At 37.9% G+C, this 115,343-nt stretch carries 100 protein-coding genes and 1 pseudogene (2 of these 101 cut by a window edge); 59 read left to right on the top strand and 42 right to left on the bottom strand.

The genetic code is table 11. The features are described 5' to 3' along the window. The 4 genes in view from IFO69_RS17670 to IFO69_RS17655 are tightly spaced (at most 44 nt apart) and all read right to left on the bottom strand, a layout consistent with a single transcriptional unit that may run on beyond the window. Positions 1 to 1,152, bottom strand: partial view of a glycoside hydrolase family 28 protein gene (locus IFO69_RS17670; RefSeq protein ID WP_192011458.1) — the 5' portion only. Its footprint begins 543 nt before the window's first position; 1,152 of the gene's 1,695 nt are visible here — the first part of the coding sequence; its start codon is at positions 1,150 to 1,152; its stop codon lies off the left edge, out of view. 8 nt (positions 1,153 to 1,160) lie between these two features. Next, entirely contained in the window at positions 1,161 to 2,795 is a 1,635-nt protein-coding gene (locus tag IFO69_RS17665; protein ID WP_192011457.1) for a glycoside hydrolase family 43 protein, read from the bottom strand. Positions 2,796 to 2,839: 44 nt separating this feature from the next. Then, positions 2,840 to 3,817: a pectinesterase family protein gene (locus IFO69_RS17660; protein WP_192011456.1), complete on the bottom strand. Its 978-nt coding sequence runs from the start codon at positions 3,815 to 3,817 to the stop codon at positions 2,840 to 2,842. An 8-nt stretch (positions 3,818 to 3,825) separates the two neighbouring features. After that, the gene (locus IFO69_RS17655; RefSeq protein ID WP_192011455.1) at positions 3,826 to 5,070 is read right to left on the bottom strand and encodes a glycoside hydrolase family 88/105 protein; all 1,245 of its coding nucleotides are present in this window, start codon (positions 5,068 to 5,070) and stop codon (positions 3,826 to 3,828) included. 757 nt (positions 5,071 to 5,827) lie between these two features. On the opposite strand from IFO69_RS17655, the gene IFO69_RS17650 reads away from it, so the two are divergent. The 3 genes from IFO69_RS17650 to IFO69_RS17640 are packed head-to-tail and all read left to right on the top strand — an operon-like array spanning position 5,828 to position 9,775. After that, complete coding sequence (locus IFO69_RS17650; protein ID WP_192011454.1) at positions 5,828 to 6,868, top strand: LacI family DNA-binding transcriptional regulator; 1,041 nt, start codon at positions 5,828 to 5,830, stop codon at positions 6,866 to 6,868. Between the two features lie 30 nt (positions 6,869 to 6,898). After that, complete coding sequence (gene uxaC / locus IFO69_RS17645; protein WP_192011453.1) at positions 6,899 to 8,344, top strand: glucuronate isomerase; 1,446 nt, start codon at positions 6,899 to 6,901, stop codon at positions 8,342 to 8,344. Between the two features lie 15 nt (positions 8,345 to 8,359). Continuing rightward, complete coding sequence (locus tag IFO69_RS17640) at positions 8,360 to 9,775, top strand: tagaturonate reductase (protein ID WP_192011452.1); 1,416 nt, start codon at positions 8,360 to 8,362, stop codon at positions 9,773 to 9,775. A gap of 51 nt (positions 9,776 to 9,826) precedes the next feature. Here the strand turns inward: IFO69_RS17640 and IFO69_RS17635 are convergent, their stop codons facing one another. Beyond that, positions 9,827 to 12,670 carry a S9 family peptidase gene (locus IFO69_RS17635; RefSeq protein ID WP_192011451.1) on the bottom strand — a complete coding sequence of 948 codons (2,844 nt, stop codon included), beginning with the start codon at positions 12,668 to 12,670 and terminating at the stop codon, positions 9,827 to 9,829. Between the two features lie 505 nt (positions 12,671 to 13,175). On the opposite strand from IFO69_RS17635, the gene IFO69_RS17630 reads away from it, so the two are divergent. The 13 genes from IFO69_RS17630 (at position 13,176) to IFO69_RS17570 (ending at position 25,483) form a co-directional block, all read left to right on the top strand. Further along, positions 13,176 to 13,652, top strand: coding sequence for an Lrp/AsnC ligand binding domain-containing protein (locus IFO69_RS17630; RefSeq protein ID WP_192011450.1), 477 nt, complete (start codon positions 13,176 to 13,178; stop codon positions 13,650 to 13,652). Positions 13,653 to 13,910: 258 nt separating this feature from the next. Continuing rightward, positions 13,911 to 15,356, top strand: coding sequence for a Fe-S cluster assembly protein SufB (gene sufB / locus IFO69_RS17625; RefSeq protein WP_192011449.1), 1,446 nt, complete (start codon positions 13,911 to 13,913; stop codon positions 15,354 to 15,356). Positions 15,357 to 15,454: 98 nt separating this feature from the next. Then, positions 15,455 to 16,216 (top strand): Fe-S cluster assembly ATPase SufC, encoded by a 762-nt coding sequence (sufC, locus tag IFO69_RS17620; RefSeq protein WP_192011448.1) that lies wholly within the window; start codon positions 15,455 to 15,457, stop codon positions 16,214 to 16,216. 39 nt (positions 16,217 to 16,255) lie between these two features. Beyond that, positions 16,256 to 17,542, top strand: a complete 1,287-nt coding sequence (gene sufD, locus IFO69_RS17615; RefSeq protein WP_192011447.1) for a Fe-S cluster assembly protein SufD — start codon at positions 16,256 to 16,258, stop codon at positions 17,540 to 17,542. A 10-nt stretch (positions 17,543 to 17,552) separates the two neighbouring features. Beyond that, complete coding sequence (locus tag IFO69_RS17610) at positions 17,553 to 18,776, top strand: cysteine desulfurase (protein WP_192011446.1); 1,224 nt, start codon at positions 17,553 to 17,555, stop codon at positions 18,774 to 18,776. Continuing rightward, positions 18,773 to 19,204 carry a SufE family protein gene (locus tag IFO69_RS17605; RefSeq protein WP_192011445.1) on the top strand — a complete coding sequence of 144 codons (432 nt, stop codon included), beginning with the start codon at positions 18,773 to 18,775 and terminating at the stop codon, positions 19,202 to 19,204. The genes IFO69_RS17610 and IFO69_RS17605 overlap by 4 nt, the downstream gene beginning before the upstream one ends. 5 nt (positions 19,205 to 19,209) lie before the next feature. Then, positions 19,210 to 19,551: a DUF59 domain-containing protein gene (locus IFO69_RS17600; RefSeq protein ID WP_192011444.1), complete on the top strand. Its 342-nt coding sequence runs from the start codon at positions 19,210 to 19,212 to the stop codon at positions 19,549 to 19,551. A 26-nt stretch (positions 19,552 to 19,577) separates the two neighbouring features. Continuing rightward, complete coding sequence (locus IFO69_RS17595; protein ID WP_192011443.1) at positions 19,578 to 19,997, top strand: BrxA/BrxB family bacilliredoxin; 420 nt, start codon at positions 19,578 to 19,580, stop codon at positions 19,995 to 19,997. 312 nt (positions 19,998 to 20,309) lie between these two features. Continuing rightward, entirely contained in the window at positions 20,310 to 21,596 is a 1,287-nt protein-coding gene (locus tag IFO69_RS17590) for a citrate synthase (protein WP_192011442.1), read from the top strand. Between the two features lie 309 nt (positions 21,597 to 21,905). Beyond that, the gene (locus tag IFO69_RS17585; protein ID WP_192011441.1) at positions 21,906 to 23,636 is read left to right on the top strand and encodes a DEAD/DEAH box helicase; all 1,731 of its coding nucleotides are present in this window, start codon (positions 21,906 to 21,908) and stop codon (positions 23,634 to 23,636) included. Positions 23,637 to 23,835: 199 nt separating this feature from the next. Continuing rightward, positions 23,836 to 24,546 (top strand): 16S rRNA (uracil(1498)-N(3))-methyltransferase, encoded by a 711-nt coding sequence (locus IFO69_RS17580; protein WP_192011440.1) that lies wholly within the window; start codon positions 23,836 to 23,838, stop codon positions 24,544 to 24,546. Further along, on the top strand, positions 24,543 to 25,103 hold the full coding sequence (locus IFO69_RS17575) for a Crp/Fnr family transcriptional regulator (RefSeq protein ID WP_225444188.1): 561 nt from the start codon (positions 24,543 to 24,545) through the stop codon (positions 25,101 to 25,103). Before IFO69_RS17580 ends, IFO69_RS17575 begins: the two co-directional genes overlap by 4 nt. A gap of 65 nt (positions 25,104 to 25,168) precedes the next feature. Beyond that, positions 25,169 to 25,483, top strand: coding sequence for a DMT family transporter (locus IFO69_RS17570; RefSeq protein ID WP_192011439.1), 315 nt, complete (start codon positions 25,169 to 25,171; stop codon positions 25,481 to 25,483). Between the two features lies 1 nt (position 25,484). On the opposite strand, the gene kdsB is transcribed toward IFO69_RS17570, so the two are convergent. Further along, positions 25,485 to 26,213 carry a 3-deoxy-manno-octulosonate cytidylyltransferase gene (kdsB, locus tag IFO69_RS17565; RefSeq protein WP_192011438.1) on the bottom strand — a complete coding sequence of 243 codons (729 nt, stop codon included), beginning with the start codon at positions 26,211 to 26,213 and terminating at the stop codon, positions 25,485 to 25,487. A gap of 358 nt (positions 26,214 to 26,571) precedes the next feature. Here kdsB and IFO69_RS17560 point away from each other — a divergent pair, with 358 nt between their 5' ends. Then, positions 26,572 to 27,117, top strand: a complete 546-nt coding sequence (locus IFO69_RS17560) for a ferritin (protein ID WP_192011437.1) — start codon at positions 26,572 to 26,574, stop codon at positions 27,115 to 27,117. Between the two features lie 154 nt (positions 27,118 to 27,271). Here the strand turns inward: IFO69_RS17560 and IFO69_RS17555 are convergent, their stop codons facing one another. After that, positions 27,272 to 27,454: a hypothetical protein gene (locus tag IFO69_RS17555; protein WP_192011436.1), complete on the bottom strand. Its 183-nt coding sequence runs from the start codon at positions 27,452 to 27,454 to the stop codon at positions 27,272 to 27,274. A gap of 180 nt (positions 27,455 to 27,634) precedes the next feature. On the opposite strand from IFO69_RS17555, the gene IFO69_RS17550 reads away from it, so the two are divergent. Next, positions 27,635 to 28,093: a DUF1801 domain-containing protein gene (locus tag IFO69_RS17550; RefSeq protein WP_192011435.1), complete on the top strand. Its 459-nt coding sequence runs from the start codon at positions 27,635 to 27,637 to the stop codon at positions 28,091 to 28,093. 336 nt (positions 28,094 to 28,429) lie between these two features. Continuing rightward, entirely contained in the window at positions 28,430 to 29,377 is a 948-nt protein-coding gene (locus IFO69_RS17545; RefSeq protein WP_394354477.1) for a formylglycine-generating enzyme family protein, read from the top strand. A gap of 70 nt (positions 29,378 to 29,447) precedes the next feature. Here IFO69_RS17545 and IFO69_RS17540 read toward each other — a convergent pair whose 3' ends face one another. The 7 genes from IFO69_RS17540 to alaS form a co-directional block, all read right to left on the bottom strand. Further along, positions 29,448 to 31,898 (bottom strand): leucine-rich repeat domain-containing protein, encoded by a 2,451-nt coding sequence (locus IFO69_RS17540; RefSeq protein ID WP_192011433.1) that lies wholly within the window; start codon positions 31,896 to 31,898, stop codon positions 29,448 to 29,450. Continuing rightward, complete coding sequence (locus IFO69_RS17535; protein WP_192011432.1) at positions 31,885 to 32,727, bottom strand: hypothetical protein; 843 nt, start codon at positions 32,725 to 32,727, stop codon at positions 31,885 to 31,887. The genes IFO69_RS17540 and IFO69_RS17535 overlap by 14 nt, the downstream gene beginning before the upstream one ends. Further along, complete coding sequence (locus IFO69_RS17530) at positions 32,724 to 33,302, bottom strand: hypothetical protein (protein ID WP_192011431.1); 579 nt, start codon at positions 33,300 to 33,302, stop codon at positions 32,724 to 32,726. The genes IFO69_RS17535 and IFO69_RS17530 overlap by 4 nt, the downstream gene beginning before the upstream one ends. A gap of 27 nt (positions 33,303 to 33,329) precedes the next feature. Next, positions 33,330 to 33,797: a nucleoid-structuring protein H-NS gene (locus IFO69_RS17525; RefSeq protein WP_192011430.1), complete on the bottom strand. Its 468-nt coding sequence runs from the start codon at positions 33,795 to 33,797 to the stop codon at positions 33,330 to 33,332. A gap of 77 nt (positions 33,798 to 33,874) precedes the next feature. Then, entirely contained in the window at positions 33,875 to 34,993 is a 1,119-nt protein-coding gene (locus tag IFO69_RS17520; RefSeq protein WP_192011429.1) for a TlpA disulfide reductase family protein, read from the bottom strand. A 4-nt stretch (positions 34,994 to 34,997) separates the two neighbouring features. Then, positions 34,998 to 36,461, bottom strand: a complete 1,464-nt coding sequence (gene gatB / locus IFO69_RS17515) for an Asp-tRNA(Asn)/Glu-tRNA(Gln) amidotransferase subunit GatB (RefSeq protein ID WP_192011428.1) — start codon at positions 36,459 to 36,461, stop codon at positions 34,998 to 35,000. 95 nt (positions 36,462 to 36,556) lie between these two features. Then, the gene (alaS, locus tag IFO69_RS17510) at positions 36,557 to 39,187 is read right to left on the bottom strand and encodes an alanine--tRNA ligase (protein ID WP_192011427.1); all 2,631 of its coding nucleotides are present in this window, start codon (positions 39,185 to 39,187) and stop codon (positions 36,557 to 36,559) included. Positions 39,188 to 39,320: 133 nt separating this feature from the next. Here alaS and IFO69_RS17505 point away from each other — a divergent pair, with 133 nt between their 5' ends. Continuing rightward, the gene (locus IFO69_RS17505) at positions 39,321 to 40,298 is read left to right on the top strand and encodes a M23 family metallopeptidase (RefSeq protein WP_192011426.1); all 978 of its coding nucleotides are present in this window, start codon (positions 39,321 to 39,323) and stop codon (positions 40,296 to 40,298) included. Positions 40,299 to 40,372: 74 nt separating this feature from the next. Here the strand turns inward: IFO69_RS17505 and IFO69_RS17500 are convergent, their stop codons facing one another. Both IFO69_RS17500 and IFO69_RS17495 read right to left on the bottom strand, forming a co-directional pair. Next, complete coding sequence (locus tag IFO69_RS17500; RefSeq protein ID WP_192011425.1) at positions 40,373 to 40,585, bottom strand: hypothetical protein; 213 nt, start codon at positions 40,583 to 40,585, stop codon at positions 40,373 to 40,375. A 116-nt stretch (positions 40,586 to 40,701) separates the two neighbouring features. After that, a complete protein-coding gene (locus IFO69_RS17495; protein WP_192011424.1) occupies positions 40,702 to 41,748 on the bottom strand; it encodes a LacI family DNA-binding transcriptional regulator in 1,047 nt (348 codons plus the stop codon). Positions 41,749 to 42,091: 343 nt separating this feature from the next. Here IFO69_RS17495 and IFO69_RS17490 point away from each other — a divergent pair, with 343 nt between their 5' ends. From IFO69_RS17490 to IFO69_RS17480, 3 genes are all read left to right on the top strand, one after another. Beyond that, entirely contained in the window at positions 42,092 to 43,519 is a 1,428-nt protein-coding gene (locus IFO69_RS17490; RefSeq protein ID WP_192011423.1) for a sensor histidine kinase, read from the top strand. Beyond that, positions 43,519 to 44,205, top strand: coding sequence for a LytR/AlgR family response regulator transcription factor (locus IFO69_RS17485; protein WP_192011422.1), 687 nt, complete (start codon positions 43,519 to 43,521; stop codon positions 44,203 to 44,205). Before IFO69_RS17490 ends, IFO69_RS17485 begins: the two co-directional genes overlap by 1 nt. A 180-nt stretch (positions 44,206 to 44,385) precedes the next feature. Further along, positions 44,386 to 44,817: a hypothetical protein gene (locus IFO69_RS17480; protein ID WP_192011421.1), complete on the top strand. Its 432-nt coding sequence runs from the start codon at positions 44,386 to 44,388 to the stop codon at positions 44,815 to 44,817. A gap of 33 nt (positions 44,818 to 44,850) precedes the next feature. Here the strand turns inward: IFO69_RS17480 and IFO69_RS17475 are convergent, their stop codons facing one another. Continuing rightward, positions 44,851 to 45,057, bottom strand: coding sequence for a YwbE family protein (locus IFO69_RS17475; protein WP_317173485.1), 207 nt, complete (start codon positions 45,055 to 45,057; stop codon positions 44,851 to 44,853). Positions 45,058 to 45,150: 93 nt separating this feature from the next. Continuing rightward, a pseudogene (gene cfa / locus IFO69_RS17470) lies at positions 45,151 to 46,305 on the bottom strand (cyclopropane fatty acyl phospholipid synthase); the annotation flags it as partial. 525 nt (positions 46,306 to 46,830) lie between these two features. On the opposite strand from cfa, the gene IFO69_RS17465 reads away from it, so the two are divergent. After that, entirely contained in the window at positions 46,831 to 48,369 is a 1,539-nt protein-coding gene (locus IFO69_RS17465; protein ID WP_192011419.1) for a SulP family inorganic anion transporter, read from the top strand. A gap of 560 nt (positions 48,370 to 48,929) precedes the next feature. Continuing rightward, entirely contained in the window at positions 48,930 to 50,390 is a 1,461-nt protein-coding gene (locus IFO69_RS17460) for a CocE/NonD family hydrolase (RefSeq protein ID WP_225444186.1), read from the top strand. Between the two features lie 218 nt (positions 50,391 to 50,608). On the opposite strand, the gene gap is transcribed toward IFO69_RS17460, so the two are convergent. Together gap and IFO69_RS17450 are read right to left on the bottom strand one after the other, a co-directional pair. After that, positions 50,609 to 51,613 (bottom strand): type I glyceraldehyde-3-phosphate dehydrogenase, encoded by a 1,005-nt coding sequence (gene gap / locus IFO69_RS17455; protein ID WP_192011418.1) that lies wholly within the window; start codon positions 51,611 to 51,613, stop codon positions 50,609 to 50,611. 345 nt (positions 51,614 to 51,958) lie between these two features. Then, complete coding sequence (locus IFO69_RS17450) at positions 51,959 to 53,359, bottom strand: alpha/beta hydrolase family protein (RefSeq protein WP_192011417.1); 1,401 nt, start codon at positions 53,357 to 53,359, stop codon at positions 51,959 to 51,961. A gap of 113 nt (positions 53,360 to 53,472) precedes the next feature. Between IFO69_RS17450 and IFO69_RS17445 the strand changes: the two genes are divergently transcribed. Further along, positions 53,473 to 53,700 (top strand): DUF3820 family protein, encoded by a 228-nt coding sequence (locus tag IFO69_RS17445; RefSeq protein WP_192011416.1) that lies wholly within the window; start codon positions 53,473 to 53,475, stop codon positions 53,698 to 53,700. A gap of 14 nt (positions 53,701 to 53,714) precedes the next feature. Here IFO69_RS17445 and IFO69_RS17440 read toward each other — a convergent pair whose 3' ends face one another. Then, entirely contained in the window at positions 53,715 to 54,851 is a 1,137-nt protein-coding gene (locus IFO69_RS17440; protein ID WP_192011415.1) for a S8 family peptidase, read from the bottom strand. A 656-nt stretch (positions 54,852 to 55,507) separates the two neighbouring features. On the opposite strand from IFO69_RS17440, the gene IFO69_RS17435 reads away from it, so the two are divergent. From IFO69_RS17435 to IFO69_RS17425, 3 genes are all read left to right on the top strand, one after another. After that, a complete protein-coding gene (locus IFO69_RS17435) occupies positions 55,508 to 58,207 on the top strand; it encodes an outer membrane beta-barrel protein (protein ID WP_317173484.1) in 2,700 nt (899 codons plus the stop codon). 156 nt (positions 58,208 to 58,363) lie between these two features. Continuing rightward, entirely contained in the window at positions 58,364 to 60,667 is a 2,304-nt protein-coding gene (locus tag IFO69_RS17430) for a TonB-dependent receptor (protein WP_192011413.1), read from the top strand. 21 nt (positions 60,668 to 60,688) lie between these two features. Then, positions 60,689 to 61,300, top strand: coding sequence for a hypothetical protein (locus tag IFO69_RS17425; RefSeq protein ID WP_192011412.1), 612 nt, complete (start codon positions 60,689 to 60,691; stop codon positions 61,298 to 61,300). A 68-nt stretch (positions 61,301 to 61,368) separates the two neighbouring features. On the opposite strand, the gene IFO69_RS17420 is transcribed toward IFO69_RS17425, so the two are convergent. After that, complete coding sequence (locus tag IFO69_RS17420) at positions 61,369 to 61,848, bottom strand: hypothetical protein (protein ID WP_192011411.1); 480 nt, start codon at positions 61,846 to 61,848, stop codon at positions 61,369 to 61,371. A 222-nt stretch (positions 61,849 to 62,070) separates the two neighbouring features. Here IFO69_RS17420 and IFO69_RS17415 point away from each other — a divergent pair, with 222 nt between their 5' ends. Further along, positions 62,071 to 63,240 (top strand): PQQ-dependent sugar dehydrogenase, encoded by a 1,170-nt coding sequence (locus IFO69_RS17415; RefSeq protein WP_225444185.1) that lies wholly within the window; start codon positions 62,071 to 62,073, stop codon positions 63,238 to 63,240. After that, entirely contained in the window at positions 63,233 to 63,664 is a 432-nt protein-coding gene (locus IFO69_RS17410; protein ID WP_192011410.1) for a c-type cytochrome, read from the top strand. Before IFO69_RS17415 ends, IFO69_RS17410 begins: the two co-directional genes overlap by 8 nt. Before the next feature lie 56 nt (positions 63,665 to 63,720). On the opposite strand, the gene IFO69_RS21875 is transcribed toward IFO69_RS17410, so the two are convergent. From IFO69_RS21875 to IFO69_RS17375, 7 genes are all read right to left on the bottom strand, one after another. Next, complete coding sequence (locus IFO69_RS21875) at positions 63,721 to 63,882, bottom strand: PLDc N-terminal domain-containing protein (RefSeq protein WP_192011409.1); 162 nt, start codon at positions 63,880 to 63,882, stop codon at positions 63,721 to 63,723. A 198-nt stretch (positions 63,883 to 64,080) separates the two neighbouring features. After that, on the bottom strand, positions 64,081 to 64,893 hold the full coding sequence (locus tag IFO69_RS17400; protein WP_192011408.1) for a PhzF family phenazine biosynthesis protein: 813 nt from the start codon (positions 64,891 to 64,893) through the stop codon (positions 64,081 to 64,083). A 97-nt stretch (positions 64,894 to 64,990) separates the two neighbouring features. Further along, a complete protein-coding gene (locus IFO69_RS17395) occupies positions 64,991 to 66,442 on the bottom strand; it encodes a TrkH family potassium uptake protein (RefSeq protein ID WP_192011407.1) in 1,452 nt (483 codons plus the stop codon). Between the two features lie 4 nt (positions 66,443 to 66,446). Beyond that, positions 66,447 to 67,793 carry a Trk system potassium transporter TrkA gene (trkA, locus tag IFO69_RS17390; protein WP_192011406.1) on the bottom strand — a complete coding sequence of 449 codons (1,347 nt, stop codon included), beginning with the start codon at positions 67,791 to 67,793 and terminating at the stop codon, positions 66,447 to 66,449. 153 nt (positions 67,794 to 67,946) lie between these two features. Beyond that, positions 67,947 to 68,288, bottom strand: coding sequence for a n-acetylglutamate synthase (locus IFO69_RS17385; protein WP_192011405.1), 342 nt, complete (start codon positions 68,286 to 68,288; stop codon positions 67,947 to 67,949). Positions 68,289 to 68,368: 80 nt separating this feature from the next. Further along, on the bottom strand, positions 68,369 to 68,950 hold the full coding sequence (locus tag IFO69_RS17380; protein WP_192011404.1) for a DUF4136 domain-containing protein: 582 nt from the start codon (positions 68,948 to 68,950) through the stop codon (positions 68,369 to 68,371). Between the two features lie 94 nt (positions 68,951 to 69,044). Continuing rightward, positions 69,045 to 70,292, bottom strand: coding sequence for a DNA recombination protein RmuC (locus IFO69_RS17375; protein ID WP_394354476.1), 1,248 nt, complete (start codon positions 70,290 to 70,292; stop codon positions 69,045 to 69,047). 215 nt (positions 70,293 to 70,507) lie between these two features. Here IFO69_RS17375 and IFO69_RS17370 point away from each other — a divergent pair, with 215 nt between their 5' ends. The 15 genes from IFO69_RS17370 (at position 70,508) to IFO69_RS17300 (ending at position 84,566) form a co-directional block, all read left to right on the top strand. After that, a complete protein-coding gene (locus IFO69_RS17370; protein ID WP_192011402.1) occupies positions 70,508 to 71,722 on the top strand; it encodes an Nramp family divalent metal transporter in 1,215 nt (404 codons plus the stop codon). 10 nt (positions 71,723 to 71,732) lie between these two features. Beyond that, positions 71,733 to 72,446, top strand: a complete 714-nt coding sequence (gene pxpA, locus IFO69_RS17365) for a 5-oxoprolinase subunit PxpA (RefSeq protein ID WP_192011401.1) — start codon at positions 71,733 to 71,735, stop codon at positions 72,444 to 72,446. A 26-nt stretch (positions 72,447 to 72,472) separates the two neighbouring features. Next, a complete protein-coding gene (locus IFO69_RS17360) occupies positions 72,473 to 73,186 on the top strand; it encodes a 5-oxoprolinase subunit B family protein (RefSeq protein ID WP_192011400.1) in 714 nt (237 codons plus the stop codon). Further along, positions 73,173 to 74,042, top strand: a complete 870-nt coding sequence (locus tag IFO69_RS17355; RefSeq protein WP_192011399.1) for a 5-oxoprolinase subunit C family protein — start codon at positions 73,173 to 73,175, stop codon at positions 74,040 to 74,042. Before IFO69_RS17360 ends, IFO69_RS17355 begins: the two co-directional genes overlap by 14 nt. 154 nt (positions 74,043 to 74,196) lie before the next feature. After that, entirely contained in the window at positions 74,197 to 75,063 is an 867-nt protein-coding gene (locus tag IFO69_RS17350; RefSeq protein ID WP_192011398.1) for a peroxiredoxin family protein, read from the top strand. An 18-nt stretch (positions 75,064 to 75,081) separates the two neighbouring features. After that, positions 75,082 to 76,014 (top strand): polysaccharide deacetylase family protein, encoded by a 933-nt coding sequence (locus IFO69_RS17345; RefSeq protein ID WP_192011397.1) that lies wholly within the window; start codon positions 75,082 to 75,084, stop codon positions 76,012 to 76,014. Positions 76,015 to 76,136: 122 nt separating this feature from the next. After that, positions 76,137 to 76,592 carry a hypothetical protein gene (locus IFO69_RS17340; protein ID WP_192011396.1) on the top strand — a complete coding sequence of 152 codons (456 nt, stop codon included), beginning with the start codon at positions 76,137 to 76,139 and terminating at the stop codon, positions 76,590 to 76,592. Continuing rightward, a complete protein-coding gene (locus IFO69_RS17335; protein ID WP_192011395.1) occupies positions 76,592 to 76,792 on the top strand; it encodes a helix-turn-helix transcriptional regulator in 201 nt (66 codons plus the stop codon). The genes IFO69_RS17340 and IFO69_RS17335 overlap by 1 nt, the downstream gene beginning before the upstream one ends. Before the next feature lie 200 nt (positions 76,793 to 76,992). Continuing rightward, on the top strand, positions 76,993 to 78,489 hold the full coding sequence (locus IFO69_RS17330) for an FAD-binding protein (RefSeq protein ID WP_192011394.1): 1,497 nt from the start codon (positions 76,993 to 76,995) through the stop codon (positions 78,487 to 78,489). A 164-nt stretch (positions 78,490 to 78,653) separates the two neighbouring features. After that, positions 78,654 to 79,061 carry a hypothetical protein gene (locus IFO69_RS17325; RefSeq protein WP_192011393.1) on the top strand — a complete coding sequence of 136 codons (408 nt, stop codon included), beginning with the start codon at positions 78,654 to 78,656 and terminating at the stop codon, positions 79,059 to 79,061. A 570-nt stretch (positions 79,062 to 79,631) separates the two neighbouring features. Further along, positions 79,632 to 80,021, top strand: a complete 390-nt coding sequence (locus IFO69_RS17320) for a DUF7793 family protein (RefSeq protein ID WP_192011392.1) — start codon at positions 79,632 to 79,634, stop codon at positions 80,019 to 80,021. Next, positions 80,011 to 80,913 (top strand): sensor histidine kinase, encoded by a 903-nt coding sequence (locus IFO69_RS17315; protein WP_192011391.1) that lies wholly within the window; start codon positions 80,011 to 80,013, stop codon positions 80,911 to 80,913. Before IFO69_RS17320 ends, IFO69_RS17315 begins: the two co-directional genes overlap by 11 nt. A gap of 16 nt (positions 80,914 to 80,929) precedes the next feature. Beyond that, positions 80,930 to 81,793, top strand: a complete 864-nt coding sequence (locus IFO69_RS17310; protein ID WP_192011557.1) for an alpha/beta hydrolase — start codon at positions 80,930 to 80,932, stop codon at positions 81,791 to 81,793. 221 nt (positions 81,794 to 82,014) lie between these two features. Continuing rightward, a complete protein-coding gene (locus IFO69_RS17305) occupies positions 82,015 to 83,532 on the top strand; it encodes a DUF4301 family protein (protein ID WP_192011556.1) in 1,518 nt (505 codons plus the stop codon). Between the two features lie 113 nt (positions 83,533 to 83,645). After that, complete coding sequence (locus IFO69_RS17300) at positions 83,646 to 84,566, top strand: patatin-like phospholipase family protein (RefSeq protein ID WP_192011390.1); 921 nt, start codon at positions 83,646 to 83,648, stop codon at positions 84,564 to 84,566. A 149-nt stretch (positions 84,567 to 84,715) separates the two neighbouring features. Here IFO69_RS17300 and IFO69_RS17295 read toward each other — a convergent pair whose 3' ends face one another. Then, a complete protein-coding gene (locus tag IFO69_RS17295; protein ID WP_192011389.1) occupies positions 84,716 to 85,627 on the bottom strand; it encodes a DUF3078 domain-containing protein in 912 nt (303 codons plus the stop codon). Positions 85,628 to 85,675: 48 nt separating this feature from the next. On the opposite strand from IFO69_RS17295, the gene IFO69_RS17290 reads away from it, so the two are divergent. From IFO69_RS17290 to IFO69_RS17270, 5 genes are all read left to right on the top strand, one after another. Then, positions 85,676 to 85,951 carry a DUF202 domain-containing protein gene (locus IFO69_RS17290; RefSeq protein WP_192011388.1) on the top strand — a complete coding sequence of 92 codons (276 nt, stop codon included), beginning with the start codon at positions 85,676 to 85,678 and terminating at the stop codon, positions 85,949 to 85,951. A gap of 3 nt (positions 85,952 to 85,954) precedes the next feature. Next, positions 85,955 to 87,736: an SLC13 family permease gene (locus IFO69_RS17285; protein ID WP_192011387.1), complete on the top strand. Its 1,782-nt coding sequence runs from the start codon at positions 85,955 to 85,957 to the stop codon at positions 87,734 to 87,736. 55 nt (positions 87,737 to 87,791) lie between these two features. Next, positions 87,792 to 88,787, top strand: a complete 996-nt coding sequence (locus tag IFO69_RS17280) for a TerC family protein (protein ID WP_192011386.1) — start codon at positions 87,792 to 87,794, stop codon at positions 88,785 to 88,787. A gap of 85 nt (positions 88,788 to 88,872) precedes the next feature. Then, on the top strand, positions 88,873 to 89,082 hold the full coding sequence (locus IFO69_RS17275; protein ID WP_192011385.1) for a hypothetical protein: 210 nt from the start codon (positions 88,873 to 88,875) through the stop codon (positions 89,080 to 89,082). Between the two features lie 115 nt (positions 89,083 to 89,197). Then, complete coding sequence (locus tag IFO69_RS17270; protein WP_192011384.1) at positions 89,198 to 90,085, top strand: Ppx/GppA phosphatase family protein; 888 nt, start codon at positions 89,198 to 89,200, stop codon at positions 90,083 to 90,085. 57 nt (positions 90,086 to 90,142) lie between these two features. Here IFO69_RS17270 and ppk1 read toward each other — a convergent pair whose 3' ends face one another. From ppk1 to IFO69_RS17245, 5 genes are all read right to left on the bottom strand, one after another. Then, complete coding sequence (gene ppk1 / locus IFO69_RS17265; protein ID WP_192011383.1) at positions 90,143 to 92,275, bottom strand: polyphosphate kinase 1; 2,133 nt, start codon at positions 92,273 to 92,275, stop codon at positions 90,143 to 90,145. 121 nt (positions 92,276 to 92,396) lie between these two features. Then, positions 92,397 to 94,355 (bottom strand): DNA topoisomerase (ATP-hydrolyzing) subunit B, encoded by a 1,959-nt coding sequence (gene gyrB, locus IFO69_RS17260; protein ID WP_192011382.1) that lies wholly within the window; start codon positions 94,353 to 94,355, stop codon positions 92,397 to 92,399. Positions 94,356 to 94,492: 137 nt separating this feature from the next. Next, entirely contained in the window at positions 94,493 to 94,867 is a 375-nt protein-coding gene (locus IFO69_RS17255; protein ID WP_192011381.1) for a CoA-binding protein, read from the bottom strand. Then, positions 94,854 to 96,440, bottom strand: coding sequence for an NAD(P)/FAD-dependent oxidoreductase (locus IFO69_RS17250; RefSeq protein WP_192011380.1), 1,587 nt, complete (start codon positions 96,438 to 96,440; stop codon positions 94,854 to 94,856). The genes IFO69_RS17255 and IFO69_RS17250 overlap by 14 nt, the downstream gene beginning before the upstream one ends. A gap of 38 nt (positions 96,441 to 96,478) precedes the next feature. Further along, complete coding sequence (locus tag IFO69_RS17245; RefSeq protein WP_192011379.1) at positions 96,479 to 97,447, bottom strand: tryptophan 2,3-dioxygenase family protein; 969 nt, start codon at positions 97,445 to 97,447, stop codon at positions 96,479 to 96,481. A 128-nt stretch (positions 97,448 to 97,575) separates the two neighbouring features. Between IFO69_RS17245 and IFO69_RS17240 the strand changes: the two genes are divergently transcribed. Continuing rightward, a complete protein-coding gene (locus tag IFO69_RS17240) occupies positions 97,576 to 98,784 on the top strand; it encodes an acyl-CoA dehydrogenase family protein (RefSeq protein WP_192011378.1) in 1,209 nt (402 codons plus the stop codon). Positions 98,785 to 98,787: 3 nt separating this feature from the next. Here IFO69_RS17240 and IFO69_RS17235 read toward each other — a convergent pair whose 3' ends face one another. After that, a complete protein-coding gene (locus tag IFO69_RS17235) occupies positions 98,788 to 99,885 on the bottom strand; it encodes a DUF1573 domain-containing protein (RefSeq protein ID WP_192011377.1) in 1,098 nt (365 codons plus the stop codon). Between the two features lie 71 nt (positions 99,886 to 99,956). On the opposite strand from IFO69_RS17235, the gene trpS reads away from it, so the two are divergent. Further along, positions 99,957 to 100,931 carry a tryptophan--tRNA ligase gene (gene trpS / locus IFO69_RS17230; RefSeq protein ID WP_192011376.1) on the top strand — a complete coding sequence of 325 codons (975 nt, stop codon included), beginning with the start codon at positions 99,957 to 99,959 and terminating at the stop codon, positions 100,929 to 100,931. A 77-nt stretch (positions 100,932 to 101,008) separates the two neighbouring features. On the opposite strand, the gene IFO69_RS17225 is transcribed toward trpS, so the two are convergent. Next, positions 101,009 to 101,431, bottom strand: a complete 423-nt coding sequence (locus tag IFO69_RS17225; protein WP_192011375.1) for a hypothetical protein — start codon at positions 101,429 to 101,431, stop codon at positions 101,009 to 101,011. A 307-nt stretch (positions 101,432 to 101,738) separates the two neighbouring features. Between IFO69_RS17225 and hppD the strand changes: the two genes are divergently transcribed. After that, entirely contained in the window at positions 101,739 to 102,833 is a 1,095-nt protein-coding gene (gene hppD, locus IFO69_RS17220; protein ID WP_192011374.1) for a 4-hydroxyphenylpyruvate dioxygenase, read from the top strand. A gap of 144 nt (positions 102,834 to 102,977) precedes the next feature. Next, positions 102,978 to 104,705, top strand: a complete 1,728-nt coding sequence (locus IFO69_RS17215) for a phospho-sugar mutase (protein WP_192011373.1) — start codon at positions 102,978 to 102,980, stop codon at positions 104,703 to 104,705. Between the two features lie 59 nt (positions 104,706 to 104,764). On the opposite strand, the gene truA is transcribed toward IFO69_RS17215, so the two are convergent. The 4 genes from truA to IFO69_RS17195 all read right to left on the bottom strand — a co-directional run bounded on the left by truA (position 104,765) and on the right by IFO69_RS17195 (position 108,735). Next, positions 104,765 to 105,547: a tRNA pseudouridine(38-40) synthase TruA gene (gene truA / locus IFO69_RS17210; protein ID WP_192011372.1), complete on the bottom strand. Its 783-nt coding sequence runs from the start codon at positions 105,545 to 105,547 to the stop codon at positions 104,765 to 104,767. Between the two features lie 63 nt (positions 105,548 to 105,610). Continuing rightward, positions 105,611 to 106,573 (bottom strand): L-histidine N(alpha)-methyltransferase, encoded by a 963-nt coding sequence (gene egtD / locus IFO69_RS17205; RefSeq protein WP_192011371.1) that lies wholly within the window; start codon positions 106,571 to 106,573, stop codon positions 105,611 to 105,613. A 12-nt stretch (positions 106,574 to 106,585) separates the two neighbouring features. Next, positions 106,586 to 107,728: an ergothioneine biosynthesis protein EgtB gene (gene egtB / locus IFO69_RS17200; RefSeq protein ID WP_192011370.1), complete on the bottom strand. Its 1,143-nt coding sequence runs from the start codon at positions 107,726 to 107,728 to the stop codon at positions 106,586 to 106,588. A gap of 68 nt (positions 107,729 to 107,796) precedes the next feature. Next, positions 107,797 to 108,735, bottom strand: a complete 939-nt coding sequence (locus tag IFO69_RS17195; protein ID WP_192011369.1) for a succinylglutamate desuccinylase/aspartoacylase family protein — start codon at positions 108,733 to 108,735, stop codon at positions 107,797 to 107,799. A 150-nt stretch (positions 108,736 to 108,885) separates the two neighbouring features. Between IFO69_RS17195 and murB the strand changes: the two genes are divergently transcribed. After that, complete coding sequence (gene murB, locus IFO69_RS17190; protein WP_192011368.1) at positions 108,886 to 109,905, top strand: UDP-N-acetylmuramate dehydrogenase; 1,020 nt, start codon at positions 108,886 to 108,888, stop codon at positions 109,903 to 109,905. Here the strand turns inward: murB and IFO69_RS17185 are convergent. Further along, positions 109,902 to 110,384, bottom strand: a complete 483-nt coding sequence (locus tag IFO69_RS17185; protein WP_192011367.1) for a deoxycytidylate deaminase — start codon at positions 110,382 to 110,384, stop codon at positions 109,902 to 109,904. The two genes, murB and IFO69_RS17185, sit on opposite strands and share 4 nt — an antisense overlap. 366 nt (positions 110,385 to 110,750) lie before the next feature. Here IFO69_RS17185 and IFO69_RS17180 point away from each other — a divergent pair, with 366 nt between their 5' ends. The 3 genes from IFO69_RS17180 to IFO69_RS17170 all read left to right on the top strand — a co-directional run. Further along, positions 110,751 to 111,488 (top strand): polysaccharide biosynthesis/export family protein, encoded by a 738-nt coding sequence (locus IFO69_RS17180; protein WP_192011555.1) that lies wholly within the window; start codon positions 110,751 to 110,753, stop codon positions 111,486 to 111,488. Positions 111,489 to 111,499: 11 nt separating this feature from the next. Next, positions 111,500 to 113,911: a GumC family protein gene (locus tag IFO69_RS17175; RefSeq protein ID WP_192011366.1), complete on the top strand. Its 2,412-nt coding sequence runs from the start codon at positions 111,500 to 111,502 to the stop codon at positions 113,909 to 113,911. Between the two features lie 429 nt (positions 113,912 to 114,340). Then, a protein-coding gene (locus IFO69_RS17170) for a hypothetical protein (RefSeq protein WP_192011365.1) crosses the window boundary here: on the top strand, positions 114,341 to 115,343 show its 5' portion. It continues 86 nt past the right edge of the window; 1,003 of the gene's 1,089 nt are visible here — the first part of the coding sequence; its start codon is at positions 114,341 to 114,343; the stop codon falls past the right edge of the window.

The following is a 115,343-nucleotide window of genomic DNA, read 5'->3' as shown; positions in this document are numbered from 1 at the left end:
AATGTTCTCAACGACACCTCCTCTACCCCGAGTACTTTTAAACCTCAACCCCACATCCGTACCAATAAAAGTACATTTGGACACATGGACATTTTTAACCCCACCCGACATTTCACTTCCTACTACAAAACCACCATGAGCATGATATACCGTATTATTTTTTACAATAGCATTCTCGGTAGGTATTCCTCTTTCTCTTCCGTCTTTGTCTTTCCCTGATTTGAAACAGATGGCATCATCACCTACATCAAAAGTGTTATTATAAATCAAAGTGTTTTTACAACTCTCTAAGTCAAGTCCATCTCCATTTTGACTGTACCAGGGATTTCTGACACTAAGATTTCTAATGACTAAATCCTCACACATCAAGGGGTGAATGTTCCAAGCAGGAGAATTCTGAAAGGTAGGGCCATCCAGCAGCACCTGCTTACATTTCACTAAGCTCACCATTACTGGCCGAAGAAAATCTTTCACCGAGTTTAATTCATCCTGAGAGATCAAATCTGGCACATTAAAATTGGTACTGCTCATATATCCCTTTTTGGAGGATTCACTAGGAAACCAGATTTTACCATCATCCGAAAGTACTCCTCCAGATTTGTTCAGGGCTTTCCATTGGCTATCGGTCATTTTCCCTTTCTTAACGGGTCGCCAAGCATCACCGTTTCCATCGATCACTCCAGCCCCAGTAATGGCAATATTCTCTGCTTCCATGGCATTGATCGGAGACTCACACCTTACGGTATTCAACCCTTCAAAACTTGTTTTGATCAAAGCATAATCATCAAAATCTCTACTGAATAAGATTAAAGCTCCTTCTTCCAAGTGAAGGTTAATATTACTTTTCAAAGTGATGGGACCAGTTAACCAGATTCCTCTAGGCACGATTAGCCTTCCTCCACCTTCTCGACTGAGCTGTTCAATAGCTTGCTTAAAGGCTTCTGTATTTTTAAACATACCGTTACCTTTAGCACCAAAGTCAATAATATTTACCGTCTTGTTAGTAAAAGAAGGCAGCCTCACTTTGGGCATATCAAACTCTACCCCCTCGTACAGGGTAGGATCAATACCTGCAATTTTCTGCGCATTAACCTGAAATACGTTAACCACAAGGCCTATTAAAATCAAGGGAATATAAAGGGTGTTTTTCATTGGGTATATTATTTTGTAAACCTAAACCAATCTACATCAGCATAGCCAGAATCATTGATTTTTGTATTTCTAACTGCAAAAAGGCCTACTTTGGCACCAATCCATTTGCCCGGAACAGCTGTAAATTGTTCATTGATTTCTGTGAACTCTTTCCCATTTTCACTATAGCTAAATTGACAAATAGCACCTTCCTTTACCTCAACCCTTAGCTGTATTGTATTTCCGGAAAGTTTCTTGACCATTGTTTCCTTTTCCGGTTTCCCATGTTCAGCATCCTCACAAACTACATATTTTAGATAAAGACCATCTTCTTGACTTTCTAAGGCGAGGTACGCATAGCTCATCCCCATCACCAACAATCCTGTTTTTTCATTTTGTAACTTTTCATTAGGGTGAAAAGTCAATTTTGTTGTAGTTGTAAAAGCTTCTGCAGGAAACTTTTGAAGTAGCAAATTAGGTACATCCCAAAGGTTCTTGGTTCCTTCTGGAATTTGGTCTGTGTATAATCTTAGATATCCTTTGGAAGGATTCGCAAAAGCCCATGTTGCCTTGGGATTAGCGTGCCATTGCCATTGTAGGCCAATGTCACTCCCCTCAAACTCATCAGTATCGTTTGGTGTCGCTAATGGATATGTTTTCCCTACATTTGGTTTCTTGTATTGTAATATCGGCTGGCCAGTGCCATCTCCATCGGGATCTTCACCCATAGTAGGCCAACCATTGTCCCAAAACATGGGTTGCATGTGAACAATTCTACCATAAGCCTCTTTATCTTGGAAGTGCAAAAACCAATTTTCCCCATTCTCCAACTCAACCCAACCTCCTTGATGGGGTCCATTGATTGCTGTATTTCCTTGAGCTAAAGAAATATGCTCTTCATAAGGACCATAGGGATTTTTAGACCTTAAGATCAGTTGCCAACCTGTAGAAACTCCACCAGCAGGGGCAAAAATATAGTAGTATCCATTTCTCTTGTAGAATTTTGTTCCTTCCACCGTTGGATGGTTTTCATGGCCATCAAAAACCAACTTTCCAGCCCCGATGGTTTTGGTCCCATCTGGACTCAAAGGTTTAACGACCAGCACACTCTTTATGCCAGCCCTACTTCCAGCAAAAGCATGGGACAAATAAGCTTTGCCATCCTCATCCCATAACGGGCACGGATCGATCAATCCTTTTCCTGCCTCTACCAAAACTGGCTCTTCCCAATCTCCTGCTGGATCCTTGGTTTTTACCATGTAAATCCCAAAATCAGGATCGCCCCAATAAATATAAAACTCACCTTTATGATACCTAATGGATGGTGCCCATACGCCATTGCCGTGCTGTGGTGTACTAAAGTGATCATAAGGGGTCAATCTATCCAACGCATAACCAATCAACGTCCAGTTGACCAAATCATTTGAGTGTAATATGGGTAAACCTGGTACAGCATTAAAGCTTGATGCTGTCATATAAAAATCAGCTCCAACCCTACAAAGGTCAGGATCCGAGTAATCAGCATGCAGAACAGGATTGATAAAAGTTCCATCTCCTTGGTCTGAAACCCAAACATCCGATAGTTCGGTGTCTTGGGAATTTGCTACTGAGTAGAAACAAAAAGTTAATAAAATGACATTTACTAGAAATTTATTTAAGCTCATTATTTTTGGAGTAAGGGTTATTGTTGATCTAAATTAACTTGGTTTTACTCTAGCATTTTTGTAGGATCCCAATTATCGTCTCCTTTCAAAATGTTTTGCGTGGTGTAAGCTTCGCCGATATCAGGTGTAAGCTGCCATGACCAAAGTACTCTTTCATCTGGAGCTGCACCAGGGCCTGTCGACCTGTATTCGGCATAAAAGCATTTTTCTTCGGCCTCAGGTTTATCCCAATTGTGCCACCCTTCTGCTTTGATATGTGACCCTAATTCACTTTTTATAAAAACAGTCTGGGCATATTCCCTCCATGGTCTCCCAAGGTATACACTGTTTTCTGGCGCATCACCGGTAAGTTTACAATTGATAAACACAAAACCGTGCAAGGTCTTCTTATCGGTGGAAGCGGCTGTTATGTATTGCCCGCCTTCTTTGGAATAAATCTCACAATCCTCAAAAACTGCTGTGGACCACCCGAAGATAAAATCGGTTGTTCCTTCCACATAGCAATTTTTGTAATACTGTCTACTATCTTCTCCATGGGGATATAATGTATCCTGAAAGCCCAAGAATCGGCAATTCTCAAAAATCACCTTATTACCATCGACTCTAACCGCTACAGCTTGCCCCACAGGACCTGAGGAGTTTTCGAAAGTGATGTTCTTGGCATAGAATTCATCCCCAAAAACAAAGAAACTGGAGGAGCCCGTTGTTCCCAATTCTTCCCCATAACTGTTTTTCTTTGAGGCAAAATCATCATAAGTAACAATTGTCTCAGCTGCATTATCAGCAATAAGATGGACTTTGGTTTTAGTAGCGGCCAAGGTCAACTTCTCCTTGTAGGTCCCCGGCTTCAGGTAAATCCGAGTGACATTCTTTCTGAAATCGGGAATGCTGTTGAAAGCTTCTTGAATGGTACTGAAATCTCCTGAGCCATCTTTGGCTACCGTTATGTCAAAATCCTGAGCATTTACCAAATGGGTGCAAAACACGCCTATCAGTACATATACCTTAAATAAAATCTTCATTAGTTGGGTTATTTGATGAGTTCATATTGCAAAGAAGCCAGAATGAATGGGCCTACTCCTTTTGGATCATTTACTCTAATCGGTTCATTAATGTAATATTCATATGAGCCATCTCGGTATGGGTTTCCTCCTAAACCAGCCACTCCACATACATTGGTGATACTGATTCCTCCATCTTGATCTTCTCGAATAAACTCTTTAATCATACCATGATAAGCTTTTAATCCAGCCTCCTCGTATTTTCTATCAATATAGCCTTTGGAGGTAGCTTTAAGCAAAAAATAGGTAAACATACTTGAGCAGGAAGATTCTAGGTAATTCCCTTCACGGTCACCTTGGTCTACCACCTGATACCAAACACCTGTTTCATCCTGATATCGTACAATTCCGGCAGCAATTTTCTTAGCCACATCAATTACCATATCTCGTTTAGGATGATCGTTAGGTAAATAGTCTAAAACATCTACCACCGCCATGCTAAACCATCCTATACTTCTGCCCCAATAGTTTTTGGAAAGACCTGTATCCGGATCTGCCCATTTTTGCTCTTTACTCTCATCCCATGCGTGGTGGTAAAGGCCTGTCTCTTCGCTATAGCCATATTTATCCATTAGATAAATTTGATTGGCAACATCATCAAAAAGCGCTGGTTCATCAAATTCTGCTGCATACCTAGCCAAAAACGGTGAGCCCATATACAATCCGTCCAACCACATTTGATGAGGATAGACCTTTTTGTGCCAAAAACCTCCTTCAGAAGTCCTCGGATGATTTCTCATTTGATCTCTTAGTTCTTCAACAGCCAGTTTATACTTATCTTTTCCAGTTTCTTCATAAAGACCGATCAAAAACTTCCCTCCGTTTACCCTGTCTATATTGAAATCAGACTTTTTATAGGTCTTTATTTCTCCTTGATCATTGATCATAAAATCAGCAAAGTGCAATATATAATCCAAATACCGTTCTTCTCCGGTTTTGTCATAGACCTGCTCCATCGCAGTCATGATCAGACCATGGGTATATTCCCATTTTGGCTTTTCATTGAAATCCAACGTCCAGCCTTCCGGGTTTCTTTTGATTTCTGAATCGGCCATCCACGTTGAATACTCTTTCTTGGTAGCATTTTCCTCTGCGTTTTCAGTTTCATTACTACTTTCATTGGTAGATTTTGACTGACAAGAAGTCAATGCCACTATCAACAATAATGCAGGAAATATTTTTTTTGAAATATTAGCTATTTGGAGTAAATACATAGGTAAGGGGTTGTTATTGTTATTCAGTTTGCTAACCAAAGAGGGAATTTTTATACTTACAAATAAGGATTATTCCATGGCGGTATACCTTGTTCAGTTTGAGTTGGTATTGGAGCTAAAACAACTTTTGAAAAAATTAAACTTAATTGAATTTGTCTGAAAACTTCCTCCAAGACCAATATTAATTTGCTGAATGTAAACATGTTATTTGGGGTTTAATTTATTAATCATTTATATAAACAAGTTTAGGCCATAAAATCAATTAAACTGAAAGGTCTCCCTCAACCGAAGGAGACATTTCACATCATTAACCCTAAACTAATTACATACAATATTTTGAAAATCCCTCTGATCATGAATATAACTCACGAAACGGAAGGATCAATGTTCAATTACGTCGATCACATTGAGCAATCGATTGCATATATAATTATTTTTTTTGACACTTTAAAATTTTATCTTATTAAATCAATAAAACAATCATTAATAATCCGGATTTTGTTCTCATTAAGATGTTTATACTTTAAAATAAGTAGATAGCAATAAAAAAATATTGAATATTTTTCTTGACATAGGAATGATAAATACGCTATATTGCGCAAACGATTACATCATTAAATTAGTATTAGTGTAACGTAATTACACTGCCCTATAATAACCTAAAGCCAAAAACATCATCTCAGTCACTTGATTGAGTAAATCTGTAACTTATGAAGTTAAATAGTACATTTGTGTTTTTGGCAACCTGACTAAAGCGATGAACAAAAGAAAAAAAGCGACCATCCATGACATAGCTTCAAAGCTTGGAATAACTGCGAGCACTGTCTCCAGAGCTTTAAACAACCACCCAAGAATAAGTGATGCTACCAAAAAACTGGTTCAAAAGGCTGCCAAAGAAGTAAATTACCAACCTAATAACATTGCGGCTGCCCTAAGGAATGGAAAAAGTAAATTGATTGGGATCGTTGTCCCAACGGCCAACAGAAATTTCTTTTCATCCGTAGTCAGAGGTATAGAAGAAATAGCCAACCAACTTAATTATAAAGTAATCATCTCTCAATCATACGAAAATTTTGAGAAAGAAAAACAAACCGTTGATGCCCTATTGAGCGCACGTGTAGATGGAATCATCATGTCAATAGGAAAGAATACAGATGACTTTGAGCATTTGGAAAGAGTCTTAGAGAAAGGTATTCCTCTTGTTTTGTTTGACAGAATTACTGAAGAGTTAGAAGTCAACCAAGTCGTGATTGATGATTACATAGGTGCCTACAAATCTGTAGAGCACTTGATAGAAAATGGATATTCCAAAATAGCCCATTTTACAAACCCCCGGAAAATCAACATCTACAGTGAAAGGCTCAGAGGATATACTGACGCGCTAAAAGATAATGGTATCAAATTCGATCAGGACTTAATTATTGAAAGCAATATGCAGCTGGAAGATGGGCAGCAGAGTGCACTGAAAATGCTAGAGGATGGAATAGATTTTGATGCCATTTTTTCTTCCAGTGACTATGCGGCCATGGGAGCCCTTCAGGTTCTTAAAGACAAAGGAATAAGCGTCCCCGAAGAGGTAGGTATTGCTGGGTTTGGTAATGAACCCTTTACTTCGTTTACCACTCCATCATTGACATCGGTTGATCAAGTCAGCATACCAATGGGCAATGTCGCTGCCGAGTTGTTCTTTGAACTGCTTAAAGCAGATCCCAAAAAATTTATCCCCCAAAAAACGGTGCTCAAACCCGAACTGATCATCAGAGGCTCTTCTACCCGAAAAATAACACAGCCTATTTAAGAACATTATTTACATCAAAAAAAGAATAAAATGCTGGACCAAGTGAGCAATCGATTGCGCAAACAGAATAAAACCTTCCTTAACGAGGATTTTTTGCTACAAAGCAAATTTGCGCAGATCCTTTACCATGACTATGCAAAAAACTTACCCATCATTGATTATCATTGTCACTTATCCCCAAAAGACATCGCTGAAAATAGACAGTTTAACAATTTATCAGAGGTTTGGCTAGCTGGTGACCATTATAAATGGAGGGCTATGAGAACTCTTGGGGTAGATGAAAAATACATTACAGGTAAAGATTCTACCGATAAAGAAAAATTTCATAAATGGGCTGAAACTGTTCCTTATACACTAAGAAACCCTCTTTATCATTGGACACATCTTGAACTTAAAAGATACTTTGATATTGATGTACTTTTAACTTCAGATACTGCCGACCGCATTTATGAAAAAGCCTCTTCCCTACTTCAAACTCCTCACTACAGTGTACAAGGGCTCCTGGAGAGAATGAATGTAGAAACGGTTTGTTCTACAGATGATCCTATTGATAGTCTTGACTATCATATAAAAGCAAAAAAAGCAGGTGTAAATACACACCTTTTTCCCGCATTTCGACCTGACAAATCTTATGCAGTCGAAAATCCGAAAGATTACCTTGAGTACATACAAAAACTACAAGAGGTCAGTGGTATTGAAATACAGAACTATGATGACCTATTGCTTGCTTTGGAAAACAGAATTGCCTTTTTCCACCATCACGGAGGCCGACTTTCCGACCACGGCTTGGAGAAATTGTATTATTATAACCTAGGTAAATATGATATCCAAAAGCTTTTCAAAAAACTGCAGTCTCATGAAGCCTTAGAGCAAGATGAAATTAATTATTTCAAATTTGAGACACTTCTACATTTAAGTCGGATGTATCATGCCAAAGGATGGACTCAACAATTTCACTTAGGTGCCTTAAGGAACACTAATGAAAGAATGTTACGGATTTTAGGTCCTGACACGGGATTTGACAGTATTGGAGATTTCTCCCAGGCAGAAGCCATTGCCAGTTTCTTAAACCTATTGGACAGCGATGACCAATTGGCGAAAACCATACTATACAATTTAAACCCTGCTGACAATGAAGTCATGGCCACCATGATTGGGAATTTCAATGATGGCTCCATCAAAGGAAAGATACAGTTTGGATCTGGATGGTGGTTCCTAGATCAAAAAGATGGTATGGAAAAACAAATGAATGCCTTATCCAATATGGGACTATTAAGCTGTTTCGTAGGGATGTTGACTGACTCAAGAAGTTTTCTATCCTTCCCACGTCATGAGTATTTCCGTCGTACATTGTGTAACCTCCTTGGAAATGATGTAACGAATGGTGAAATTCCAGCAGACGAAAAGTGGTTAGGAAAAATAGTCAGTGATATTTGTTACTATAATGCCAAAAATTACTTTCAATTTGAACAATAGAAACTCACATAAACCATGAAAACACTTAACAGACAAAATATCGCCAAGTCTCCGGAAAGACCCATTAAAGTCCTTCAATTCGGAGAAGGTAATTTTTTAAGGGGCTTTGTAGATTGGATCATCGATATCATGAATGAGAAGACTGAATTCAATGGGGACGTACAGGTTATTCAACCTATTGCAAATGGAATGGGAGATTTGATCAACCAACAAGACGGGCTCTATCATGTTCAGCTCAGTGGCATCCAAAAAGGGATCGCTAAGGAAGAAACCAGAATGATAACCTGTGTTAGAGGTGTCATCAACCCTTATGAAGATTATGAATCCTACTTAAAATTAGCGGACAATCCAGATTTAAGATTTATCATTTCCAATACAACTGAAGCTGGTATATCGTACAATCCATCTGATGATCAAAAGGATAAAATATCAGATTCATTTCCTGGTAAATTAACAGCCCTACTTTATAGAAGGTTCTCCACCTTCAATGGTGATGAAAGCAAAGGCTTGCACATTATACCCTGTGAATTGATTGATAAAAATGGTGATAAGTTAAAAGAAATAATTGTCCAATATGCTTCACTTTGGCAATTGCCCAAAGGATTTATCAGTTGGATTCAAAAAGCCAATACGTTTTCCAATACTCTGGTAGACAGAATTGTACCAGGATTTCCAAAAGAAACCATCAAAGAAATTCAGGAAGCAATTGGTTACGAGGATAATTTGATTGTAAAAGCGGAACCTTTTCACCTTTGGGTGATAGAGGGACCTGATAGTGTCAAGAAAGAGTTTCCTGCTGAGCAAGCTGGGCTTGATGTGAAATTCGTAAAAGACCAATCCCCTTATAGAACCAGAAAAGTAAGGATTCTTAATGGAGCACATACATCCCTTGTTCCTGTGGCTTACTTGAATGGGCTAAGAACTGTAAGAGAGTCTGTTGAAGACCCAGTTGTTGGTAAATTTCTGGATGAAACCATTCAAAAAGAAATCATTCCTACCTTAGACCTTCCTCAGGATGAATTGGAACAATTTGCTAACGATGTGATGGATCGGTTCAAAAACCCCTTCGTTAAACATTTATTGAGTTCAATAGCTTTGAATTCCATCTCTAAATTCAAAGTCAGAGTGCTGCCTTCCCTTCTTGAATTCGTGGAGCTAAAAGGAGAACTACCGCAAAACTTGGTTCACTCCCTAGCTGCCTTATTGCTGTTTTACAAAGGAAACTTTAACGGAGAACCAACTCCAGTAAATGACAGCAAAGACATCGAGAATTATTTCAAAAGCATTTGGGAAAATGATGATCTGGAGGAAGTAGCCCGCGGAGCCTTAAGTTATAAAGCACTTTGGGATATGGACCTTACAACAGTAGATGGACTAGAAGATGCAGTAGTCAGAGAAATGAACATACTAGCGGATAAAGAAAAAGTTTAAAAAGTTAATTCTTTAAAAAAAATGGCTGCCAGAAAAGGCAGCCATTTTTTTTTATTCTTCTGAGAGGTCGTATTTTAGAGTCTTCCCTTTTTCCACTGCTGGAATTCCTTCAGTCATCCAAAGTGGAGCAGGCTCATTTTTTAAGTAGTGGTCAAAAAACTGAGAAAGCCTGATGGATAGATCCTTCCTGTTTTTTCTATGACGTAAGTTATGGTCTTCCCCATTGTACACTAATAGCCATGCCGGAGTTCTATTACGTTTCAATGACATAAAGAATTCAATACCTTGATACCATGGAACGGCTCCATCTTCATCATTATGCATGATCAATACAGGTGTATTTACCTGATCTGCAAAAAATAACGGAGAATTTTCTATATACTCCATAGGTTTCTCCCATAATGTCCCTCCTATTCTAGACTGCGTGTGTTCATACTGGAACATACGACTCATTCCAGATCCCCATCGGATCCCTCCATAAGCAGAAGTCATGTTGGCTACCGGAGCACCTGCTCCTGCCGCTTTGAACATATCAGTTTGTGTAACCAAATAGGCTACCTGATAACCTCCCCAACTTTGGCCCTGAATGGCCATATTATTTTCATCCACATATCCCTGAGCCACTACAGACTGAACTCCCGGAATGATACAATCGTAGGCACTTTTACCCGGATGACCAATATCATATTTAATATCTGGAACAAACACTATATAGCCATTACTCACAAAATAAGCAATATTGATGGTAGAAGCACTTGGTGCTGGAGTGATATAATTATGATAACTATCAGATCTGCGTTCGTAGAAATAAACCATCATTGGATACTTTTGATTAGGATCAAAATCTTCTGGCTTATATATCAAGCCTTGAAGGGAATCACCTTTCAATGTCATGTATTCGGTCAGTTCCACAGTTCCCCATTTAATATTTTCCTGTTGGGCATTGGCATGGGAAAGTTGAACAAGGTTCGTCAATGTCATGTCCGTAGCATACACATCAGGATATTCCTGGAAAGTAGATTTTCTTACTATCACCTTATCAGCATCCTTAGCTTTCTCTAAGCCATAGTATCGATGATCTGTAAAGACTAACTCTTTAGGGTTTTCCTTTCCTTCAATATCTCCGATATAATATCCACTTTTCTTATTATGATCATTAAACGCACTCAAAATTAACGGAGACTTTGGATCAATATATTCCTCTTCCCTGTCCAATACTTCACGTCTGAAACTAATGTTCTCTTTTTTGCCCAACCCTTTTGTGATGTTCACAGGCTCTTTCTTACCACTAGGATCAACCTTCCAAACATCATATTGGCTATAAACTATGAATCCTTTGTCATCTTTCGTCCATCCTGCACTTCCATATCCTCTTGGCATACTCGGTGTGTCATGCAACTGATCGTAAAAATCATCAGAAATACTCCCTGTTAGATCGATCAACTTACCCGACGTAATATCATAAGCAACATAGGTACTGTCTGTGTAACTATACCAATTGATGTATTTCCCAGCAGGAGAAAGACTTGGATAGCCTGCTACATCTTTCGCCACAAGTTTTCTGTCACCGTTTTCAAGATCGATGAGGTAAACATCCCTACCTATCTGAGTATCCCAACTAAAATTAATTCGGTAAGGATTGTCATCAGTGGCTACAGCGACTTTGTACCTGGCTTCTTTGTCAAGGTTAATATTGTCCATCTTCTCATCTCCTAACTGAACCAGTTTTCCAGATTTAAGATGATATACTGCCAGAAAGGTTTTGTTGGCTTCTCTACTCTTATTTTTCAATTGCATTGGCTGAAGATCATTGTCTTGCCAACCCCAAATATCCAAAGAAACCCTTTCCTCGTCCAAAATGGTAGAATCCTCTTCATAAGCATATGTCTTGTAGTCTTCTGCAACGCCAAAAAACAATCTTTCTCCATCTTCTGAAAATCTAAGGTTGCCACTTTTTGAAACAACCCCATTTTCCAAAATACCTTCAGTCGACTGATCAACTATTTTAGTCACCCCATCTTTACCAATAATATTTAAATATAATTGGTAATAAGGCTTTTTGGACTTCAATGAATCTCCACTGGCCACATAAGCAAAATGCTTAAGCTCCTTAGAAAAAGCTACATCTGTGTATTTTGTCATTCCTGAATCTAATATAGTTTGCTTACCATCTTTTAAACTTAACAAACCAACAGCAGCATTGTCCAAAGTGTCTTGCGTTGCCAGTACAAAATAGAGGTATTCACCCATTTCAGAGAAGCCATACTTTTCTACTCTTTCTATTACATGGGTTATTTCCCCATCAAAGCTCCTTACCAAGAGTTGAGTACCATCAGTTTTGGGTTCTTTTTTCTTAGCCTCTTTTTTGTCGGTTGCTGACTTGGCTGTACTGTCATTTTCTGACTTATCATCAGGCTTTTTCTTCTTATCTTCTTTTTCAAAATGGACTGCTAACCAGTTTCCTTCTTTTTCTGGGGTCTGGAAAGATTTTATTCGAGGTAGTTTTTCGATGTTGCCATCAGCCAATGACAAAATAAAAAGACTGTCTTTAGGGAAATCCTTTGATTTCTTCCCTGCAAGCTTCAACTTCCTAATGGAATCCTGCTGTGCTTCGATTTTACCAACAGCCCATTTACCATCATTTGAAAAAGTTATATTACCCGCTCTAGGTACTTGATACCTTAAAGAAGCATTGTCATGATTAACAAATATTGCTTTGGCATCTCCCTCCTGAGGGCCAATCCCATAACCAACCCAATGGCCATCCGGAGTGATAATGGTAGAAGATATGGATTCCCACCCATCATAATCATCATGTGTCAGTGATCTTTTTTGCTGAGCAAAGCCAGAAAAACTAAGCAATAGCAAAAACAGTATAGCTTTTAATCTAATCATATATTTAGGGCATTAATCAAAATTGATTGAAGTAGGAAAATTAATTATATCTCTATTAGAAATTAGCATTTCTTGGATCAATGGTAGTAATTAACTTTAAGTTGCATTTTATTGCCACCAAAAAATTCCTTGTTGTGGTTTTCTTTTCAAAACAACCTTTTGTTGCCCTTTTCTTTTTAAAAAAATCGGAAAAACATGAGCCCTAAAAACAAAAAAGTCTTGCCAGTAGCAAGACCCTTTTCAGAATATAAACCCAAATATAACTTTAGAGATTAAAAGTTTCTTTTTTAAAACCATTGAAAATGAATGAGTTTTATGAATTAACCGAAATATATTTTAAACATATTCATTCTCTTCAAAATTTTTACTCCCATTCACAATGTAATCCCAAAGTAAATACATTTTTTGTTATTTTGCAAATCAAAAAAAATGTTACCATAAATTTTGACAATTCAACAATTTAAATGCATCTTTATTCAAATAACAATAACCAAATAAATAAATAATGGATAAAAATTTAGATATTGACAATGTTGATTTAAAGATCATCTCATTGCTAAATGAAGATGCCAAAACACCCTATACGGAAATCGCCAAGAAGGTCTATGTTTCCTCGGGTACTGTCCATGTCAGAATGCGAAAATTGGAAGATATGGGCATTGTCAAAAGTGCAACGCTCAACATTGATTTTTCAAAATTAGGTTATGATATCTCCGCTTATTTGGGCATTTACTTGGAAAAAAGTTCACTATATGACAACGTTATAGAGAAGCTTAAAGAAATTTCCGAGGTGATTAACGCCTATTATACAACAGGAAATTACAGCATCTTTGCAAAAATAATTTGTAAGGACACTAATCACTTAAGAGATGTATTGAATAAAATTCAAAAAGTAGACGGGATTGATAGAACAGAAACGCTTATCGTACTTGAAGAAAGTATAAATCGACCTATACAGCTTTTTGAACAAGATTCTAAATAGATCAGGCAAAAACTTAATTATTTAGATTAAATCTAAGTAAAATTTTTTATTGATTATACCAAGTTTATATTGAACTTTTTAAAGACAACCAGAAGCGATTAAAGTTCGCTTCTGGTTGAATAAAGTTTTGTTTTTTGGCCAAATTCATTGATTTTTTCTATTCTTCATAGAGAATTTTCATTCCTTCTGAACATAAAAATTTAGATTAATGTTATATCTTTGCGCTACAAAATGTAATTAGTCTAAATAACTCGGTTTATGAGCAAAGACAATCAAATTTTAGAGGAGTTCACCTCAAAAGAATACGAACACGGTTGGTCTGTAGATTTTGAAGCTGATGAGGCCCCAGCCGGTTTGAATGAAGAAATTATCCGTTGGATATCTGCCAAGAAGGAAGAGCCACAATGGCTTTTGGAATGGAGGCTAAAGGCTTTCAGTACTTGGCAAAATATGACTGAACCTGAGTGGGCAAATGTTCACTACCCAAAAGTAGATTTTCAAAAACTTAAATATTATTCCGCTCCTAAGCAAAAGTCCAAGCCTAAGAACTTAGACGAAGTGGATCCTGAATTGCTTCAAATTTATGAAAGATTAGGGATCAGCTTGAATGAGCAAAAGAAATTACAAGGTATTGCTGTAGATGCCGTTTTGGACTCAGTTTCTGTAGGAACAACTTTCAAAGAGACATTGAGCAAGCTAGGAATTATTTTCTGCTCCTTTAGTGAGGCCGTTCAGGAGCACCCTGAATTGGTAAAGAAATATTTAGGCTCTGTTGTTCCTATGACAGACAACTACTATGCAGCACTTAATTCTGCTGTCTTCTCTGACGGATCTTTCTGCTATATTCCAAAGGGAGTAAGATGCCCAATGGAGCTTTCAACCTACTTCCGAATCAATGCGGCCAACACCGGTCAATTTGAGAGAACATTGATCGTTGCTGAAGATGAGTCATATGTTTCTTACTTGGAAGGATGTACTGCTCCACAAAGAGATGAAAACCAATTGCATGCTGCGGTAGTAGAAATCTATGCTGCCACAAACGCTGAAGTAAAATACTCAACCGTTCAAAACTGGTTCCCAGGAGATAAAAACGGAAAAGGGGGTATCTATAATTTTGTTACCAAAAGAGGTATTTGTGCAGGAGATAATTCAAAAATTTCTTGGACCCAAGTAGAGACCGGTTCGGCTGTGACTTGGAAATACCCTTCCTGTATCCTCAAGGGAGATAACTCAATAGGAGAATTTTATTCTGTAGCGGTAACCAACAATTACCAACAAGCGGATACTGGTACCAAAATGATTCATATTGGTAAGAACACCAAGTCCAGAATTGTCTCAAAAGGTATTTCCGCGGGTAAATCACAAAATTCTTACAGAGGACAGGTTCAAGTCATGAAGCGCGCTCAAAACGCCCGAAACTTCTCCCAATGTGATTCCTTATTGATGGGAGATAGATGTGGTGCACACACTTTCCCATACATTGATATTCAAAACCCATCTGCAAAAGTTGAGCATGAAGCTACAACTTCTAAAATCGGCGAAGACCAAATCTTCTATTGTAACCAAAGAGGTATTGACACCGAAGATGCAGTGGCTTTGATCGTAAATGGATATGCCAAAGAAGTTTTGAACCAACTCCCTATGGAATTTGCTGTAGAAGCTCAAAAGCTATTGGCACTTACTTTAGAAGGCAGCGTGGGATAGTCTCACTCCATCAACGATTATGATGATTAGGCTAAGGAATCTTTTTAGGTTCCCAGTAGCTCTTTATTACCGAAAACAGAAAAGAAATAGTACAAATCATGTTATCCATAAAAAATTTACACGCATCTATTGAAGGAACTCCTATTCTTAAAGGAATCAACCTTGAAATCAAAGCCGGGGAAGTGCACGCCATCATGGGACCTAACGGTTCTGGCAAATCAACTTTGGCTTCTGTATTGGCAGGTAGAGAAGAATATGAAGTGACTGAAGGAGAAGTTTTGTTCAACGGACAGGACCTTTTGGACTTAAGCCCAGAAGACAGAGCCAGAGAAGGTGTGTTTTTGGCATTCCAGTACCCAGTTGAAATCCCTGGAGTAAGCACTACCAATTTCTTGAGAACAGCTGTAAACCAAGTAAGGGAATACAGAGGACAAGAAGCATTGGATGCAGTAAAGTTTCTTTCTTTGATGAAGGAAAAAATGAAATTGGTTGAAATCGACCAAAAACTAATGAGCAGAGCGTTGAACGAAGGTTTCTCTGGCGGGGAGAAGAAGAGAAATGAGATTTTCCAAATGGCCATGCTTGAGCCAAGCCTATCCATTCTTGATGAAACGGATTCCGGATTGGATATTGATGCCTTAAGAATCGTTTCCAACGGCGTAAATCAATTGAAGTCTCCTGATAATGCCACCATTGTGGTAACTCACTACCAACGTCTGTTAGACTATATTGTACCTGATTATGTGCACGTACTTTACAAAGGTAAAATAGTAAAATCTGGTTCTAAAGAGCTGGCTCTAGAGCTTGAAGAAAAAGGATATGACTGGATCAAAGAAGATGTAGACAGTGCTTCTGTCTAATATCCGTTCCCATTGTCAAACCATCTTATTTCTTAATTGATGACTACACTTACTAAAAATAAAATTAAGGACTCCTTCTTGGAAATCATTGCCAAAGCTACTTCTGAAAATTTCTCAGAAATAAAGCAACAAGCAGTTGAATTCTTGCAAAAAGAGGGACTTCCTGCTGCAAAAGCAGAAGAGTATAAGTTTACTCCGCTGAGCAAAAAGCTGGAAAGCTTGACCAACTTAACTTCAGCTACCCAGATCAACCTCTCTGCTGAAGCTGTAAAATCTGAATTAATTCCTGATCTGGAAGTAGATTACTTAGTTTTCAATAACGGAAACTTCGATAAGGAACTTTCTTCTTACACTGAGAAAAATTACAGTGTTAAATCTTTTAAATCTTTATCAGAAGAAGAAACAACTAAAATTGGTTCTATAGCGAAGGTAAGCAAAGACCCTTTTACTGCACTCAATACCGCCTTTTTTCAAGATGGTATTTACATCCATATTGCCAAAGGTAAAGTAGTAGAAAGACCAATACTTATCCTCAACTTTAACCAAGCAAATAATGGCCAAGTAATTTCTCCGAGAATATATGTTCAAGGTGAATCAAATGCCGAAGCCACCTTTATTGAAAAAGTAATCAGCTTAAATGACGAAGCATACTTTCTAAACGGTGTAACCGAGGTAAAAGTAGGAGAAAATGCTCATCTGAATTATTATAAAATTCAGAATGAAAGCACAACTGCTATTGAAGCAAACAACTTTGTATCTGACGTTCACAGAGATGCTACTTTCACCTCTGTAACGCTTTCATTGAAAGGTGACATGATCAGAAACAACCTGAGCTTGAACCTTCTTGACAGTGGTTGCGAAGGAAACATGTACGGTCTTTATTTATTGGATGGCAAAACCCATGTGGACAACCACACCAATGTGGACCACACCATGCCGCATGCAGATTCCAATGAGCTTTACAAAGGTATCCTAGCTGAAAAATCGAGAGGAGTTTTCAACGGAAAAATCTTTGTAAGACAAGATGCTCAAAAGACCAACGCTTTCCAGCAAAACAACAACATCTTGCTTTCTGATGATGCCATCATCAATACTAAACCACAATTGGAGATTTGGGCGGATGATGTAAAGTGCTCTCATGGCTGTACTACCGGACAGTTAGATGAGGAAGCCCTTTTCTACCTGCAAGCCAGAGGAATTGGTAAAGATCAGGCCAAGGGTTTATTGCTTTATGCTTTTGCTGGTGAAATCATGGATCATATTAAAATAGATGCTTTCAAAGAATATTGCATAACACTCGTTCAGGAAAGATTAGGGAAACTATAAAACACCTTTCATGACGTTGAACATCCAAAATATCCGGGAGCAATTTCCTGTACTAGACCAAGAAGTCAACGGAAAGCCCTTAATTTATATGGACAATGCTGCCACTACCCAAAAACCAAAAGAGGTACTGGAGGCATTGTCTGATTATTACACCCACGACAATTCAAACATTCATAGAGGCGCTCACACCCTAGCCGACAGGGCAACCAGGGCTTATGAGAGAACAAGAAGTCTTGTCAAAGACTTTTTAAATGCAGCTGAGGAAGAAGAGATCATTTTCACCAAAGGGACTACTGAGGGTATCAACCTTGTGGCCTCTACATTTGGGCGGAAATTCTTCACGGAAGGTGATGAGATTATCATTTCAACTCTAGAACACCATTCCAATATTGTTCCTTGGCAAATGCTCTGTGAAGAAAAAGGGGCCATCCTAAAGGTAATTCCTATCAATGAAAAAGGGGAATTACTTCTAGATGAGTTTGATAAACTACTGACCAATAAAACCAAATTAGTTTCTGTAGTGCATGCTTCAAATGCTTTAGGAACCATTAACCCTATTGAGGAAATCATTAGTAAATCCCATGCTGTAGGAGCAAAGGTTTTAATTGATGGCGCTCAATCTTCAGCCCATTTGGATATTGATGTCCAAGCCTTAAACTGTGACTTCTTTGTGATGTCAGCACATAAAATATATGGGCCTACAGGTCTTGGAGTTTTATATGGCAAGAGAGAAGTTTTAGAGTCCATGCCTCCATATCAGGGCGGTGGTGAGATGATCAAAGAAGTTACCTTTGAAAAAACCACTTATAATGAAATCCCTTTTAAGTTTGAGGCAGGCACTCCTAATATTGCAGATGTAATTGCCTTCCAAAAGGCCATAGAATTTGTAAATAAATTAGGAAAAGCAAATATCAGAAACCATGAAGAAAGTCTGCTTAATTATGCAACTGAGCAACTTTCTCTAATAAAAGGCTTTATACCTGTTGGGACGGCCAGCAAGAAAGTCAGTGTGCTATCCTTTCTTATCGAGTATATGCACCCCTTTGATGTGGGCATGATGCTAGATGCTTCGGGCATTGCGGTAAGGACAGGACATCATTGTACCCAACCATTGATGAATCGCTTTGAAATTGAGGGAACTGTTCGAGCATCATTTTCTGTTTATAACACCAAAGAAGAAATAGAAAGGCTTATTGAGAGTGTCAGCAAGATAGCCAAATTAAAGAATAAATGACTGATATAAAGCAAGTTCAAGAAGAAATCATAGACGAATTTTCCATTCTGGAAGGAGACCGGGAATCCACCATATTTTATATTATGGAATTGGGCAACAAACTAGCCGATTATCCTGAAGAGGCGAGGTTGGATGAAAATTTGATCAAAGGATGTCAGTCAAAAGTATGGCTTACTACTGAAGAAAAGGACGGAAAAGTCGTCTTTAAGGCTGATTCTAACACGGACATTACCAAAGGCTTGATCAGTCTTTTGATTCGAGTGCTTTCCTTTAGAAGCCCTAAAGAAATCATTGATGCCGAGCTTTATTTCATTGAGAAAATTGGAATGGGCAATATCATCGGCTCCCAAAGATCCAATGGTTTAGCTGCCATGATCAAGCAGATGAAGCTGTATGCAATAGCCTATCAATCAAAATTAAACGTATAGATTTTATGGCTGAAGAAACTAAAGAAAAAGCAGGTGTCAATGTTCCCGATCTAAGGGACAAAGTGGTTCAGGCCATCAAGTTGGTTTATGATCCTGAAATTCCTATCGATGTTTATGAACTAGGCTTGATCTATGAAATCAGTGTCTATCCGGTGAACAATGTTTATGTACTGATGACCCTGACTTCACCCAACTGTCCTTCCGCAGAATCTATTCCCTCTGAGGTGAAAGACAGAATTCAACAAATACAAGGTGTAAACGATGTGGAAGTTGAGCTGACTTTTGATCCTCCTTACTCACAGGACATGATGTCCGAAGCAGCTAAGTTGGAACTTGGATTTATGTAATTGTATAATACTTAAATAGAAAATATATGTATCCTGAAGAATTAGTTGCACCAATGCGTGCTGAATTGACCGAGGTTGGTTTTCAAGAATTCAAAACAGCAGATGATGTAGACAATCATCTTAAAGACCATAAAGGAACCACATTCATCGTGGTTAACTCTGTATGTGGCTGTGCTGCGGGTGCGGCTAGACCTGGTGTCAAATATGCCATGGACAAAACTGATGCCCGTCCAACGACCATGGCCACAGTCTTTGCAGGAAACGACACAGAAGCGGTCAACAAAGTTAGAGAACACTGCCTTCCTTACCCTCCTTCTTCTCCAGCCATGGCGCTGTTTAAGGATGGTGAATTGGTACATTTTATTGAAAGACACCATATTGAAGGAAGAAATGCCCAAATGATCGGTGAACATTTGGTAGAAGTTTTCGAGCACTTTTGCAAATAGTTTAAAATAGCCCTCCTAAGGGCTATTTTTTGTTTCCACCTTTAAAAATTATCACTCCCTAAACACGGGATTTTATTTTGCAATGAATGGTTTCAGTACCATAAGATTTGAGCTAAACAGAAAGATAAATTTGATAATTGCGCAAATTCAGTGCAATAAAATCATCCTAAAATAAATTAAGTAATAATACTTATTCTAAATAGTTCAAATCATGCCGTTCATTGTGATTATAAGGTGTCTTTTTATTAACTTAAGGCCGCCAAAAGCGATTTTGCAATAGAACAAAACCATAAATAGATAAATAAAAAACTTATGTCTGAAATAGCTAAGTTATCCTTCGATGGTAAAGAATATGAATTACCAGTAACAGAAGGTACTGAAAATGAAAAGGCAATAGAAATTGCCAAACTAAGAGGTCAGTCTGGATTAATTACATTAGACCCTGGTTTCAAAAACACAGGTTCTACCAAAAGTGCTATCACCTTCTTGGATGGTGAAAAAGGCATCTTAAGGTACAGAGGTTATAATATCGAAGATCTGGCCGCCAAATCCAACTTTTTAGAAGTTTCATATCTTTTGATTTATGGTGAACTTCCAACTCAAGAGCAATACGATCAATTTAAGCAAGAAATCACTTACCATACACTGGTACACGAAGACATCAAAAAGATGCTTGATGGCTTCCCTTCTGTGGCTCACCCAATGGGGGTTCTTTCCTCTCTTATTTGTTCTTTAACTGCTTTCTACCCTACTTCTTTGGATCCAAACAGAACTGAAGAGGAAATCAAAATGAGCATCGTAAGATTAATGGCCAAAATGCCAACTTTCGCTGCTTGGGCTTATAAAAACAAGATGGGCCATCCAGTTAACTACCCTGATAATAAACTGGATTACTGCTCTAATTTCTTGCACATGATGTTTGCGCTACCTTCGGAGCAGTATGAGGTAGACCCTGTTATTGCAAAAGCATTAGATCAATTACTAATTCTTCACGCAGACCATGAGCAAAACTGCTCTACTTCTACCGTAAGAATAGTAGGCTCTTCTCAAGCTAGTATCTATGCCTCTATTTCAGCAGGAATCAACGCACTTTGGGGACCTCTTCACGGTGGTGCTAACCAATCAGTGATTGAAATGCTTGAAGCTATTAAGGCTGACGGTGGTGACACAAAGAGATACCTTGACAAAGCCAAGGACAAAAATGATCCATTTAGACTAATGGGCTTTGGACATAGGGTTTACAAAAACTTTGACCCTAGAGCAAAAATCATCAAAAAAGCTGCAGATGATGTGTTAAACAAACTGGGTGTAAACGATCCTGTTTTAGACATCGCCAAGGAATTGGAAGAAGCAGCTTTGAATGACCAATACTTTGTGGACAGAAAACTATATCCAAATGTGGATTTCTACTCTGGTATTATTTACAGAGCATTGGGCATCCCTACGGATATGTTCACGGTAATGTTTGCTTTAGGTAGGCTTCCAGGTTGGATAGCACAATGGAAAGAAATGAGAGAAAATAATGAGCCAATAGGTAGACCAAGACAAGTCTATACTGGTGCGAATGAAAGATCTTACACTTCCATGAACGATCGATAAATCGTCTTTAAAAGATCAATACTAAAAGCGGAAATTCAAATTTCCGCTTTTTTTTATTTTTCACCCTATCACCATAAATCCCCGTCAAAGAGGCCATTAGCCAGTTTCAACCAAATTATTTTTTACTTATTCAATATTTTAATGGAAATTATTTTTCAAATATCACCACCACACTTGTCAGATCAAATATTTATTCATACCTTTGCAGCTCAATTATTTATCAGAACTTTTCTGAGTCGTGAGTTTCCTTACTCGGTCGCTTTTGGGATGTATTAAAGGAAATCAGGGCACAGGAGTAAGGAAAATTTCATGGAAAACGAAACATTATTTTCGGACCTGGGTATTTCGGCAGAAATTCTTCAGGCAGTGGAAGATATGGGTTATACCCAACCTTCCCCAATTCAATCTCAATCTATTCCTTTAATGCTTGATGGCCGCGATGTAATCGGTCAGGCACAAACTGGAACAGGTAAAACCGCTTCTTTTGGTATTCCAATTGTAGATATGGTAGACCCTACAAGTAACAAGCCACAAGCTTTGATTCTTTGTCCAACCAGAGAACTTGCTGTTCAGGTTGAAGGAGAAATCACCAAATTGGCCAAGCACAAAAAAGGTGTCTATAGTACTGCCATTTACGGTGGTGAATCTATCGACCGTCAGATCAGGACCCTAAAGAAAGGTGTACAAATCATCGTCGGAACTCCTGGCCGTGTTATGGACCATATGAAACGTGGAAACATTAAACTGGAAACAGTTAAAACCATTGTTTTGGATGAGGCTGATGAGATGCTTGACATGGGCTTTAGAGAAGATATCGAAACGGTATTGAATCAAATGCCTGAAGACAGACAAACCATCTTTTTCTCAGCTACGATGGCCAAGCCGATTATGGATCTGACTAAAATGTATCAGTCTAATCCTGAAATCGTTAAGATTGTAAAAAAGGAACTTACTGTTGAGAATATCTCTCAAGTATATTACGAGGTAAAGCCAAGCCTTAAAATGGAATTGATCACCCGATTGATCAATGTTCATCAGTTTAACTTAGGAGTGGTCTTTTGTAACACCAAAAGAGTAACAGACGAAGTTACTGAAGGTTTGATAGCTAGAGGCATTACTGCAGAAGCTTTGCATGGAGACCTTTCTCAAGCGCAAAGAGACAAAGTAATGAACAAGTTCAGAAAAGGGCATTGTTCTGTATTGGTAGCTACAGACGTGGCTGCTAGAGGTATTGATGTGGACAATGTTGAGGTTGTGTTCAACTATGACCTACCATTGGACGAAGAATACTATGTACACAGAATCGGTAGGACAGGTAGAGCTGGACGTTCTGGAATGGCCATCTCTTTTATAACTGGTAGAAAAGACATTTTCAGGTTAAAAGACCTTGAAAGATATATCAAAACCAGCTTAACCAAAATGACTCCTCCTTCTGTATCGGAAATGATCGATCAGAAAAAGGATCAATTGGTAAAAGATGTTAATACTTCAATTTCCAAAGAAGAAGATAACCAATTGTTTGAATCAGCATTAGGTCAATTATTGGCTGAAGGTTTGAGCATGGATCAAATCGCTTTGGGTTTAGTAAAACTTCAAATGGGTAACTCTATTGAAGAGCTATCGGATATGAATTTTGACTTGAACCTAGGTAGCGGTAGAGAAAGAGGCGAAAGAGGTGAGCGAGGCGGAAGAGGCAGAGAGCGCTTTGACAAAGGTGGTAGAAAAGGTGGTAGAGACAGATTCGAGCGTGGCGGCGAAAGAGGCGGAAGAAAAGGCTCTAGAGAAAAAGGAAGCAGAGATGCCAATATGTCTAGACTTTTCTTGAACCTTGGTAAAAAAGACAGAATCAGACCAAATGATATTGTAGGAGCTATTGCTGGAGAAACTGGAATTCCAGGCCGTCAAATTGGTGGTATCGATATCTTTGATAACTTCTCATTTGTAGATGTTCCTTCTAAAGATGCTGCTCATGTAATCAGCGTGATGAAAAGCAATACCATTAAAGGTAAACCTGTAAATATGGAACTTTCTAAAGGTTAAATTATATAAAGGTTAATTAAGGTTATTAAAAGCGTAAGCCAAATGGCTTACGCTTTTTTTGTTAGTGACAGTTAAAAAGGAATAGTCAAGTAATACTAATCCTATTTACTGTTGAGTAATTACTAACAAGTTCACTTGCTACTGGTTTCAGGATACAAAAGCCATTACTATCTTTGTATTTAAGAAACGTCATTTTCTCATGCAGTTATTTTTCCAGAAAAACATAAAAGGAGACAAAATCACTTTAGACCCGGATGAATCAAAACACTTGAGCAAAGTACTCAGGAAATCCGTCGGTGATGAAATCCATATCACCAATGGAAATGGGGAGCTTTTTACCTGTATAATAGAAAGTATTTCTCTCAAATCCACTGTATTGAACATTATCAAACAGGAAAAACACACTGAAGACAATTTCTACATTCATTTGGCTATTGCTCCTACTAAAAACAATGACCGGGTTGAATGGATGTTGGAGAAGATCACGGAAATTGGGTTTCATGAACTGACTTTCATAAAAACTCAAAACTCGGAAAGGACATTTCTCAAACCAGACCGCTTGGAGAAAAAAATGATTGCAGCATGCAAACAAAGCCTCAAGACAAGGATTCCAAAAATCAACCCAATTATTACTTTCCAAGAATTAATAAACAAAAACAAAACTACCCAAAGTCAAAAATTCATTGCCTATGTTGATCAAAACAATCAAAAACATCTTTATGATTTGGCCAACTGTAAGCAATCCTATTTAGTTCTTATTGGACCTGAAGGAGATTTTTCAGAAGATGAAATTGATCTGGCATTTGATAATGGTTTTAAGGCATGTAGCCTTGGTGACTCACGCTTGAGGACCGAAACAGCAGGATTGGCCGCTGTGCATACCTTGAGCTTAAAAAACTACCAATCTTGAGAACAAAAGAAATTTTCCTCGGGAATTTTGGTCTCTCTCAAGATTCAACCCAGCAATTGTTGGACAAAGGAACGGTTATAACAATTGGCAAAAACAAAACCTTTATCCATGAAGGTAAAATAGAAAAACACAGTTACCTAATCCTAAGCGGTTGTGCAAAAGCCCACCTCAATCATGATGGAAAAGACATTAACTTTTGGTTTGGGTTCGAAGGGGACTTTTTGTTCTCCTTCAACAGTAAAATATATAGACAGCCTGGATATGAAAATATAAGCACCTTGGAAGAGTGTAAGCTGTGGAGAATATCTAATGAAGAATTGAATGAAATCAACCATAATAGTTTAGAAATCTCCAACTGGTCAAGAAAGATGACTGAGATGGAATTGGTCAAAACTGAAAAAAGATTAATTGATCTCCAGACAAAACCTGCTGCAGTTAGATATGAAGAATTAATTCAAAATCATCCGGGAATAACCAATAGAATCTCACTGGGTAACATCGCCTCCTATTTAGGTATCAGTCAAGTTTCCCTCAGCAGAATCAGAAGACAACAATAAATCCCCTTTTTTAACATAGGTAAATAGACAGCAACACATAGCTGCCTATTTTTGCATAAAAAACTATGGCTTGGCTTATATTAATTCTAGCAGGACTCTTTGAAGTGGCTTTTACCACCTGTCTCAAATTGTCTAATAACTTCACCAACCTCAAATGGTCAATACTATTCTTTATCAGTATTAGCTTGAGTTTCTACTTGCTAAATCAAGCGATAAAGACAATTCCCATGGGCACTGCTTATGCTGTATGGACAGGAATTGGCGCAGCTGGTACGGTAATCCTTGGAATATTCTTATTTAATGAACCATCCAACTGGCCAAGAATCTTCTTCCTTATGCTTTTAATTGGTTCAATTGTAGGATTGAAAGCTGTCGCCTAATTCATGAAAAGTTTCTCTGATAAAAAGCTATGGCGCGATCTAGATCTGCCTTGGTATCTATAGCAACAGCTTCATGTTTTGTTTCTACCATTTTGATACGAACACCATTCTCCAGAAGCCTCAATTGCTCCAACATCTCTGCCTTCTCCAACATCGTTTTCTCCCAACCAGTAAACAGCATTAATATCTCTTTGGTATAGGCGTACACTCCAATATGCCTGAAATAAAATGGATCAAATGAATCCCTGACAAATGGAATCGGACAACGGCTAAAATATAGAGCATAACCTTTCTTATCTACCACAACCTTTACAGAGTTGGGATTTATGACATCTACATCATCGTCTATTTTTCGCATCATTGAAGCAACCTGAACTTCTTTATCCCCAAAAACCTTCACTAAATCACCTAATGACTCCTTGTCCTGAAAAGGTTCGTCTCCCTGCACATTGACAACCACATCAGCTTCGACATTTTCTATTGCCTCAGCAATCCTATCAGAACCACTTTCATGGACTTTTTTGCTAAAAAAAACTTCACCACCTTCTGCCTTAATCTGCTCAGCTATTTGATCATGATCAGTTACTACAATCACCTTATCAAATAATCCAGTTGCCACCGTACTCAAATAAGTCCTGACGATTACTGGTTTTCCACAGAGGTCAGAGGTAAGTTTACCAGGAAATCTGGTGGCTCCATACCTGGCAGGAATCATTGCTACTATTTTCATACGGCAATGTTATAAAAAAATACTGATATAAGCGGACTGCAATAACTATTTCGAACCTTTCCAAGGTATAAAAGCTCCCAAATTTATTGATATTATAACGCTATTTTTCTTTACATTAAGAATATTGATTAGACAATGGATGCAAACACAAACAACCCCATCCGTAAGCTATCCCAGAAAGGCTCAAGCTGAATACTTAATATTATTTTAATTTAATTTAAATAAATCAAAACGAAATTTTATTCTTTATAATTTAACTTATACTAATTCTAAATTTCGTCAACACACCCGAACATGGCACCTATTATCTAAAAATTTGGTTAAGTTTGTATAAGATCATTATAAAAAGAAAGTGATTATGAAAACTAAGGAAAAAGAAATAGTAACGCTGCAGCGTTCTTTACTTCACGATACAGAAAAAATGCTCAACAAGCAGATTGAAATGGAAGGCAAGTCTTCTGCCTATTACCTTTCAATGGCTTCATGGTGCGATATGATGGGATATGATAATGCAGCCAAATTATTGTATGCGCATGCCGAGGAAGAAAGACAACATATGTTGAAACTTTTGCATTATATCAATGAAGCTGGTGGCCACGCCATCCAGCCAGAAATTACCGGGATCAAGCATCATTTCAATTCTTTGAAGGAAATTTTCCAATTGATTTTAGAGCATGAAATCCAAGTAACAAAGTCTATCAACATCATCGTGGATCATTGCTTTGGTGTAAAAGATTTTGCTACCTTCAGCTTTATGCAATGGTATGTGACTGAGCAGAGAGAAGAAGAAACTCTAGCACGAAGAGCGCTCGAGCTATTTGACATTATTGGAGAAGAGGGCATTGGCCTTTGGACCATTGATCAAGAGCTAGGCAAGCTGCACGACAGCACTGGTGATGCTTAAGCTAGATCACAATACAAACTTATAGCGGCCCAAATTATTGAGCCGCTTTTTTTATTTTTGAATATTTCATAGCTTGTCAAAAAAAGCCCATGATCAACCTATTGTTGAAAGTTGAAAAGACCGCACAGAAAATACTTCGAATTGGGATTGCTATTTACTTACTCATAGCGGCTTTCTCACATCTATCCACGATCAATAAGCCCGAGAGTTCCCTGATCAATAATATCCTATTGGCCTTACTGGCATTTCTTATTGCCATTTTGCTTCTGGCGCATTTCAAGTCTCCCAAACTGGGAATTGCTGGCGGAATTTTAGGGACAATAGCTTTCTTATTCATAGCTGTTTTAAGCTTATTTGGGCCACATCACCATCAAGAACCATCCTTACACCACCTTCTCCCCTTCTTAGAATATTTAATATTGTCAAGTACTTGTGTGATGCTTACAGGTATATCAATCAAAGAGATGATAAGAAAAAAAATCACAAAGCCATTTCCAAAATCTTAATAAGCATCAGTATGAAAATAGAAGCTAGAAACCCAGAAGAATATGTCAAAAAAATTCCTAATGAACGAGAGTTGGGATTTTCGAAACTTAGACAAACCATATTGGATAATTTACCTGAAGGTTTTGAAGAAACCATGAACTACGGGATGATTGGTTATGTCGTTCCAAAAAGCATTTATCCATCAGGCTACCATTGTGATCCCAAACTACCCCTGCCCTTCATGAGCATCGCTTCTCAAAAAAACTTTATCGCCTTCTATCATAGTGGCATATATGCAGACCATGAGATTTCAAAATGGTTCATTGAGGAATTCCCAAAACATTCGAAATACAAGTTGGACATGGGGAAAAGCTGTGTAAGATTCAAAAAACCTGAACATATACCTTTTGAATTAATCGGAGAATTGGTAAAAAAAATATCAGTAGAAGATTGGGTAAAACTATATGAAAATAGGATTTCCAATAAATGATTAGTTGAAAAAAATTTGAACATCTTTTCTAAAAGTCACCACTATTGACTTTCAAAACCTTTAGAACCATTTATAAAATACTTTTTGAATAGCTTTACATTTAAATTACATAAGTATAACTTAACATTTGGAAAGATTAACTTCCAAAATCAACTACTTGATAATTTAGCAATGCAATCAATAAAAATATCAATTCCCAAATTACTGATATGCTCAGGAGCCATTCTTTTAATGGCTAGTTGTTCTGAAAAGACCTCGAATGAAAGAACTGAGAAAAGCATCATTACTTCTAAAAGTGACCTATCCTCTAAAACCCCTGATAACCAACCAGCAGGAATGGTTTGGATACCCGGAGGAGATTTTTCCATGGGGACCAATGAGGAGGAAGCATATCCTGCCGAAAAGCCTGCGGTAAAAAGACATGTAGACGGTTTCTGGATGGACGAGACCGAAGTAACCAACAAAGAATTCAAAGCCTTTGTAGATGCAACGGGTTATGTAACCATAGCTGAAAGAAAACCTGATTGGGAAGAAATGAAAAAACAACTCCCTCCAGACACTCCTAAGCCAGACGAATCCCTTCTACAAGCTGGATCAATGGTATTCTTCCCTCCCTCCCAACCTGTTGATACTCGGGATATTTCGCAATGGTGGAAATGGGTTGATGGAGCCAACTGGAGACATCCTGAGGGGCCTGGGTCAAACCTTGAAGGAAGATGGGATCATCCTGTTGTGCAAGTTTCCTTTGATGATGCCGTAGCCTATGCGGAGTGGGCAGGCAAACGACTTCCTACTGAAGCAGAATGGGAATTTGCAGCTAAAAGTGGCTTTCAAAACAAAAGATACGCTTGGGGAGAAGAACTAAGACCGAACGGAAAATTCATGGCCAACACCTTCCAAGGAAGATTCCCAAACGCAAATAGAGGTGAAGATGGCTTTATGGGAACAGCTCCTGTTAAGAGCTTCCCAGCCAATGCTTACGGTCTTTATGATATTATTGGAAACGTATGGGAAATGACAGATGATTGGTTTGATGCGATCAAATTTCAAAGACTATCCGGTAACGCCCCCGTATTGGATTCTAATATGAACCAATGTTACAACCCTACTAATCCTTATGCTCAAGAACGTGTAATCAAGGGTGGTTCTTTTCTTTGCTCAGACAACTACTGTGTAAATTATCGTCCTAGTGCCAGACAAGGACATGCATATGATAGTGGTACTTCCAATGTAGGTTTTAGATGTGTTAAAGATATTCCCAATAAAGCTTTGGGCATGAAATAATTTCAAGTTTTTTCTACAAACAAAAAGTCCCGAGATGACATCATCTCGGGACTTTTTGTTTTAAATTTTCTTAATAGAACCTCACATCACATTCCGGATTTGACTCCCTAAAGCTGTCTATTTGTCGACTATTGATCCTCGTGTTAAAACAGATCAATCGTTTTAAATTGGTAAGATCTTTAATATCATTGATGCTTCTGACATTAGTACTGGCTATATCCAACTCCTCCAAATCATAAAGCTCTTCTAACCCTTTTAATCGTTTAATTCCAGTTCCTGAAAGTATAAGCGTCTTCAAGCCCTTTAAACCTTCCAACGGTCTCAAATCTTCTACACCAGTGTTCGACAGATTTAATGTTTCCAAAGTTTTAAGTCCAGCTAGAGGCTCTAACCCTACCACAGGTGCCTGTGTAATTTTAAGGTTTCTTAACATCTCAAATTTTGCCAAATCACTGATATCGCTCAATGGAGCATCATAAATCTCCAAGGTCTGCAAATTGATAAAATCCACCAAAGGTCTAAGGTTTTGTATGCTTTTCTTTTCTATAGAAATGCTTCTTGATGAAGTCAATCGATGTAACTCTCTCTTATCTGGGGAAGTGGAAAGGCCAAATTCTTCAACGAAAATAGTTTTCCAAACTCCATCCAAACTATTCCACCAACCTTTAAGCTCATCAGTTCTAAAGATAACATTGACATCTGGTACCACCTGCAACAGATCCTGCACTTGCCATTGGGGAACTTCTGTTCCGTCCACATTTAAAAACTCCAAATCCTTAAGTGACTTTAAGGGCTCAATACTAGCTATTAAAGAATGGTCAAAAGAAACTGACTGTAATGATTTCAACCCTGCTAAATCCTCCAAATTCGTTACTGCACTTCGATTTCCTGAGATCATTTTTAAGGTTTTTAATTCCCTTAGTGGGCTAAGATCATGAATTTTCGTGTCATCCAATTTTAGAGAAATCAGCTTTTTAAACTTTAAAACTGGTCTCAAATTAATTATCTCACTTCCAGAAAGATCCAATGAATCAACACTTACAATCATTGATATCTCCTCAACTGAAGGAGTATTGTTTCCACCTGTAAAAGCAATTTCTTTTCTTAGGACAGACTCCCAACCATCAGGTAAGGTATCCCACCATGTCTGAAGGTTTTCAACATTGTGGATCAATAGCACTGTCCTGTTATTCCTGGCAAAATCATCTGCAAGATTTTCAGATATATTGGTTCGATCAGCATAAACCGTCTGCAAACTTTTCTTACCATCCAACGGACCGAGACTGTTTACATCAGTTTGATTGATCTTAACCACTTTTAAGTTTTCCAACTTTTCCAAAGGTGCCAAATCACTGATATTGGTTTGGCTTAGATCAATCTCTTCCAATTTACCAAGCTCAGATAGAAAATTGAAATTAATAAGGTAATTGCCATTAATATCCAGTTTCTTAAGTTCCTTCAACTGATTAATGCTCTCAATATTGTTCAAACCACTTCTTTCCAGATTCAGCTCCTCAAGAGCCTCAAAAGAATTTAAGGCTGCAAAACTCATTAAAGGAGTATTGATGGCCTTCAAAACTCTCAAATTACTCAAAGAACTCAGCTCATCTATATTTTCAATAAGCGTATTGGATATATTCAGATAGGTTAAATTCTCTGAATACTTGATAAACTGAATATCAGATGTAGGGGTATTGGACACGTCCAAATAACTCAAGAAAGTAACATTACTGATAGGCCCAAGCTCCCTGATCATGGTGTTACTGATATCTACATATTTTAGGTCTCTCAAGGCCTCCAAAGGACTCAGGTCTTGAATCAAGCTATTACCTGACAAGTCCAAGCTATCCAAAGTACTGATTTTGTTCAAATGCTCAACGGTAATGGAATCATCCATCATATTAAACTCTTCCCTGAAATAAGTTTCCCATTCCAATGAAAGAGTTCCCCACCATTCTGTCAACTCCTTATCCCTGCTTAACTTGGTAGTGTAGATACTCGCTATCTTCAGTTCATTCGATTGCCTGTCCAAATTGACCTCTACAAATCGTGGTTTGGTGTTCTCGATCTCTTCGTTATCCAAACCAGTAGCATTAAGTGTGCGATCCATGGACACTACAAAAGACAACTCGCCATTATCTCTCAAGAATGGTTTTACATCCCTTACTTTAAACTTAAAGCTGGCATCTTTAAAGAAAAACTCCACATCCTTAAGATAAGCAGGAACATCCTTATTGGTTATCACCTGACGATCCAAAACCAAATCGTCTTCTACTTGTACTTTACCGTCCCTGAAAATTTTTTTATAACTTTCAGTTATGATAACATCTTTATCACGCGCAGGTGTTTGCTCACTGCCAACCGTGTTGAGAAAGTACTCCAAAAACTGGATTTGATCTTCAACCTTTTGGGAAAAATCCTTGATCTCCTGCTTTGAATACCCGCCCATATCCTGAGCGAAGGAAACAAACGGAACCAACAGAAAAAACAAAAGGACTGTATAAAATCTATTCTTGGTCATAGATGTAATTTAAAATAACCTCTTTTTCTTCTTCATTCTGATACTTCGTCAAACTGCTGATCAACCATCCAGTATTGAACCCTGGACGATTGAACTGTGATACTTCGAAGTACCAATTCTCTATCTGAAAGAAGTGAAACTTCACTCCTTTAACCGTTTCAAACTTTATATTTCCATTTTTGATCTCATATAGAAAAATGGTCAAATAATCAGGTTTGTAGTCCTTAGGAGTATAATCCTCTGGCTCTTTACTATCCTGCAATGCTTTTCTTAAGTTCATAAACCCAAGCTCATGACTTAGAGGATGAAGAAATGGTTTCCCCTTTCCTTCTTGCTTATTAAAAAAATTCTTAAATGAGTCAAATGAGACCTTATCAATCACCCACTCATAGCCCAAGCCTTCAGGCTGGAGCCTCATATAAAGGGTTATATCCTCTCGTTTCCCTTTATATAGGAACACGGTAGACACCTCTGCAAACCAATTTTCTCTGTGGAAATTGAGAAACTGAGGATAATTCTCTGAGTTGACCAGAGTGGCAAATTCCTGTTTTAGATTTTGGGGAATACTGGAGGTTTGATTGTCAAAAAGTAGGTTGATATATTTTTCCCTCAGTTCCCTATTGTGATACTCTTCGTCACCAGCATAATACCTTGTCAATCCATCTTGGCTCTCTTCTGCATTGAATCGACGAAAGAACTGGTTGAGTTGTTTGGTTGAGGCAGCAAACCTGCCGTCATCCTTAACTTGCCCGGGGCCGTATAAACCCTGCCCCGGTGCAAATTGTATGGATGAAATTATTAATAGTACTAATACGCTTAATTTCTTCATGCGGAAGTTTCGGTCACTCTAATATCACCCAGCATCACATCCCAAAACTCAATAGTTCTACCCGCTACCTGAGTTTGTTTCTTCTCTACATAGATTGTGATATCTTTCTTTGTGGTGTCCTTGTAATTCAGGCCAGTCTCAGCAGAAGTACCCTCAAATCTTTGATAGATGGTTACCACTCCTACGTATCTACCGTCAGGCTGTCTTTCAAGGTCAGAAATGTAGTGAATATCATACCAGCTGATGTTCACTCTGTCATAGTTTAATGCCATCAACCTTTCGAAGTATCTTCTTACTGGATAGTAAGCTACTTCTTGGGAATTAATGGATGAAACACCCATTTCAGCACCTGGAGCAAAAAGTTCTTCAGCTCTGTCCATTACCCTGTTAGCCTCAGAAAACTGTGTTTCTTTGCTACCAATGATGCTGATATATTTACTAAGGTCTTTTACTTTTTCCAAAGCCAATGAATCAATGGCTTGTTTTCTCTGTGGGCTGATGTTATCAGATTGCGCAGCTGCAAAAAGCGTAGTCGCAAAAAACAGTAGAATAAATGCTTGAATATGTTTTTTCATGATTATGGTCTTTTCTGAGTTCTAATATTATCTACGACGAAGCTCCAATTCAGTAACTTTTCCGCTACCATCCAATCTTACGTCACTGATGAAGTTCAAATTCTTCTTGGTATCCTTCAAGTAATTCAAATAATCAACGATAGTGGTTGGCTGATCATAATCCTTGATACCGTTTTCCTCATGAATAACTATCAAAACAGGGGTGTTCTGATTTGAGAACATACTCAAAGCTTCTTGAATTGAGCTGTTGGCACTTTGTACGCTACTTGCATTAGCGATTACTGAAAAATAATTTTCAAGTTTTCCTACAGCTACTTCCTCAGCTGTAGGAGCTGGAGCGGGCGCTGGAGCTGGGGCTGGCTCTTCTACAGGGGCAGGTTCTGGAGCAGCTTCTACTACTTTCTTTTTACTCTTACAAGCGCCCATGGCCAATAAGCCAAATAGTGCCAAAGTCAGTAGCCTGCTTAGTGGTGATTTTAGACTTCTTTTTTTCATGTTAGATAGATTAATTATTATTACGATGGTTATTTAAGTTTTTCCAACTTGATCCAGAATGATCAAAAAGTATTCCATTATTGGAATATTTCTTTCAATTTATTTTCTAAACTAGGACCTCTTAAGTCCTTTGCTATGATTTTACCCTCAGGGTCAACCATATAGGTAGCTGGAATGGCGTTAATTTTATAGGTGGCTGCTGCTTCAGAATTAAAATATTTTAAATCAGATATGTGGGTCCAAGTGAGATTATCATCCTCAATGGCCTTTACCCAAGCATCTTTACTTCTATCCAAGGATACGCCCAATACTTCAAATCCTTTGTCCTTGTATTCATTGTAGAGTCGAACCACATTTGGATTTTCTTCCCTACATGGTTTACACCAAGCCGCCCAAAAATCAATCAGCACATATTTGCCTTTGAAATCAGAAAGACTCACTATGTCCCCTTCTGGATTTGGTAGTGAGATCTCAGGTGCTGGCTGACCAATGGACAACGCTCGCATTTCATCCAATTGTTGTTTTAATCCTACGATCATCTGATTTTCAGGATATTTTTTATCCAACTCAGTCACCAAGCTATCAATATAGGAAAAATCATTTCTAGGGTTCAGCATTCCCACTGCCGCCAAAGCAGCAAAGCTGCCATTCATACTGTTGATAGTACTTTTAACTTTGTTAGCATGGTTAGACTCTAGCTCCAACGCCTTTTTCTGAATCGTTTTCACTGCTTCCTCATCTTTAGCAGACAAGGCCTCGTAATATTCAGAATTCAAATTGTTGATTTCTTCTTGATATTCTTGAGAAAGTTCATCCACTTTATGAATTTGCTCTGTATCAAATGATCCAGAAAGCACCAAACTTTCTTCATTGTCAAAATCATAATCTATCGTTACATCTTCCTCATACAGGGCAAGTCTCACTTGCTTTTCTCCATAAAGGTCAAGTTCATAAAAGCTTGGTCCCTCTATGCTCAAGGTATATTCAAACTTCCCATTATTAGTTACTTCTAGTGTATCTACAACCTCAACACTATTATCCAAGTACTTTGACAAGACCAAGCTCCCTTCAGGAAAATTCTCCAACTTTCCACTGATAATCACTTCTCCATCAAACTCTACTTGCTTTACTTCGCTGGAACATGCCGCTACTAACAACAGTGCTGACATGAAGACCATGTATTTAAACTTTGTCATTTGATTACTCTTCTAATAGTTGGGTTAAAATTTTTGTAGCCACTTTAGGGTCTGCCTTGCCTTTAGACCTTTTCATTACCTGCCCCATAAACATTCCCATCAAGCCTTTTTTACCAGATTTATATTCTGCTACTTTTGCTTGATTTTCTTCTAAAACACTTTCAATGATTGGCTTCAAGGACCCTTCATCACTTTCCTGGATAAGGTTTAGCTTTTGGGCAATCTCCAAAGGAGATTGAGAAGCATCCTTGATCATTTCAGGATAGATTTTCTGAGATGCCACAGAGAAGTTCACCTTCCCTTCATCAATCAAAGCAATCAAGCTGGCCAAATGTTTTGGTTTCACTGGAAAATCAGCGATATGCAAGGTCAATTCATTCAAGTAGGACTTCACAGGTCCCATCATCCAATTGGAAGCGGCTTTGTAGTTTTTGGTTTCACTACATAGCTCTTCGAAATACAAAGCAATTTCTTTGGTGTCTGTCAATACATTGGCATCGTATTCTGGCAAGCCGAATTCATCAACAAAACGTTGATGAAGCTCTCTTGGTAAGGATGGCATACTGACTTTAATGCCCTCTAACCATTCTTCTGAGATCACTACAGGGCTTAGATCTGGCTCAGGAAAATAACGGTAATCATTCAGATCTTCCTTGGTCCTCATGCTAGCAGTAAGGCCCGTGGTGGCATCAAAAGTTCGGGTTTCAGAAACAATGTTTTCCTTATTTTCCAACATGTCCACCTGACGATCAAATTCATGCTCAATAGCTCTAGCGACATTTCGGAAAGAGTTCATGTTCTTCACCTCCACTTTCTTACCCAATTCTTTTTCTCCCTTAAGCCTGATTGAAATATTGGCATCACATCGCATGGAGCCTTCTTCCATATTACCATCACAAATCTCCAAGTAGCGAACAAGCTTACGGATCTCTGCCATAAACTGGTAGGCTTCCTCCGAAGTTTTAATGCAAGGTTCTGTTACAATCTCCAACAATGGAACTCCTGCCCTGTTGTAATCCACCAAGGTATCTACTTCTCCTGCCAAGTGCATCGATTTTCCGGCATCCTCTTCCATGTGAATCCTGGTCAATTCCACTTCTCTTTTTTCACCACTTTTTTCCAAAGTCACGGGAACATATCCCCCTACACAAATCGGATTTTTATCCTGGGTAAGCTGATAACCTTTTGGAAGGTCTGGATAGAAATAGTTCTTTCGGGCAAAAATATTTGTTCTTGTTATTTCACTGTTACACGCCAAGCCCAATTTCATCGCAAACTCCACAGCTCTTTTATTAACCTTTGGAAGCGTCCCTGGATGGCCAAGGGTAATGACTGAAATATTGGTATTGGGCAGATTACCAAATTCCGTAGAATCGGCCGCATACATTTTACTGTTGGTCAGCAGCTGAACGTGAACTTCAAGACCAACTACTAACTCATATTTATCTTTTATTTCCTGTGAAGGCATTTTCCTATATTAAATCTTTTAAATTTTATGCTTTAGTTTTCCAAAAATGGCAGAGTTTTACCCCAAAACCAAATCAAAAACCCTCTAAAAACAGATTATATGGAAGAAAACATTTCTTTAGCTTTGACCAAGACCTGATCAAGTCCTTCCACCTTTTTTCCACCTGCAGTTGCAAAGAACGGCTGGCCGCCTCCACCACCTTGTATTTCCTTAGCAAGATCACGCACCATAGCTCCTGCATTAAGCTGTTTATTCTTTACCAACTCTTCTGCGATCACCACTGCTATCTGAGGCTTACCGCTGATGTCTGCAGCAATTACAGCTACCAGTTGGTCCACTTCATTTTTCAATTCAAATGCCAATTTCTTCAAAGCATCCGCAGAAGGTAGATTTACCTTCGCGATCAATTGATTTACACCTTCAACATTTTCAATGGCTTTAACCAAATCTTCCTTGAGCGCTCCTGCCTGTTTAAGGTGCAAACCTTCAATTTCCTTTTTCAGCTCATTTCTCTCCTGAAGCAAATTTTCAACCGACTTCTTCAAGTCCTTAGGACTCTTCAATAACTCTTCTAAATCTTTTACCAAACTGATTTGAGAATTCACATACTGCTCAGCCGCTCCTGCCGTGATCGCTTCAATACGCCTTACACCAGAAGAAATGGATCCCTCTGAAACAATTTTGAAAAGACCAATCTTACCGGTTGAGGAAACATGAGTACCTCCGCATAGCTCTACCGAATAATCATGGCCAAAGGTAATAACACGCACAAACTCTCCATATTTCTCTCCAAACAAAGCCGTTGCCCCCATATTCTTGGCATCCTCTATCGGTACATTTCTTTGTTCCTTTAATGGAATGTTCTCCCTAATCTTTTTATTAACGATGCTCTCCACTTGTGCAATTTCATCATCAGTCATTTTGCTAAAGTGAGAAAAGTCAAATCGCAACAAATGGTCGTTAACCAAGGAACCTTTTTGCTGAACATGATCTCCCAATACCTCTTTTAACGCCGCATGCAATAGATGTGTAGCGGTGTGATTGTTCATGGTCAATTCTCTCTGAGACACATTTACCTTAGCCGTGAAACTGGCCGAAGGATTTTGAGGAAGTTTTTCCACAAAATGCACAATAAGGTCATTCTCTTTTTTCGTGTCCAGCACCTTTATGGTTTCTTCACCACTAACCAACACACCACCATCCCCTACTTGTCCTCCACTCTCTGCATAAAAAGGTGTTTCCTCCAATACTAACTGATACTTGGTACCTTTCTTTTCTTTGATTTCCCTGTATTTGATAATATTGGTAGTGGACTCCAAATTGTCATAACCTACAAACTGAACACCAGCATCATCCCCTACCAAAATCCAATCCCCCGTTTCTTGCTCTGCCGCAGCTCTAGACCTTTCCTTCTGCTTGGTCATTTCCTCAGTAAAACCTTTTTCGTCTACTGAAATTCCGTTTTCTCTTGCAATCAGTGAAGTCAAATCTAATGGAAAACCAAAAGTATCATAAAGCTCAAAGGCTACTTTACCAGAAATTACTTGTTCACCCTTACTTTCAAGGTCAGTCTTGATCTGGTCAAGTCTTTTCAAGCCATTGTCCAAAGTTCTCAAGAAAGAAGCTTCTTCCTCATAGATCACTTTAGAAATAAACTCTTCTTGGGAAGGAATCTCAGGAAACATTTCCCCAAAATGCTCAGAAAGCAGCGGAAGCAGCTCGTACAAGAATGGCTTGTTAAAACCTAGAAAAGTATAACCATAACGAACCGCTCTCCTGAGGATACGGCGAATGACATATCCGGCTTTATTGTTGGAGGGTAGCTGGCCATCTGCTATGGTAAAAGAAATGGCCCTGATGTGGTCTACAATAACCCTAATAGCTATATCTATCTTTTCATCCTGGCCATATTTTTTTCCAGACTTTGCTTCTACAGCTTCAATAAACGGCGTAAAAACATCCGTATCATAGTTAGATGACTTTTTCTGAATGGCGCGCACCAAACGTTCAAAGCCCATTCCTGTATCAATATGCTTGGCTGGCAATTCAGAAAGACTGCCATTGGCCTGCCTGTTAAACTGAATAAATACCAAGTTCCAAATTTCTATTACTTGAGGATGGTCAGCATTAACCAAGTCTTTTCCTGGAACCACTTTGATTTCCTCCTCAGGTCTTAAGTCAATGTGAATTTCAGAGCAAGGTCCACATGGTCCTATATCACCCATTTCCCAAAAATTATCCTTTTTGTCACCAAAAAGAATCCTTTCTTTGTCCACGTGAGCAGTCCACATATCAAAGGCTTCCATGTCCTTATCCAGACCATCACCTTTATCCCCTTCAAAAACGGTCACATACAATCTTTCAATCGGAAGCTTGTAGATTTCAGTCAACAATTCCCATGACCAAGCAATAGCTTCTTTCTTAAAATAATCCCCAAAAGACCAGTTACCCAGCATTTCAAACATGGTATGATGATAGGTATCCACCCCTACTTCTTCCAAATCATTGTGCTTTCCAGAAACTCTTAAACACTTTTGACTGTTAGTGGCCCTAGTGTAGGCGGGAATCTCGTTCCCCAAGAAGAAGTCCTTGAACTGGTTCATCCCTGCATTGGTAAACATCAAGGTAGGATCATTCTTGACCACGATGGGTGAAGAGGGTACAAATTGGTGTTGCTTGGATTGGAAGTACTCTATAAAAGTGCTTCTGATTCTTTTAGCGTCCATGTAAAGAGTTATGCTTAATTTATTTCGGATAATACAATTGATTGTCTATATTGGCGTGTTAACACACGAGCATAGCTTACCCAACGGCCAATCATAGGGCTACAAAAATAGGAGAAATACCATTCAATTAATAATGAGTAGAATAAAATATTACTACGATCCTAAAACCTGTAAATATGAAAGATACACCAAGAGTAAATGGGATGTACTTTTAGGGCTTTTAGGTTTCCTTTCATTATCCTCTTTACTAGCAGTAGGCATTTTATTGGTCTTTAGCTATTACTTCGACAGTCCAAAAGAACTTCTTTTGAAAAAGGAGAATGAAGAACTAAAGCTCTATTATGAAATGATGGACACTGAGGTAACCCGTTTGAATGATATGATGGCTGACCTTAAGGACAGGGATGACAATCTATATCGTGTCATTTTTGAATCTGAGCCCATTCCTTCCTCCATCAGGGAAGCAGGATATGGAGGAAGTGACCGGTTCAGGGATATAAAGGAAAAAGGTCTCCAACAAGAAGACCTTATTGTTGGCGTAATGGAGAATGTAGGGAAACTAAAAAAGCAAATGTATGTTCAATCCCTTTCTTATGATGAACTGGCTGAAAAAGCGCTCAATAAAGAAGAGTATTGGGCTTCTATCCCTGCTATCCAGCCTGTCCATAATGAAGACCTTAAAAGACTTGCTTCTGGCTTTGGTATGCGCCTTCACCCAATCTTGAAAGTAAGAAAAATGCATGCCGGTGTAGACTTTTCAGCCCCTAAAGGAACCCCCATTTATGCTACCGGAGATGGTAAGGTAATTCAGGTAAAAACCGAATTTGGAGGCTATGGTAAATCGGTGGTCATTGACCATGGTTTCGGTTTCCAAACCAGGTATGGCCATATGAATGAATTCAAAGTAAAAAGAGGGCAAACAGTTAAGAGAGGTGACCTGATTGGCACGGTGGGCAACACCGGTTCATCTACTGCTCCTCATGTACATTATGAAGTTATCAAGGACGGTCGCAGGATCAATCCAGTCAACTACTTCTTCAAGGATCTTGAACCTTCAGAGTTTGACAAAATACTTGAATTAGCTTCTAGGGAAAACCAATCATTATCATAATCACAACAATTCATAATGAAAAAAGGGATGATTTGACTTCAAATCATCCCTTTTTTCATTTATCTTTTTCCTATTTAGAACATTAACAACACTACTGTAAATGCCAACAAATACCCTCCTAAAAAACTAAAAAAGAAAGGTTCACTAAACCTAAACTTCTTGTAATCAGGAGCTTCTTGATGAGAATATTTGTAACTTATCTTTTTGAAATACTTTTCCGGATAGAAAGAAAGTAGACACAAACCATAAACAAAAGTCAGCATCAAGAGGGTAAATCCTGTTTCCATGTTCGCTACAATTTGCCCGAAGATAACTTTCTTTTAATCAACTACATAATTTCCCGACATTAAAGTTATCAAATTGTTATTTATTTATTACCCATTAATTACTTAGTCATTCACAGTCAATAATGACCATCAACAGCAGGTGAATTTTTCACTGACTCACGAACAATTAAATCGGCATTCAAGACCACGGTCTGATTGGGGCTATCCATGCCATTGACAATTTTATCCAATAGTAGTTCTGTAGCTTTTTCACCCAATTCATAACCAGGTTGATGAACAGTACTTAAAGTAGGGCTGATGATCTCACCTAACTTCCAGTTGCTAAAACCGATCACTCCAACTTGGTTAGGCACTTGTATATTTTTTTCTCGCAGGTACTTCATTACACCTAAGGCCACCAAATCTGTTACGCAGAAAATAGCATCCGGAGGCCCTGGAAGTGACATCAGTTGTTCTGCAAACTCATACCCCTCCTCCTCAGTCAACTGGTCACATACCTTGATATAATCTTCCGAATAGCTCAACCCCTCATGTTTAATAGCTTCAGCATACCCTCTAAAACGTTCGTTGGAATGTTGGACATTTAATCTACCGCGGATATGCGCTATTTTGCGATAACCAGATTTTATAAAATGACTGACAGCCTGATAAGCCCCGGCAAAATCATTGACGATAACTTTTGGGGTATCAAATAAATCACTGATCTTATCCACTTGAACTACAGGAATATCCGCAGCTATAAATTCCTTTAGGTGACTTACCTCATCCGTCTCATTGGACAAAGAGATAATCACACCATCAACACGGCTGTTTAATAAAGCTTGGGCTACTTTCTTTTCATCATCCACATGTTCATTGGATTGGCAAATCATGACATTGTACCCATGTTGATTGGCTTCCTTGATGACTCCGCTAATGATAGAGGAGAAAAATTGATGGACCAACTCTGGAATGATCAGGCCAATATTAAAAGTTTTACTTTTCCTAAAGTTTACCGCCAGCAGGTTTGGTACATAATGATGCTTTTCTGCATAGTCCTTTACCAGCTTGATGGTTTCCTTGCTGATGTCAGGGTGAGACTTCAGCGCTCGAGAAACCGTTGAAACAGCAAGGCCAAGTTCCCTTGCAATATCCTTCAGTGTCAATTGATGCTTCTCCGACATTTATTTACTAAAGTTAACCGTATCAAATATCAAACAGAAACATACGCAATGTCGCATTCAGAGCCAAAGTTTTTATCAAATTATTTAGACGGTTTATAAATTGTAACTTCGAAATTGATTGCACAATCGGTTGCGGAAAATCACCATTTGCAGCAACAAATAATTTTGAGCTTCTTTGATTATCACATTGAAAAAGAAATCAGATCAAAACCTATAGAACCCTGTTACGGTGACCCTTGTGTCACCTTTTTTTATCCCATATTTAGCAGGGTTGATCACATTTTTTTGTCACAACTATCGGCACTTGCTATCATTGCCATAAGATTTTAGCACAATAAGACTTATGAAAGAAAAACCTCTACATTTCAGAAAAATCGAGCTTTGGCTCGTATCGATCACATTTTTTCTCATTATCCTGAGCAATATCCTGGGAGGAAAAATCGGTATAAGTAACCTAGGACATAACAACGACCAAATGGCCCGTTATTTCGCCTATATTTTTATGCCTTCCTTTATGTTTGTAGCATTCTACCTGATGCATATGAAGATTATTCCTCTTTTTCAGAAAGAGAAAAAGGTGTGGAAGCTAATAGTTTTTGGATTGGTATCTTTTTTTGTGACTTGGTTTTTAGTAGGCATCTTTTATGTTGGCAGTGACCTCGGCAATTCTCCTTTCGTACCATTCTATTTCTCTGGAGTAGCTTTGTATGCGGGTTATTTTATTATTGCCAGTTTTCTTAAGAATCTTATTCTAAACAGAAAAGAGCCGAGTTACCTCACCTATAATATTTTGAGATTGGCTACGGCTTATACCTTTCTGGTCATATTTCTATTCAAATTCCATCACTATTTTCACTTTTTAATATCAATAATTTATCTTTTCATCATACCAGCATTAATCTTTATTTTCCTTTATAATTATTTTTTGGTATACAGAAATAGAGAAATTGGAAAAAAGAAACTGTCCTTGTTCTATTTTTGGCTGTTACCAATTTTAATGCTAATTACCTTCGTTATCATTGCTGGTATTTCAGATGCTGAAGAAGTTATTGTGGTAGGATTGGTTTCTGTAGCTGCCCTGATGCTGATTGTTAACCCAGCTTCTAATGCTATTTTCAAAAAATACCAGGAACATATTGAAACCCTTGATACTTTAAACGTTCAGCTAGAGGAAAAGACTACAGATCTTAAACAATTAAGAAATCAAATCAATCCTCACTTTCTCTTCAATGCCCTGAACACCATTTATGGGATTTCATTACAGGAAAATGCCGAAAAAACTTCAGAAAGCGTCCAGAAACTGGGGGATATGATGCGATTTATGCTTCACGAAAATACGCAAGAAGCCATCCCATTGAATAGGGAAATAGATTATCTAATCAATTACGTAGATTTACAAACACTTAGAATCCAGGAGCAAGAAAACATTGACATTCTATTTAGTCGAAAAGAAGAACATTGCAAAGGAAATATAGCTCCCATGCTGCTGATTCCTTTCATTGAAAATGCCTTCAAACATGGTATTAGTTTGCAGAAAAAATCATGGGTCAAGATCAACCTTCGTTGTCTTGAAGGTTCTCTTCACTTGGACATCAATAATAGCATCCACCGAAAAAGCGGAGAAGATCCCGAGAATGTCCCTTCCGGAATTGGACTGAATAATGTGCGACAAAGACTCAACTTACTTTATCCTAATTGCCACGAACTCGTCATCCGTGAGAATGACTTGGAATATTTTGTACATTTATCTATCCAATTGAACAAAAGCTAATGTTAAAAGCCATTGCCATAGATGATGAACCCCTTGCCTTGGAAGTGATCAAAAGCCACGCTTCCAAGGTGAGCTTTATCTCCCTTCAAAAAAACTTCACCAATGCATTTGAGGCCTTGGACTATATGCAGGACAATCCTGTTGACTTGATTTTTTTGGACATCAAGATGCCTGATATTTCAGGAATGGAATTCGCTACTTTACCAGCTAAAAAGCCCATGATCATTTTTACTACTGCTTATTCCGAGCATGCCGTAAAAAGTTTTGAATTGGATGCCATTGATTACCTGCTCAAACCATTTTCTTTGGCACGATTTACCAAAGCCTGTACCAAAGCCAATGAGCTTTGGATGCTGAAAAATCAAAAAAGGCCTGATAAGGTTACCTCCTTGTTTTTGAAAACAGGTTATGAACAAGTTAAGGTCCTGTTAGATGACATTTTGTTCTTGGAGGCATCAGGAAACTATGTCACCTTTCAAACTATCGACAGCAAAATCATGACGAGAATGACCTTTCAGGAAGCTGAAAACCTCTTGCCTGAGGATTTCTGTAGGATACACAGGTCTTTTATCGTACACAAATCAAAAATTGATAAAGTGGAAAGGCACCAACTATCACTTGGAAAACATACCGTTCCAATTGGCAGCAGCTATGCAGATAACCTGAACCTAAATCCTATCAATTAGCACACCCTCCCTACTGATGGACTGAAGCATCAGGAATTTGAAATTCTGTAATAGCAGGACGCACAGGTTATAAAGTAAAATCAATCGGTGAATTTTCAGGATACAAGTTTATTCTGGAAATCCCTTAAAATCTCCTAAGATTTGCGTTAATTTGAAACGCAAAACATTTGAAGAGACAACATGCAAACAGGAATTCAACACCTCCATTCCGGAATGGCTTATTTAGTGCTGGCCGGATTAGCTATTGTTTTTATTTATGCATTGATCGGTGCATTGAGCAATAGAGAATTTACAGACAAAGACAGGAAATTTGGCCTCATTGGTTTAATCCCTGCACATATTCAGCTTTTAGCCGGTATCGCCATCTATTTCTTCAGCCCACTTGGTTTTTCAAACCTTTCTAGTGGTAATGCTATGGGTGATCCTGTGAGCCGTCTTTATGCTGTTGAGCACCCTTTGATCAACATAATAGCCATTATCCTTATCACTGTTGGTTATAGCAGGGCCAAAAAATTAAGTGTCAGCAGATCAAGGTTTAGAAGCCTTTATATGTTCTATGGTATCGCCTTGATACTGATATTGTCCAGAATCCCTTGGGATGCCTGGATGTAAGAAAAACAACAAAGGAGCTTTAGGGCTCCTTTTTTAGTCTTCCTCCTCAATAATATTTTTCACCCTTCCCACCTCTCCAGTATCCAACTGCACTTTGATCCCATGAGGATGATTGGGAGATTTGGTCAGAATTCTTTTTACCAGCCCCTCTGTGAGTTCACCTGTTCTTTGGTGGTGCTTTTGAACCACTTCTACCAGGTCTCCTATTTTGATGTCACTTCTTTTTTTACCATCCAGCATGCTCAGCTTATTTTGATTTTAAAAGTACAAAACTACAAAATCTTCCGCCCACACCCTTTCTAATTTATGAGGAATTCTTAACATGGCTAACCTTCAAGCAGTAGGTTTTCTTTCCAGATTTCTAATAGCCATATAGTCCCCTTTAAAAGTTTCCTTAACCATCACAATTTGCCACAATTGGTTCTTCCTAGCACGAAAGGATCCCGCGCAAGAAGAAAGATAATATTTCCACATTCTATAGAAACGCTCATCATATTGATCCTTGAATTGTGACCAGCTTGTTTCAAAGCGCTTTAGCCAGGCCATCAGGGTTCGGTCATAATGCAGACCGAAACTATGCCAGTCTTCAATCAACAAAAAGCCTTCCATGGCCTTGGTAAGTTGTGCTGCAGAAGGAATCAGGCTGTTAGGAAAAATATATTTATTGATCCAAGGATCTGTGGTTTGATAGGATTCATTATTACCAATAGTATGCAACAAAGTGATCCCATCATCTTTCAGGTGTTTATTGACCACTTCCATGTATTTTTTGTGATTCCTGGTACCGACATGCTCCATCATCCCAATGGATACAATCCTATCAAACATCCCATCAACATCCCGATAGTCCATTAACCTGATCTTCACTGGCAAGCCTTCACATCTCTCCCGTGCCAGTGTTGCTTGTTCTTCAGACAGGGTGATCCCCAATACTTCCACGTGGTACCTACTAGAAGCATAAGCAGCAAACCCTCCCCAACCACAACCAATATCCAACACTTTCATTCCGGGTGTCAATTTCAGCTTTTGGCAGATTAATTCAAGCTTGTTTTCCTGGGCTTCTTCCAAATCATATGTCTCTTCCCAGTATCCACAACTGTACATCATATTCCTGTCCAACATTTTTTGGTACAACTCATTCCCCACATTATAATGTTGCACGATTACATTCTTTGAGTGTTGTTTGGACTGAAGGTTAATAAACTTTGCCTTTATCGCTTGCCAAATCAATTTGAAATTCCCCTTTACCTTTTTATCCAAATTAGCCTTCAGCAACCGATGAAAGAATTCGTCTAAAGCGTCACAATCCCACCAACCGTCCATATAAGCCTCTCCCAAACCTAAGGACCCCTCTCGCAGCACCCTCTTGAAAAATTGAGGATGATGGATCTTTGGCTCGTAAGGAGCATCCCCATTTATGTGGATTTTGGCATAGGATAAAAGTTCTCGAATGGTATTTTTATAGGAGTCCATGGCGGTGCTGGTTTTTGTGACACATACCTCTACTCTTCAGTATTTTCATCATTCAGGCATAGCCTGCTTATTAAATTTATTAAAAAGTAATGAAGAAGTAAAACGATCTAAAGTCATTTTAAACCAGAAAGATACTAGGCTTCATCACAAAACAAAAATTGGATCAGGACTGCCATTAAACCTACTGTCTCTTTTTCAATTAACATCAAAAGCGAGCCTGTTTTGATATTAAAAAAGCAACAAATCATTGATCCAAATTTAAAAAAATCAACAATTAAAGAAAAAGCCCAACCCACCATTCTAGTAGACACCAACAACCCAAACCATGATATCTTGAGTATTTTGAAATAAAATTCTGTTTCAGAAAAAATTAATTACCTTTGCAATGCTTATGAAAGACTGCAAAGTAATAAAGTCCATCCCCACTCCACCCTGATGGGCTGGTGTTCTTTTTTAAACTTCAATATCCAAAAGATATTAGCCATAATAGCATACCCAAAAAAAGATAATACAAACCAAATCAAATAAAATAGCAAAGACATGACACAAATGTTCTTTAACCTATTTCGTCCAAAGGAATCAAGCCTCAAGGATGAAGTGCTTTCTGGATTAACTGTAGCCTTGGCCTTGGTGCCGGAAGCAGTTGCTTTTTCATTAATTGCTCAAGTATCACCCTTAATAGGCCTTTACACTGCCTTTTTTATTGGATTGATCACGGCTATTCTTGGCGGTAGGCCGGGCATGATATCTGGTGCTACTGGAGCTATAGCGGTTGTAGTGGTAGCCCTTGTGGTCAGCCAAGGTGTAGAATATCTCTTTGCTGCAGTGATTTTGATGGGCGCAATACAAATCCTTGTAGGCGTTCTCAAGCTTGGAAAATTGATCCGGCTAGTGCCCCATCCGGTAATGTATGGGTTTGTCAATGGGCTAGCAGTAATTATCTTCACCTCACAATTTGAACAGTTTAAGATCCAGACAAGTCCTGGCGTGAAGGAATGGATCACCGGACCTCCTTTGTTCATCATGCTAGGCTTGGTAGTACTGACCATGGTGATTATCAAATTCCTTCCCAAAGTAACAAAAGTCATTCCTTCTGCCTTGGCGGCAATTTTGGTCATTTCCGGGATTGTAATCTTGGGTGGTGTAGATACCAGAACCGTGGGAGATATGGCCTCCATTTCAGGTGGACTTCCTGAGTTCCACCTGCCTATGGTCCCCCTGAATTGGGACACTTTTATGACTGTCTTGCCTTATTCTGCCATTATGGCCGGTGTGGGATTGATTGAAAGCCTTTTGACCCTAACCTTGGTGGATGAAATTACCGAGACACGCGGCAATGGAAATAAAGAGTGCATCGCCCAAGGTGTGGCCAATGTTACCACAGGCTTCTTTGGAGGAATGGGAGGTTGTGCCATGATCGGTCAGAGTTTGATCAATGTCAACGCTGGTGGTAGAAATAGAATATCGGGTATCGTCGCAGCCTGTGGCTTGCTGACCTTTATCCTTTTCTTTTCTTCTTATATTGAAATGATCCCAATGGCCGCTTTGGTAGGCTTGATGTTTATGGTGGCCATTGGCACCTTTGAGTGGGCATCGCTGAAGATTTTCAAGAAAGTACCTTTTACAGATGTTTTGGTGATGATCATCGTAACTTTGGTTACTATATTTTTGCATAACCTGGCTTTGGCAGTTTTGGTCGGGGTCATTATTTCCGCTTTAGTATTTGCTTGGGAAAACTCCAAAATGATCCGAGCAAGAAAGACTGTGGATGAAAAAGGCGTCAAGCACTATGAAATTTACGGACCATTGTTCTTTGCTTCTGCCTTGGCCTTTGGGGAAAAGTTTGACCCCATGAATGATCCCGAAGAAATCATTATCGATTTTGCAGAAAGCAGGATCATCGACCATTCTGGAATAGATGCTGTCCACAAGGTCACCGAAAGGTACAACAAGGTAGGCAAAACTGTTTATATCCGTCACCTCAGCACTAGCTCTAAAAGCTTACTGGAAAAAGCCGAAAAAATCATCAGCGTCAACTATGCCGACGATGACCCAAGTTATAGAATCGTAATGGACTAATCAGATTCTCCAAAACATAAAAAAGCAGCGATTCGTTTATTTGCTGCTTTTTTATGTTTCTACTATAAAGAATACGCAATTCCCAACATTTCAAGTTCCACCAAAACTTGTTATTGTAAAACGATTATTCTTACGGTACCTCATTCTCCTCTCCTGTAGCCTTACTCTCCATCCTATACCAAAATACACATTACCTGTTCAAAAGGATGACTTTCTACCCCTACAGGAAAGATTAATAAACAGGATGCCTTCCCATACCGACAGGAGGCCATTGGTTGCTTACAGGAAAGCATCATCACCCTACAGGAAGGGTAGTTTGGAATACAGGACGCCTTACTTAGGGTACAGAACATGGGTTGTACCCATCAATATATCTCTGTATCTTCCCATAATTTCTTTTAGAACACTATGCAAAAGCTAAATGCACCTAGGCTGTCATTAAAAATAAGATATAGCATCACACATAGCAATAGTCAAGACCAATAGATATTAAGATAAAAATAAGCATATGCTTAATCTGGATATTTTTTGAAGCAAATTCGGTCTTTGCACAAACTTCATTGAAAGAAATTGGCTTGGAACATGGAAGCCATACCGTTGGGTTTACACATTACTTGGCTTCTGACAGTACTAGAACTTACAAAAGAATATTTGACTGGAATAACAATACCATCCCCAGACCAATACCTATCAGTATCTGGTATCCCTCCAAAGCCACGTTAAAAGGTACCAAGCCTATGCAAGTACTGGATTATATGGAAATCCTAAAGGAGGAAGAAGAATGGGAATACTTGCCCAATGAGCAAATATTAAACTGGTTCAATTATGCCAATACCACCGCCAATCAAAACCACCTAAAAGAACAAACAATTACGTACTTTGGGCTTCAACCTGAAAATGGCGAAAATGGTAAATATCCTGTCATTGTCTATGCTCCAAGTTATCAAGCTTCTTCCATAGAAAATTTTGCTCTTTGTTCCTTTTTGGCGAGTCATGGCTATATCGTGCTGTCAAGTCCAAGTCGAGGAACAGAAAACAGGTTTTTGGAAGGGGGAACAGAAAAAGACATGGAAACCCAAGCCAGGGACATCGAATTTTTGATCAAGGAAGCATCCTTATTATCCACTGCTGACCTTGGAAAAATCGCCACTATTGGATTTAGTTTTGGAGGTTTGTCAAATGTCCTTTCCCAAATGCGTAACGAAAGTATAAAAGCCATTGTAAGCCTTGATGGCAGTATCAAGTACCAGTACAGTACATTAAAAAAATCACCATTTTTTGACATCAAAAAGGTGGATATCCCTTTTATTCATATGGCACAGAAGGACATTCCAGAAGAGGTTATGAAAGAGCATAATATCAATCCAACATTAAACCATCAGTTTGAATTTTATGATAGTCTTGTTTATAGCCAAGCATACCAGTTAAAGTTTAACCATCTTACCCATGCTTATTTTAGCACTTTAGGGGTATTATTTCAGGAAAGAGACAAAAGGCAGGATAAAAGCGATGCCGAAATCATGGATTCTTATCGTTGGGTCTCCATTTACACCTTAAAATTTCTGGACGCTTCTCTGAAAAACAACGAAGATGGATTCGCCTTTTTGGAAAACCCTCCTGTCCAAAATGGAATGATAATCCTTAAGACAAAACTAGCACAACAAAGGCCTTTCGACTTCCAGGATTTTAACGAATTGGCTTCGAAGCATGACTATAAAGACCTTGAAACGCTATATGAGGAAACCCTACAAAAACACCCCTCCATGCAATTGCCGGAAGGAAATCTAAATAACCTTGGGCTCCAACTAACTTTTAATCCAGAAACTTCCCAATATGGAATAAGCATTTTTTTATTGGCCACTCATTTATACCCCAATTCAGCCAATCTTTATGATAGTATGGCCGAGGCATACTTGTTCATTGGAGATAGAGATAATGCCATAGTAAATTTTAAAAAATCCTTGAGCTTAAATCCTCACAACCAAAATGCCACTGCCAGATTAAAACAACTTCAGGAATAGAAGGCCAAAACCTTAACAATATAAGAACGGAGAGGCAATTTATAGTTAGCCCTCCTCTTAACTTAGCCGCTTTGAAACTTAGCATCAGCAAAAAACACCCCATCTCCGTATGTTCCAACCCGTCAAAAGTAAGTAGGTTCTGATTCGGCTTTTAAACAAAAAGAAAAGCCAATCAAAATCTCTCTTGACCGGCTTTTATATTTTAAAGATCTTACATCTTATTTGCTTGCGATGTAAGCCAATAGGTCTACTACTTTGTTAGAGTAACCCCATTCGTTATCATACCAAGATACCAATTTCACAAAAGTATCGCTCAACTGGATACCAGCACCTGCATCGAAGATAGAAGTTCTGGCATCACCGATAAAGTCATTAGATACAACTGCATCTTCAGTATAACCCAAGATACCTTTTAATTCTCCATCAGCAGCTTCTTTCATTTTAGCGCAGATTTCTTCGTAAGTAGCTCCTTTTTTCAATCTTACAGTAAGGTCCACCACAGAAACGTCTGGAGTTGGTACTCTAAACGCCATACCAGTCAATTTACCGTTCAATTCAGGAATTACTTTACCAACCGCTTTGGCAGCACCTGTAGAAGAAGGGATGATGTTTTGACCAGCTCCACGTCCACCTCTCCAGTCTTTCATAGAAGGACCATCAACAGTCTTCTGAGTAGCTGTGGTAGCGTGTACAGTAGTCATCAAGCCTTCCTCAATACCCCAGTTGTCATTCACCACTTTTGCCAATGGAGCAAGACAGTTGGTAGTACAAGAAGCATTGGATACAAACTGCATATCGCTAGTGTAAGAAGATTCGTTAACACCCATTACGAACATTGGTGTATCATCTTTAGAAGGAGCAGACATTACTACTTTCTTCGCACCTGCGTCAATATGACCTTGAGCAGATTCTTTGGTCAAGAATAGACCCGTAGATTCTACCACATATTCAGCACCGATATCAGACCATTTTAGGTCAGCAGGATTTCTTTCGGCAGTAACACGGATAGCGTTACCATTCACTACAAGCTTACCGTCCTTTACTTCTACATCTCCTTTGAATTGACCGTGAGTAGAGTCATACTTAAGCATGTAAGCCATATAATCTACGTCTACCAAGTCATTGATACCAACGATCTGGATATCATCTCTCTCTTGAGCGGCACGAAAAACCAATCTTCCGATTCTACCGAATCCGTTAATTCCTACTTTAATCTTTGTCATCTTAAATTAAGGTTAATAGGTAAAATTATGTTGTTATTATAAATCGACTAAATCACTACACCACTTCCAAACATTCTCTTTTAGTATCTTACAAAAGTGGTTTGTATGCTAAAAACATCCCGTATCCTATGATAGGATGGTGATTTTTTACTAGGCCAAATTTATTGAATTAATATTTAGTAAGGAAATTAAGTCTGTAATAATCTATCATATTTCCATAGATTTTGAGGAGTGTTCGATCATTTTGGAAATAAATACCAAAATCCACTGTAAATTCAGCAAAACACTGTATCCAATAACATATCTACAGCCATACAACACTTCACTTAGGACAATTAGTTTCTATCACAAGCTCTTTATCCAATTGACCATGTCTTGGAGGACTTCCTCATCAAAAGTCACTTCAATTCGGGCATACTCACTCACACTTCCAGTTTCAGAAGGTTGAAAGAGATGATTAAGCCCAGGGTAGAGTTTGGTCTCTACCTCGATTCCTTTTGTGTTTTTTTGCAGATCTTCCAACGCTTCCTTATTGATCGGTCCGTTTACCTGTATGTCATTTTCTCCAAAGAGAGCCAAAACGGGTACATTGCTATTCTTAATATATGCCGATGGATCAAATTTCAAAAAGGTAAAAAACCATGGGGAGATCATCTTTCCATAAGCTTGTTCCAGCCGGGCCAACTGTTCTGAATTGACGGAATCAATATCGCTTTTTGACTCCAAGTATTCCTTTAAGGCTGAATTAAGCTTAGGCTTCAAAGAATCAAAATCCTTTGTTTCCTTAAAAACTTCATAGATCATACTGTTGAGCTGACTTTGCTCGGCCATGATTTCAGGTGATGCGCCTGATGAAGCTAGTACATCTTTGGTTTGCTGCTTCATCATCTCAGCTATGGGCACAACAGGTCCTGCTAGGGAAATACCAAAGCCCATTCCTTTTTCTTCCGCAGCCATGATCCATACGATCATCCCTCCTTCGCTATGGCCAATTACTCCACTTCTGACCTGATCCACAAAAGGATACTTCTTCAAATGAGCCAAGGCCAAAGCAGCATCCTTTTCAAAGTCAAAGCTGGTTGCTTTATTAAAGTCACCTTCAGACTCTCCTGCCCCCCTTTCATCATAGCGCAAGACAGCGATACCATTGCGGCTCAAGTAATCAGCAATTACCCAAAAGGGTTGATGGCCCAACAATTCTCCATTTCTGTTTTGCTTGCCAGATCCACTGACCAAAACCACTGCAGGAAAAGGCCCCATACCCTTGGGTTTGGTAATGGTTCCTTTCAAGGTAATGCCTTCTTTTAAGTTAGTAAAAGAAGTTTCAATGATGTCATAGTCAAATGGAGGCTTCGGTTCTTGAGGCCTAGCTCCGAGAGTAGACTCCCCTTCTGCCCTTTTGGACAAATTCAATGGAAATTCCATTCCACCCTGCTTAAACGTTCCTTGGATAGAATCATTGACAAGGACACCCTGATAGCTTATCTTCAATTGATCAATTTCAAATGCTAACATTGGTGTCGTAAAAAGCACTTTGCTAACGGGAATTCCCTTGGCGCCCTGGGCAGGACTATCCATCGTTCCTTTCCAATCTCCATTTTCTTGATGGAAATTGAAAACCAAAGGTAACTTTTGGGCCATCACCTTTAATTCACCTTTCCAGCTCCCCTCCAAATCCACACCTTGTCCAAAAGTGCTCCATGTAATAAAAAACAATACAAATAGGTTGATCAGTTTCTTTTTCATAATCCATTGATAATCTTAGCTATCTATTTTCGCTCAAAAGTTTAAAAGGATAGTTGGTGTTTGAAGCCTTTTGAGAAATTTAAAGATAAGATGATTTTCCAATATCTTTGGGTATGCAAAATGAAATCCTTATTGAGATAGTCACCAAAAGAATGCCTTTTGGAAAATACCAAGGAAGACTCATCTGTGACATCCCTGAACATTATTTGGTATGGATGTACAAAAAAGGCTTTCCAGAAGGAAAGCTGGGCATGTGGTTACATACCATGTACGAAATAAGGGTCAATGGATTGGAATACTTGATTGCAGAATTAAAAAAGAGGTACAAACCTCAAGATTGAAAATTTGTTCAAATTTATTTGGGAGCCTTATAAACAGCTATCGGGTCTGGATCACCATCGGGATCGTTTTTGACATATCCCCCAATCTTAGGTCCTCCTAACAAAACCAAACCAGCCACGTGTGGAGCTGCCATAGAAGTTCCACTATTATATTCGTACCTGTTTTCAATCCAAGTAGATAAAACTCCACTACCAGGAGCGCACCAATCTATCGGAGGACTGCCATAATTTGAAAAATAAGTGAATTTATCCTGGCTATCCATGGCAGACACAGTATAAACGTATTCTCCATTTACCCTAGCAGGTGAAATGAAATTAGCATCCACACCATCATTTCCAGCCGCGATCACAAAGAAAATCCCTTTTTGGGAAGTTTTAAGGATAGCATCATCCACTATAGGAGAAATACCCCCAGTAATGCTCAAATTCACTACATCTCCACATTGACCATATTCATTAATAAAATCAATCGCCTCTAAAAATCCAGAAAGCGAGCCTCTTCCATTCCTATCCAATATTTTAACAGGAATGACTTTAGCACCTGCAGCTACTCCAGCAATACCCTTTCCGTCTAATTTGGCACCAAGAATACCTGCAACGTGGGTTCCATGACCATGGTAATCTTGTAGACATTCACCATCCAAACCATTTTTAATGGCATTAAAGCCTTTGGATTCCTTTACATTTAGGTCACTATGCTCCAAATCAATTCCTGTATCCATGATAAAGGCCACATTCTTCCCTTTATATTTGATGGGACCTCCCACTCTTGCCACTCCAAGTGGAACCATATCTCCCTCTTTCTCCTTTTGGCTTTTTTTAATTGAAGGACCGACTAAACTGGAAGGTTGTCCAGGAAGCTTGATGACCTTATCTTGTTCAATTTCCTTTACTCCCTTTTTACTAGACAAGAACATCAGTTCTTCTGTACTTAACTTCACTGAAAATCCCTGAAAATTCCTTGTAAAAATTCTTTCAATCTTTTCTTCCCTATTTTCAATACCATACATCAGATCCATTACCTTAGATTTGACATAATCATACAAATCACCTGGACTTTCCTCCATCCTTGCATTAATCCCCACATCATCTATTACAATTATATATTGGTCAGAAATAAATTCTGGTTCTTCCGTTGCCTCCTTAGCCATTGGCTGGTCAGGCAGTGGGAACTCCTGATGGCAAGCATAACAAATGCTTATAATGAAAAAACAGCATACTTTAATCAATTGGGATTTTCGTAGAGGATTTATCATAATAGTTCAATATAAAATTGTTAAAACAATAAAAAACACCAAAGTAGCTTTATCAATTTAATTTAAAATAGGATAAACCAACAATAAAAAGGGTGATAATTTGAAGCAATAAAATATAACAAGCCAAATTGATAATGAACAATTACATTATATCAACAAAAAACATCCTTCTAAATAGACGAACCATTGAGGGGTACAAAAGAATCTAGTAACATAAGAAACTAACTAAATCAATTCTTAAAAAATTTTCCCGGAAGTATCATTTCCCCCAACCATAAGAATGGTAGGCTAAATTTATTAGAAAAAAACAATTGAAAAATTTGTTAAAAGTTAAATAGATCCTGACCATTCATACTCCCCGTTTAACTCGTCTTGCTTCCATTCATAGAATAATCCACGCTAAAGGAAAACCTTTGCGTAATTTTGAAGTCTTATATAATGATAGCACCTACTAATTAATTACCAACACATTGAAAATCAACAATATGCGAAAGCTATACTCTTTTCTATTTTTTACATTGTTACTTCAGAGCAATCTATTTGGACAAGATATGCTTAAGGGTAAAATAGTGGATAAAATTTCAGAGGAAACGCTTCCAGGTGCTTACATATTTATTAAGAATAATCAAGACGAAACACTTGCTAATTCCTTTACAGACGAAAATGGAAATTTCAACATCAAAAAGCCTGAGGTCTCTTCATTTATTCTTGAGGTTAGTTTTATAGGCTATCAAACCCTTAGAAAAAACTACAGCAATCTATCCTCGAATAACCTTGGTGTCATTGCAATTGAAGAAGACGCGACTCAGCTTCAGGAGGTTGAAGTAACTGGGCAGGTCATGACAGGTGAAGTAAAAGGAGATACCATTTCTTTTAATGCCAACGCCTACAAAACAAGATCACAAGCCAGTGCTGGAGAGCTGATCAGAAAGATGCCAGGTGTAGTAATGAGAGGCGGTACCATTGAAGTACAAGGAGAAACTGTTGGACGAGTGTTAGTAGATGGAGAGCCTTTCTTCGGTGATGATCCGGCGATGGCCATGCAAAACCTTCCTGTTGAAGTCATTGATAAAATCGAATTTTTGGACCAAAAAAGTGACCAGGCTAGATTGACAGGATTTGATGATGGAGAAACCATTAAGACCATCAATATCATCACTAAAAAGGACATGCAAGGAGGAAAATTCGGTCAATTATTTGCCGGATATGGTACCGATGACAACTATCTAGTGGGAGGCGCTGTTCACTTTTTTGAAGGACCCCAACGGCTGTCCTTACTTGGCTTAAGCAACAACATCAACCAGCAAAATTTCTCTGCTGATGATTTAACAGGCGCATTCGGATCTGGCAATGACCGTGGTTGGGGACGAAGGGATAGTGATGACCTGACCGTCAGGGAACGTCCAGGTATCACAAAAACCAACTCTCTTGGAACCAACTTCACCGATAAATTTGATGGAGGTAAGGCTAAATTCTCAGGGAACTACTTTTTCAACGATAGCAAAAACACCCTAAGAAGAACCTCTACAAGAGAATACATTCTTCCAAGTGATAGTCTTCAATTCTATGACGAAAACGTGCAAAACCAAAACAATAGCCAAACGCACAGGATGACTATGAAATTGGAGTATGATATCACTGAAAGACATGCTATTATCTGGCGGCCAAGGTTTTCTTATGAAAAAGGTAACTCATTGAACAAGTTGGTTGCAAGAAACCTTTATGATAGAAGTACTCCTATAAGTGAAACGGTGAACCTTACTAATTCCGAAAATGAGGCATTAAGAATTGATAACGACTTCACCTATAGGTTTAAATTTGACAAACCAGGACGCACCATATCTACCTCAATAGAAACAGGCTATAGGGATAATAACAGTGAATCACTGCTTCTTTCTGCTAATAGGAACTATCAGTCCAACAACTTAGATAGTTTAATCCAAAGAACCATCATCAACAATGATCGTTTCGAATATGAAGCAGAAATTGAATATACAGAACCGATTGGGGAAAACACCCAGTTAAGGTTGGAGTATGAATTTGGTAATGACAACAGTAAAAACCTGCAAGATGTTTCCCAAAGAGAAATGGAGTCTACCATTTTTGAAAGAGACACAACCTTAAGTAATGAATTTGAAAACGGGTACAATCGTCAAGAGTTAAGTCTAGGCTTACGTCACAATACAGAAACACTCAGGATTTTCACTGCATTGAACTATGAAGTAGCCAAGCTAAACAGTGACCGGCTTTTTCCTGGCTATGAAAATACGAAGAGAACCTTCAAAAACTTTGTCCCAAGAATGTTTATTGATTATGAACCGGATAAATCCACCAGTATCCGACTTGGCTATAGAGCAGACACAGATGCTCCTTCGGTTCGTCAATTGCAAGACGTAATTGATAACAGCAACCCGCTACAAATTTCAATGGGTAACCCTGAACTGGAGCAAGAATATGAGCATAGAATTTTCTCTAGAATCAAAAAAATCAACTTAGAGAATTCGAAGTCTTTCTTTATGTGGCTATCAGCGGGGGTTCGTAAAAATTTCATGGGAACCAGTACTTACATTGCCACTAAAGACACCTTAATTCAAGACGATGTGTTGCTCAGACAAGGTGGACAGTTAAGCCGACCTGTCAATCTTGAAAATGCGTGGAATGCAAATACAAGCATATCATTTGGATTCCCTCTTGGATTTATGAAAAGTAACTTGAACTTGGATACCAGATTCAATTACTCAAATCAACCTGGTCTGATCAATGATCAATTAAATACCAACCATAATTTAGGAATGGGGCAAGGCTTGGGTATTTCTAGTAATGTAAGTGAAAAATTAGACTTCAACCTGAGTACCAGTGCAAACTATAACATTGTAAGAAGCACTCTTCAAAAAGACAGAAACAGCAATTATTATTCACAAAGCACTAGGCTTGACCTTTATTGGAATTTCTGGAAAGGTTTCTTCTTCAGCACCAATGTGAATAATCAGTTTTATATAGGTCTGGGTGAAGAATATGACCAGTCCATTTGGTTAATGAATGCCGATTTTGGCTACCGATTCCCTCCTTCCCAAAACCTTGAGTTAAAAATGACAGTTTTTGATCTATTGAACCAAAATACCAGTATCAACAGAAATGTCACAGATGTATATATCGAGAATGAAAGGACTGAAGTTCTGAGGCAGTTTTTCATGGTAACCTTAACTTACAATTTAAGAGCATTTGGTGGAAGCAAGCCACAATATGATTAACTACCACCCATAAACCGTAAATAAATGCAGCCTTATGTGCTGCATTTTTAGTTTATATAAGATGTTTTACCAACTTTAATATTCATCCGCTCTAGGAATATTTTTTTTTTGAAACACGGTTGCAAAAAGCAACGTTATTGCATTATATTTGGAGCAATGAAATACCTAAATCAACTTAGCATAGTTTTGTTACTGCTTTTTATCTCAATAACCACAGTATTTGGTCAAGGCAACTGCGATTTTAGCGTTAGAGGGAAGGTAGTGGACACTGAAAGCAATGAAGCTATTGAAGGAGCATATGTATGGATCAAGGAGCTAGAAAAAGGGGCTATTACCAATCCTAATGGAAATTTCAACTTCGAAAACATTTGTGAAGGACACTACATTGTTACAGTAGAGTTTTTAGGTTACAGTCCACAAACGGTACAGTTAAATGTCCATGAAAATGTAAATCTGACCCTAAGAATAACTCCAAAGGAATATTTGATTGATGGTGTTGAAATTGTAGGGCATAAAGATGCGGTAAGCACACTTAACAATATCAGTAATATTGGGAAAGCCATTTTGGATGAAAATCGTGGTAAAAACCTTGGAGAGACCCTTAAAGACCTACCTGGAGTCACCACCTTCACCACAGGATCCAATATCTCAAAGCCAGTAATTCATGGTATGCACAGTAATAGAATCATGATTCTAAACAATGGGGTAAGGCAAGAAGGACAGCAATGGGGAGGCGAACATGCCCCTGAAATAGATCCTTTTATGGCTGAAGACATATCTGTGGTAAAGGGAGCTGAAACAGTCCGCTTTGGACCGGAAGCTATGGGGGGAGTAATATTAGTTACACCACCAAAACTGCCCGTAAGTGGTGGGTTAAAAGGCTCTGCCAATATGATTGGAACGACAAATGGCCAATCAGGAGCTGGCTCCATAAGTTTAGAAGGAGGCATCAAAAAACTACAAGGATTTGGTTACAGAGTACAGGCGTCTTCAAGAGTAGGCGGTAATATCAAAAGCCCTAATTACTATCAAGACAACACAGGTATGAGAGAGCTCAATTTCTCCGGAGCCCTAGGTTACAACACTAAGACTTTGGGCATGGAGTTATTCTATAGCCGTTTTTCTACTGAGATTGGAATTCTGAGTGATTCTCACACTGGTAATTCGAGTGATCTAGATGACCTGATAGAAAATGGAAGACCTTTTTCTGATAAGGGATTCTCATACTCCATTGAAAATCCAAGACAAAAAGTAAATCATCAATTATTCAAAGCCAAAGGCCATTACCATTTGAACAATGATGGAGTGGTCAATTTCAGTTATGCTTTTCAGAAAAACAACAGACAAGAGTTTGATAAAAGAAGGGGAAGTTTAAATGATCATGCAGCATTGGATTTGGAGTTATTTACCAACACCTTTGACATATCCTATGAGCACCCGACTTTCAAAAAATGGGATGGAACATTTGGAATCAATGTTCTCCAACAAGCCAACAACAATGTTCCTGGTACTGGAGTCACGCCACTCATCCCCAATTACGATCTCGTTAATTTAGGAGCTTATGCCACGGAAAAATATATCAACGGTCCTTTTGAATTTGAAGCTGGAGCCAGGTATGATTTTCGATATGTAGATGCCGCTCGATACAACCAATCAGGGGAGTTGGAAGAAAGGGATTTTACTTTCAAAAACTTCACGGCTTCATTGGGTGCAGCATACAGCTTTAACAATTATTGGATGATTACATCCAATATTGGCTCAGCATGGAGACCTCCAAATATCAATGAGCAATTTAGTCAAGGACTTCATCATGGTGCTGCCGCAGTAGAAATAGGCAATCCAGATTTTGTCAGTGAGCAGGCCATCAAATGGGTTAACACCCTGAATTTCACAAAGGACAAGCTTAGTGCAGAATTGACAGGTTATTACCATAAAATCAACAATTACATCTACCTAAACCCTACCGGAGAACAATATGTTTCCCTCCGCGGCACGTTTAATGTATATGAATACCTACAGACCGATGCTTCATTTTGGGGTATTGACCTGAGCACCAATTACGAGCTTCTTCCAGCTCTTTCTTGGTATATTAAGGGAAGTATGATTCGTGCAAAAAACCTGATTGACCATAATTACCTTCCTTTTATCCCTGCGGATCAAATAGAAACTGGCTTAAATTATCAAAAAGAACAATTTGGCAAATTAACACTAAATAACCTATCTGTCTTCAAGCAAAGGCGAGAACTAGATTTTGACCTTGCCCCAGCTCCTCCAGGCTACAACCTTTGGAATATCAGTTATAATAGAACCATATTTTCCGCAACATCAAGTAGCTTAAAGGGAGGACTTTCTGTTAACAACATCTTTAATACAGAATATAAAAATTACATGAATCGCTTTAGGTACTTTTCCCACGAAATGGGAAGAAATATAAGCCTAAGGCTGAAATACGAATTTTAATCATATTAAATCAAATTCCTTATGAAAACTATGCGTAACAATTTATTGGCAGGATTGCTATTCGCAACATCAATCACTTTAGTTTCTTGTAGCAAAGATGACCCTGTTCCAGAGTTGGATCAAGAAGTAATTACTGAGGTAACCTTGACTTTTACAGAAATTGACAATTCAGGTGTTAGCATGGGTACTTCATTAGAATATGTAGCCAGCTCTAATGAAGGAATTGCTTTGGGGGGATCGTTGCAAATTGACGATATAGATGGCCTCGAAAGTGGTAAAAGATATTTAATGGAGATATCAGCTTACAACGGAATAGCTGATGAAGACATCACTGAGGAAATTGAAGAAGAAGCAGATGAGCACCAATTCTTTTTCCTAGGAAGTGCATTTACAGGATCGACTTCTTTCATGACTTATACTTATGATGATGCTGATGAGAACAATAACCCAATTGGTTTGGTCGGCCAGGTTACCGTAGATGAAACTTTGCTAAGCAATACGGGGCAAATCAGGGTGATCTTAAGGCATGCCCTTGACAAAGATTATGAAGGAGCAGAAAACCCGCATTGGGCAGATTATTCACAAGCAGGCGGAGAAAGCGACCTGGATATTACATTTGATGTAACCTTCTAATTTGTGCTCTTTTAACCAAAACGGGCTGGCCTCATGAGGCCAGCCCGTTTTGGTTAATCTTAAATTTTTTATTCAGTGCTTTCAGCATTTTCATTATACTCTCCCACGTTTCCAGCAACCAAAATCTTTTCATAATCAGGGCCTTCTTCTGCCAAGTGGACTTTGATGTGATAGTAGGTATAATTTAAATCTTCCAAGCTGAAATCCTTAATTATTGTTACACTTTTAAGCGGCCTGATATCAACCGGATTTAGCATTTCCGCCATAGGTGAATTTTCACCTTGCTGGTATTGTCCATAGTGCAGGTGGGCAGGAAAGTAGTATTCATTTTTAGAAGCCTCTCCTACCAAGGTAATTGTCAATTCCAGACCACTACCATCAGCAAATTCTTTAAAAACTGCCTTGCCAGTATAACCATATTCTGTATCAATAGTGTTGAGTTCATACTCCTGTACATTATCAGTATAAATGGACTCTGTCAGTTGACTGCAGCCAGCACCTAAAACCAAAATGGTCAATCCAGTGAATAATTTTGCTAATTGTTTCATGTAAATACTTTACCTAGTCACCATTGATTACGAATAGTTAAATATAAGGTATGAATGATTTGATTATTATAAAATCTAAATTTTTCTTTTATTCAACTTTCTATTTTAGAAGCCCAAATTACCGTTAGTGTATTTTTTGATCCAGTTAGGAGATGCACAACCAATTGCATGAGTTATTGATTATATTTATAACTTCAAAAAACCTATATAAACCTATCTACTATGAAATTCAATTTCAAAACACATTTTAAATATCTAGCTCCAGCTGTTATGATCGTCATGATTGCAGGCTCAGCCTGTGCCCAAGATAATCGACCTGGAATCATGGAAAACACCCCTGAGATAAGTGATGACCAAAAAAATTACACTGTTGAAACGATAGTTGATGGACTGGAAAACCCTTGGGGAATGGCTTTTTTACCAGATGGCGGAATCTTGATTACCGAAAAAAAAGGTGAGCTGATTTTTGCCAAAGATGGACAAAAAACAATTGTAGAGGGCGCTCCTGAAGTTGTTTCGAGAGGGCAAGGTGGTTTATTGGACATTGTCCTTCACCCCGATTATGAAACTAATGGCTGGTTATATCTGACTTTTGCCTCTGGGGAAGGTGAAGAGGAAGGTGCCAACACTGCTATTATGAGAGCAAAATTTGATGGTAAAAGCCTTACTGACCATGAGCTACTGTACAAAGCTTCTCCAAACACTAAAAAAGGCCAGCACTTTGGATCAAGAATCGCTTTTGATAATGATGGTTACCTCTATTTTTCCGCCGGAGAAAGGGGGGAAAGAGATGTAAATCCTCAGGATATCACCAGAGATAATGGCAAAGTTTATAGAATTAATGATGACGGAAGTATTCCTGCAGACAATCCTTTTGTCAATGCTGAGGATGCCAAAAAAGCCATTTACTCTTATGGACATAGGAACCCTCAAGGCATGATGTTTCACCCAGAGTACAATGAAATTTGGGTAAACGAGCATGGTCCGCAGGGCGGAGATGAAATCAATGTGGTGAAGAAAGGAGCCAATTATGGCTGGCCAGTTGTTTCTTATGGAATCAACTATGACAATTCTATTTTGACAGATGATACCGGTAAAGAAGGTATGGAACAACCGATATATTACTGGGTTCCTTCTATTGCTCCTTCAGGAATGGCTGTTGTACCTGGTGAAATCTACCCAGAATGGTCAGGTAATATCTTGGTGGGATCTTTGAAGTTCCAGTACCTGGAAATGCTCACTTTGGAAAACAAAAAAGTAGTCGCAAGGACAAAACTTTTAGATGGTATGGGCAGGTTAAGAAATGTCAAAGTAGGTCACGACAACTATATCTATGCCGGAATTGAAGGAAAAGGAATTGTTAAAATCATCCCTAAAAATAAACATGATTAAATTAGGAATTTTATCCTGTTTCATATTTTCTTATTTGGGGTGGACAGCTTTTTACTTTCAGGATCAAGATGAAGCACTTAAAGCCAGTATCAAAAGAGGCCAGGAAGTTTATCAAGACTATTGTATTTCATGCCATCTGGCCAATGGAGAAGGAGTAGACGGAACCTTTCCTCCTTTAGCTAAATCTGATTTTCTTTTAAAGAAGCGGGAAGAAAGCATCAGGGCAGTCAAATATGGAATGAATGGGGAAATAATAGTAAATAAAAAAACTTATAATAGTACCATGACCAACCTTGGCTTATATGATGATGAAGTAGCCGATGTAATGAATTATATTCTTAACAGTTGGGGAAACAAATCCAAAAAAATGGTAACAGAAGAAGAAGTAAAAGCTGTTTCCAAAGAAGGTAAAAAAGATAGTTAAGCTGTAAAGCAAAGAAGGCAAAACCTAGGTTTTGCCTTCTTTGCTTTACCTAATCATCAACTTCTGTTAAAATCAGGTTTAAACCGTCTAAATTCATTTCTTCTTCTATTTTTAACCATCTGAAAATAAATAATCGGCCCAACAATTGGAAGCAAGAAGATTAACATAAACCAAAATGGCTGAACCTTTCTGTGATCTTTCTTTAGAACGAAAAACATCCAACAATGCCCATATCCAAAGAACAATTGTTGGAAAAGTCAACATTCCAATAAAATAGCTTTCCATATCTATTAGGTTTTATCTTTAATCCACTCTTTAATTTAACCAAAAAAATAAAAATATCCTTAAGCTTCATCAAGCCTTTAAAGTAAATCATGTTTCAAGGTTTAAAGGACATTCTACTAAGTATAGTTATTTTATATTCCCATAGGGACACTGATTTTTTGCTTTTCTTCAATAAGAAATTCTCCCGTCAGCTCCACTACGCCATGCTTTAGTCCGCACAAAAATGCGCCTCCCCTACTGCTTAATTGAACCGCCTTCATATGCTGCTTATTTAATTTCTCAGCCCAAAAAGGGACCAGCATAGCATGTGATGAGCCAGTAGCATAATCCTCCTTCCCCAAGGTGTGAGGCACAATTGTCCTACTGACAAAATCCACATTATCTCCCTTTGCCGTTACGGCATAACCAAAAATATCACTGTCCTGCAATCTATTAAAATCAGGTTGCATATTCTTGACAGATTCCTCACTATCAGTCAAAATTAAGTACTTATTGGAAGTTTTAAACATACCCAAAATCGGTACATTAAGGCCTTCTTTTATAGGTAAAGGAATTTCTTCCAATTCACCTTGAATCAAAATAGCGTTTGCACCAATGGTAACGGTCTGATCTGGATTTACTTTTCCTGTCAACTTACCATCACGGTAATTGAAAGTAAAGGGGCCATTAGATTGCTCCTTAATGCCAAGAAAGGCAGTTGCTGCAGCAGTACCATGACCACAAAGCCCAATCTCTGCATCAGGTGCAAACCACCTGATATCATAACCGTGTCCTCCTGTCCTTTTCACTAAAAAGGTACTTGCTGGCTGATTTAACTTCCTGGCCATTTCTTGCATCGCTGCTCTTGAAAGATGGTTTTCCAAAAGCAAAACAGCCGCAGGATTTCCTTTATAATTGAATTCTTTACTTGTAAATACTGAGATAATCTGATAATACACTTCCATCCTATCGAAAAATTTAGCTTTAAAACTATCCTCTTTAATGAAGATTTCCAGAAACAATTTCGATAAATATCCCTAAAAATAAAATCTCAAATATCTTTTAGTTTGCTCTCCAAAAATAAGGAGAGAAGAGCACTAAAATGGTAAACAGTTCGAGTCTACCTAGTAACATGATAAATGATAGAAAAAGCTTTGTAAAAGGGTCAAAAAAGGAAAAGTTATCCAAAGGACCGACCTTACCTATCGCCGGCCCAACATTCCCCAAACAAGTGGCTACTGCTCCGAAACTGGTCAACATATCATAACCAAAAACTGAAAGCACCACACTTCCCATCACAAAGACCATCAAATAGATCAAAAGGAAGTTCATGATATGTGTAATGATTTTTCCCGTAACCCGATCTCCATTAATCTTCAAAGGCACCACCGCCCTAGGGTGTACAATTCTCTTGAATTCCAAAATGGTGTTTTTGAAAAAAGTCAGGTGCCTGATAAATTTTATCCCTCCACTTGTGGATCCTGCACAGCCACCCACAAAAAGCAAAAGAAAGAACAAAATGGTCAAACCGTGGCCATAACTTGTGTAATCTGCCGTGACAAAACCAGTAGTAGTCAATAAGGAAACTACCTGAAATGCCGTATCTCTAAAGGCCTTTTCTACTCCCAAATCGGAAAATAAATAAACAGGAATGGCCATGGCCACAATAATCAAAGCAACAACCAAAACATAGGCCTTGAATTCATCACTCTTCCATACCCGGTCAAATTTCCCAACCAAACCAAAGTAAATCACTGTAAAGTTTGTTCCAGCTAAAAACATAAATAAGATAGCCACATATTGGATAAAAGGTACATCATAGTAGGCCATACTGGCATTTTTGGTAGAAAAACCTCCTGTTGCCATGGTAGTCAAAGCATGATTAATGGCATCATAAAAAGACATCCCACCTAAAAAATACAATCCGATACAAACTACGGTCAATCCTACATAGACGTACCAAAGCCTTTTTGCTGTTTCACGAATTCTAGGATGCAGTTTATCAGAGGTTGGACCGGGAGATTCCGCCACAAACAGCTCAATCCCACCAATTCCCAAAAGTGGAAAAATGGCCACTGTCAGTACAATAATCCCCAAGCCCCCAATCCATTGGGTCATACTTCTCCAAAATAATATCCCCTTTGGTAACGCTTCAATATCATTTAAAATAGAAGCCCCAGTGGTAGTCAAACCAGAAACTGTCTCAAAAATGGCATCTGGTAAGCTGGTTATCGTGCCACTCACCAAAAAAGGTAACATCCCAAAGAGAGACATAAAAACCCAACTCAATGCCACGATGAGGTAACCCTCACGCTTTCTAATATTTTGATCTTGTTTGGAAAATGAGAAAAACAGAATAGCACCCATGGCCATTGATACAAAAGCAGAGTAGATCAAAGGAACCTGATCTCCGCTCTCATAATAGTAGCTAAATCCTATACCCGGCAACATAAGTAAACCCAGTAGCATCAATAAGCCGCCCATTATTTTTGCAATAGCCTTGTAATGGATCATAGTATCAATTAAATAATTTTTCCAAGTTGGATTTTGCTGATGGAAGTGCTAAAACTATGGCTTTATCATTTATCTGCAGCTTAAAATCTCCATCTGGTATAAAAACTTCTTCTCCCCTAATTACCCCTGCCACTATTGCTGTGCTTGGAAAATGCAACTCACTTAAGCACTTTTTAGTCAACCTATTGTTCTTGGAAATCACATATTGGATAAACTCTGCATCTACCCCATAAATCCCTGAAATGGCCTCTACTTTTCCCTTTCTCAAATATCGTGTAATTTGATTGGCAGCAACCAACTTTTTATTGATCAGGGAATCCACTCCAATACTATGGGAAATATGGATATACTCCCGGGTATCCACATGCGCTATGGTTTTGTATACACCATGGTTTTTGGCGCTTAAGCTGGTGATGATATTGGTCTCTGAGCTTTCCGTAAGTGCTAAAAAAGCCTGCATTTCTTCAAGCCCTTCTTCTATCAATAACTCAATATTTTTGTAATCTCCATGAATAACCAATGTAGAGTCCAACCTTTCTGAAAGCCACTTACAACGCTCCTTGTCCTTGTGGATTAATGTCACTCTATACTCAGGTTCAAGCTTCAAAGCGGAAGTGAAGGCCAAGTCGTCTCCACCGATGATCATAACGTTCTTGATGGTAATTTCCCTTTGATCCATCAGCTGAACGATAGATTCATTGGCTTTTTTATTAGATATAAAGTAAACGTGATCATTGTTTCTCAAGACCGTATTTCCTCTTGGAATAATGGTCATTTGGTCCCGAACAATGGCTATGATCCTGATGTCATCAAAAATGGGCATCTCCCTGGTTTCTGAGAGTTTCTTATTGACCAAAGAAGAGTATTGGTTAAGGATCAAACCAACTACATTGAGTTTCCCTTCTTCAAAATCAAAAATATCTGAGAAGGTAGAGTTTTGAATCATCCTATGAATCTCACCGCTACAAAGCATGGTTGGTGAAATAATGTTATCAATTCCCAAATTATGGAAATAGGATATATTTTCATCCAACAAGTAATCGTGGTTCCTGACCCTGGCTATGACTCTTTTAGCTCCTAACTGCTTGGCTAGCATGGCCGTCACAATATTGGTCTTCTCAGAAGTGGTCACGGCCATCACCATATGGGCCTCTTTCACATTGGCGTTTTGAAGGACCTCGATAGAAGCAGAATCACCTATTACAGTCAGCACATCCAATCTGGACGCAACATGCTCAAGAATATCCTTGTCGGTATCGATTAAAGTAATGTCTTTATTTTCATAGCTAAGGGACTCGGCAAGGTGAAAACCCATATCACCAGCCCCAGCAATTACTATATTCATGGCCATGGCCGTAAAGATAACTGGTTTATCACCGCAATGACAAAATTGTAAATCAATTTTTATTGATGCGCATCAGGCCTTCCCCTATGGCTTTAGTACTAAAACCAACTCTTTAATTGGCCAAATAGGTGATTTTTTTTTTAAATCTAAATATCAAAATCAAATCTCCTCAATTACAGATTGTCCCACTGATCCATCTCCTGATGTCCACTGCCAAGATTCTAACAACTTGATTTTCCCATTCTCCAAAAATTCTGGAACAGATTTACAGCAGCCACTCATCAGTTGCCCCTTGGTATTAAGGTGATGATAATTCATAGCAATTACACCTTGATCATTCACTTTACCCAACAGCTGGCCTTTGATAATTTCTCCACCAGAATAAGTCCCTGTCAAAATTGTTCCTTCCTGTTTATATTCAAAAAAAGTCTCCGACGAAACCTCACCATTGCCGCTATTGCTAATCGACCGAAACCTTTTATTGTTATAATTTATTTTCATTTGTAAACTGTAATAAATAAGAAAGCCATTTGAAAATTCAAATGACTCCACAAAATAGTAAATAATTAGTTTAAATTCCTTTAGCCTTCCACCGTCATGTTTCTAGAAAATTCATGTAAGATTTTATCTACTGAAACCCCTATATTTTTATACTTCTGTTTTATATTATTTACCTCACCCACAGCACTGATGCGCAAGATTATCTCATCAGCCTTTGGATCAATAAAGTCTATGACTACTTCCCCTAACTTGTATTTTTCTATTTCCGTTTGACTTGGCCAGTAAGGATAGGGAGAACCAAATGGATATCGATACATCATTGGGTTGTACATACCAAAAGGGTAAAGTCCATTATAGGAATTATCCCTTACTTCCTTTTCATTTTCACTCAAAAGCGTATTGTAACGTAAAATCAAATCAGGCCTTTCAGTGTCCTGCAAATAGCCTCTCTCCTCCATTCCTTTTACTAGGTCATCAATAAGGTTTTGATTCAAAGTGGGTGAATTCCATGCATCCTTTCCCTGGTACTGATTGATGATCGCAAAGGTCTTATACGACCTTTCATGTTTTACTTCTTCTTTCTCCAAATAAACTTTTACAGGATTACAAGCTGCTATGGCCACTACAAATAGTAACAAGCTTATACCGATTCTCGATTTCATATTAACCTCCGTTTTTATGTAAAAAACGTTGAACTAAGCCCAAAGTTGTATTTTTTGTAATGTAAAATCTACTTTGAAACTACTCAAAAGCCATTTACCCCTCCAAAAGTTTCTCTCCTTCACCATCTGACAATTCTTCCACATCCCTTAATTTCCTCTGAATAACCCTAGTACGAGTCCCAACCAAAGTATCCAACTCATTATTGGCTTCATTGAGTTTTTTCTGTGCTTTTTCTATCAGGTTGCCAAATTTGCCAAACTCTGCTTTTACTGCACCAAGCACTTTCCAAACTTCACTGCTTCTTTTCTGGATGGCCAATGTCTTAAATCCCATCTGAAGACTATTGAGCATCGCCGCTATTGTCGTGGGACCTGTTATGACCACTTTATATTCTCTTTGTAACAATTGTGCAAGTGCACCATCTCTGATTACCTCAGCGTAGAGACTTTCCATAGGCAAAAACATCACTGCAAAATCAGTGGTGTTAGGGGGATGGATATATTTATGGCTGATATCCTGGGCAGATTTTTTAATGGCTCTAGTAAGTTCTGACTTTGCCTGCTCAATGAGCAGCTTCTCTCCTACCTCATAAGCATCCAATAACCTGTGGTAAGCTTCTTGGGGGAATTTTGCATCAATAGGCAGTAACACCGGTTCATCCCCGTTGTTTCCAGGAAGCTTCACTGCAAACTCAACCCTTTCTGAAGCACCTTTCTTCATAGTAGCATTGCTGATGTACTGATCAGGAGCCAATATATTTTCCAAGATGCCTTCAAGTTGGTATTCTCCCAGAATTCCTCTACTCTTTACATTGGTCAAAACCTTTTTAAGGTCACCTACTCCGGTTGCTAGACTTTGCATTTCACCCAAGCCTTTTTGAACGGCCTGAAGTTGTTTGCTGACCATTTCAAAAGATTGCCCCAGTCTTAGCTCCAAAGTTTTTTGCAACTTTTCATCTACCGTCTCTCTCATCTTCTCCAACCGCTCTTCAGTGGATTGCAGCATTTTTTCCTGCCGCCTTTCCAGCTCATTGAACTTTTCTTTTTGAAGTTCATTGAATTCCCGAACATTTTCTCTAAAAAGCTTTCCAAATTCACGTAAAGTGAGATTTTGATCTTTTGAGTTTTCTCTCAATGCATCAAAAACCAACTTAAACTGTTGGTTGATGTTTTGACCAATTTCTTGTCTATTCTCACCCATTTGCCTATTGACTTCCATTTTCATTTGGTCAAAATAGGTCTGTATCGTCTTCTCTAACTTAACGGATTGGGAGCCTTTCATAATGAGCCAAAGACTCAAAATAGCATTTAGTGCTACCAAACCTATCAAAATCATTTCCATTGTCATTGTAATTTAAGAAGGCAAATTAAGTTATAGATTGGGCTTTGCCTAAAATGAACCAACCACAATGTGACATTTAATGTCGCTTTAATTTTATAATCGATGACAACATGATATAAGTAAAAGCCATTACTGCATTTTCGAACTATTTGGCCATTTTCCAGTCGATTCCATTAAATTAGGATTTTAGTTTCCTTTTCAAATTAACTCCAAAATTGAAAAATAGTATTAGAAAATATATTGGACCGGGGCCTTTGGTAGCTGCCGCTTTTATTGGACCGGGTACTGTCACGGTTTGTACCTTAGCAGGTGTAAATTTTGGGTTCGACTTACTTTGGGCTCTACTTCTGTCAGTTATTGCCACGATTGTTTTGCAAGAAACCGCTGCGCGAATTGGACTGATCAGTCAAAAAGGGTTGACTGAGATCATTCGTCAGGAAATTGGACAGCCAGTTGCTAGAATCATTTCACTTGTACTGGTTATTATGGCCATCGTTATAGGAAACGCTGCTTATGAAGCAGGAAATATTGGAGGAGCTGTTTTAGGTTTAGAAGCTTTTGGAACCTTGCCAACATTTCAACTCAACAGTATCAATATTTCTCCCTTTCCGCTCATTACTGGTCTACTGGCTTGGGGATTGCTAATGAGTGGCAGCTATAAGAAAGTGGAGCAGTTTATGGTTATGGTTGTTATCCTGATGAGTTTGGTCTTTCTCATTACTGCTTCAATGAGCCAACCCAAGTTCAATGATTTGCTGACAGGATTCGTCCCCAATATCAATGGAGAGAATATCATGACCATAGTGGCTTTAATCGGTACTACGGTCGTGCCTTACAACCTTTTCTTGCATACCTCGCTGGTGGCAAAAAAATGGAATACACCTGCTGACCTTAAATATGCGAGAGTGGACACTGTTATCTCAGTAGTTTTGGGAGGTCTAGTATCAATGGCTATATTGATTACTGGTACTTTGGGGGAAGCCTCTAACATCCAATCTGTTTTGGATCTTTCCAAAAGTGTGGAGCCATTATTGGGAGCTTCATCTCCTTACTTTTTAGGAGTGGGATTGTTTGCTGCCGGAATCACCTCTTCCATAACGGCTCCTCTTGCTGGAGCACTTGTCGTATGTGGATGCTTTGGATGGAGCAGTGAACTCTCTTCCAAAGAAATGAGATGGACTTTTAGCGTTATTCTCTTTCTTGGTATTATTTTCTCTTCATTAGGTATCAAGCCCGTTCAACTGATCACAATTGCACAGTTGGCCAATGGCATTTTATTGCCCGTACTGAGTACATTTATACTTTGGGTGATCAATAGAAAACAATTGATGGGAAATTTTAAGAACAGTCTTCGATGGAATATATTGACTTTTGCTATTTGGATTATTACTTGGGTTTTGGGAATAAAAAGTATTATAAGCGTTATTTAAAATAAATCTTATGCCAATAGACATCAATAGTGATCTGGGAGAAGGAATGGGGTCCGATGCAGCAATCATGCCTTACATTACTAGTTGCAATATTGCATGCGGCGGTCATGCTGGAGATGATTTAACAATGCAAAAAACCATTGAACTAGCCATTAAAAATAAGCTTAAGATAGGTGCCCATCCATCCTATCCCGATCCTGAAAATTTTGGTCGTTTGTCAATGGATATAACATTAGAGCAACTGAAGGATAGCATTTTAACACAAATCGAGACATTAGAGAAATGGGTAAGTTTAAAAGGTGCCCAACTTCACCATATTAAGCCACATGGAGCGCTGTATAATGAAGCGGCCATTAATCCTACCATAGCTAAAATGCTTGTCCAAATTCTGAAACTACATTATCCTCAAACAATCCTCTACGCTCAGGATGGATCAATTATTGCAGCCTTAGCAGAAGACCAAAGTATCAAAGTGGAGTATGAAGTGTTTGCGGATCGTAATTATAATGATGACTTGACACTGGTGAATAGAAAAAAACCAAAGGCTGTTTTACATAGACCAGAAGAAGTACTTCCCCATCTTTCATCCATGATAGAAGAAGGAAAAGTAAAAACCCTTTCCGGGAAATTTTTACGTATCAAGGCAGATACTATCTGTGTACACGGGGACAACTCTACCGCACTGGAAATCGCAAAGGCCATTTATACACTGATCAATAAGTAATTAGGTCAAATCATAATCATCAACATATGTCTCTCAAGCTGAACTATAAAAAGATTTCTCCAAACATTCTTGAAGCGTGTTGGCCTCCTGAGATTCGGCAAAGCACCCTAATGGAAATGATGATAATGAAAAAGAGGATCATTTCTGAATGGTATGAAGAACTTTGGGATGTCAATTTGGGGTACCATTGTCTTAGTTTACACTTTAAGGATCATTTCCCTTTGAATGAGGTAGTAAGCAAACTTGAAAATTTTTCCTCAGAAAAATTTCAGCAAGAGGCTATTAAAAGAAAACGATGGTTTATTCCTGTATTGTATGAAGGAAAAGACCTTCAAAGAGTCTCAGAAATCACTAAAATCGACATTTCCGACATTGTTAAACTACATCAGGACAAACCTTATTTACTTCATTTTTATGGCTTTATGCCTGGCTTTATGTATTTGGGAGGCTTATCTCCTAAGTTGTTCGCTGCGAGGAAGGACCGCCCAGATCCTGTTATTGAGAAAGGGTCTGTAGCCATTGGGGGCAAGCAAACTGGAATTTATCCAATGGATAGCCCAGGTGGATGGAACATCATTGGAAAGACTCCTCTGACCCTTTTTAACTTGAATAAGCAACCTCCTATTCAAGCTCAACCGGGAGATGAAATCCAATTTCACTCAATAGAAAAGACAGAATTTGAATCGATTCAAAAAGAAATAGCAAACCATCAATTCGAACTAAAGTATGAATATATCTGAGGGACAAATTGAAGTTATCAAAACCGGTTTCTATAGTTCCATCCAAGATTTGGGAAGGTTTGGGCAAGGACATTGGGGAATTCCCGCTGCAGGTGCCATGGATCGGCAATCCTTTGCTTTGGCCAATCACCTTCTACAAAACGACCCTAATGATGCATGTTTGGAAATGACAATGCTTGGGGATGAATTAAAGTTTGTAGGTGACACCGAGATCGTGCTCACTGGAGCTGAAGCCTCTATCCAATTAAATGGAAGCAAACACCCTATCAACAAACCTGTAAAAATTAAAAATGGAGACATTCTAAAAATCGGACCATTCACCACTGGTTTTAGAATGTATTTGGGCATAAAAGGCGGTTTTCAGAGCCCCTGTATTTTGAAAAGCAGAAGCTGGTACAAAGGGATTACAGAAAACTTTAGGTTAAAAAAAAGGGCATTATTACCTTATAAAACGTATCAATCCAAAGAAAATTCCTCCTATGCCAAAGTTGCTATAGATGAATCATTGCTTAAGAACAAAACTTTGGATGTCTATGCCGGCCCTGAAGCAGAGAAATTACCACGGTCTACTTTTGAACAATTATTTGAAAAGTACTTCCATCTTTCTGCCCAACAAAACAGAATGGGAATTCAACTAAAAGAGCCACTTATCAATGAATTAAAAGAAATCCTAACCGCACCGGTTTATCCAGGTACTGTTCAATTGACTCCGGGCGGGAAGCTTTTAGTTTTAATGAGAGATGCGCAAGTAACTGGCGGGTATCCACGAATTTTACAGCTGAGTCAAGCTGCTATTTCTTGCTTAGCTCAAAAAAAACAAGGCGAATCTATTCGGTTTAATTTAATAGACACTTAATAAGTTTAGCTCGTAACTGAATTGATTTCTTCTGAAATCTTAAATGGTAATTTGGAATCCCCCTGTCCGACTCAACCAATTATAGTCCCTATACCTTTTACTAAATCTTTACGTATAGCTAATAAAGTCAGTATACACCCTGTTTCTTATTAATATGAAAAAATGGATATTAAGCCTTATCACGGGCTTACTTACTTTTATAACCGCATTTTTAATCAGTGATTATACTCTGGGGCTTTCAAAAGACTATAGTCTTTGGGGATTTGGAGCACTCTTAGGCTTTGTTTTATTATTTGTATCCATCACTTTTTATTACAAAAAGTTTGATAAGTTGCTTTCATCTAAGGCCATTACATTCTTGTCTCTCTTCAGCGTCCTCATCTTTATATTTGTTACCAGTCCCAGCTTGCGATTTTCTACCAAGGTATTCCCATCCTATCTTTCCTACATTCTTGCTGTATTGGGAGCTGGAATTTTCTCTGCTAAGGATTTTAAAAGAAAAGGCCTTTATACTACGCTTCTTTTTCTTTTTCCCTTATTACTGAATTTAAACCTTTACAACACATGGGTTCACTTTATAGAATTTGGCAATATCTCCGGTAAAGTAACAAATAAAAAAACAATTGGTTTTGAAGCAAAAGCGATAGATGGAGAAACGGTATCCAATGAATCACTAAAAGGAAAAATAGTAGTCCTTGATTTTTGGTTTATCAGCTGTGGGCCATGCTGGAAGAAATTCCCTCACCTCCAAAGCTTATACGAGCAGTATAAAGATAACCCGGCGGTAGAGATTTTTGCTCTTAACAGACCCATGACCAACGACAAGCCCATGCAAGCCTTTCACTCTATAAAGGATCGAGGATACAACTTCCCTGTGCTTCAAGGTACTCAAAAAATCATGGATGATTTTGATATTTATGTCTATCCTACCGTTGTTGTCCTTAATAGAAATGGAAGTATTATTTACATGGGAACAATCGAAGGAGTTGATGAAATCCTTCAAAAGGAACTTAACAACTAAAACAGTCTCAAACAACTTATGAAAAAATTCAGCCTTTTTCTCCTCACCATATTGACAATCAGTTGGGCTCAGGCTCAAAATAAAAAAATGTGCATCACAGTAGATGACCTTCCAACGGTCACTTATGGCATCAATGAAATTGAGTTTAAGCAAAATATAACCTATAAATTAGTTGATACCTTTGTGAAATATAATGTTCAAGCAATTGGTTATGTCAATGAAGTTAAATTGTATAACAATGGAAAACTTACTGATTCTGACCTAGGGCTTTTAAGGTATTGGTTGGAAAAAGGAATGGACTTGGGTAACCACACCTACTCACACCCAAACTACCATCAAGTCGGTTTTGATGCTTTTACAAAAGACATATTGAAAGGACAAGAAGTACTTGTAGATCTTTTACCTGAATACGGGAAAGAATTAAAGTTTTTCAGGCATCCCTATTTAAGAAGTGGAGCTAACAAGGCTCAAAAAGATAGTTTGAGCCAATTTTTGAAAACACATCATTACATCGAAGCCCCTGTCACCATTGATAATGCAGACTATTTATTTGCCTATGCCTATTCCAAAGCCTATAAAGTCAAAAACCAATCTCTTATGAGGAAAATCGGCACAGCATATGTACAATATATGGAGGAAAAGCTCCTCTACTTTGAGCAATCAGCCCAAGCGCTATTTGAGAGGAACATCAACCAAATCCTACTTTGCCATGCGAGCTTGCTCAATGCAGAATATATGGATGAACTTCTTGACTGCTATCAAAAACATGGTTATCAATTTGTCAGCCAAGAAGAGGTACTCAAAGATTCTGCATATCAATCAAAGGAAACCAGATTTGGTGACTGGGGGATTTCATGGCTCGACCGATGGGCACTAAGCCAAGGTAAAAAAGCTGACTTTTTTAAAAATGACCCAGTCACACCCAGTTTCATACAAGAAATGAAAGAGTAGAAATTTATTAATTCCAGAAAAATCAATAATTCATGTTCAAATTTGTTATTAAACAAAATGTAAAGTATACTTGTCATAAAGTAAAGCAAACTTAATTATTTAGCAACTAAACTTTACAAAACATGAATAACACTACAAACAAAATTATTGAATGTGAGCGTAAAAAAATCCATCAACTCTTCGGATTCCAATTACACCACAAGTACAAGCTCCTTGGTGTAATTATAGCCATCAGCGGTCTTTGCTGTTTGTTTATTTTCAGAATGTCTGCGGGAGAAGCTGAAATCATGAGAGAAGTCTTCAGGAAACTCATATTGATTGGTCTATTGATGATTTCCATTTCAAAGGACAAAGTAGAGGATGAAATGACCATTACCTTAAAGGCTCAGTCTTATAAATTTGCTTTCATATGTGGGGTATTTTACGCCATTATCCAGCCATTTATCAACTTTGGAGTAGCGTTTCTATTTTCCCATGAAGAAAATAATGAATTACTTCAATTAGGAGATTTTCAACTGCTGTTCTTCATGTTAATCGTCCAAATCATGTTTTATGCTTTTTTGAAATTGAGTAGATAATGCAAAACACAATCAAAGTAGAGCGTGCCATCAAAAATATAACACAAGATGAGCTTGCCAAACAAATCGGGGTCTCGAGACAGACCATCAACTCAATTGAAAAAGGCAGGTATGTTCCTTCCACCATCCTAGCGCTTAAGATGGCCAAGATTTTTGAAAAAACAGTAAATGAGATTTTTAAACTTGAGGATACAGACTGATTCAATTCGCAACAACACTTTATACCTGATTCTTATGGAATCAGGTATTTTTTAAGTATATTAAAATCAATAGCTTACAATAAAACAGAACCACTTTTACTGCCACTAATTTCGATCAAGGATTTTTCAGAGTGCCTTCGACTCATTCCTTGAAACTGCATACGCTGATTTTCTTTTTTCAACATTTAACCACACTAACCATGTCTAGGTTTGACAGAAATTTCAAAAATGGAGTTTGGCAAAACACCATTAAAAAGCACAGCATTCGAACTGATCATTATTTTAAACCAACGAATCACGATGAAATTGCTGAAATTATTTTAAGAGCAGAACGAGAAAACAAAACGGTAAGAGCAGTAGGCTCAGGCCATAGCTTTTCCAATGTTGCCCTAATTCACGAACACAATTTCCTCATCCTTCCTGAAAAGCTGAACAAAGTCAGGAAAGTCGCCCAACTAACTCTAAAAGAAAAATATCAGGAAGCACCATTTGTATGGGTGCAATCTGGTGTTACTGTCAAGTCACTCAACAATGAACTTACCAATTTGGGCTATTCTATTACCAATATGGGAGGTATCAACCACCAGACCATTTCGGGAGCCATTTCTACAGGCACCCATGGAACCGGCGTAAATGTACCTGCCATTCATGGCATGATCCGTGCAATTCAAATTGTTACTCATGGAGGTCAGAAACTCCAAGTAGAAAGAACTAAAGGCATTTCCAAAAAATCACTTATCTACAATGGTGACTTCAAAATCATCAGAGATGATGACACGTTTCACGCCATGATGGTGAGTTTGGGAGCATTCGGGATTATTTATGCATACATTTTACGAGTAGAACATGAATATTGGCTAAAAGAAAGAAACTATATCTTACCATGGGCGGAAGTAAAACCGCTACTAGCTTCAAGGGAATTACTCAACAAATTTAGAGGTGTAAAACTTCTCATTAATCCTTATATCCTTACAAAAGGCAAATCCCCCAATGATCATACTTGCTTGATCAGTACCTATGAAATAGAATACAGTAAACCCTTGGCAAAGAAATTTGGAGACCAGTTTAGAAACTTTATTGGTTCCATTTTAGGCAACCTTAAAATCGTAGGTGTGATGGGCTATGCTTCCATTAAAAAATGCTCTTCAAAGCATCCAGATAAAATGCCCCGCTTAATAGAAACCGCCATGAGAAATCTTCAAGATAAAGGTTATAGAGACACAGCTCATAAAGTATTGTTTCAAGGTGGAGAATATATCAAAGAAAGAGCCTATGACTGTGAAGTAGCCTTTGATTATAAGGATGACAACTACATTACCGTCATAGACGAATTGATAAAAAATGCAGCTATTTTGAAGAACAATAACCTCTATCATAATTCTCCTATAGGTATCCGATATGTCAAACGTTCCAAAGCTTCCATAGCACCTGAATTTGGTAGAGAAGTGGTGTATGTAGATACACCAATGGTGTTAGACAGTAACGGAGAAGTTGAGATCATTGAATCATGCCTAAAACTGATGCTAGAACATGGAGGAATTCCTCATTGGGGAAAATTCAACAAATTATTGATTAGAGATGAGTATGATACAGACCAAATCCATCCAGGCCTTAAAAAATGGAGAAATCTCATGCGTATTTATAATCCCAACGGCACCTTTACGAGCCTATTTATGGAGGAAATGAAAATTACCTGAATAGATAGTATTCATAATGAGCAGGTCATACCAAAAATAAGACAATGAGCTACTTATATTTTCACTTGAAACACAATTAAACACAAAATACTTCATTATTCTATAAACTCTGGTCAAGCATTCTAGATTATTGATTAACTTGTATATAACAAACTATAAATAAGATGAATAAGAAAAAAACAATTCTAAAATCAATATTCATTATCTTGGTGTTTGTGTATACTGGTTGCAGTAGCTCCCAGCCTGCAAGTATGACTGATGGGATGTCAACCGAAACAATGGAGGTAGACGAAATGAAAAGTTACCTGCAAGACAACCCGGAGGCACAAGAAAAGCTTAAAGAGGAGCTGATCAATAATGAATCAGATGTTAGAGAAAAAGCAGTAAACTATCTAAAAAAGAACCCAGAAACAAAAACAAAAGTCTTGGATTTTTTAAAATCCAACCCTGAGGCAAAAGGAAAATTAATGGAATATATATTCAGTAACCCTGAGCTTACCCAAAAATTGATGGGCTTCATTACAAGCAATCCTAAAATATTAAAACAAGCAATGAGTCTAATCGGTATGTAAATAAGAAAAGGTTTTTAATTCCCTTCTTTCTAACTGTTTTAAGTAAACAAGGTTTTTTCCGATCTCAACTTTTCCTAATAGTCCGCTAACATGAAGCGGACTATTTTTTTACCTTAAAATGCAACAACCTCTAAATCAAAAGCCAACTAAATAAATGTCCCAAGTTACTTTCAGTCTTAATTAGCAATTACAAACAAAGCAACCATAAAGCACAACCACTAAACTATATCACAATATCAATTATGTGTATCCGTAAGAGTGCACTCATCTATGAAAATCTGATAATCTGTGAAATTTCGGATATACGTAATATCAATAATACTTTTATTTAATTTCATAAAACATATCACTTAGCATATAATAATTCAATAAAATACATGAGAAAAAAGAATAGTTATATAACACGTATTTAAAATAAACTATAACCAAACCTCCTTTTGCATAAAAAAAGCTTTGCATAAAGACTCTTTTCAAGTATCTTGTTTTTCATACTGAAATGGGCCATCGAACCTAATTACGGTTCTTAAAAAAACCAAATTAGCAAGCACTGGTTTATTCTTTATACATGAGATGAAAGAAATTACCACCAAAACAGAGCATCTAATTATAAACGATATTGGAATTATCGAGTGTAAAACGTTTCCAAATTCATACTTAAATCTTGAAGATGCCATAGAAAACCTTAACGCTGTAAAAGCATTAGCAAACGGAAAAAAAGTACCCGTGCTGGTAGACATTACTGAAACCAAAGGAGGGTCAAAAGAATGCCGTGATTATTATGCCAGTGAGGAAGCAGCGAACATACAAAGTGCATGTGCCATGCTTGTAGAATCCTCGTTATCAAGACTAATTGGGAATTTCTTTTTGGGATTAAATAAAACCAAATTTCCCCTGAAACTTTTTAGTGATAAAAATGAAGCTATTTACTGGCTCCAAAACTTCATAAACGATGAGCGATAAAGAGGAAATATTAACCGAAATGGTAGAAATGATAGGTGCTATGGCCAGACTTGACTTCTCAAGAAGACTGGACATAGAAATCACTAACGAACCTATCAATCTCATAGCATTTGGCTTAAACATGTTAAGTGAGGAACTTGAAAACAATATCGTCATAAGGTCCAACTTAGAGGAAATAAATAGCAACCTTGAAAAGTTTTCCTACACAGTCGCCCATGACATCAAATCACCTCTTAATTCGTCAAAAGGAATAATATCCCTTATTGAGGATGAAGTAAAGCAATATAATAATCAAGGCCTGAATGAATACATTGAAATTTTAAAAAACATCAATGATAGGACAAGAAGTATGATCCAAGGGATATTGGAGTATTCCAAATCCAATGCTACCAATATCACGATGACATCGATTGATTTAAATGATATATGTACTAAACTAGCAAGGGACTATATTCTGAAAAAGGAAATCCATTTTAGTATTGAAGAGGATATGCCTACATTAGTATACAACGAATCCGCTCTAATTCAGATATTGAGCAACCTGATCAGCAATGCCATTAAATTCAATGATAAAGAAATTTGTGAAATTTCTATTTTTTGTAAAGAAAGAGCCTTTGATTACATGATTTGTGTTCAAGATAATGGCCCTGGAATCGGAAAACAAAACATGAAATTTATCTTTGATCTGTTTGAAAACCTCCAGTCAATCAATGAAGACAGTACAGGAATTGGGCTTACTATAGTAAAGAAAATTATTATGGAAATGAATGGTGAGATCTGGGTTGAATCCTCATTGGGAGAAGGCTCGAAGTTTTTCTTCACTATCCCAAAAAGCACCCCATTAGTTCAAGAAAAATCACCTAAACACTCTCATACATTTAATTCAAAATAAAATATACTTTCCCATGATGAAATATAAAGTTCTTTTGACAGTCAGCCTGCTAACTTGGGGGATAGTTTCATCCCTTATGGCTCAATCGGGTAAAGTATATGATAATTTAAGTCTAAAAAGTGAAATTCTTGGTGGAGAAAGAAAGTACGCCCTATATCTCCCCCCTGATTATGAGACATCAGAAAGAAGCTATCCTGTATTGTATTTACTTCATGGCGCAGGCGACGACCAAACAGGGTGGGTTCAATTTGGTGAAGTCCTGCATATTGCGGATGAAGCAATCAAATCAGGCCAAGCCACACCTATGATCATTGTGATGCCAGATGCTAATACGGGTGTTAGAGGATACTTCAACCAGATTGATGGTAATTGGAACTATGAAGATTTTTTCTTCCAAGAACTTATTCCTCATGTTGAAAAAGAATATAGAACCAAAGGAGAAAAAAGGTATAGAGCTGTTTCAGGTCTATCAATGGGTGGCGGAGGAACTTTCATGTATGCTCTCCACCATCCGGAATTATTTTCTTCAGCTGCTCCATTAAGTGCTTATATTGGCCCCTTATCTTTGGAGCAAATGAAACAGAGAATGGATACAAAGAACTTCTCTGACGAACAACTTACCTCCTACTTTGAAAACCATAATGCATTATCCTTGATAGAAAAAATTCCTGATGACAAAAAAAATTCGGTGAGATGGTATATTGACTGCGGTGACGATGACTTCCTTTATGAAGGCAATAGTTTGGTACATATTGCGATGAGAAAAAAAGAAATCCCCCACGAGTTTAGAATTAGAAATGGAAGTCACTCTTGGTCCTATTGGAGACAATCCTTACCAACTGTACTGGAGTTTGTTTCCCAGGCCTTCCATCAATATTGAAGCCTCCTCCTTTTCAATAAAATATTTTCATTGTAACTTGTACTTCAAATGTTTCAGACATTGCTTAAAACATTAAAAAACATAAAAATATATTTATAATTCATTTTTTAACATACATTTCACACTTTTACTCTTGTAGAGATTTATAAAATCATTAATTTTATAGAGAAGTCACCATTTACTAAAAATAACGTAATATAATTTTAAAATTTTTAAGCATGATGATTGAGGAAGCAGTCAAAGAACAGGTCAGCCTTCAGGGCATGAATGTAGAAAAGGTAGAAGAGCAAATTAGCAATTTTATTAATGGCTTCCCTGCCTTACCAATTGAGGAAGCTGCTGCTATTGGCAATGGCATTCAGACAGTCACAAATGATGAAATTGAAAGATACCTTAAAGAATACCCCAGCAAGTGTGCGGAAAAGGAAATTGTAAAATTCGTACCTGCCAGTGGTGCAGCAACTAGAATGTTCAAAGACCTGTTTTCGTATTTGAGTGCTGATGACAAAAGTTTGGATAACAATCCCTTTGTAAAAAAATTTATTTCTAATTTGAAATCGTTTGCATTTTATAATGATCTGGAAACAAAACTTTTAGAAAACAACCTTAACATCCATACCCTTATTGAAAAAGAGGAATATACTACCATTATCTCATGGTTATTGGATGACAAAGGGTTAGGATACGGCAATCTTCCAAAAGGCTTGTTAAAGTTTCATAGATATGACGATGGAAGTAGAACTCCGGTTTATGAGCACTTTTCAGAAGGAATTCAATACGGATTGGGTAAAGGTAATACGGTAAGGCTCCATTTCACGGTTTCCCCAGAACATCAAGACCGCTTTGAAGACAAGGTAAACTACCTAAAGAAGTTTCTAAGCAATAAGTTTAATATTAATTTTGAAGTCAGTTTTTCCCAACAAAAGAAATCAACTGATACCATTGCTGTCAATATGGACAACACTCCTTTTGTTGAGGAAAATGGTGAAATCCTTTTCAGGCCTGCGGGACATGGCGCTCTTTTGGAAAACCTTAATGAAGTAGACGCAGATATTATTTTTATAAAAAATATTGATAATGTCGTACCTGACCACCTTAAAGAAGTTACCCGAAAGTATAAAATAGCAATTGCCAGTATCCTTCTTGAAACTCAGGAAAAACTATTTTCTATTCTTGCAAATCTTGGAGAGTCTTCAAACCCTGACAACATTAGCACAGCTTCTGCTTTTCTCGAGAATAAACTTGGTCACAGGTTACCTCATAGTTTTAGCTCCCTTGAAGATGATGATAAAGTACAATATTTAAAGAGTAAGCTCGACAGGCCACTGCGTGTATGTGGAATGGTAGAAAACACAGGCGAGCCAGGTGGAGGTCCATTTTGGGTAAATGATAATGATGGTTCCGTTTCTTTACAGATCGGGGAAACTGCACAGTTGGATCTTGAAGATAAAAAACATGCCAATATCTTGAAATCATCCACTCATTTTAATCCGACAGACTTAGTTTGCGGAGTAAAAAATTACAAGGGAGAGAAATTTGACCTACTTAAATACAGAGACCCTTCCACTGGTTTTATAACCTTCAAATCAAAGAATGGTAAAGACTTAAAAGCCCAAGAATTGCCAGGGCTCTGGAATGGATCTATGGCTGATTGGAACTCAATTTTTGTGGAAGTCCCGCTAGAAACTTTTAATCCGGTAAAAACAATCAACGATCTCCTTAGAGAGCAACATCAATAAGCTTTTAAAAACATAACTTTTAAAGTTTTATACATTTTTAAATGCCCATCTGCCGTTTTCCCAAAACAGCTGTGGGCATTTTAGCGTTTATAAAAACTCATTTAACCCATATTATGCGAGCATTAGTGATTTCTGGAGGAGGAAGCAAAGGAGCATTTGCAGGAGGTATTGCGGAATTCCTTATTAAAGAATGTCAATTTAAGTATGATCTGTTTGTTGGTACCTCAACAGGTAGCTTATTGATTCCTCATCTGGCTATTGATGAAATAGATAAAATCAAAAAGGTATATACTTCAGTGAAACAAGAAGATATATTTAGCACATGTCCCTTTATCATCACTAAAGAAAATGACAAGTACAAAACCAGAATTAATCACTGGGGGATAGTGAAGCTTTTTATAAGAGGAACCAAAACATTCGGAGACAGCAATAATCTACTTAAGTTAATTAAGAAAAATATAAGTAAAAGCGACTTTCGCCAAATGAAGGCTAATCACTCAGATATTGTGGTAACCGTATCCAATCTTAGCACCAATCAAGTAGAATATAAATCCATCAAAGAATCAAATTATGAGGATTTTTGTGACTGGATATGGGCCTCTTCGAACATGGTTCCCTTTATGAGTTTGCTCGAAAAAAACAACATGGAATATGCAGATGGCGGTATGGCTGATCTAGTTCCGATTTCAGAATCTATTAGGCGGGGTGCTACGGAATTGGATATAATAGTGCTCAAAACGAATCATCCCAGATCAGCCAAAAGACCTACCAAAAACGCAATGGAATTGACCACTCGTACATTTGACTTTATGCTGAATCAAATTTCCAATGATGATATTTTAATTGGTAAACTGCAAGGTTCCGAAAATCAAGTCAAATTAAATTTTTATTACCCTCCGAAGTCCTTGACCGAAAATTCACTGATATTTAACCCAGAAGAAATGAAGAAATGGTGGGAAGAAGGGTACAACTTTGCCAAAAGCTTTGACCCTGTTTGCAAATGTATAGAGCCAACATCATACAAAAATCTATAATCCAACCACTTATAAAACAAAAAAGCAGAGAAAAATTCTCTGCTCTTTATTTGAAAACTAAACCAACTATTATTTAACTACCACAGTTAAACAAAAATAGTAAATTTCACCAATATTCAAAATAATTAATTAAAAAGGTATGTTATCCGCTATTTTTTGTTGCTCACTTTATAAAGCAATCCAAGCGACAAACCTTGGCTATACTGAATATCTGAATCCTGGTCAATATCATACAAGTTAATACTAGTAAAGGTCACACTGATTATTTCTGTAATTTTAGCGGTCAAAGTCACATCCAATCTGTGATCAATATTTTTAAAAGATAAAGTCTCATAGTTTGCATACATTTGATAGCGCGTCTTAATATTGAAATTCTCAGCAATATCTTTATCCCATTGAGCGAAAATCTGCAGCGCCAACCATTCTGTCCTAACAGTCTGTCCTATTGGGACCCCATAATTATCCTCCACATTTTCAGAGATTGATTCGTCTGTCACAAAAGTCCACCTGGGTGAAAAAGGACCAATTCTTAAATTAAACTCATCATTGGGTTTATATTCAATACCCAAAGAAGTGGTCAAATAACCTGGAGACATAAATCCTGAAATAAGTGTCCTAGGATCTTCTTCATAATTATAACCATCAGCAAACTGAGTCAAAAAGTTAGCTGAGAAATATGTTCCCCAATTTTTAGAAAGCTTATATCCAACTTTAGAATCCAAAAATATCCTATCATTTGATTTACGACTTTCTTCTCCTTCATTTTTAACTATTCCGTAAAGCAGTTCCATTTCATTATCCCATGTCCAACTCTCTTTGGCATAGTTGGCTTTTCCTGCGACAATTGACCCCAAGGCCACTGAATTAACCCCACCAGCACTCCAGTTGCTACTAAATGCTGCTTGGTTGAAATTAAGCCCGGCTGAAAATTCCTTAGACCAATAGGTGGTATCTTTAGTGGTTTGAGTTAAACTATCTATCTCGTTTTGTGCATAAGAAAAAACAGACATAGACAAAATGGGCAATAGAATAGCTAAAAATTTCTTCGTAGAAAAAAGCATTTTTAATAGATTTATTATGAAATTGTTAGAATATTATCTTCCAAAATTATGGAAAAAGAATCTGAAAATGAATTAATCGTAAGAGATTATTTAGCTCGTCAAAGAACCAAGCTGGCCAATGACAGAACTTTATTATCTTATATAAGGACTAGTCTTTATTTTTTGGTAAGTGGCACGGCTTTGGTAAAAGTAGAAGATCTAGCTAATATCAAAGAGTTCGGTTATATTTCCTTTATTATTAGTTTTATCTTTTTAGTGATAGGTTTCACCAATTTTATTACCATAAAAAGAAAAATAAAAAAAGGTCATTATGCTAAAATGTAATTCATGACTCCAGAAATCATTACGGTATTGATCATTATTGCTGTGGCAATGGTTCTTTTCCTTACCGAGAAATTTTCCATTGATACCATATCCATTTTAGTGATGATCACTTTTATGGTCACAGGCATCTTGAATTTTGAAGAAGGTGTGGCCGGTTTTAGTAACCCTGCCACCATTACTGTTGGTGCCATGTTCGTCATCAGTGCTGCTGTTTTTAAAACGGGATCACTGAACAGCATTAACATCATTTTCCTTAGGATGAGCAGAAAAAACGAATTTCTCTTTTTGCTAACCCTAATGACTTTTTCTGGGATTCTTTCAGCATTTATTAACGATACCGCTGTGGTGGCATTATTAATGCCTACAGTGCTTAAAATTGCCAAAGACACCAAAATACCTCCATCCAAATTACTCATGCCTTTGTCCTTTGGTTCATTGATGGGAGGAGTCTGTACCCTTTTGGGGACCAGTACGAACATACTTGTAAGTGGAATTGCCCAAAGCAATGGAGTCAAGCCTTTTGGCATTTTTGAAATGAGTGGAATGGGCATTCTATTTCTCATTTCAGGTATTACCTATATGATGACCATAGGAAAATGGCTTACGCCAAGCAGGTTGCCTTCAAGGGAAATTTCAGAAACTTTTGACATGGGGGATTATATCACCGAAATCTTTGTCTCCAAAAAGTTTGAAGATATTGGTACATCCATTAAAACCTCAAAGTTCTTCAATGATTACAATGTAGATCCCATCCAAATCATTCGGGAAAGCGGGGAAATCATCAATGCCTACAAATATACTGTCATCCGCGCCAATGACACCATCAGGGTAAGCTGTGATAAAGACACGTTGACCCAAATACGTAATATTCCTGGAATCGAACTGAAAATTGATCTGAAACTCAAAGATGAAGATTTTAAATCTCAAGGTTATAAACTTTATGAGATGGTGGTACCTCCCAATTCCAACCTGATCAATAATACTGTTAAATCTTTTGATTTCCGCGCAACCTATCCGGGCCTTACAGTCTTGGCGATCCGGCACAGAAATGACATTCTTTTTAAAAAACTCAAGCATACCAAAATTTCTGCTGGTGATGTTCTCTTGGTAAGAGGAGATGAAGAAGTTGTAGGTCAAATTAAAGGTGGGGAAAACCTCTTAATCATATCAGAGGATAATAGCCCTACGGTAAATTGGAAAAAAATTGCATTGACGCTCTTTATAGTTGTATCAGCAATCACTTTAGCAGCAATCAATGTACTTCCTATTCCAGTAGCTGCGATTTGCGGGGTAGTCTTATTGATCATAATGAAAGCAATTAGTACTGAGGAGGCCTACAGGTCCGTTGATTGGAAAGTGCTATTTATGCTTGCCGGAATTCTATCCATGGGAACTGCCTTAGAAAAAACGGGCGCTGCCAATCTACTTGCAGAAACCCTTGTGAATCAGATGGGCAATTTTGGTCCTAGGGTAATTTTGAGTGTAGTTTTTGCAGTCACTTTCTTGGCTACTAATATTATGTCAAATAATGCCACCGCGGCCTTATTAGCCCCCATAGCTATTTCGATCGCAGCTTCTCTTGAAGTGAGCGACCGTCCCTTCCTAATGGCTGTTACTTTTGGGGCATCTCTTAGCTTTATGACTCCCATGGGTTATCAAACAAATACCATGATTTATACGCCTGGAAATTATAAATTCTCAGATTATCTAAGAGTGGGCACACCTCTGAACCTTTTATATTGGATCATTGCTACTATCTGCATTCCTATATTCTTTCCCTTCTAGACTGTTATACTTCATGTAATATTTTTGATAGCTTTGTGCTTTAATTTCTGGAGAATTGGAATACATCAAAGAAGAGGGAACTACCCTCATTATATTTGGCATCTTAATTATATCGTTGCTCTTAACAGACCTTTTGGTTTTCAATAAGACAGCTCATAAGGTCAAAATAAAAGAAGCAATGACTTGGTCAATCATTTGGATCAGCATTGGTTTGCTTTTTGGCCTTTACATATACTTTAGTCTAGGAGGTGAAAAGGCTACGCAGTATTATACTGCCTTTTTGATCGAAAAAGCCTTAAGTGTAGACAACTTATTTGTGTTCATTATGGTATTTAGATTTTTCAAAGTACCTGATACCTATCAACACAAAGTCCTTTTCTATGGAATTATTGGAGCAGTATTGATGCGGGCCATTTTTATATTTTTTGGTGTAACACTAATAGGCATCAGCTATTTACCTGCTTTCACTTTTGCTGGTCTAGAAATCAAAATCAATGTGGTGATGACCCTTTTTGGAGTATTTTTGATTTATGCTGGCTGGCAATCATGGCAACATGAAGATGATGAACCAGAAGACTTTTCAAAATCATTGGGAACTAAATTCATTCATAAATTATTCAGGGTTTACCCGAAATTCAATGGAGAAAACTTCTTCATCAGGATCAATGGCAAACGTTTTGCGACCCAACTACTAGTAGTCGTAGCCGTAGTTGAATTCACAGATTTATTATTTGCAGTTGATTCTATCCCAGCCATTTTTGCTGTTTCAAACGACCCAGTCATTTTATACACTTCCAACATATTTGCAATCCTTGGTCTTCGGGCATTGTACTTTCTTTTGGCAAGTGCTTTTGATATGTTTTCCTATTTAAAATATGGATTGGCCTTTATCTTGGTTTTCTTAGGGGTAAAGATGGTCCTTTCTTCCATTTATCACATCCCGAGTACACTTTCTCTTGGTATTGTTGGAGGAATTCTAATTGTATGTGTGGCCTTCTCCTTCAAAAAATATAAGCAACAAAGAAGTTTAACCAAAAACAACATTAGATAGCCTATCCCCCCTTTTGTAACATAAATATCTCTTTATTATTTGGTAGGTTTTTTGCAATAGAACTTGGATAACCAACTTTATTGATATGAAAACATTAGGGATTGTTTTAGTCTTAGTAGGTATTGTGATGTTCATCATTACCGGTTTTTCATTTACTACAGAAGAGACAGTTATAGATGCAGGTCCCCTTCAAGTAAGTGCGGAAAAAGAAAAATCAGTAAACTGGCCACCATATGCTGGCGGAATATCTATTGTCGCAGGTATCATTGTATTCGCCATTGCGCGTAAAAAATAACCATAGGGACATTAAAAATGCCTCTTTTTTATTTTACTTTTACATAGTGTAATTGATGTTTTTTAATTACTACTAAACTGGATTTTACAATCAACCACCAAAAACCTAAAACAGTTTGAAGCTAGCAGCCGTAGACATTGGGTCAAATGCCATAAGACTACAAATCACCCATGTAACTCATTACGAAAATCAGGTCAATTTTAAAAAACTAGAATATGTAAGATTTCCGCTTAGACTTGGAAAAGATGTATTCCACAACAACAGAATCAGTGATATTAATAGAAGAAAATTCATTAAACTGATGAAAGCCTATAAATTATTGATCGATTTATACGAAGTGGATGATTACATGGTCTGTGCTACTTCTGCTATGAGGGAATCCGAAAACGGTAAAGATATTGCCCAAGAAGTAAAGCAAGATCTAGGACTTAAAATCCAGATAATTGACGGAAACAAAGAAGCTGACCTGATCAATGTGGCTCTTTGGAACTATATCGACCATAAGCCTTATTTACACGTGGATGTAGGTGGTGGAAGTACTGAACTAAACATCTACCAAGACAGAAAAAAGATAGCTAGCAAGTCCTTCAAAATTGGTTCTGTCCGTGCCTTGGACCATATGGACTCCCCTAAAGTATGGAAGGCCATGAGGTCATTTATTCAGGAGAATATCGATAAAAAACATCGAATTACATGCATTGGAACTGGGGGAAATATCAATAAAATTTTTGAGCTATCTAATCCAAGAAAAAATAAAAGATACTTGGACATTGTCAAAATAAAAGAGGTTCAAGCTTATTTAGAAGGGTTTAGCTATGAAGAAAGGGTAAATAAACTCAACCTCAATCCAGACAGGGCAGATGTGATTGTTCCAGCATCTTACATTTACTTATCTGCAATGGAAGCTGCCAATTCCACAAGAATGATCGTCCCGGATGTAGGGCTAAAAGATGGTGTAATGAATATTCTCTATGATAAAAATAAATCAAAGTCAATAGTATAAAACCAAGAAGGCCGGCCAATATGAATTGGCCGGCCTTCTTGGTTTTATAGATTGCTTTTAAATCAGCTTTACATTTTCTACAATATCCGGAGTAATGGTAAAAAACTCTTTATGAATGTTGAATTCAACTTCATCATCTTGGGGACATTTAGCCACATAAGTTCCATCCTCCTGCATCATATAAGCATTGACATTATCCTTAAGGTTATAAGCTAAGATGTTCATCAATTGCTTTTCTAAGAATGGATCTTGAACCCTAAACAGTGATTCAAGTCTTTTCTCAAAACTCCTCACCATCATATCGGCACTTCCTGCATAGGTTCTTAAGTCACCATTATTATGAAAATGGTAAATTCTTGAATGCTCCAGAAAATCACCTACTATGGAATAAACCTCAATATTCTCACTCAGGCCTTTTCTTCCAGGTCTCAAACAACATATCCCTCTTATAATCAACTTAATGGGCACACCACTTTGAGATGCCCTATAAAGTGCATGAATGGTTTCACTGTCCTCAAGGCTGTTTACCTTAATAAATATTCCACAAGGCAAACCTTGACGGGCATGTTCTGCTTCGCTCTCAATAAAATTGATCAAACCACTTCTCATTCCCTGTGGTGCAGTAATCAAGTTCTTATAAGAAGAAGGCATTGAATGCCCTGTAATTACATTAAAAAATTCGGAAACATCATTAGCCAAAACTTCATTAGTAGTCAGCAAACCTAAATCAGTATACAGCTTTGAGGTATCTTCGTTATAATTTCCGGATCCTAAATGCACAAACCTTGTAACCTTGTTTTCGTCTTTTTTCACGATCAGCATAAGCTTTGTATGGGTTTTAAAATTACTCACCCCATAGATCACAAAACAGCCTGCTTTCTGAAGCTTCTTGGCTTCTTGCATATTGTTTTCTTCATCAAATCTGGCCTTCACTTCAAACAGTACAGATACGTGCTTTCCATTTTCTGCAGCTTTCAGCAAGGCAGTTGTAATGCGTGAGTGCTTCGCCAATCTGTAAATCGTCATTTTAATGGCCATGACATTCGGGTCTTCGGCCGCTTTGTTCAACAGTTCCAAAATTGGCTCCATATTATTATATGGATGATGCAGCAATACATCCTTCTGTTTGAGCACCTGAAAGATATCTTGACTTCCCCCCTGTACTCCAGCTTGGGGATAACTTAAAGGAGGAACGGTAATCGGTGTCTGTGGAATCCTATCCTTAAATCTCCTATTTCCTATAATTTGCCAAAAACTGGTAAAGTCCAGCATGCTTTCTTTTTTGACCTTGAAAACACTGTCTTTCTGAATATTCCACCTGTCCTTAAGCAAATTCATCATCCACTTACTATACCCCTCTTCGATTTCGACCCTTACTACCCTGCCAGTTTTTCGCTCGTTAAGTTTACGTTTTACCTCTTCAAGGAAGTTGGAATCCATATCTTCTGTTTCTTCCAAAGTAAAATCACCATTTCGGGTAATTCTAAAAAGGTTGATGGACTCGATAATTACATTTCTAAACAAAGAAACAATATGTTCTCTGATGACTTCCTCAATAGGTACAAAAATCATCTCCTCATCCCTTTCGATTTCAAAGAACCTAGGAATATTGGATGGAATTTGAACAAATGAAAGTTTTCGATTATCCTTTTTATCGCCCGGATTGATAGTCACTACCCCAAAAATCAACAGCTTGTTCATCAAAATGGGAAAGGTATGGTATCCATCAAAAACCATTGGTGTGAGCATTGGATAAACTGCCTTAAAAAAATACTCTTTTATATATTCTTGTTCCTCATCTTCCAAATTTTTGACATTGCTTAAGATAAAACCAGACTCTCTGGTGCTTGGCAGAATATTACTGATAAAGTGTTCATGTTGCTGCTCATGAAAATCCTGAGAGTCAAGCATCAGCTTTTCTTTGAATGGCTCTTCCCTTAAGCCAGAATAATCTATCCTTTCCTTTTCATAATCAAGGTAATTATACAGTGAACCCACCCTGATCATAAAAAACTCATCAAGGTTGGAGGCAGTGATGGCTAAAAATTTCAACTTTTCAAAAATTGTCCTGCTTTGCTTCTTGGACTGGTCCAAAACACGAAAATTGAATTTTATCCAACTTAGGTCTCTGCTGACCAAATCACTTCCATCTATTTTACTCTCGAATTTATCTCTTTGAATAACTTCCATTTCCATAATTCAAAATCCAAAACTTAATAAAATTGAACTTAAAAGAGGTTCCAAAATGAATTCATAATATAAGCAAAAAAGGGGCTTAATGCCCCTTTGTTACCGTTATTTTAATATAAAATCAGGTATCAATTTTGGCGTACTTCGCATTCTTCTCAATGAACTCTCTTCGAGGAGCTACTTCATCTCCCATCAACATACTGAACAGGTGATCTGCCTCAGCTGCTGAATCAATGGTTACTTGCTTTAAAGTACGGGATGTAGGATCCATGGTTGTAGTCCACAATTGTTCCGGGTTCATTTCACCAAGACCTTTATAACGTTGTATACCAACACTCTCTAACTTACCATCACCGACCATTTCTCGTGTCAATTTCGCCCTTTCGTCTTCCGTCCAGCAATAACGCTCGTCTTTTCCCTTTCTAAGGAGATATAATGGAGGCAAGGCAATATAAACGTAACCATTTTCTATCAATGATCTCATGTAACGGAAGAAAAGCGTCAATATCAAAGTCCTGATATGCGAACCGTCGATATCAGCATCCGTCATAATCACAATTTTGTGATAACGTAAATTGGTAAGATCCAGCTCCTTTTCATCCTCGGCTGTGCCAAACTTAACTCCTAAAGCGGTTAAAATATTTTTAATCTCATCATTATCATAAATCTTATGTTCATGAGCCTTTTCAACATTCAATATTTTACCTTTCAGTGGCAAAATAGCTTGGAAGTCCCTATCTCGACCTTGCTTGGCAGAACCACCTGCAGAGTCCCCTTCCACCAAGTACAATTCACATACTTCTGGGTTCGTATTGGCACAATCGGCAAGCTTTCCTGGAAGACCACCTCCCCCAAGAACATTCTTACGCTGCACCATTTCTCTGGCTTTTCTAGCTGCATGCCTCGCTTGAGCGGCCAAGACAACTTTGCCAACAATAATTTTAGCTTCTTTCGGATGCTCCTCTAACCAATATTGTAGCACCTCAGAAACAGAACTGTCCACAGCACTTACCACCTCTGAGTTACCCAATTTGGTTTTAGTCTGACCCTCAAATTGCGGCTCAGCTACTTTTACAGAAATAACAGCTGTCAATCCTTCCCTAAAGTCATCTCCAGAAACATCTATTTTTACTTTGTCCAGCATTCCTGACTTGTCAGCATAACTCTTTAAGGTTCTGGTCAATGCTCTTCTGAAGCCAGAAACGTGAGTTCCACCTTCATAGGTATTGATGGTATTGACATATGAAACCACGTTTTCAGAAAATGAAGAATTATAACTCATAGCCACCTGAACTGGTACACCATTTTTCTCAGATTCTATGTATATAGGTTCTGCAATGATCTTTTCCTTAGTTTCATCCAAATACTGAACAAATTCAACTAAACCTCCCTCAGAGAAAAACTCATCAGACTTTGGCTTTCCATCATCATCCAACTCACGCATATCTTCCAAGAAAATCCTTATTCCTGCATTAAGGAAAGCCATTTCTCTCAGACGAGTAGCGATTGTATCATATTTATATTCTGTTATGGTAAAAATCTCACCATCAGGCTTGAAATGAATTGTAGTTCCCCTTTTATCAGTAGTACCTACTTCTTTGACCTCGGTCTGAGGAACCCCTCTTGAATATTCTTGTTCAAATACTTTCCCATTACGGTGAACAGTAGCTTTCAGCATTGTAGACAAGGCATTAACACAAGAAACCCCGACACCATGAAGTCCACCGGACACTTTATAGGTATCTTTATCAAACTTACCTCCAGCGTGCAATACGGTCATAACAACTTCCAAGGCTGAACGTTGTTCTTTTTCATGCATATCAGTCGGAATCCCTCTACCATTATCCTGCACCATCACAGAGTTATCCTCCAATACAGTCACATGAATGGTATCACAATGTCCAGCCAACGCTTCATCTATAGAGTTATCAACAACTTCCCATATCAAGTGATGCAGACCTTTTATCCCTACATCACCGATATACATGGCCGGCCTTTTTCTTACTGCTTCTAAACCTTCTAAAATCTGAATATTCCCTGCGGAATAATCCCCTAAATTCGACTCTTGTTCTTTACTCATAATAGGATTTATAAAAGAATAAAGAGGAATAATTCCTCTAGCTTCATTTTAACTTTCAACCTTTAATAATACGACATTTTTGGCACAAACCAGCTATAAAAACTCAAAAAATCAGGCCTATTTAGCTGTAACATTCATTAATATTGACCAGTTCTTAGCATTACTAAAGTACAAGCCTCCACCGCTTCAATTCCCTCGTTTTTTAATCGATCAGTAAATCCTTGATTTTCAGCACCAGGGTTAAATATCACACGTTTTGGATGCAAAGATACTATGTAATCTTCCCACTCTTTTTGATGAACCGGATTGATGTACATCGTCACTGTATCTACATCGTTTATAATTGGTTTCTCGTTTAGATTTTTGATTATCTCCCCATGCACATTCCCTTCATGCACACTTAAAGGCACAATGGGGTGATCGTTTTCTTTTAGCATTCCGGCAGCCAAAAAAGCATATTTTGACGGATTGTCTGTTGCTCCAATAATTACAGTTTTCTTAGTATCGCCCATATTTCTCCATTAGTTTTTCAGCACATCTTTCTCCATCCATTGCAGCAGAAACTATACCACCTGCATATCCTGCACCTTCGCCACAAGGATAAAGACGAGAAATTTCTGGATGTTCAAAGGTCTCTTTTCCTCTGGGCACCCTAACTGGTGAAGATGTCCTACTTTCTACTCCAATTATCTGGGCATCATTTGTATAGTAACCTTTCATTTTATTTCCAAAAGCCTTAAATGCCTGCTTCAATCTTGAAGCAATAAAATCAGGCAAAACTTCACTTCCCATATTTACAGACTTCAGACCTGGCTGATAAGAGGTATCCAAAAGCGTACTACTATCTTTGCCTTCCACAAAATCTGCCAACCGTTGGGCTGGAGCAACCTGAGTCTCTCCCCCTGCTCTCCAGGCTGCTTTTTCAACATCTGATTGAAACTTCATTGCCCCTAAAGCCCCATACTTATGATATTCTACCGGAAGGTCTTCCAACTCAACTGCTGCTACAATTCCTGAATTGGCAAATTTACTATCCCTTCTACTTGGACTCATGCCATTGACAACTAACTCACCTGGTGAAGTCGCTGCTGGTACGATAAAGCCTCCGGGGCACATGCAAAATGAAAAAACCCCTCTTTGTTTATTATCATAAACTGTCTGCTGCACCAATGCATAAGATGATGCTGGAAGATAGGGCCCCCTATTAGTTCGACAGTGGTACTGAATTTGATCGATTAGTTGCTGGCTATGTTCCACTCTTACTCCAAGCGCAAAAGGCTTGGCTTCAATCAGAATCTTTCTATCATTTAAAAGATGAAAAATATCTTTGGCAGAATGTCCCGTTGCCAAAATGACCCCCAAACCCAAAATAGTTTCACCATCGGCAGTGGTCACTCCTTTCACCTCATCTCCTTTTAAAACAAAATCTATGACTTTGGTTTCAAAAAGAATCTCTCCCCCTGCACTTAAAACACTTTCTCTCAAATCTGCAACCAAAACCGGAAGCTTATTGGTTCCAATATGTGGATGCGCATCGACCAAAATATCCTCTGTAGCACCATGGGCAACCATAATCTCCAGGATTCTCCTTATATCCCCCCTCTTTTTGGAACGGGTATATAGCTTTCCGTCAGAATAAGTACCAGCTCCACCCTCTCCAAAACAATAATTGGATTCGGGATTAACAATATGCTCCTTATTGATGGCTGCCAAATCCCTCCTTCTTGACCTTACATCCCTGCCTCTTTCCAATACTATCGGTTTTCCTCCCAATTCAATAACCCGCAAAGCGGCAAAAAGACCAGCTGGACCAGCTCCCACAATGATGACAGGATCAGCATTCCCCACCTTTTGGTAATCCTTAGTTGCCTCAATTCTGGCATCAGGTACTTCATTGATGAAAACCTCCGCAGTCACATTTATTTTTACTTGCCGGCCTCGGGCATCAATCGACCTCTTCAGTGGACGAATATTTATTTTATCTTCAGCACTTTTTAACCCTAAATTCTTGAGGACAGTAGCTTCAAAAAGCTGCTCGTCATAAGCTTCTTTTGGGCTAAGCTTTAATTGTAATTCTTTTCTCATTTGGTAAGGTATTTATCCTTAAATCAGCTATATCCAGTTTAAAATTCTTGGCCAAAGACTTCTTTGACCACCCAGCCTTTGCCCCACTCTTCCTTTTCCTTCTCCGACCAAAGCTCAGGGTAAAACACCACCTTCTGAAACCTAGGAGGAAGGTACTTTTGCCAGTTTGTCCCTCCAGTGGCAGCAATATCTTCAGGATTTTTCTGTAAATACCTTACAGCGGACTTGTAATGAGCCAAAGGCCAAAAAACATTTGCTTTAAGATCATAAGTCTTCATCAACTCTGTAAGTTCGTCATCAATATCCTGACAATTCTGATAAACTTTCCAAAGATTTCTTTTCCTGTAACTAACAATTAGCTCTTTCAGTTTTTTACCATACTTTTCCTCAAAAGTCCTCAATGTCAAGGTCTTTTCTCCAGTCGCCAGTTCTTTTGCTCCTGATTGCCAATACAGAATATCAAACAAACTATCCACATTGGTCAGGTTAATATCCATGTAGTCTTCTCTTTCTATAATATTGACCAAATACTGGATTTCTGTTGACATGATTTCAATGATACGGTATTGCGCGCTTTGAAAACCACTTGAAGGCAGCAATGACATCCTGAACTTCAAAAACTGCTCCTTTTCCATCCCTTTCCACATCACCGAAAAAGAGGAAATCAGTTGATCAAAATACATAATGACCCGCTCCAATCGCTCTTTCATAAAAGCTGCTTTCACATCTACTTGCTCAGCAATTTGTTCCAATTCCCAAATGATCAACTTAAAGTACAACTCTGTGATCTGATGATAAATAATGAATATTTTCTCATCTTTGAAAGATGTCTTTGGCTGCTGTAAAGTCAGCAAGGTATCCAGGTTAATGTAATCCCAATACGTCAAATAATCCGCATAAAGCAACCCTTCCAAATAAGAAAGCATGTCTTGACCGGAAGCTTTGTACTTTTCGTGTAATTGTTGGATTTTATCGATTATTTCTTGGGGTGGCTGCTCCTTGCTCATGGATGTTTTTTTATGCTGGTAATGTAGTTTTTTATCAAACTTCTTGCTTAATTAAAGAGGCTTTGGAGAGTACTACTTAAAAACTAACACACAAAAATCAGTCTAAAAACCCAATAAACCAAAATTTCATGTCGTCAAATACCTCCCCGAAAAGAGCAACTAAACAAGATACTTTTGAAAGTGTTGACTTTTATGCCATTGATGATTTGTTAAGCGAAGAGCACCTGCTCATCAGGCAGTCCATGCGAGAGTTTGTCAAAAAGGAAATCTCACCTTTTATAGAAGACTGGTCCCAAAAAGCTCACTTCCCTAAAGAAATTGTCACCAAATTTGGTGAGGTTGGAGCTTTTGGTCCGCAAATCCCAACAGAATATGGAGGTGGCGGACTAGATTATATTGCCTATGGACTTATTATGCAGGAAATTGAACGTGGAGACTCTGGCATGAGGTCTACCGTTTCTGTCCAAGGGTCTTTGGTCATGTATCCAGTCCAAGCCTTTGGAAGTGAGGCGCAAAAGAAAAAATATTTACCCCAGCTCGCTTCGGGAAAAATGCTGGGCTGTTTTGGACTTACCGAACCAGACCATGGTTCTAACCCAAGTGGCATGAAAACCCATTTTAAAGATATGGGAGACCACTACTTACTCAATGGAGCCAAAATGTGGATTTCCAATTCACCACAAGCAGACATCGCTATAGTTTGGGCCAAAAATGAGAAAGGAAGAATCCATGGCCTTATTGTTGAAAGAGGAATGGAAGGTTTTACTACACCTGAAACCCATAACAAATGGTCCTTGAGAGCAAGCTGTACCGGGGAATTGGTTTTTGATAATGTAAAAGTACCTAAGGAAAACTTACTCCCCGGCAAATCAGGTCTGGGCGCTCCTTTAATGTGTTTGGATTCTGCCCGTTATGGAATAGCTTGGGGCGCGCTGGGAGCGGCAATGGACTGCTATGACTCAGCCAAAAGATACGCATTGGAAAGAATACAGTTTGACAAGCCCATTGCTTCCTTTCAACTTGTCCAGAAGAAGTTGGCTGAAATGCTTACCGAAATCACCAAAGCTCAATTGTTGGTTTGGAGATTAGGCAAACTGAAAAATGAAGGAAAAGCCACTACAGCTCAAGTCTCCCTCGCCAAGAGAAACAATGTGGCCATGGCATTGGATATCGCCAGAGAAGCAAGGCAAATTCACGGCGGCATGGGAATAACCGGTGAATACCCCATCATGCGTCATATGATGAATTTGGAGTCTGTAGTAACTTACGAAGGAACTCACGATATCCATTTGTTGATTCTTGGTCAAGAAATCACCGGCATACCTGCTTTTAAATAATTATTAGTCAATCCTGCTCTTCACCACTATTGTTCTGGTAGGATTCAGCGGATCATTACTAAAGATCGTAATCATTTTATGATCAATACCCAGTCGACCCTTTGGATCAAAAGTAAAGGTCAAATCAGTTTTTTCGCCGGGCTGAAGGTCTTTGGTCGGTAAGTCATATACCATACAATCACAGTTTGTTACCACTTTTCGGATATTAACAGGCTTGCTACCAATATTGGTTAAAACAATTGACTTTGATATGATTTCTTTGCTAGAGATTTTATTTAAGTCCACATCTACTTCAGAAATGGCCAGCTTGGGAATATTATTCACTTCACTTTTAAGAACTGGCGCAAAGTATTCATGAATAGTGGTAAGTAACCTCAACTCTATAGCTTCATTACCATTTGATTCAATATTAAAAGCCACACTTTCGTCAAAAAAACCAAGATCAGCCTTTGCTACAGCATCATATTGTATAGCAAGAAGACCTCTAGATTTGGCAGGAACTATTGCAGGAATCATATTGACCTTGATATGATCCGGCAATTTCATTTCCTGTTCATCCAAGGTAATTGGTAAATCCTTGAAATTATAGAAATCCACATATTTTACCTTTGGCTGATTGGTAAACACTTCCCCCATATTGATAGAACTGAAGCGAAACCCAAGATTACCTTTCCTATAATCATAATAAGAAGCTACATTATCAGGGTAAGGGATATTATACCCTTCCACATAAAGTGTATCTCCAGTTGGATTTATATTGGTTTTGACCACCACTTTCTTTTTAAAAGCCCCTCCAAAACTTGTAGGCTGATAATCCACCTTAATAGAACCTATCTGATTTTGCTCCAAAGTATCTGAGGCAAAATCAATAGTAGTACACCCACAATCCGTAATAACCTCTTCAATGATCACAGGAGAAATCCCATTATTCACTACGAAAAATTCCGTTGATACTTTTCCGTGCTCCTCCATTACCGAGCCCAATTTTGCTTCTTGCCTTTCCCATAAAAGTGGAGAAGGGGCAAGTCCCTGAGCTTTAACAGCAAAACCAACACATATAGTAAGGCTTATGATGATTAAGGCTAATCCAATATTTTTCATATTCACAAATAACGGTAAAATTCAAGCGAATTGTGTCTTTATTTCTTTAATTTGCATCAAAAATTTGACTGATGGCAAGAGTATTGACAGGAATTCAAAGTTCGGGCCGACCTCATCTAGGGAACATCCTAGGTGCTATTGAACCGGCAATTGAATTAACAAAAAAAGATAATAACGAGTCTTACATTTTTATAGCAGATTTCCACTCCCTAACGACCATCAAAGATGGTGAAAAACGAAAAGACAATGTCCATGCCGTAGCCGCCGCTTGGCTCGCTTTCGGGCTGGATATCTCCAAAACAGTCTTTTACAGGCAATCCAGGATTCCTGAAATAGCCGAATTGACTTGGTACCTCAGCTGTTTCACTCCTTACCCCATGTTGGCCAATGCCCATAGTTTCAAAGATAAGTCAGACAAATTATCAGATGTCAATGCAGGTTTGTTCACCTACCCAGTCCTAATGGCTTCAGACATATTGATATTTGATGCAGACATTGTCCCGGTTGGCAAAGACCAGTTGCAGCACTTGGAAATGACCCGTGACATTGCCAGTACATTCAACCACCGTGTTGACGAGGAAATTCTCACTTTACCCGAGCCTAGAATCAGTGAAGATGTAATGATCATTCCTGGTACTGATGGCCAGAAAATGAGCAAGTCCTACAACAACTATATAGATATTTTCTTACCTGCAAAACAACTCAAAAAGAACGTCTATAGTATAGTAACGGACTCTACCCCTCTTGAAGAGCCTAAAAACCCTGACACCTGTAATGTCTTTAAACTTTATAGTTTGATTGCTACAATCCAACAAACGGAGGAATTAAGGCAAAAATACCTTGGAGGCAACTTTGGTTACGGACATGCAAAGAAAGAGTTACTTGACCTCATCACTGAAAAATACACCAAAGAAAGGGCTACTTTTGACTACTACATGAACAATCTAGGAGAACTGGACGCCAAGCTTTCAGAAGGTGAAGCCAAAGCCAGAGAGGTTGCCCAAAACACACTGAACAAAGTAAGGGAGAAGCTAGGATATAAATAAAAACCCAATCACTTAAATAAAAAGATGCACTTCCAATATCGAGGAAGGGCATCTTTTTATTTAACACCAATCTAATTTTACCTAGACCTCCAAAGGTCTTTCATCGCAACTCCATTGATTTGCATCACAAATCTTGTAGGGTTTGGTATTAGTATAATCCTCACATCTTGTCCATCAAACTGCTCTGACTCTATAGGTACACCCTCTTTACCTTTGACCTCATAAGAAATAACACCTCTTGCATCTGGCAACATAGGCACATACTTATTCGCTAAGTACGCAGAAGGCAACAAAATATCCGTATCTGAATCCAGCTTATCGTAAATTTTTTCAAGCTCTCCTTCCAATTCATCTCCAAACTCTTCATTGAAATCATCTTCCAAATCATGAAGCTCTTCTTCAATATCATCATAATTTTCATCGGCATAAGTCAATTTGCTTAGCTCTATTCTCTTCTCTACAATAGCGGTTAGGTCCTTGTCTAACTTATTTAAGTCCATTACAGTTTTTTGTTGATTTTTAAATGAAATATGAAGGTAGATAATCCCCTTAGAGTTTCCAAAAAACAGATTGCGCTTATTTAAATTAAAATAATAATACTTTAACACCTCAAAAAACAGCAATTCCAATAGTTACCCCACCTATTAAGCTATTTTACTACTTCAAACTTCCAAATCAATCATCAAACAATGTTTTAAGAAGCCTCAAAACCTTCACATATTACCACCATCATTCCCTTATTTTCGTACTATAATTTTCCTATATTGTCCATTCCTAGACTAATATATAAACCCAAAAAAAAATCTTATGGAAACTGATTTTCTCCCCATTAATGGGACTGATCATGTGGAATTTTATGTTGGCAATGCCAAACAATCTTCTTTATATTATCAATATGCTTTTGGCTACCAATTAGAAGCATACGCAGGACCTGAAACTGGCGTCAGAGACCGAGCGTCTTATGTGCTAAGACAGGATAAGATAAGATTGGTATTGACCAGTGCTCTCAACGAAAATCACCCAATTGCTGAACATGTTAAAAAACATGGAGATGGAGTCAAAGTCCTTGCCTTGTGGGTAGATGATGCGGAAAAATCATGGCAAGAAACTACCAAAAGAGGAGCAGTTTCCCATGAACCTCCAGAAACAATTTCAGATGAAAACGGCTCAGTCAAAGTGGCCTCTATCCACACTTATGGAGAAACCTTACACACATTTATCGAAAGAAAAGATTACAAAGGCCCTTTCCTACCTGGATACATCGAAGTTAAAAATGAATTCAAAGCTCAACCAATTGGATTGAAATACATCGACCATTGCGTGGGAAATGTAGGCTGGGGAGAAATGAACAAATGGGTTGATTTTTATGAAAAGGTAATGGGATTCAGCTTATTGGTTACTTTTGACGATAAAGATATTTCCACCGAATATTCAGCCTTAATGTCAAAAGTAGTTTCAAATGGTAATGGTTATATAAAATTCCCCATTAATGAACCCGCAGAGGGAAAGAAAAAATCTCAAATCGAAGAATACCTGGATTACTACAACAGCCCTGGTGTACAACATATCGCTATAGCTACCGACGACATCATCCATACCGTAAGTGAACTCAGAAAACGGGGGGTGGAATTCCTTAGGGTTCCTGAAACCTATTATGAAAACTTGCTAGAAAGGGTTGGTGAAATAGAAGAATCCATCCAGCCCCTCAAAGCTTTGAACATTCTGGTGGATAGAGATAATGAAGGCTACCTCTTGCAAATTTTCACAAAACCGGTTCAAGATAGACCTACCCTATTTTATGAAATCATTCAACGAAAGGGTGCCAAATCATTTGGAAAAGGCAATTTCAAAGCCCTCTTTGAATCGATAGAAAGAGAACAAGCTTTAAGGGGTAATTTATAGTGAGAAAGAAGCTGTCACTGAACATTGGGTGATCATTTACAAAAAGTAAAATTTTCTTTACTTTTCAACTTTCTGATTCCTCTCAAAGTGGCATTAATGGCTTTTATGATTAAATTAGATTTTCATTTAAGTTTTTTACACAACATGACAGACGCATCCATTATTAGCAAAGCCCAAACATGGCTTAGTAGTAACATTGATCAGCAAAGCAAAGAACAAATCCAACGGCTTATTGCCGCTGAAGACCAAACAGAACTTATCGATTCATTTTACAGAGATCTCGAGTTTGGAACAGGTGGTTTAAGAGGTATAATGGGGGTTGGTTCAAACAGAATGAATGTTTACACAATAGGAATGGCCACTCAAGGACTGGCTAATTACCTATTGTCTTGCTTTCCTGGAGAGGAGATCAAAGTAGCCATTACGCATGATTCCCGTATCAATAACACTTTGTTTGCAGATACAACGGCCAATGTATTGTCTGCTAATGGCATCAAGGTAAAATACTTCAAAGAAATGCGTCCTACCCCAATGCTTTCATATGCCATAAGGTATTATGGTTGTAAAAGTGGGGTAATGATAACCGCCTCCCACAATCCCAAAGAATACAATGGCTATAAAGCATACTGGGAGGATGGTGGCCAAATCGTTGCTCCCCATGACAAAAACATCATCATGGAAGTTCAAAAAATTAGTTCTATTGATGATGTAAAGTGGGATAAAGATGAAAACCTGATCGAATACATTGGCCAGGAAATGGACTTAAGCTATCTAAATGATATCAAGAAGTTCAGCCTTTCTCCAAAAGCTATTTTGAATCAAAAAGACATGAGTATCGTCTTTTCTCCCATTCATGGCGCTTCTGGTAAAATGGTTCCTGCCGCTTTAAAAACATTTGGTTTTGAAAACATCCATATTGTCAAAGAACAAGCTGAGCCTGATGGCAATTTCCCAACCGTAATTTACCCCAATCCCGAAGAGGCAGAGGCGCTAGACCTTTCCCTTAAACTTGGTAAAGAAGTCAATGCTGAATTGGTTTTGGCTTGTGACCCTGATGGAGACAGATATGCTGCTGCTATTCCTAATGAAAACGGAGAATTTGAGTTACTCAATGGAAATCAAACAGGATCCATACTCACCTATTACTTGTTAAGCCTATGGAGCAAACGAGGAAAATTTACGGGAAACCAATTCATGGTCAACACCATAGTAACCACTGAACTCATAGAAGATATCTGTAGAGGCTTTAATATTCCTTGTTACCGAGTACTCACTGGGTTTAAAAATATTGCTGCGGTTATTAGAGAACTTGAAGGTAAAAAACAATTCATTTGTGGTGGTGAGGAAAGTTATGGTTTCTTAGTGGGTGATGCCGTTAGGGACAAAGATGGTGTTTCTGCCTGTGCCACATTAGCTGAAGTTGTTGCCTATTACAAAGAAAGAGGCATGACACTTTTTGATGTTTTGGCTGAGATTTACCAAGAATATGGCTTCTACAAAGAGTCTCTTATTTCCGTAACCAAAAAAGGCAAAGACGGGGCTGAGCAAATCCAACAACTGATGCATGGCTTCAGAACAAATAGACCTGAATCCATCAATGGTATCAAAGTGGTAAAAGTGGTAGATGTAAAGGAAAGCAAAGTCTATAACGTTCTAGAAGGTACTGAAGAAACATTGGACATGGACAAGAGCAATGTTATTCAATTCTACCTAGAAGACGGAAGCAAAATATCCGCCCGTCCTTCCGGTACTGAACCAAAGATTAAATACTATATTTCTGTTAACGAGACATTGCCAAATAGAGATGCTTACCGAGCTGTAGAGGCTTCTTTGCAGAAGAAAATTGAAGGGCTCAAAAAGTTCTTTGAATAGAATAAACTTCATAAATTAAGAAGTCCCAAAGCCCTACTCAAACGAGCAGGGCTTTTTCATTAAAAGGAAACATGGTGTAGCACCAATCCCCTTGCCTCAGCTTTCTTGGACAAAGGAAATACACTCATTTCTCCTGCAAGTGCATTTTTCAATTGGGCAAGAGTCAATTTATGACTCCCCAAATCAATCAAAGCTCCCATCATTAACCTTACCTGATTCCTCATAAACCCTTTTCCTTTAACACTGAGGCAATAAACAGGTTCAGAAATTTCCCATTCCACATCTGCATGTTTGTATTCCTCTAGACTTGATTGCTTAATTTCTCTTTTGAAAACAGTTTCAGGCTTAGGCTTGGTACAAAAATTTCTAAAATCATTTACTCCCGAAAATAGAGCTGCTCCCTGTTTCATCAGCTCTATATCCATTTGCTCTTTGATCACCACCACAAATGGAGCTGAAAACGGATGAGGCTTATCTCCAAATGAAAAATAATACCGATATTCCTTTTCCTTTACATCTTGAATAATGTTAAACTTTGCACCTATGGGCTCTGCTGCTATTAATCGGATATCATCAGGTAAATATTGGTTAACGCCATTAATCAGTCCATCCAAATTGACTTCCTCCGTAGAAAACAATTCAAAAAAACCTCCCATGCAAGAAACACCAGCATCGGTCCTACCCGCCCCTAAAATATTAAAATCTCCATGCCCCAATTTCGCTTTAAAAGCTCTTTCCAACATTTCTTGAATGGTTTTCACCCCTGGTTGCTTCTGCCATCCGTGATAACGAAAACCCAAATATTGAACCTTGAACAAATATGTATGCGGCTTACTTTTCATAAAAAAACATTCATCCACCGCGAAGGTAATGTTTTATATAAAACTATTTAACTTAGAGGAAGCTCACTTTTTTCTCCAAAGGCTATCCGTAAAATATCCATCACAGTCTTCAAAATTTTCCAACACTTCAAAACCACTATCTTCTGCCAGCAGCAAGAGCTCATCTTTATCGTACTTTTTGGATACCTCAGTATGGATGGCCTCTGCTTTTTTAAACTTAAAACGCTGTTTCAAAGCCTCAATAGTGACCTCTTGTTCCACTAAGCTTACCAAGTAACTCCTGCACTCGCCATTCACAGGATTGTAAACTGGCCAGTGTTTAAACTTGGTCAAATCAAAATTTCCGCCAAGCTCTTTGTTAATCCTAGTCAAAATGTTCAAGTTAAAATCCTTGGTAACACCTTGGCTGTCATCATAAGCCCGCAATATCAATTCGGGATCCTTTTTAAAGTCAAAACCAATCAGCGCCATATCACCTTCTTGCAAAGATCTGGCAATTTTCCTTAGAACCTTCACGGCATCATCCCAAACGAAATTCCCAATATTGGCCCCTAGAAATAAAAGTAAGGTTTTGGTTTTTCTATTCCAAAGTGGATCCTGCAATGCATTTTTATAATTGCTAACAATAGGAGAAACCTCAATTCCTGGATAAGAAACATGCAATGAAGTTTCCAACTGTTTCAAGACATTTCCAGAAATATCGATTGGGTAATAGGTAAAGTTTGCTTTTTGGTTGTACAAATATTCAAGGAGAATTTTCGTTTTAAGACCATCACCAGCCCCCATTTCCACCATATTGAATTCTGGAAAATCTAATATCCTTTCCATAATACATCTATGATGTTCTTCCAAAATAGAAAATTCCTTCCTTGTCAAATAATACTCAGGCAATTGCATGATTTTCTGAAACAACTCATCTCCTTTATGGTCATAAAAGTATTTGGAGGACAAAAATTTATTATTTCCACTAAGTCCAACCGATACATCTCTGGCAAACTCAGTATCTTTTCTAAGAGAATATTCCATAAGTTTTTGAAGTTATCTTTTACAAAGTCTAATTCCTGTAAACTGCCATCGGTAATGTGGGTGAAAAAAATTGCGGTAAGTATTTCTTGAATGCCCAGGTGAAGTTGCTACTGATGCCCCTCTTAAAACCATCTGATTCACCATAAACTTACCGTTGTATTCACCAATGGCACCTGGAGCTTTTTCAAACTTAGGATAAGGCAAATATGCAGAGTTGGTCCACTCCCATCTATCTCCCCAAGAAAACTTATTGGAAGCCACTTCCCATTCAAACTCAGTAGGAAGCCTGTAACCTGACCATTCTGCAAAAGCCGCCGCTTCATAAAAGGAAATATGACTTACTGGTGCATTGGGATCTAATTCTTTTAGTCCGTCGAGAGTATAGTAAAAAACTTTATCTTCTTTTGCCAACCAATATAAAGGAGCTTTTATATCATCAGATATTACCCAAGACCAACCATCAGAATGCCAATAATCTGGGTTACGATACCCTCCGGATTCAATAAATTCCTGATACTCTTGATTCGTCACTAGATTTGATGAAATTATAAAGTCATCTAAATAAACTTTATGACTTCCCAACTCATTATCAAAACAAAAGCCATCACCTTCGTGCCCTATGGGATAGATATCTTCTTTGATTTTCAACCAACCCCTTTCTGACTGATTAGGATATTCTTTGATATTAAGTACAGAAGGCAGCAATGGATTTAGCCATAGGTTATATTTCAAATCCGTAATTAACAACTCTTGATGTTGTTGCTCATGATTAAGGCCAAGGGTAATAATTTCATCAACCTCATCAGAAAATTGGTTATCAAAAACACCTCTCATTTGCTCATCGATGTATCCCCTATAGTCAAAAACCTCCTCTATCGTTGGCCGGGTCATCAAGCCTCTGTGGTTTCTGGCTGTTCTCTCTCCCACTGCGTTATAATAACTATTGAAGAAAAAACTAAAATCTGGGTGGAATTCATTATAATCAGGCAAGAATTTCTTCAAAACAAATGTTTCAAAAAACCAACTCGTATGTGCCAGATGCCATTTTGCAGGGCTCACATGTTCCGCCGCTTGAATCACAAAATCTTCCGTTTCAAGATGCGTGCACAAAGACTCACTTCGATCTCTAATTTGCTTGTAATTTTCAAAAGTCATGGTTTTCCAAAAGCAATTTTAATGCCTAGGTTAAGTAAAGCAACTGAAAATCAACTTGATTCATTTTATCATACTTTTCCGATATGAAATACAGCATCTCCTGCATTTACCACTGGAGAATAATTCATCCCAACAATGTATCCATTTGCATTGCTTTTCACTGGCACCTTTACTTGACCATAAGGATCAGAAATACGTGCCAATACTTGTCTTTTCTTTATTTCGTCTCCAGGCTTGACAACTGGGGTGAAAATTCCTGAAATTTTGGCTCTAGTCCAGCTACTCTCTTTTATTACCAAAGTTTCATTATCTGGTAATGTTTCATCAATAATCCCCAAATGGTTTAAAAGTCTTTTGGTTCCTAAAATTGCTTCCTCAACAGAAAACTCATCCAACCTCATAGACTCCCCCCCTTCATAAACCAAAATATGTTTCTTGGATTTAAATGCTTCTTTTCTGAAAGACTTATCAATATGGGATGAATTGATAATAAAACGCGTGCCAAAGGCCTTCGCCATTTCCATCCCAATTTTATCTTTAAAATCGACTCTTATTTGTGGGTAATTAGAAAGCATCCTACCTCCTGTGTGAATATCTATCCCATAGTCTATAATTGGAATGATCTGTGTAGTTAATATATAAGCTATCTGAGAGGCAAGAGAACCTTTGTTGTTTCCGGGAAAACTCCTGTTCAGGTCCCTACCGTCGGGAAAAGTCCTACTGTTACTCAAAAAGCCGTAAACATTGACTAAAGGAATATAAATCAGAGTACCTCTTTTGGGTTGAAAAATCTCTTCCTCAAGCATTCGTTTCACCGCTACCACACCATTAATTTCATCACCATGTACACCACCACTGATCAATACCACGGGACCATCTTCTTTGGCACGATGTATAAATATAGGTAAATCAATCAATGTATGTGTTGGAAGTCTTGCAATGGCAATTTCAATATTCACCGACTGACCTGGCCTTATCCTGATTCCATTAATGACCATTTCTTTCATATGCGTTTATCTTTTCGAAAGCTTGTGACACTCTTTCTTTCTTATTGAACAAAATCTTGTTTATTTCGCATTAGGCATTTCACTCGACATGATCTGATAGAGACGGTAAATAAAGTTTTCGAAAATGCCCACTAGAACTAAAACTTATCCATGAAGATACAAGAAAACATTTCTTTAAAATCATACAATACTTTTCAAATAGACAAAAAAGCTAGATTTTTCACAGAAGTCCAATCCATCCAAGAAGTCCAAAAAGCACTTAGGATGGCGGAAAACCGTAAAATTCCAGTATTTATTTTAGGTGGAGGCAGCAACATCCTTCTTACCAAGGATATTTATGCTATGGTCATAAAAATGAATATTACAGGCATTACTGTTCAAAAAGAGAATCAAAATAATATATGGGTAAAAGTTGGTGCGGGCGAAATATGGCACGACTTCGTCCAATATGCCATTAATCAAAACTGGGCCGGAATAGAAAACTTATCTTTGATCCCAGGTACCGTTGGAGCTTCACCCATGCAAAACATTGGTGCTTATGGAGTAGAAATAAAAGAAGTTTTTGATCACCTTGAAGCTGTCAATCGGGAAACCTTGGAAGTCGAAATATTCAATCATGATCAATGCAATTTTGGGTACAGAGAAAGTATTTTTAAAAATACTGTTCGTGATAAATATGTGATCACACATGTCACATACAGACTTTCAAAACACCCATCTCCAAATATTACTTACGGAGCTATAAAGACAACTCTTCAGGAAATGGGTATTTCGGAAGTTGGGATTACCATCGACGATATCAGTAAAGCGATCATATCTATCCGACAAAGCAAGTTGCCAGATCCAAAACTGATCGGCAATGCAGGAAGTTTTTTCAAGAACCCGGTGGTGAGTCTTGAACATTTTGAAAAGTTAAAAGCTTTACATCCAACTATTCCTGGATATCCGCAGTCAAAAGAAGTAAAAGTTCCTGCAGCCTGGCTTATTGAGCAAGCAGGTTGGAAAGGACGTACTTTCGGATCTATAGGAGTGCATAAAAACCAGCCATTAGTTCTAGTTAATTATGGAGATGGAGATGGAGAGGCGATTAAAGCACTTTCAGAGAAAATACAAACGGATGTAGAAAAGAAGTTTAACATATTATTACACCCTGAAGTAAACTTCATTTAGATCAATACATCTTCAAAAGTAATTTCCTTCTCATACTTGTCTACCAACACACCAAACTTTTTCAAAAACTCCACACCTTCATCAAAAGGAAGTCCCTTGTATTCTGCATAGGAATACATATAAATAACCTTAGCTACTCCCATCGAATAAATAATCCTGGCGCATGCCAGGCAAGGCGCTAAAGTCACATATAGTGTAGAACCTTCCACGGAGGCGTTGTTTTTAACAGCGTATAATATAGCATTCTGCTCTGCATGCAAGGCCAAAGAACAACTCCCTTTGCTATCTCTGCTGCATCCAGTTTCAGGAAATTCTTCATCACAATTATGCGTGCCAGGAGGAGGGCCATTATAACCAATTGAAATTATTCTAGTGTCTTTAGTCAATACAGCCCCAACATGCTTTTTAATACAATGTGATCTTTTTGCCAGATTCACTGCCAATTCCATAAAAATATCGTCAAAATCCGGTCTTATCATTATTCTTAGTATCTAATTGCTCCCAAAAGTACATAAGAATTAAAAAGTCCGAAAGTAATTGTATCAAAATAGGGCTAAACAATCGAAAAACAGCATTTCTTAAAAAATGGAACAAAGTGTTTAAAAAGTGCTCAAATCGACCCACAAAACAACTTTCGACTTTTTTATGTATACAAACATCATTTTTTTTAATTTAAAATTGTTTTATAGAATATTTTTTTTTTACCTTTAAGACACAATCGAATACCATAATTTTTATCATTCTTATTCAACTATTCAATAATGAAACACTTAAGAATTTACATTGTTTTCTGCATCACCTGTATGCTCTCTTTTAGCTGTATTTCTAATAAAAGACTAATCTACATGCAAGAGCAGAAGTCTGAAGAAATGGTAGCAAGTTCAAGTGGCATGAAAGTTCACCAAATCGAAGAATATAAATTACAAGCAAACGACGTAATAGATATTAACATCAGAACCACAAGCCCCGAGTTAAACCTTCTATTTAATGATCCCGCTGCTGCAAATAGTAGTAATGCAATGCGCGGTCTAGCTGATGGAGGCGACATCTATTTTATGACTGGTTACACACTAGATGATGATGGTTTAATTGAACTTCCCGTTTTAGGAGAATTGAACTTATTGGGGCTAACTACTTCCGAAGCCAAAACATTGGTAGAAAATGAAGTTGTTAAATACCTAAATGAAACCGCAGATTCATTCGTTCGAGTGCGACTTGGGGGGATAAGGTACAGTGCTTTGGGTGAATTCAACCGACCTGGAAAATATACAATTTTACAGAATAGAGTAACAATATTTGAGGCTATTGCAAATGCAGGAGAAATGACAATAGTAGCTAATAGGGATAAAGTCACATTAATTAGACAATATCCTGAGGGATCCAAGGTATATAAAATTGACCTTTTGGATGATAGAATAATGGAATCTGATTTTTACTTCCTAAGGCCCAATGACCTTATCTATGTAGAACCTATGAAAGTCAGAGAATTAGGAACAGGAGCTACTTTTATACAGACTTTCCAGCTCTTGGTCACCACACTTACATTAGGAGTTTTGATCTATAATGCCACCAATAACAACTAAAAGCAATGAACATGAACAACAATACCGAGTTTGAATATTACACCGAGGATAATTCAAACAACCTCGACATAAAAGAATTTTTGGGAAAATACCTCAAATTCTGGCCCTATATCGTTGCTTCTGTCCTCCTTGCAGTAACTGGAGCATATTTCTATAACCTAACCAACCCTTCAGAGTACAAAGTTGAGGGAAGGTTAATGATTGAAGCAGAGACCAGTGGTAATGTACTTGACTTAACTGGAAATGTTCCTGTAAGTGGTATTCCCTTATCCAACAGGATTTTCAACCAGATAAATATCTTAAAATCAAGACCGTTGGCTAATGAAGTTCTGGATAAGCTGGATTTTGACGTTGAATACTATGAACTAGGTACTTTTCAAAACAAGGAGGTATATGAAGAATCTGCTCTCCAAGTGGTAGTAGATTGGGAGCATACACAATTAACTGAAAGTGATTTTGAGATATCTTGGAATAACAATAAATCCTTTTCTGTAAACTTTCCTGAAGGCGAGTACAAAAAGTTCAATCCAGATAAATCACGCTCGCTCCTTTATGAACACCCTGGATTTGGTCCGAAAAGCTTCAGTTTTGATCAATGGGTAGAACTACCTTTTGCCCGATTTAAAGTTTCTGTTCCTCAAACCGAGTCCGGGGATTATTTGGTACAGTTCAGAGATCGGACAAGTTTAGTAAATCAATATGTTGGTGACAATTATACTGTAGCCCAAGTAAATGCCCTAAGCTCTATATTAAGTATAGAATTAGTAACTACAGTTCCAGAAAAAGGCAGGAGATATATCAATGAATTAATGGCTACGTTCCTCGACAATGGACTAAAAGAGAAAAATCTTCAAGCCAGTAAAACCGTAGACTTCATTGACAATCAAATTTCCGGTGTATCTGACTCTCTATCTTTTATTGAGAATAAATTAGAAAGGTTCAGAAGTAACAATAGGACCTATAATATAGGAAGTGAAGGTAATACAATCTTTACTAAAATCACTGAACTTGAGACTGTGCTTTCCCAAGAAAGATTCAAAAAGCAGTATTATGAGCAACTTCAAGATTATCTCGTGAGAGAAAGTTATGATAACATTATTTTACCTTCTGGTATCGGAATTGAAGACCCTATACTAAACCGATTAATAGAGGACCTGATTCTTTTGCAGTCCGAAAGGTCTCAATATTTGACTACACAATCTAATTCTTCTCCCAGCGTAATTGCTGTTACCAAAAAAATATCTGATCTAAACGAATCTATTAAAGAGGTTCTCAGAAATGTCAACAAAAATTCAGAAATGACAGTTTCTGATCTCGAGCGAAGACTAGCAAAAACCGAGTCCGAGTTTAGCCGACTTCCTGTAACTGAGCAGAACCTATTAAGAATCCAAAGATCATTCACGCTCAACGAGAACATCTATACTTTTCTAATGCAAAGAAGAGCAGAGTCTGCCATAGCCATGGTATCTAATTCTGCTCCTGATAAAATAATTGAGAATGCTGTTCCAATTTTTGTTCCACTTAAATTGAAACCATTAACAAACTATATTCTCGCAACTGCACTTGGCTTTTTAATTCCAATTATCATTATCTCGATTATAATTTTCACTAACGTAAGAATTAAAGACCGAAAAGAGCTGGAGAAAAAGTTGACAGCACCATTACTGACATCAATTGGTCACAATAAAACCGATAAAAGCCTTGTAGTGTTTAATAGAAACAAATCAGGTATAGCTGAAGCATTTAGAGCTTTGCGAACAAATATCACCTTCATTGTCCCTAAAGATAAGCACCTTACCATTGCAATCTCTTCAACAATTGCAGGTGAAGGAAAGACATTTACATCAATGAACCTTGCTTCGGCCTATTCAATAAGTGATAAAAAAACGATACTGATAGGTTGTGACCTTCACAAGCCTAAAATATTTGATGATTTCAAACTAACTAACAACTTAGGCTTATCTACCTATCTCAGTAATCAAGTGGATAATATCGATGCAGTCATTCAGAAAACATCATTCCCTAACTTAGATGTGGTTTTGGCTGGGCCCACTCCTCCCAATCCTGCCGAACTTCTAGTAAAGCCTAGATTTGAAGAAATGTTGCTCGAATTGAAGAAAAGCTATGACGTTATTGTTTTAGACACACCTCCACTTGGCTTGACAAGTGAAACACTCTCCATACTAAGACAGGTAGACTTGACCCTTTGTGTTCTAAGGTATAATTACAGTAAGTTTTCCTTTATTGAAGACATTAACTTTTTACGCGAAAGCAAAGGACTGAAAAATATTTATGCAGTATTCAATGATGTAAGTACGAAGAGCCTGAACTACGGAGGATATGGATATGGCTATTATTCTGACGACAAAAAGTCCAATGTTCTAGACAAAGTATTCAAAGGAAGTGGTAGAGCAGCAGTATAGCAACAAAAGCTGTTCTCCCGTCTCTTAACATCCATTATTGCTAGTTAGCAACAAACCCAAAACCATTTTTTATTAAACCAGGAAGGATTCAAACACTTCCTGGATTACCTCTCAGATTTTTTTCGAACGCTAAGTTCCTTATGGGACTGACCGGGCGAAGCTGTATCAATCCTTTTGAATTTTTTAAAAAAATGACAATAAAATAGATAAAAAATGATCATTGTAATACTCGCCATACTATTAATAGCCTCATTTATTTATGACCAAAAGAAATTCATCTACCATGTTGTCATCTTTTACCTTTTATATGACATGTTTGATGGATTCTATGATCAATATAAGGTCTTTGCTATTGTAAGGTATGTACTACCTTTTACTTTAGTTTTGATCTATATGTTTAGAAACAAGGTCATTAAAAACACAGACCTAATGTTTTTGATTTTTACAGGTTTCCTCTTGAGCTTGCTCATCTTCAATCACGGTGAAATTATCCAATCTGCAAAAATAACCTTCTCTATTATAGTAACCGTATCAATGTTATTAGTAGGAAGACATGTGGGGCAGACTACTAATTTTATTGAGGAGTTTGAACCTTATAATAGGTTCATGCTAGCCTTGATTCCAGTATATGTCATTTACGCCAATATATTTAATGTAGGCTATTCCTACTCAGCCAGTTTTACAGATGGTTTCCTGACTCACTCAAGAATGTATATTGCCCCTATCTTAATTTTTATGGGTATTCAATATATATTGGAAGAAAGAGAAAGATCTACATTCATCAAGATTGTTGATGCTATAATTATCGGCGTTAACATAGCTATTTTAATTGTAATCACTCGAAGAACTTCCATTGGAATGATCGTGGTAGCCATTTTAATTTACTGCGCGTTTAATACAAAGGTTATTTTTAAAATGGCTATGATCTTATTTTTTATGGCAACTATACTTGTTCTAGCTTATCCCCTTTATGAAAAGCCACTTCGTGAACAAATGGCTGAAAGGGAACGAATACAAAATCTTGAAACTTACGAAAATGAAGGTAGAGTGAGGGAAACAATATTCCTGTGGGACCATCATAATAGAGAACAAAGTGCCATGGAATTATTTTTTGGGGTTCAGTTATTTGACACCGAAAGTTTCGGGGTAAGGTATTTTGGCATTCCTAGACCTATTCACAGTGATATTAATATGATAATATACAGCACTGGTTTAGTCGGTTTCCTCATCTTCTTTGCTTTCTTTTCTTACTATTTGCTTCTTGGAAATAACTCAATAAGCAAACCAAACCGAAAAATATTCTATCCGCTTTTAGCTATGTTTCTTGTGGTGCTCCTACCTGGTAGGTTTATAGGCACTTTTACCTTTGGTCCATTATTGATGCTATTGCTCACTGCCACCAAACATGGTAGAAAATATAAATTGAAAAAAC

Source organism: Echinicola arenosa (assembly GCF_014841125.1).
GTDB lineage: Bacteria > Bacteroidota > Bacteroidia > Cytophagales > Cyclobacteriaceae > Echinicola > Echinicola arenosa.
The sequence above is the reverse complement of the archived record's forward strand: the minus strand, read 5'-3'. Positions and strand labels throughout refer to the sequence as shown.

Excerpts from the sequence above, each read along its gene's own strand:
- IFO69_RS17665 (WP_192011457.1), bottom strand. The coding sequence starts at position 2,795 with ATGAGCTTAAATAAATTTCTAGTAAATGTCATTTTATTAACTTTTTGT.
- IFO69_RS17660 (WP_192011456.1), bottom strand. The coding sequence starts at position 3,817 with ATGAAGATTTTATTTAAGGTATATGTACTGATAGGCGTGTTTTGCACC.
- IFO69_RS17655 (WP_192011455.1), bottom strand. The coding sequence starts at position 5,070 with ATGTATTTACTCCAAATAGCTAATATTTCAAAAAAAATATTTCCTGCA.
- IFO69_RS17650 (WP_192011454.1), top strand. The coding sequence starts at position 5,828 with ATGAACAAAAGAAAAAAAGCGACCATCCATGACATAGCTTCAAAGCTT.
- uxaC (WP_192011453.1), top strand. The coding sequence starts at position 6,899 with ATGCTGGACCAAGTGAGCAATCGATTGCGCAAACAGAATAAAACCTTC.
- IFO69_RS17640 (WP_192011452.1), top strand. The coding sequence starts at position 8,360 with ATGAAAACACTTAACAGACAAAATATCGCCAAGTCTCCGGAAAGACCC.
- IFO69_RS17635 (WP_192011451.1), bottom strand. The coding sequence starts at position 12,670 with ATGATTAGATTAAAAGCTATACTGTTTTTGCTATTGCTTAGTTTTTCT.
- IFO69_RS17630 (WP_192011450.1), top strand. The coding sequence starts at position 13,176 with ATGGATAAAAATTTAGATATTGACAATGTTGATTTAAAGATCATCTCA.
- sufB (WP_192011449.1), top strand. The coding sequence starts at position 13,911 with ATGAGCAAAGACAATCAAATTTTAGAGGAGTTCACCTCAAAAGAATAC.
- sufC (WP_192011448.1), top strand. The coding sequence starts at position 15,455 with ATGTTATCCATAAAAAATTTACACGCATCTATTGAAGGAACTCCTATT.
- sufD (WP_192011447.1), top strand. The coding sequence starts at position 16,256 with ATGACTACACTTACTAAAAATAAAATTAAGGACTCCTTCTTGGAAATC.
- IFO69_RS17610 (WP_192011446.1), top strand. The coding sequence starts at position 17,553 with ATGACGTTGAACATCCAAAATATCCGGGAGCAATTTCCTGTACTAGAC.
- IFO69_RS17605 (WP_192011445.1), top strand. The coding sequence starts at position 18,773 with ATGACTGATATAAAGCAAGTTCAAGAAGAAATCATAGACGAATTTTCC.
- IFO69_RS17600 (WP_192011444.1), top strand. The coding sequence starts at position 19,210 with ATGGCTGAAGAAACTAAAGAAAAAGCAGGTGTCAATGTTCCCGATCTA.
- IFO69_RS17595 (WP_192011443.1), top strand. The coding sequence starts at position 19,578 with ATGTATCCTGAAGAATTAGTTGCACCAATGCGTGCTGAATTGACCGAG.
- IFO69_RS17590 (WP_192011442.1), top strand. The coding sequence starts at position 20,310 with ATGTCTGAAATAGCTAAGTTATCCTTCGATGGTAAAGAATATGAATTA.
- IFO69_RS17585 (WP_192011441.1), top strand. The coding sequence starts at position 21,906 with ATGGAAAACGAAACATTATTTTCGGACCTGGGTATTTCGGCAGAAATT.
- IFO69_RS17580 (WP_192011440.1), top strand. The coding sequence starts at position 23,836 with ATGCAGTTATTTTTCCAGAAAAACATAAAAGGAGACAAAATCACTTTA.
- IFO69_RS17570 (WP_192011439.1), top strand. The coding sequence starts at position 25,169 with ATGGCTTGGCTTATATTAATTCTAGCAGGACTCTTTGAAGTGGCTTTT.
- kdsB (WP_192011438.1), bottom strand. The coding sequence starts at position 26,213 with ATGAAAATAGTAGCAATGATTCCTGCCAGGTATGGAGCCACCAGATTT.
- IFO69_RS17560 (WP_192011437.1), top strand. The coding sequence starts at position 26,572 with ATGAAAACTAAGGAAAAAGAAATAGTAACGCTGCAGCGTTCTTTACTT.
- IFO69_RS17555 (WP_192011436.1), bottom strand. The coding sequence starts at position 27,454 with ATGAATAAGAAAGCTATTGTCCCTAAAATTCCGCCAGCAATTCCCAGT.
- IFO69_RS17550 (WP_192011435.1), top strand. The coding sequence starts at position 27,635 with ATGAAAATAGAAGCTAGAAACCCAGAAGAATATGTCAAAAAAATTCCT.
- IFO69_RS17545 (WP_394354477.1), top strand. The coding sequence starts at position 28,430 with ATGGTTTGGATACCCGGAGGAGATTTTTCCATGGGGACCAATGAGGAG.
- IFO69_RS17540 (WP_192011433.1), bottom strand. The coding sequence starts at position 31,898 with ATGACCAAGAATAGATTTTATACAGTCCTTTTGTTTTTTCTGTTGGTT.
- IFO69_RS17535 (WP_192011432.1), bottom strand. The coding sequence starts at position 32,727 with ATGAAGAAATTAAGCGTATTAGTACTATTAATAATTTCATCCATACAA.
- IFO69_RS17530 (WP_192011431.1), bottom strand. The coding sequence starts at position 33,302 with ATGAAAAAACATATTCAAGCATTTATTCTACTGTTTTTTGCGACTACG.
- IFO69_RS17525 (WP_192011430.1), bottom strand. The coding sequence starts at position 33,797 with ATGAAAAAAAGAAGTCTAAAATCACCACTAAGCAGGCTACTGACTTTG.
- IFO69_RS17520 (WP_192011429.1), bottom strand. The coding sequence starts at position 34,993 with ATGACAAAGTTTAAATACATGGTCTTCATGTCAGCACTGTTGTTAGTA.
- gatB (WP_192011428.1), bottom strand. The coding sequence starts at position 36,461 with ATGCCTTCACAGGAAATAAAAGATAAATATGAGTTAGTAGTTGGTCTT.
- alaS (WP_192011427.1), bottom strand. The coding sequence starts at position 39,187 with ATGGACGCTAAAAGAATCAGAAGCACTTTTATAGAGTACTTCCAATCC.
- IFO69_RS17505 (WP_192011426.1), top strand. The coding sequence starts at position 39,321 with ATGAGTAGAATAAAATATTACTACGATCCTAAAACCTGTAAATATGAA.
- IFO69_RS17500 (WP_192011425.1), bottom strand. The coding sequence starts at position 40,585 with ATGGAAACAGGATTTACCCTCTTGATGCTGACTTTTGTTTATGGTTTG.
- IFO69_RS17495 (WP_192011424.1), bottom strand. The coding sequence starts at position 41,748 with ATGTCGGAGAAGCATCAATTGACACTGAAGGATATTGCAAGGGAACTT.
- IFO69_RS17490 (WP_192011423.1), top strand. The coding sequence starts at position 42,092 with ATGAAAGAAAAACCTCTACATTTCAGAAAAATCGAGCTTTGGCTCGTA.
- IFO69_RS17485 (WP_192011422.1), top strand. The coding sequence starts at position 43,519 with ATGTTAAAAGCCATTGCCATAGATGATGAACCCCTTGCCTTGGAAGTG.
- IFO69_RS17480 (WP_192011421.1), top strand. The coding sequence starts at position 44,386 with ATGCAAACAGGAATTCAACACCTCCATTCCGGAATGGCTTATTTAGTG.
- IFO69_RS17475 (WP_317173485.1), bottom strand. The coding sequence starts at position 45,057 with ATGCTGGATGGTAAAAAAAGAAGTGACATCAAAATAGGAGACCTGGTA.
- IFO69_RS17465 (WP_192011419.1), top strand. The coding sequence starts at position 46,831 with ATGACACAAATGTTCTTTAACCTATTTCGTCCAAAGGAATCAAGCCTC.
- gap (WP_192011418.1), bottom strand. The coding sequence starts at position 51,613 with ATGACAAAGATTAAAGTAGGAATTAACGGATTCGGTAGAATCGGAAGA.
- IFO69_RS17450 (WP_192011417.1), bottom strand. The coding sequence starts at position 53,359 with ATGAAAAAGAAACTGATCAACCTATTTGTATTGTTTTTTATTACATGG.
- IFO69_RS17445 (WP_192011416.1), top strand. The coding sequence starts at position 53,473 with ATGCAAAATGAAATCCTTATTGAGATAGTCACCAAAAGAATGCCTTTT.
- IFO69_RS17440 (WP_192011415.1), bottom strand. The coding sequence starts at position 54,851 with ATGGCTAAGGAGGCAACGGAAGAACCAGAATTTATTTCTGACCAATAT.
- IFO69_RS17435 (WP_317173484.1), top strand. The coding sequence starts at position 55,508 with ATGCTTAAGGGTAAAATAGTGGATAAAATTTCAGAGGAAACGCTTCCA.
- IFO69_RS17430 (WP_192011413.1), top strand. The coding sequence starts at position 58,364 with ATGAAATACCTAAATCAACTTAGCATAGTTTTGTTACTGCTTTTTATC.
- IFO69_RS17425 (WP_192011412.1), top strand. The coding sequence starts at position 60,689 with ATGAAAACTATGCGTAACAATTTATTGGCAGGATTGCTATTCGCAACA.
- IFO69_RS17420 (WP_192011411.1), bottom strand. The coding sequence starts at position 61,848 with ATGAAACAATTAGCAAAATTATTCACTGGATTGACCATTTTGGTTTTA.
- IFO69_RS17415 (WP_225444185.1), top strand. The coding sequence starts at position 62,071 with ATGAAATTCAATTTCAAAACACATTTTAAATATCTAGCTCCAGCTGTT.
- IFO69_RS17410 (WP_192011410.1), top strand. The coding sequence starts at position 63,233 with ATGATTAAATTAGGAATTTTATCCTGTTTCATATTTTCTTATTTGGGG.
- IFO69_RS21875 (WP_192011409.1), bottom strand. The coding sequence starts at position 63,882 with ATGTTTTTCGTTCTAAAGAAAGATCACAGAAAGGTTCAGCCATTTTGG.
- IFO69_RS17400 (WP_192011408.1), bottom strand. The coding sequence starts at position 64,893 with ATGGAAGTGTATTATCAGATTATCTCAGTATTTACAAGTAAAGAATTC.
- IFO69_RS17395 (WP_192011407.1), bottom strand. The coding sequence starts at position 66,442 with ATGATCCATTACAAGGCTATTGCAAAAATAATGGGCGGCTTATTGATG.
- trkA (WP_192011406.1), bottom strand. The coding sequence starts at position 67,793 with ATGGCCATGAATATAGTAATTGCTGGGGCTGGTGATATGGGTTTTCAC.
- IFO69_RS17385 (WP_192011405.1), bottom strand. The coding sequence starts at position 68,288 with ATGAAAATAAATTATAACAATAAAAGGTTTCGGTCGATTAGCAATAGC.
- IFO69_RS17380 (WP_192011404.1), bottom strand. The coding sequence starts at position 68,950 with ATGAAATCGAGAATCGGTATAAGCTTGTTACTATTTGTAGTGGCCATA.
- IFO69_RS17375 (WP_394354476.1), bottom strand. The coding sequence starts at position 70,292 with ATGGAAATGATTTTGATAGGTTTGGTAGCACTAAATGCTATTTTGAGT.
- pxpA (WP_192011401.1), top strand. The coding sequence starts at position 71,733 with ATGCCAATAGACATCAATAGTGATCTGGGAGAAGGAATGGGGTCCGAT.
- IFO69_RS17360 (WP_192011400.1), top strand. The coding sequence starts at position 72,473 with ATGTCTCTCAAGCTGAACTATAAAAAGATTTCTCCAAACATTCTTGAA.
- IFO69_RS17355 (WP_192011399.1), top strand. The coding sequence starts at position 73,173 with ATGAATATATCTGAGGGACAAATTGAAGTTATCAAAACCGGTTTCTAT.
- IFO69_RS17350 (WP_192011398.1), top strand. The coding sequence starts at position 74,197 with ATGAAAAAATGGATATTAAGCCTTATCACGGGCTTACTTACTTTTATA.
- IFO69_RS17345 (WP_192011397.1), top strand. The coding sequence starts at position 75,082 with ATGAAAAAATTCAGCCTTTTTCTCCTCACCATATTGACAATCAGTTGG.
- IFO69_RS17340 (WP_192011396.1), top strand. The coding sequence starts at position 76,137 with ATGAATAACACTACAAACAAAATTATTGAATGTGAGCGTAAAAAAATC.
- IFO69_RS17335 (WP_192011395.1), top strand. The coding sequence starts at position 76,592 with ATGCAAAACACAATCAAAGTAGAGCGTGCCATCAAAAATATAACACAA.
- IFO69_RS17330 (WP_192011394.1), top strand. The coding sequence starts at position 76,993 with ATGTCTAGGTTTGACAGAAATTTCAAAAATGGAGTTTGGCAAAACACC.
- IFO69_RS17325 (WP_192011393.1), top strand. The coding sequence starts at position 78,654 with ATGAATAAGAAAAAAACAATTCTAAAATCAATATTCATTATCTTGGTG.
- IFO69_RS17320 (WP_192011392.1), top strand. The coding sequence starts at position 79,632 with ATGAAAGAAATTACCACCAAAACAGAGCATCTAATTATAAACGATATT.
- IFO69_RS17315 (WP_192011391.1), top strand. The coding sequence starts at position 80,011 with ATGAGCGATAAAGAGGAAATATTAACCGAAATGGTAGAAATGATAGGT.
- IFO69_RS17310 (WP_192011557.1), top strand. The coding sequence starts at position 80,930 with ATGAAATATAAAGTTCTTTTGACAGTCAGCCTGCTAACTTGGGGGATA.
- IFO69_RS17305 (WP_192011556.1), top strand. The coding sequence starts at position 82,015 with ATGATTGAGGAAGCAGTCAAAGAACAGGTCAGCCTTCAGGGCATGAAT.
- IFO69_RS17300 (WP_192011390.1), top strand. The coding sequence starts at position 83,646 with ATGCGAGCATTAGTGATTTCTGGAGGAGGAAGCAAAGGAGCATTTGCA.
- IFO69_RS17295 (WP_192011389.1), bottom strand. The coding sequence starts at position 85,627 with ATGCTTTTTTCTACGAAGAAATTTTTAGCTATTCTATTGCCCATTTTG.
- IFO69_RS17290 (WP_192011388.1), top strand. The coding sequence starts at position 85,676 with ATGGAAAAAGAATCTGAAAATGAATTAATCGTAAGAGATTATTTAGCT.
- IFO69_RS17285 (WP_192011387.1), top strand. The coding sequence starts at position 85,955 with ATGACTCCAGAAATCATTACGGTATTGATCATTATTGCTGTGGCAATG.
- IFO69_RS17275 (WP_192011385.1), top strand. The coding sequence starts at position 88,873 with ATGAAAACATTAGGGATTGTTTTAGTCTTAGTAGGTATTGTGATGTTC.
- ppk1 (WP_192011383.1), bottom strand. The coding sequence starts at position 92,275 with ATGGAAGTTATTCAAAGAGATAAATTCGAGAGTAAAATAGATGGAAGT.
- gyrB (WP_192011382.1), bottom strand. The coding sequence starts at position 94,355 with ATGAGTAAAGAACAAGAGTCGAATTTAGGGGATTATTCCGCAGGGAAT.
- IFO69_RS17255 (WP_192011381.1), bottom strand. The coding sequence starts at position 94,867 with ATGGGCGATACTAAGAAAACTGTAATTATTGGAGCAACAGACAATCCG.
- IFO69_RS17250 (WP_192011380.1), bottom strand. The coding sequence starts at position 96,440 with ATGAGAAAAGAATTACAATTAAAGCTTAGCCCAAAAGAAGCTTATGAC.
- IFO69_RS17245 (WP_192011379.1), bottom strand. The coding sequence starts at position 97,447 with ATGAGCAAGGAGCAGCCACCCCAAGAAATAATCGATAAAATCCAACAA.
- IFO69_RS17240 (WP_192011378.1), top strand. The coding sequence starts at position 97,576 with ATGTCGTCAAATACCTCCCCGAAAAGAGCAACTAAACAAGATACTTTT.
- IFO69_RS17235 (WP_192011377.1), bottom strand. The coding sequence starts at position 99,885 with ATGAAAAATATTGGATTAGCCTTAATCATCATAAGCCTTACTATATGT.
- trpS (WP_192011376.1), top strand. The coding sequence starts at position 99,957 with ATGGCAAGAGTATTGACAGGAATTCAAAGTTCGGGCCGACCTCATCTA.
- IFO69_RS17225 (WP_192011375.1), bottom strand. The coding sequence starts at position 101,431 with ATGGACTTAAATAAGTTAGACAAGGACCTAACCGCTATTGTAGAGAAG.
- hppD (WP_192011374.1), top strand. The coding sequence starts at position 101,739 with ATGGAAACTGATTTTCTCCCCATTAATGGGACTGATCATGTGGAATTT.
- IFO69_RS17215 (WP_192011373.1), top strand. The coding sequence starts at position 102,978 with ATGACAGACGCATCCATTATTAGCAAAGCCCAAACATGGCTTAGTAGT.
- truA (WP_192011372.1), bottom strand. The coding sequence starts at position 105,547 with ATGAAAAGTAAGCCGCATACATATTTGTTCAAGGTTCAATATTTGGGT.
- egtD (WP_192011371.1), bottom strand. The coding sequence starts at position 106,573 with ATGGAATATTCTCTTAGAAAAGATACTGAGTTTGCCAGAGATGTATCG.
- egtB (WP_192011370.1), bottom strand. The coding sequence starts at position 107,728 with ATGACTTTTGAAAATTACAAGCAAATTAGAGATCGAAGTGAGTCTTTG.
- IFO69_RS17195 (WP_192011369.1), bottom strand. The coding sequence starts at position 108,735 with ATGAAAGAAATGGTCATTAATGGAATCAGGATAAGGCCAGGTCAGTCG.
- murB (WP_192011368.1), top strand. The coding sequence starts at position 108,886 with ATGAAGATACAAGAAAACATTTCTTTAAAATCATACAATACTTTTCAA.
- IFO69_RS17185 (WP_192011367.1), bottom strand. The coding sequence starts at position 110,384 with ATGATAAGACCGGATTTTGACGATATTTTTATGGAATTGGCAGTGAAT.
- IFO69_RS17180 (WP_192011555.1), top strand. The coding sequence starts at position 110,751 with ATGCAAGAGCAGAAGTCTGAAGAAATGGTAGCAAGTTCAAGTGGCATG.
- IFO69_RS17175 (WP_192011366.1), top strand. The coding sequence starts at position 111,500 with ATGAACAACAATACCGAGTTTGAATATTACACCGAGGATAATTCAAAC.